The sequence below is a fragment of the Rhizobium sp. BR 315 genome, from assembly GCF_050577975.1.
Lineage (GTDB): Bacteria > Pseudomonadota > Alphaproteobacteria > Rhizobiales > Rhizobiaceae > Rhizobium > Rhizobium miluonense.
The window spans coordinates 1-96,909 of sequence record NZ_JARWKZ010000023.1; the positions used below are offsets into that span (position 1 = coordinate 1).

Annotated in this window: 92 protein-coding genes, 1 tRNA gene and 1 riboswitch; of the genes, 32 read left to right on the forward strand and 61 right to left on the reverse strand. The window is 60.9% G+C overall.

What is annotated here, in order from left to right; all coding sequences use genetic code 11:
• Positions 1 to 273 precede the first annotated feature (273 nt).
• Positions 274 to 1,191: a flagellin gene (locus QD409_RS20705; RefSeq protein WP_430763563.1), complete on the reverse strand. Its 918-nt coding sequence runs from the start codon at positions 1,189 to 1,191 to the stop codon at positions 274 to 276.
• Between the two features lie 338 nt (positions 1,192 to 1,529).
• Here QD409_RS20705 and QD409_RS20710 point away from each other — a divergent pair, with 338 nt between their 5' ends.
• Positions 1,530 to 3,467 carry a glycosyl transferase gene (locus tag QD409_RS20710; RefSeq protein WP_430763595.1) on the forward strand — a complete coding sequence of 646 codons (1,938 nt, stop codon included), beginning with the start codon at positions 1,530 to 1,532 and terminating at the stop codon, positions 3,465 to 3,467.
• Positions 3,468 to 3,633: 166 nt separating this feature from the next.
• Here QD409_RS20710 and fliP read toward each other — a convergent pair whose 3' ends face one another.
• The 13 genes from fliP to flgF all read right to left on the reverse strand — a co-directional run bounded on the left by fliP (position 3,634) and on the right by flgF (position 12,750).
• Positions 3,634 to 4,392 (reverse strand): flagellar type III secretion system pore protein FliP, encoded by a 759-nt coding sequence (fliP, locus tag QD409_RS20715; protein ID WP_092842852.1) that lies wholly within the window; start codon positions 4,390 to 4,392, stop codon positions 3,634 to 3,636.
• Positions 4,389 to 4,880 (reverse strand): flagellar basal body-associated FliL family protein, encoded by a 492-nt coding sequence (locus QD409_RS20720; RefSeq protein WP_092842859.1) that lies wholly within the window; start codon positions 4,878 to 4,880, stop codon positions 4,389 to 4,391. Before QD409_RS20720 ends, fliP begins: the two co-directional genes overlap by 4 nt.
• A 43-nt stretch (positions 4,881 to 4,923) precedes the next feature.
• Entirely contained in the window at positions 4,924 to 5,637 is a 714-nt protein-coding gene (gene flgH, locus QD409_RS20725) for a flagellar basal body L-ring protein FlgH (protein ID WP_092842861.1), read from the reverse strand.
• Positions 5,634 to 6,173 carry a MotE family protein gene (locus QD409_RS20730; protein WP_092842863.1) on the reverse strand — a complete coding sequence of 180 codons (540 nt, stop codon included), beginning with the start codon at positions 6,171 to 6,173 and terminating at the stop codon, positions 5,634 to 5,636. The genes flgH and QD409_RS20730 overlap by 4 nt, the downstream gene beginning before the upstream one ends.
• A complete protein-coding gene (locus tag QD409_RS20735; protein ID WP_004128596.1) occupies positions 6,170 to 7,288 on the reverse strand; it encodes a flagellar basal body P-ring protein FlgI in 1,119 nt (372 codons plus the stop codon). Before QD409_RS20735 ends, QD409_RS20730 begins: the two co-directional genes overlap by 4 nt.
• A complete protein-coding gene (gene flgA, locus QD409_RS20740; RefSeq protein WP_425348502.1) occupies positions 7,285 to 7,770 on the reverse strand; it encodes a flagellar basal body P-ring formation chaperone FlgA in 486 nt (161 codons plus the stop codon). Before flgA ends, QD409_RS20735 begins: the two co-directional genes overlap by 4 nt.
• 34 nt (positions 7,771 to 7,804) lie before the next feature.
• Complete coding sequence (gene flgG / locus QD409_RS20745; protein ID WP_092842867.1) at positions 7,805 to 8,593, reverse strand: flagellar basal-body rod protein FlgG; 789 nt, start codon at positions 8,591 to 8,593, stop codon at positions 7,805 to 7,807.
• Between the two features lie 97 nt (positions 8,594 to 8,690).
• On the reverse strand, positions 8,691 to 9,041 hold the full coding sequence (locus QD409_RS20750) for a flagellar hook-basal body complex protein FliE (protein WP_092842869.1): 351 nt from the start codon (positions 9,039 to 9,041) through the stop codon (positions 8,691 to 8,693).
• A gap of 2 nt (positions 9,042 to 9,043) precedes the next feature.
• On the reverse strand, positions 9,044 to 9,457 hold the full coding sequence (flgC, locus tag QD409_RS20755) for a flagellar basal body rod protein FlgC (protein WP_092842871.1): 414 nt from the start codon (positions 9,455 to 9,457) through the stop codon (positions 9,044 to 9,046).
• Positions 9,458 to 9,473: 16 nt separating this feature from the next.
• Positions 9,474 to 9,866: a flagellar basal body rod protein FlgB gene (flgB, locus tag QD409_RS20760; protein WP_092842874.1), complete on the reverse strand. Its 393-nt coding sequence runs from the start codon at positions 9,864 to 9,866 to the stop codon at positions 9,474 to 9,476.
• Positions 9,867 to 9,984: 118 nt separating this feature from the next.
• On the reverse strand, positions 9,985 to 10,530 hold the full coding sequence (locus QD409_RS20765; protein ID WP_092842876.1) for a flagellar protein: 546 nt from the start codon (positions 10,528 to 10,530) through the stop codon (positions 9,985 to 9,987).
• A gap of 84 nt (positions 10,531 to 10,614) precedes the next feature.
• Positions 10,615 to 12,003 (reverse strand): flagellar protein export ATPase FliI, encoded by a 1,389-nt coding sequence (gene fliI / locus QD409_RS20770; protein WP_092842877.1) that lies wholly within the window; start codon positions 12,001 to 12,003, stop codon positions 10,615 to 10,617.
• Positions 12,004 to 12,015: 12 nt separating this feature from the next.
• A complete protein-coding gene (gene flgF / locus QD409_RS20775) occupies positions 12,016 to 12,750 on the reverse strand; it encodes a flagellar basal-body rod protein FlgF (RefSeq protein ID WP_092842879.1) in 735 nt (244 codons plus the stop codon).
• 221 nt (positions 12,751 to 12,971) lie between these two features.
• Here flgF and motA point away from each other — a divergent pair, with 221 nt between their 5' ends.
• The 6 genes from motA (at position 12,972) to QD409_RS20805 (ending at position 18,106) form a co-directional block, all read left to right on the forward strand.
• The gene (motA, locus tag QD409_RS20780; RefSeq protein WP_004128566.1) at positions 12,972 to 13,844 is read left to right on the forward strand and encodes a flagellar motor stator protein MotA; all 873 of its coding nucleotides are present in this window, start codon (positions 12,972 to 12,974) and stop codon (positions 13,842 to 13,844) included.
• A 5-nt stretch (positions 13,845 to 13,849) separates the two neighbouring features.
• The gene (locus tag QD409_RS20785; protein ID WP_092842881.1) at positions 13,850 to 14,797 is read left to right on the forward strand and encodes a FliM/FliN family flagellar motor switch protein; all 948 of its coding nucleotides are present in this window, start codon (positions 13,850 to 13,852) and stop codon (positions 14,795 to 14,797) included.
• Positions 14,798 to 14,863: 66 nt separating this feature from the next.
• Positions 14,864 to 15,394, forward strand: coding sequence for a flagellar motor switch protein FliN (gene fliN / locus QD409_RS20790; RefSeq protein WP_092842883.1), 531 nt, complete (start codon positions 14,864 to 14,866; stop codon positions 15,392 to 15,394).
• Between the two features lie 49 nt (positions 15,395 to 15,443).
• Entirely contained in the window at positions 15,444 to 16,487 is a 1,044-nt protein-coding gene (gene fliG / locus QD409_RS20795; protein WP_004128558.1) for a flagellar motor switch protein FliG, read from the forward strand.
• A gap of 93 nt (positions 16,488 to 16,580) precedes the next feature.
• Positions 16,581 to 17,660, forward strand: a complete 1,080-nt coding sequence (flhB, locus tag QD409_RS20800) for a flagellar biosynthesis protein FlhB (protein WP_092842885.1) — start codon at positions 16,581 to 16,583, stop codon at positions 17,658 to 17,660.
• A 5-nt stretch (positions 17,661 to 17,665) separates the two neighbouring features.
• Positions 17,666 to 18,106 carry a hypothetical protein gene (locus QD409_RS20805; protein WP_092842887.1) on the forward strand — a complete coding sequence of 147 codons (441 nt, stop codon included), beginning with the start codon at positions 17,666 to 17,668 and terminating at the stop codon, positions 18,104 to 18,106.
• A gap of 53 nt (positions 18,107 to 18,159) precedes the next feature.
• Here the strand turns inward: QD409_RS20805 and visR are convergent, their stop codons facing one another.
• The 13 genes from visR to QD409_RS20870 all read right to left on the reverse strand — a co-directional run bounded on the left by visR (position 18,160) and on the right by QD409_RS20870 (position 30,453).
• A complete protein-coding gene (gene visR / locus QD409_RS20810) occupies positions 18,160 to 18,906 on the reverse strand; it encodes a transcriptional regulator VisR (protein ID WP_167667856.1) in 747 nt (248 codons plus the stop codon).
• An 11-nt stretch (positions 18,907 to 18,917) separates the two neighbouring features.
• Complete coding sequence (gene visN, locus QD409_RS20815) at positions 18,918 to 19,655, reverse strand: transcriptional regulator VisN (RefSeq protein WP_092842889.1); 738 nt, start codon at positions 19,653 to 19,655, stop codon at positions 18,918 to 18,920.
• A gap of 523 nt (positions 19,656 to 20,178) precedes the next feature.
• A complete protein-coding gene (gene fliF, locus QD409_RS20820; protein WP_092842891.1) occupies positions 20,179 to 21,858 on the reverse strand; it encodes a flagellar basal-body MS-ring/collar protein FliF in 1,680 nt (559 codons plus the stop codon).
• A 165-nt stretch (positions 21,859 to 22,023) separates the two neighbouring features.
• Entirely contained in the window at positions 22,024 to 22,413 is a 390-nt protein-coding gene (gene cheT / locus QD409_RS20825) for a chemotaxis protein CheT (RefSeq protein WP_092842893.1), read from the reverse strand.
• A gap of 16 nt (positions 22,414 to 22,429) precedes the next feature.
• Positions 22,430 to 22,984 carry a chemoreceptor glutamine deamidase CheD gene (cheD, locus tag QD409_RS20830; RefSeq protein ID WP_092842895.1) on the reverse strand — a complete coding sequence of 185 codons (555 nt, stop codon included), beginning with the start codon at positions 22,982 to 22,984 and terminating at the stop codon, positions 22,430 to 22,432.
• A complete protein-coding gene (locus tag QD409_RS20835) occupies positions 22,981 to 23,370 on the reverse strand; it encodes a response regulator (RefSeq protein ID WP_004128537.1) in 390 nt (129 codons plus the stop codon). The genes cheD and QD409_RS20835 overlap by 4 nt, the downstream gene beginning before the upstream one ends.
• A complete protein-coding gene (gene cheB / locus QD409_RS20840) occupies positions 23,370 to 24,413 on the reverse strand; it encodes a protein-glutamate O-methylesterase CheB (RefSeq protein ID WP_092842897.1) in 1,044 nt (347 codons plus the stop codon). The genes QD409_RS20835 and cheB overlap by 1 nt, the downstream gene beginning before the upstream one ends.
• On the reverse strand, positions 24,410 to 25,318 hold the full coding sequence (gene cheR, locus QD409_RS20845) for a protein-glutamate O-methyltransferase CheR (protein ID WP_092842899.1): 909 nt from the start codon (positions 25,316 to 25,318) through the stop codon (positions 24,410 to 24,412). Before cheR ends, cheB begins: the two co-directional genes overlap by 4 nt.
• A complete protein-coding gene (locus QD409_RS20850; RefSeq protein WP_092842901.1) occupies positions 25,315 to 25,782 on the reverse strand; it encodes a chemotaxis protein CheW in 468 nt (155 codons plus the stop codon). Before QD409_RS20850 ends, cheR begins: the two co-directional genes overlap by 4 nt.
• A gap of 4 nt (positions 25,783 to 25,786) precedes the next feature.
• A complete protein-coding gene (locus QD409_RS20855) occupies positions 25,787 to 28,069 on the reverse strand; it encodes a chemotaxis protein CheA (RefSeq protein ID WP_092842903.1) in 2,283 nt (760 codons plus the stop codon).
• 16 nt (positions 28,070 to 28,085) lie between these two features.
• Positions 28,086 to 28,451, reverse strand: coding sequence for a chemotaxis response regulator CheY1 (gene cheY1, locus QD409_RS20860; RefSeq protein ID WP_004128526.1), 366 nt, complete (start codon positions 28,449 to 28,451; stop codon positions 28,086 to 28,088).
• Entirely contained in the window at positions 28,448 to 28,744 is a 297-nt protein-coding gene (locus QD409_RS20865) for an STAS domain-containing protein (RefSeq protein ID WP_092842905.1), read from the reverse strand. Before QD409_RS20865 ends, cheY1 begins: the two co-directional genes overlap by 4 nt.
• Before the next feature lie 62 nt (positions 28,745 to 28,806).
• Entirely contained in the window at positions 28,807 to 30,453 is a 1,647-nt protein-coding gene (locus tag QD409_RS20870) for a globin-coupled sensor protein (RefSeq protein ID WP_430763564.1), read from the reverse strand.
• A 724-nt stretch (positions 30,454 to 31,177) separates the two neighbouring features.
• Here QD409_RS20870 and QD409_RS20875 point away from each other — a divergent pair.
• From QD409_RS20875 to secD, 3 genes are all read left to right on the forward strand, one after another.
• The gene (locus tag QD409_RS20875) at positions 31,178 to 32,674 is read left to right on the forward strand and encodes an ArnT family glycosyltransferase (RefSeq protein WP_092842911.1); all 1,497 of its coding nucleotides are present in this window, start codon (positions 31,178 to 31,180) and stop codon (positions 32,672 to 32,674) included.
• Positions 32,675 to 32,834: 160 nt separating this feature from the next.
• Positions 32,835 to 33,254, forward strand: coding sequence for a hypothetical protein (locus QD409_RS20880; RefSeq protein ID WP_430763565.1), 420 nt, complete (start codon positions 32,835 to 32,837; stop codon positions 33,252 to 33,254).
• Between the two features lie 93 nt (positions 33,255 to 33,347).
• On the forward strand, positions 33,348 to 35,906 hold the full coding sequence (gene secD / locus QD409_RS20885; RefSeq protein ID WP_092842915.1) for a protein translocase subunit SecD: 2,559 nt from the start codon (positions 33,348 to 33,350) through the stop codon (positions 35,904 to 35,906).
• Between the two features lie 160 nt (positions 35,907 to 36,066).
• Here the strand turns inward: secD and QD409_RS20890 are convergent, their stop codons facing one another.
• Positions 36,067 to 36,942 carry an SMP-30/gluconolactonase/LRE family protein gene (locus QD409_RS20890; protein WP_092842917.1) on the reverse strand — a complete coding sequence of 292 codons (876 nt, stop codon included), beginning with the start codon at positions 36,940 to 36,942 and terminating at the stop codon, positions 36,067 to 36,069.
• Between the two features lie 275 nt (positions 36,943 to 37,217).
• On the opposite strand from QD409_RS20890, the gene QD409_RS20895 reads away from it, so the two are divergent.
• The gene (locus tag QD409_RS20895) at positions 37,218 to 39,287 is read left to right on the forward strand and encodes an ATP-dependent helicase (RefSeq protein ID WP_092842919.1); all 2,070 of its coding nucleotides are present in this window, start codon (positions 37,218 to 37,220) and stop codon (positions 39,285 to 39,287) included.
• Between the two features lie 82 nt (positions 39,288 to 39,369).
• On the opposite strand, the gene mmsB is transcribed toward QD409_RS20895, so the two are convergent.
• The 8 genes from mmsB to QD409_RS20935 all read right to left on the reverse strand — a co-directional run bounded on the left by mmsB (position 39,370) and on the right by QD409_RS20935 (position 47,931).
• On the reverse strand, positions 39,370 to 40,251 hold the full coding sequence (gene mmsB, locus QD409_RS20900) for a 3-hydroxyisobutyrate dehydrogenase (RefSeq protein ID WP_430763566.1): 882 nt from the start codon (positions 40,249 to 40,251) through the stop codon (positions 39,370 to 39,372).
• A gap of 124 nt (positions 40,252 to 40,375) precedes the next feature.
• Entirely contained in the window at positions 40,376 to 41,434 is a 1,059-nt protein-coding gene (locus tag QD409_RS20905) for an enoyl-CoA hydratase/isomerase family protein (RefSeq protein WP_430763567.1), read from the reverse strand.
• 137 nt (positions 41,435 to 41,571) lie between these two features.
• Complete coding sequence (locus QD409_RS20910; RefSeq protein WP_430763568.1) at positions 41,572 to 43,167, reverse strand: GMC family oxidoreductase; 1,596 nt, start codon at positions 43,165 to 43,167, stop codon at positions 41,572 to 41,574.
• Between the two features lie 177 nt (positions 43,168 to 43,344).
• A complete protein-coding gene (locus QD409_RS20915; protein WP_092842926.1) occupies positions 43,345 to 44,328 on the reverse strand; it encodes a branched-chain amino acid ABC transporter permease in 984 nt (327 codons plus the stop codon).
• Between the two features lies 1 nt (position 44,329).
• Positions 44,330 to 45,217: a branched-chain amino acid ABC transporter permease gene (locus QD409_RS20920; protein ID WP_092842928.1), complete on the reverse strand. Its 888-nt coding sequence runs from the start codon at positions 45,215 to 45,217 to the stop codon at positions 44,330 to 44,332.
• A gap of 3 nt (positions 45,218 to 45,220) precedes the next feature.
• Entirely contained in the window at positions 45,221 to 45,922 is a 702-nt protein-coding gene (locus QD409_RS20925) for an ABC transporter ATP-binding protein (protein ID WP_092842930.1), read from the reverse strand.
• A gap of 2 nt (positions 45,923 to 45,924) precedes the next feature.
• Positions 45,925 to 46,707: an ABC transporter ATP-binding protein gene (locus tag QD409_RS20930; protein WP_092842932.1), complete on the reverse strand. Its 783-nt coding sequence runs from the start codon at positions 46,705 to 46,707 to the stop codon at positions 45,925 to 45,927.
• 15 nt (positions 46,708 to 46,722) lie between these two features.
• Positions 46,723 to 47,931, reverse strand: coding sequence for an ABC transporter substrate-binding protein (locus tag QD409_RS20935; protein WP_092842934.1), 1,209 nt, complete (start codon positions 47,929 to 47,931; stop codon positions 46,723 to 46,725).
• A 172-nt stretch (positions 47,932 to 48,103) separates the two neighbouring features.
• On the opposite strand from QD409_RS20935, the gene QD409_RS20940 reads away from it, so the two are divergent.
• Positions 48,104 to 49,030 carry a LysR family transcriptional regulator gene (locus QD409_RS20940; protein ID WP_092842935.1) on the forward strand — a complete coding sequence of 309 codons (927 nt, stop codon included), beginning with the start codon at positions 48,104 to 48,106 and terminating at the stop codon, positions 49,028 to 49,030.
• 6 nt (positions 49,031 to 49,036) lie between these two features.
• Here the strand turns inward: QD409_RS20940 and galE are convergent, their stop codons facing one another.
• The 4 genes from galE to QD409_RS20960 form a co-directional block, all read right to left on the reverse strand.
• Positions 49,037 to 50,071 (reverse strand): UDP-glucose 4-epimerase GalE, encoded by a 1,035-nt coding sequence (gene galE, locus QD409_RS20945; protein ID WP_092842937.1) that lies wholly within the window; start codon positions 50,069 to 50,071, stop codon positions 49,037 to 49,039.
• A gap of 218 nt (positions 50,072 to 50,289) precedes the next feature.
• The gene (locus QD409_RS20950; RefSeq protein ID WP_430763569.1) at positions 50,290 to 51,456 is read right to left on the reverse strand and encodes a pyridoxal phosphate-dependent aminotransferase; all 1,167 of its coding nucleotides are present in this window, start codon (positions 51,454 to 51,456) and stop codon (positions 50,290 to 50,292) included.
• Between the two features lie 143 nt (positions 51,457 to 51,599).
• Positions 51,600 to 52,025 carry a large conductance mechanosensitive channel protein MscL gene (mscL, locus tag QD409_RS20955; RefSeq protein ID WP_092842941.1) on the reverse strand — a complete coding sequence of 142 codons (426 nt, stop codon included), beginning with the start codon at positions 52,023 to 52,025 and terminating at the stop codon, positions 51,600 to 51,602.
• Positions 52,026 to 52,278: 253 nt separating this feature from the next.
• The gene (locus QD409_RS20960; RefSeq protein WP_092842943.1) at positions 52,279 to 52,839 is read right to left on the reverse strand and encodes a TetR/AcrR family transcriptional regulator; all 561 of its coding nucleotides are present in this window, start codon (positions 52,837 to 52,839) and stop codon (positions 52,279 to 52,281) included.
• 136 nt (positions 52,840 to 52,975) lie between these two features.
• Here QD409_RS20960 and QD409_RS20965 point away from each other — a divergent pair, with 136 nt between their 5' ends.
• Complete coding sequence (locus QD409_RS20965) at positions 52,976 to 54,187, forward strand: MFS transporter (RefSeq protein ID WP_092842945.1); 1,212 nt, start codon at positions 52,976 to 52,978, stop codon at positions 54,185 to 54,187.
• An 8-nt stretch (positions 54,188 to 54,195) separates the two neighbouring features.
• Here QD409_RS20965 and QD409_RS20970 read toward each other — a convergent pair whose 3' ends face one another.
• The 5 genes from QD409_RS20970 to QD409_RS20990 form a co-directional block, all read right to left on the reverse strand.
• On the reverse strand, positions 54,196 to 54,639 hold the full coding sequence (locus QD409_RS20970; RefSeq protein ID WP_430763570.1) for a YybH family protein: 444 nt from the start codon (positions 54,637 to 54,639) through the stop codon (positions 54,196 to 54,198).
• 101 nt (positions 54,640 to 54,740) lie between these two features.
• On the reverse strand, positions 54,741 to 56,951 hold the full coding sequence (locus QD409_RS20975) for a 3-hydroxyacyl-CoA dehydrogenase NAD-binding domain-containing protein (RefSeq protein WP_430763571.1): 2,211 nt from the start codon (positions 56,949 to 56,951) through the stop codon (positions 54,741 to 54,743).
• 12 nt (positions 56,952 to 56,963) lie between these two features.
• Positions 56,964 to 58,172 carry an acetyl-CoA C-acetyltransferase gene (locus QD409_RS20980; protein WP_092842951.1) on the reverse strand — a complete coding sequence of 403 codons (1,209 nt, stop codon included), beginning with the start codon at positions 58,170 to 58,172 and terminating at the stop codon, positions 56,964 to 56,966.
• A 35-nt stretch (positions 58,173 to 58,207) separates the two neighbouring features.
• Positions 58,208 to 60,004: an acyl-CoA dehydrogenase C-terminal domain-containing protein gene (locus QD409_RS20985; RefSeq protein WP_430763572.1), complete on the reverse strand. Its 1,797-nt coding sequence runs from the start codon at positions 60,002 to 60,004 to the stop codon at positions 58,208 to 58,210.
• Between the two features lie 57 nt (positions 60,005 to 60,061).
• Entirely contained in the window at positions 60,062 to 60,370 is a 309-nt protein-coding gene (locus QD409_RS20990; protein ID WP_139115009.1) for a hypothetical protein, read from the reverse strand.
• 112 nt (positions 60,371 to 60,482) lie between these two features.
• Here QD409_RS20990 and QD409_RS20995 point away from each other — a divergent pair, with 112 nt between their 5' ends.
• The 3 genes from QD409_RS20995 to QD409_RS21005 all read left to right on the forward strand — a co-directional run bounded on the left by QD409_RS20995 (position 60,483) and on the right by QD409_RS21005 (position 66,187).
• On the forward strand, positions 60,483 to 64,151 hold the full coding sequence (locus QD409_RS20995; protein WP_430763573.1) for a peptidoglycan-binding protein: 3,669 nt from the start codon (positions 60,483 to 60,485) through the stop codon (positions 64,149 to 64,151).
• A 306-nt stretch (positions 64,152 to 64,457) separates the two neighbouring features.
• Entirely contained in the window at positions 64,458 to 65,381 is a 924-nt protein-coding gene (locus tag QD409_RS21000; RefSeq protein ID WP_092842957.1) for a sulfite exporter TauE/SafE family protein, read from the forward strand.
• Entirely contained in the window at positions 65,378 to 66,187 is an 810-nt protein-coding gene (locus QD409_RS21005) for a TIGR02186 family protein (RefSeq protein WP_092842959.1), read from the forward strand. Before QD409_RS21000 ends, QD409_RS21005 begins: the two co-directional genes overlap by 4 nt.
• Here the strand turns inward: QD409_RS21005 and QD409_RS21010 are convergent, their stop codons facing one another.
• Entirely contained in the window at positions 66,188 to 66,691 is a 504-nt protein-coding gene (locus QD409_RS21010; RefSeq protein WP_092842961.1) for a winged helix-turn-helix transcriptional regulator, read from the reverse strand.
• 108 nt (positions 66,692 to 66,799) lie between these two features.
• On the opposite strand from QD409_RS21010, the gene QD409_RS21015 reads away from it, so the two are divergent.
• Complete coding sequence (locus tag QD409_RS21015; RefSeq protein ID WP_092842963.1) at positions 66,800 to 67,360, forward strand: dihydrofolate reductase family protein; 561 nt, start codon at positions 66,800 to 66,802, stop codon at positions 67,358 to 67,360.
• Here QD409_RS21015 and pdeM read toward each other — a convergent pair.
• Entirely contained in the window at positions 67,357 to 68,097 is a 741-nt protein-coding gene (gene pdeM / locus QD409_RS21020; RefSeq protein ID WP_425348505.1) for a ligase-associated DNA damage response endonuclease PdeM, read from the reverse strand. The genes QD409_RS21015 and pdeM overlap by 4 nt on opposite strands.
• A gap of 60 nt (positions 68,098 to 68,157) precedes the next feature.
• Positions 68,158 to 70,668, reverse strand: coding sequence for a ligase-associated DNA damage response DEXH box helicase (locus QD409_RS21025; RefSeq protein ID WP_430763574.1), 2,511 nt, complete (start codon positions 70,666 to 70,668; stop codon positions 68,158 to 68,160).
• Positions 70,669 to 70,763: 95 nt separating this feature from the next.
• On the opposite strand from QD409_RS21025, the gene QD409_RS21030 reads away from it, so the two are divergent.
• Entirely contained in the window at positions 70,764 to 71,267 is a 504-nt protein-coding gene (locus QD409_RS21030) for an RrF2 family transcriptional regulator (protein ID WP_092842965.1), read from the forward strand.
• A 31-nt stretch (positions 71,268 to 71,298) separates the two neighbouring features.
• Entirely contained in the window at positions 71,299 to 71,760 is a 462-nt protein-coding gene (locus tag QD409_RS21035; protein WP_430763575.1) for a carboxymuconolactone decarboxylase family protein, read from the forward strand.
• A gap of 72 nt (positions 71,761 to 71,832) precedes the next feature.
• Here QD409_RS21035 and QD409_RS21040 read toward each other — a convergent pair whose 3' ends face one another.
• Positions 71,833 to 72,873, reverse strand: a complete 1,041-nt coding sequence (locus QD409_RS21040) for a glutamine synthetase beta-grasp domain-containing protein (protein ID WP_092842969.1) — start codon at positions 72,871 to 72,873, stop codon at positions 71,833 to 71,835.
• A gap of 440 nt (positions 72,874 to 73,313) precedes the next feature.
• Between QD409_RS21040 and QD409_RS21045 the strand changes: the two genes are divergently transcribed.
• Complete coding sequence (locus QD409_RS21045; RefSeq protein ID WP_092842971.1) at positions 73,314 to 73,508, forward strand: DUF2735 domain-containing protein; 195 nt, start codon at positions 73,314 to 73,316, stop codon at positions 73,506 to 73,508.
• 26 nt (positions 73,509 to 73,534) lie between these two features.
• Here QD409_RS21045 and QD409_RS21050 read toward each other — a convergent pair whose 3' ends face one another.
• Together QD409_RS21050 and QD409_RS21055 are read right to left on the reverse strand one after the other, a co-directional pair.
• Positions 73,535 to 74,170, reverse strand: coding sequence for a YitT family protein (locus QD409_RS21050; RefSeq protein ID WP_430763576.1), 636 nt, complete (start codon positions 74,168 to 74,170; stop codon positions 73,535 to 73,537).
• 107 nt (positions 74,171 to 74,277) lie between these two features.
• A complete protein-coding gene (locus QD409_RS21055; RefSeq protein WP_430763577.1) occupies positions 74,278 to 75,225 on the reverse strand; it encodes a methyltransferase domain-containing protein in 948 nt (315 codons plus the stop codon).
• Between the two features lie 165 nt (positions 75,226 to 75,390).
• Here QD409_RS21055 and QD409_RS21060 point away from each other — a divergent pair, with 165 nt between their 5' ends.
• From QD409_RS21060 to QD409_RS21070, 3 genes are read left to right on the forward strand one after another with little or no spacing between them, the layout of a single operon-like run.
• Positions 75,391 to 75,657: a DUF6460 domain-containing protein gene (locus tag QD409_RS21060; protein WP_430763578.1), complete on the forward strand. Its 267-nt coding sequence runs from the start codon at positions 75,391 to 75,393 to the stop codon at positions 75,655 to 75,657.
• A 1-nt stretch (position 75,658) separates the two neighbouring features.
• Positions 75,659 to 76,162: a CAP domain-containing protein gene (locus QD409_RS21065; protein ID WP_092842979.1), complete on the forward strand. Its 504-nt coding sequence runs from the start codon at positions 75,659 to 75,661 to the stop codon at positions 76,160 to 76,162.
• A gap of 16 nt (positions 76,163 to 76,178) precedes the next feature.
• Positions 76,179 to 77,528, forward strand: a complete 1,350-nt coding sequence (locus tag QD409_RS21070) for an MATE family efflux transporter (protein ID WP_430763579.1) — start codon at positions 76,179 to 76,181, stop codon at positions 77,526 to 77,528.
• Here QD409_RS21070 and QD409_RS21075 read toward each other — a convergent pair.
• Together QD409_RS21075 and QD409_RS21080 are read right to left on the reverse strand one after the other, a co-directional pair.
• The gene (locus QD409_RS21075; RefSeq protein WP_430763580.1) at positions 77,504 to 78,592 is read right to left on the reverse strand and encodes a quinone-dependent dihydroorotate dehydrogenase; all 1,089 of its coding nucleotides are present in this window, start codon (positions 78,590 to 78,592) and stop codon (positions 77,504 to 77,506) included. The two genes, QD409_RS21070 and QD409_RS21075, sit on opposite strands and share 25 nt — an antisense overlap.
• A complete protein-coding gene (locus QD409_RS21080) occupies positions 78,589 to 78,945 on the reverse strand; it encodes a DUF952 domain-containing protein (RefSeq protein WP_430763581.1) in 357 nt (118 codons plus the stop codon). The genes QD409_RS21075 and QD409_RS21080 overlap by 4 nt, the downstream gene beginning before the upstream one ends.
• Before the next feature lie 105 nt (positions 78,946 to 79,050).
• Here QD409_RS21080 and QD409_RS21085 point away from each other — a divergent pair, with 105 nt between their 5' ends.
• The 4 genes from QD409_RS21085 (at position 79,051) to QD409_RS21100 (ending at position 82,123) form a co-directional block, all read left to right on the forward strand.
• Positions 79,051 to 79,479 carry a hypothetical protein gene (locus QD409_RS21085; RefSeq protein WP_430763582.1) on the forward strand — a complete coding sequence of 143 codons (429 nt, stop codon included), beginning with the start codon at positions 79,051 to 79,053 and terminating at the stop codon, positions 79,477 to 79,479.
• Positions 79,480 to 79,619: 140 nt separating this feature from the next.
• Positions 79,620 to 80,285, forward strand: a complete 666-nt coding sequence (locus tag QD409_RS21090; protein ID WP_430763583.1) for a S24 family peptidase — start codon at positions 79,620 to 79,622, stop codon at positions 80,283 to 80,285.
• A 15-nt stretch (positions 80,286 to 80,300) separates the two neighbouring features.
• Entirely contained in the window at positions 80,301 to 81,527 is a 1,227-nt protein-coding gene (locus QD409_RS21095; RefSeq protein ID WP_430763584.1) for a thermonuclease family protein, read from the forward strand.
• 182 nt (positions 81,528 to 81,709) lie between these two features.
• Complete coding sequence (locus QD409_RS21100) at positions 81,710 to 82,123, forward strand: tellurite resistance TerB family protein (protein ID WP_430763585.1); 414 nt, start codon at positions 81,710 to 81,712, stop codon at positions 82,121 to 82,123.
• A gap of 59 nt (positions 82,124 to 82,182) precedes the next feature.
• Here the strand turns inward: QD409_RS21100 and QD409_RS21105 are convergent, their stop codons facing one another.
• Positions 82,183 to 83,058 (reverse strand): transporter substrate-binding domain-containing protein, encoded by an 876-nt coding sequence (locus tag QD409_RS21105; RefSeq protein WP_430763586.1) that lies wholly within the window; start codon positions 83,056 to 83,058, stop codon positions 82,183 to 82,185.
• A 423-nt stretch (positions 83,059 to 83,481) separates the two neighbouring features.
• Between QD409_RS21105 and QD409_RS21110 the strand changes: the two genes are divergently transcribed.
• On the forward strand, positions 83,482 to 85,488 hold the full coding sequence (locus QD409_RS21110; RefSeq protein WP_430763587.1) for a methyl-accepting chemotaxis protein: 2,007 nt from the start codon (positions 83,482 to 83,484) through the stop codon (positions 85,486 to 85,488).
• A gap of 101 nt (positions 85,489 to 85,589) precedes the next feature.
• On the opposite strand, the gene QD409_RS21115 is transcribed toward QD409_RS21110, so the two are convergent.
• Positions 85,590 to 86,816: an MFS transporter gene (locus QD409_RS21115; RefSeq protein WP_430763588.1), complete on the reverse strand. Its 1,227-nt coding sequence runs from the start codon at positions 86,814 to 86,816 to the stop codon at positions 85,590 to 85,592.
• 101 nt (positions 86,817 to 86,917) lie between these two features.
• Between QD409_RS21115 and QD409_RS21120 the strand changes: the two genes are divergently transcribed.
• The gene (locus QD409_RS21120; RefSeq protein ID WP_430763589.1) at positions 86,918 to 87,826 is read left to right on the forward strand and encodes a LysR family transcriptional regulator; all 909 of its coding nucleotides are present in this window, start codon (positions 86,918 to 86,920) and stop codon (positions 87,824 to 87,826) included.
• Positions 87,827 to 87,935: 109 nt separating this feature from the next.
• On the opposite strand, the gene QD409_RS21125 is transcribed toward QD409_RS21120, so the two are convergent.
• Positions 87,936 to 88,009: transfer RNA gene (locus tag QD409_RS21125), tRNA-Gly, on the reverse strand.
• A 56-nt stretch (positions 88,010 to 88,065) separates the two neighbouring features.
• Positions 88,066 to 89,160 (reverse strand): 2'-deoxycytidine 5'-triphosphate deaminase, encoded by a 1,095-nt coding sequence (locus tag QD409_RS21130; RefSeq protein ID WP_167667859.1) that lies wholly within the window; start codon positions 89,158 to 89,160, stop codon positions 88,066 to 88,068.
• Positions 89,161 to 89,331: 171 nt separating this feature from the next.
• Positions 89,332 to 89,410, forward strand: a riboswitch (SAM riboswitch).
• A gap of 43 nt (positions 89,411 to 89,453) precedes the next feature.
• On the opposite strand from QD409_RS21130, the gene QD409_RS21135 reads away from it, so the two are divergent.
• Positions 89,454 to 90,641 carry an O-succinylhomoserine sulfhydrylase gene (locus QD409_RS21135; RefSeq protein ID WP_430763590.1) on the forward strand — a complete coding sequence of 396 codons (1,188 nt, stop codon included), beginning with the start codon at positions 89,454 to 89,456 and terminating at the stop codon, positions 90,639 to 90,641.
• Positions 90,642 to 90,719: 78 nt separating this feature from the next.
• On the opposite strand, the gene QD409_RS21140 is transcribed toward QD409_RS21135, so the two are convergent.
• Complete coding sequence (locus QD409_RS21140) at positions 90,720 to 91,433, reverse strand: DNA helicase (protein ID WP_430763591.1); 714 nt, start codon at positions 91,431 to 91,433, stop codon at positions 90,720 to 90,722.
• Positions 91,434 to 92,046: 613 nt separating this feature from the next.
• Here QD409_RS21140 and apaG point away from each other — a divergent pair.
• A complete protein-coding gene (gene apaG, locus QD409_RS21145; RefSeq protein ID WP_092843006.1) occupies positions 92,047 to 92,439 on the forward strand; it encodes a Co2+/Mg2+ efflux protein ApaG in 393 nt (130 codons plus the stop codon).
• A 109-nt stretch (positions 92,440 to 92,548) separates the two neighbouring features.
• On the opposite strand, the gene QD409_RS21150 is transcribed toward apaG, so the two are convergent.
• From QD409_RS21150 to QD409_RS21160, 3 genes are all read right to left on the reverse strand, one after another.
• Positions 92,549 to 93,538, reverse strand: a complete 990-nt coding sequence (locus QD409_RS21150; RefSeq protein ID WP_430763592.1) for an Hsp33 family molecular chaperone — start codon at positions 93,536 to 93,538, stop codon at positions 92,549 to 92,551.
• 48 nt (positions 93,539 to 93,586) lie between these two features.
• Positions 93,587 to 94,504 (reverse strand): ornithine carbamoyltransferase, encoded by a 918-nt coding sequence (gene argF / locus QD409_RS21155; RefSeq protein ID WP_092843010.1) that lies wholly within the window; start codon positions 94,502 to 94,504, stop codon positions 93,587 to 93,589.
• A 73-nt stretch (positions 94,505 to 94,577) separates the two neighbouring features.
• A complete protein-coding gene (locus QD409_RS21160; protein WP_430763593.1) occupies positions 94,578 to 95,777 on the reverse strand; it encodes an aspartate aminotransferase family protein in 1,200 nt (399 codons plus the stop codon).
• A gap of 425 nt (positions 95,778 to 96,202) precedes the next feature.
• On the opposite strand from QD409_RS21160, the gene QD409_RS21165 reads away from it, so the two are divergent.
• Positions 96,203 to 96,727, forward strand: coding sequence for a GcrA family cell cycle regulator (locus QD409_RS21165; RefSeq protein ID WP_430763594.1), 525 nt, complete (start codon positions 96,203 to 96,205; stop codon positions 96,725 to 96,727).
• The last annotated feature ends 182 nt before the right edge of the window (positions 96,728 to 96,909 follow it).

Here is a 96,909-nt window from a genome sequence, read left to right on the forward strand (position 1 = left end):
AAGAATGCTCGTCATAATATTTGCCCCTTTTGGCAGTGGTTAAATCAAGGGACATTCCGGACCTAAAACCGGTAACGGCATTCAGCATCATGCCTGTTAACCCAATCCGTTAAGGTTAACTCGCCGCTTCGATGGTCCTAAGAAACAGCAATATAGTTAAGAAATCTTGAACCGCCTATAGACCGAAAAAATATAAAAAAACCGCGCCTTAGGTAGGCGCGGTTAACTTCTTGTTTAAGATTTTCGTTCGGCGTCAGACGCCGAAGCTTTTTATTAGCCGCGGAACAGCGACAGGATCGACTGGTTCGAGGAGTTGGCGATCGAGAGCGACTGGATCGCGAGCTGCTGCTGCGTCTGCAGAGCCGACAGCTTGCTCGATTCCTGTTCCATGTTGGCGTCAACCAGCTTGCCGACGCCCGACTGGATCGAGTCGGACAGCGACGAAGCGAAGCTCGTCTGCAGGGTGATACGGCTGGAGATCGAACCGAGCTTCGAGCCCATGCTGGTCATGGAGTTCAGAGCGGTCTGAACCATGTTCAGGGCGCTGGAGATCTGGCCGGTGGTCATCTTGCTGATGTCGAGGCTGAAGACCGAAGCGTTAACGGTGGTGTTCTTGGTGCCAAGGATACCCGAAGCCGTGTCGAGCGAGCCGGCTGCAGTCGTGCCGAACAGAACGTTGCCGACCGAGCTGGAGTCGAACTTGTAGGCCGTCGTGCTGACGGAAACCGTGCCGTTGGTGCCGCGGATGAAGGAGGAAACGACCGAAGCCGAGCCACCGTTCTGAGCCATGACCCAGTTTTCGCCGTTGAACGAAGCCGACTGGGCAACGCTCTGCAGCTGCTGCTGCAGCTGGCCGATTTCGCCCTGGACGGACTTCTTGTCGACAGAGCCTTCCATGGCAGTTGCAAGCTTGTTCTTGATCTGGCCGACGATGTCGATCGCGCTGGTAACAGCCGTCGAAGCAGTGTCAACCTTGGCGGCGCCGAGGCCGAGAGCGTCTGTAACAGCACCGATGGCGCCGTTGTCGGACTTCATGCTGGTGGCGATCGACCAGTAAGCGGCGTTGTCGGAAGCCTTGGAGATGCGCAGGCCCGACGATACGTGGCTCTGCGTCTGCTGCAGGTTGCTGGTGATGCCGCGCAGCGTCTGGAGGGCGGCCATTGCGGAATTGTTGGTAAGAATGCTGGTCATTGAGTGTGTCCCCTGGAAACTGGATACGAAAGGAGGACATACCGGACTGAGAATACCGGCGATGACGGAGCAGCTTCATGCCCCTCGATCCGTCTTCCTAGAGGACCAAACCCGTCATGTCGCAAGGAAAGTCGCATCCATTGCTTGCCAATTCCTTAAACGTGGCCTTAACGAAGCCGCCTATCCGGAACGTGGCTAAGAATGCGTAAAGGCCTTGCGATCGTTGCTTCGGTTTCAGGCAAGCTACGTGCGCGATGATCGAGCGAATCCATGATGCCGGCACTCGGCCTTTGAAGAGGGCCGGTTCAACATTCCGCTTGGAGTTCTCGCTCGTGAATATGAAAAACGCCTTTGTGACAGCGTCCAGTTTCTATCAGAAGGGACAATATACGCGCGCGCTCGAAACGCTGAACGACCTGCTCAACGTCGACAGGTCGGCCAAAACCTACGCGTTGCTGGCCAAGACCCTTCTGAAGCTCGGCTTCAAGGCGGATGCAGCGAGCGCCTACGAGCTGGCAGGCCGGCAACCGCCCCGTCGCGACGACTATCTGCGCGAAGCGCTGCTGCTCCACAGCGAGTGCGGCAATGACGATCAGGCGCTGGCAATCGGCAGCCTGATCCTACCGCTCGCGTTCAAGGATCCGGATCTGGCCTTCGTCCTCAGCCGCATTTTCCTGACCCGTCAGCAGAAAGAACTTCTGACCGGCTTCAAGAGCGTGCTCGTCGAAGGGCCGGAGATGAGGCATCGGATGATGGCGGCAACGCTCCTCACCGACGATCTCTACGAGGAAGGCAACAAGCACATCGTTGCGACTTTGTTCAAGACCTACCCCGACAATATCATCTTCCGGACGCTCTATCTGATCTTCGCGCGCGAGGAGTCGGATCTCGCGGCCGTCGACAAGCACATGGCGTCGGTCGTGGCATCGCTGGCACAGGGCAGGCTCGACCACGTCATCCCTGACAACCCTTTCTTCCATCTTCACTGGTGCGGCGACGAGGCGATCAACAAGCTCGCGATCCACGACACCGAACCGCTGCCCGTCGGCCATGGCGAGACACGCCGCACGCTTCCGCACGCATGGGGCCGAAAGATACGTATCGGTTATCTCTCCTCCGATTTCTGGCCGGGGCATGCGACAATGAAGCTGTTGCAGCATGTTCTCGAGCTGCATGACAAGGAGCGGTTCGAGGTCACTCTGTTCGACCACTCGAATCCGCTTGCTCAGCAGGAAGAGCAGTTCGATTACGAGAAGCTTGGAACGATGGTCGATATCCGCGACCTTTCCAACCAGGCGGCTGCGGAAGCGATCCGCGCGCGTGACATCGACATACTCATCGACCTCAAGGGGCATACCAAGGGAAGCCGGGCCCACATTCTCAATCACATGCCGGCTCCGATCCAGATTGCCTGGCTGGGCTTCCCCGGCACAACAGTCAATATCGATCTCGACTACATCGTCGGCGACCATTACGTGCTGCCGGAGCGTTCGAAAGAGCATTTCCACGAAAAGTTCTGCCGCCTGCCCGAATGCTATCAGCCGAACGATCCGCTCAACCGTCCGAAGCCGCAGCCGACGACGCGCGCCGAGCATGGGCTGCCGGAAGACGCCTTCGTCTTCGCTTCCTTCAACGGCAACCGCAAGATCACCTCGCAGATGATCGACGTCTGGTGCAATATTCTCAAGCGCACCAAGAACAGCGTGCTCTGGCTGCTGTGCAACGGCCCGAAAGCGGAAGCCAATCTCTGGGCGCGTCTGGAGGCAAACGGCATCAATCGCAAGCGTGTCGTCTTTACCGCCCGTATCGGCTACCAGGAACACATCGATCGTCAACAGCTTGCCGATCTCGGTCTCGACACTTTCCCGGTCAATGGCCATACGACCACGTCGGAACAGCTATGGGGCGGCCTGCCGGTGCTTACCATGAAGGGCACCAACTTCGCCTCCCGCGTCAGCGAAAGCCTGCTCAACGCGATCGGCGTGCCGGAGCTGGTTGCCGACGACATCAAGCAGTACGAAGACATGGCGGTGGAACTCGCCAACCAGCCGAAACGCATTGCGCAGCTCAAGGAGACGCTGGTAGCCAATCGCTACATCAAGCCGCTCTTCGACTCCGAGCGCTTCACGCACCATCTGGAGACGGCCTTCGAGATGATGGTGGAACGCGCCAAGCAGGGACTGGCGCCCGACCATATGGACGTGCCGGCACTGCCGACCCGCGCGGAACCCTTCATGACGGAAGACCAGAACGCAGCGGCCATCGCCGCCGAATAAACCCGAAGTCGCCGGGAGGAAAATTCTTCCCGGCGATTGCCCTTCGATTGCTTGTCCCAGAGCATTTCCGCTTCTCTTCGAAAAGCGAAAACGCTCTATCTTCTTGTTTCTTTGAGCATTCCGGACGGAAAACCGCTGCGCGCTTTTCCTGGAAATGCTCTAATTGTCAGTGGAATGAACGGACGAGGCTGCCGACCAACAGGTTCCAGCCATCGATCAGCACGAAGAACAGAATCTTGAAAGGCAGCGAGATCGACGTCGGCGGCAACATCATCATGCCCATGGCCATGACGATGGTTGACACGATCAGGTCGATGACGAGAAACGGCAGTACCACAAGGAAGCCGATTTCGAAGCCGCGGCGAATTTCCGAGATCATGAAAGCGGGGATGAGGACGCGATAGTCGATCTTGTTGTCGACCACGGTCGTCTGGCCCCGCTCCTTCGCCAGATCGACGAAAAGCTTCAGGTCCTTGTCGCGGGTATTGTTCGACATGAAGGTGCGGAACGGCTCGGCAATGCGCTGCACGGCGTCCGCTTCCGATATCTGATTGGCAAGTAGCGGTTGGACGCCATCCTTCCAAGCCTGATCGAAGGTCGGCGACATGACGTAGAATGTCATGAACAGCGCCAGGCTGAGCAGGATCATGTTCGACGGCGTCGTCGAAAGGCCCATGCCGGTGCGCAGGATCGAAAAGGCAATGATGAAGCGCGGAAAGCTCGTCACCATGATCAGGATGCCGGGCGCGATCGACAGGACCGTCAGGAGCCCGAACGTTCTGATGATCCAGGCGGCAACCGAGCCGTTCACCGGAGCGTTCAGAAGATCGGTGGGAAGCTGTTGCGGAAATTGCTGCGCCATCGCCAGTTCAGGCGAAAATGCAGCAATCACTAATATTAACAGGGCGAGTACTAATCGACTCATTCGATCACGAAAGTTCTGAACATAACTTTCGATACTCGTCCTTCCGAGCGCAGGTCAACACGCTCCTGAATGTCATCCCGAAGATATTGCAGGCCGCGCGCCCCTTCGATCTGCTGCAGGGAGACCGTGCGGATATAAGTCAGGATATCCTGATGGATCGATTGCGCGAGTTGCGCATCCGGCTGCCCCTTGAATACAAGGGCGAGTTCCAGCCTTATCCAGTTCTGCGAGGGGTAAGCCAGATTGGTGGTAATCGGGTCGAGCGCGATGATGCCGTTTGCCTGCGCTGCGGCCGCGGCCTGCTTGCCGCCGGCTGCCGGCGTTTTCGCCTGCACGGCCGCGGTGGCCGCCTTGATCCTTGGCGCGACCACGGTGCCGACCAGCCAGCCGCCGCCGCAGCCGAGCACAGTCAGCACCGATAGCCCGATGATCGTCATGATGAGCGGCGATCCCTTGCTCTTTGTCGGTTCGTCTGCGGCTGCCGCCATATCCCTATCCGTCCGTTGTCAAACTATCCGATGCCGTCAGCCGTCAGAGCGGCGACAGCAGATCGACCGCTTGCTGGCCTCTCGGCGGCTGCTGTACTTCGGTCAGGCGACCGCGTCCGCCATAGGAGATGCGCGCCTCGGCGATCTTGTCGTAGGAAATGGTGTTCTCCGAAGTGACGTCTTGCGGCCGCACGATACCGGCAACGTTGAGAATGCGGATTTCCTGGTTCATACGGACTTCTTGCGAGCCGCTGATCATCAGGTTGCCATTCTCGAGAATGCCTGTCACGACAGCGGCAACCAACAGGTTGATCTGCTCCGAACGCTGCATCTTGCCCTTGCCGTCGGTACTGGTGTCAGAGCCTGAGGTTGCATCGGCCTTGGTGTTGGGCTGCATGCCGAAGATCCTGGCGGAAATATTCCAGTTCATATCGCTCTTGTTCGTACGACTGCGATTGGTCTCGTTGTCCCAGTTCGCCTTGTCGTCGATCTTGATCGTGACGGTCAGGATGTCGCCGACATTGAGCGCGCGCGCGTCCTTGAAGAGCGCGGCCTGCGAATCGTTCCAGAGCGAATAGCCCTGCGCGACCTGGTGCGGCCGCTTCGGATATTGCGACATCTGCGGCGTCTGCGCATATTGCAAACCGCTGCCGATCGGACTCATGGCAGGCGCCCTGCCGATTTCCTTGAGGGCCTGCGACTGGCAGCCGGCAAGAAAGACGACGATTGCGCAGGTGGCCGTAAGACGCATGTTCATGAGGGGTCCTTCGACTTCGATGTATTCGGGTTGGATGCGCTGGCGATGATATTGGCTATAACGCCCGCCTTCTTCGCATCCATTTCCGCGAGAATAAGGCTCGACTGACGCGGCGATAGCTTCATGATGATGGCCGCCGCAACGACGGTCCTGACCTCGTTGAGGCTTGCCGCTGCGGCATCCGGCTTCATGTTCTTGTAGATATCGACCAGGCCGAGATCCGCTGTCTTGAGGAAGTCATCGCGCCGTTTCAGCCAGTCCTCATATTCGGCCTTGCGCTTATCCATAGTGGCGATGCGCTGATCGATATCGCCACGCAACTTCTCCAGATCCTGCTTCTGCAGCAGATAGCGCTGATCACGGGCCGGATCGGCGATGTTGGTGCAGAATTGCCGGATCTCGTCCTGGCTGGAAGCCGGATCGACAACCGGCTTTGCTGCCTGTTGCGCCACCGTGGTATCAAGCGACAGCAGCATAGCTGTCGTCGCGAGGCACGCGGAGATCAGCATTCTTCTGGCGATGACGATCGATATCATTGCAACACGAGCTCCGCTTGCAGGGCGCCGGCCGACTTGATGCCTTGCAGGATGGCGATGATGCCGTCCGGCTTGACGCCGATATTGTTGAGACCGGAGACCAGCGTCTTCAGGTCAGGCCCTTCCAGCACGGCGACACGGCCGCCGCTCTTGGTAGCGGTGATGTCGGTCTGGTCCTGAATGGCCGTCTGTCCGTTCGAGAACGGCTCGGGCTGGATCACCTGCGGGTTCTCGCTCACCTGCACGGTCAGCGTTCCATAGCTGACGGCGACCGGGGAGACGCGAACGTCGGCGCCGATGACGATCGTGCCCGTGCGCTCGTTGATGACGACCTTGGCCGGCGTATCCGTCTGGACATTGAGATTCTCGATATCGGCCATCAGCCGCGTCAGGTCGGCCATCTTCGGCTTGGCGACGGTAACCTCCTGCGAATCCTTCGCCTCGGCGATCGGCGAGCCGTAACGCGACGTTGCCCATGCGTTGACGGTGTCGGCGATGCGGATGGAGGTGGAGAAATCGGGGTTGCGCAGCTGCAGGACCAGATTGACCGAATCCTTGAAGCGCGAGGGCAGCTCGCGTTCGATGATGGCGCCGCCCGGTACGCGACCGGCAGTGGTGACACCTTCGGTAACGCTTGCGGCAGCACCCTGCGCCTGGAAGCCGGACACGATGACGGAACCCTGCGCAACGGCATAGATCTGGCCGTCGGCGCCGCTCAGCGAGGTCATGATGAGCGTGCCGCCACGCAGCGACGTCGCATCGCCGAGCGAGCTGACCGTCACGTCGATGCGGCTTCCCGGGCTTGCGAACGGCGGCAGATTGGCCGTCACCATGACGGCTGCGGTATTCCTGGCCGCGGACTGGCCACCCTGGGTCGAAATGCCCAGATTCTGCAGCATCGCGCGCATGGATTGCTCGGTGAACGGCGACGAACGCAAGCTGTCACCCGTTCCCTGGAGACCGACGATCAAGCCATAGCCGATGAGCTGGTTGTCGCGGCCGGATTGCAGCGACGCGATGTCCTTGATGCGCGACTGCATCGCGGCAGCCGGATCGGCAATGATCAGGCTGGGCAACGCGAACAGAATTGCGAGAAATTGACGAAGTCGTTTCATTTTGCGACCACGCGGATCGTACCGTTTTCAAGAACCGTGCCGTTGACGATGATGCCGGAATCCATGTTGCGAGCCCGGATACTGTCGCCGACGGCGCCGTCATCCAGTGGCGTCCCCGCCGCCGTGATCGTCATGGTGCCCATGCTCATGACCAGGCGGACATTGGAGCCGCGCATCACTGCAAAGGGCTGCCGCAGCGAGGAAACGGAGATGGTGCGACCGGGCAGAAGCGTCCGCTTCGATACCTTGCCGGTAACCTCCCGGATTCGCTTGACGTAGTCGCCCGTCAGATTGGGGTTGGTGACTTCGACCTCTTCGAGCTGGCCGCTGCTGATGATGTCGCCGGGATAGATCGTCTCGGTCGGGACGACGGCGGTACCCATGCTGCTCGCATCGGCGCTCTGGGCGCCGGCGGGCGCGGCCGGCACGACCACGATAGAAAGGCTCGCTGCGGCGAACCAGGCCATTGCTAAGCTTTTCATCCGGCGAAACCTCATGTTCAGCCCGTCCTTCCCGCTATTTCAGGTTCTTACTGACAATCTGCGCCATGTCGTCGGCTGTCGTGATGACCTTGGAGTTCATCTCGTAAGCGCGCTGCGCAGTGATCAGATCGGTGATTTCCTTGACCGGATCGACGTTCGACGATTCCAGGTAAAACTGCTTCATATAGCCGAAGCCGTTCTGGTTCGGATCGGAGATGACCGGGGTGCCGGAGGCCGGCGTCTGGGTGAAGAGGTTGCTGCCCATCGGCTGCAGGCCGGCTTCGTTGACGAAGTTGGCGATCTGAAGCTGCCCAAGGGTGGTCGGCGTCGTTGCCGTACCGATGGTTGCGGAAACCTGACCGGATTGGTTGATGGCGAGGTTGGTGGCGTTGTTCGGGATCGTGATCCCGGGCGCCAGCACATTGCCGTCGGGCGTGACGATCTGGCCGGTGTCGCTCTTGTTGAACGATCCGGCGCGGGTGTAGGCCGTCGTACCGTCCGGCATCTGGATCTGGAACCAGCCACGGCCGACGAGCGCGATGTCGAGATCGTTCTGCGTCTGGGACAACTGCCCCTGGATCTGGATATTGCGGACGGCAGTGGTCTGCACGCCGAGGCCGATGTTGGCGCCTTCCGGAACCACGGCCTGGTTCGGCCGGTTGGAAATGCCCTTGGCACGCTCGGTCTGATAGAGAAGGTCGGAGAACTCGGCGCGCGAACGCTTGTAACCCGTCGTATTGATGTTCGCGATGTTGTTCGCGATGACTTCGAGATTGGTCTGCTGGGCGTTCATACCCGTTGCGGCAATTGCGAGCGCTCTCATGCTTTCGTCCTTCGAGCTGGGGCGTGGTCTTCGGAGCCGCGATGCGGCGCGCGAACAACTTACGCAAAATCAAGTGATTAGAGCGAGAGAACCCGCTCTAGATCTGCATCCTGGTAATATCGAGAAATGCGGTAACGACCTTGTCGCGTAGCGCGATTGCGGTCTGCAGCGTCTGGTCGGCCTGCATGACCTTATCGACGACTTCGCGCGTGCTCATCGTTCCCTTAATGCCGGCGAAGGAGGCGTTTTCAGCTTCCTTCAGCGAGTTGACGGAATCCTTCGCGACATTCGACATGACCGAGGCGAAGCTCATTCCCGCCTCTGCTCCCATCGCGACGGCGGGCGAGGCGTTCATCGCGTCTGTAGCGACTGACGTCAGATCTGTGGCGATGCTGCCGAGGCCGCGGGTTGCCGAGAGAGAGGCGACATTCTTGATTGAGTCGATCATTATCAGTTCTTCAGCAGGTCAATGGTGGAAGAGATGAGATCGCGAGCCTGGCGGACCGTCTGCAGGTTGGCCTCATAGGAACGGTTGGCTTCGCGCATGTCGGCCATTTCGACGAGGACGTTGACGTTGGGCATCTTGACATAACCCTTCTGGTCCGCAGCCGGATTGCCAGGATCGTATTCCTGAATGAATTTGCCCGTATCTTCGCCCAGCTTCTTGACGCCGACCGTGGTCAGGCCGTTGGCGCGGTCCATTTCGGCGCCAAAGGTCACAGTCTTGCGCCGGTAGGGATCGGCACCGGGAGTATCGCCCGTCGAACGGGCGTTGGCGATATTTTCGGAAACGATACGCAGACGGGTCGATTGAGCCTCCAGGCCGGAGCCTGCAATCTTCAAAGCGGCGGATAAGGGGTCCATGGCATCTTCACTTCATCTATGGTTTTACGGTCATCAACATCATGCGATGAAAGGAACTCACGAGCGCAGTATTCAAGCCGTACTGGCGCTTGATTTCACCGGATTTGGAGAGCTCGTCCTCGAGGCCGACGGTGTTGCCCGACTCCTGGACGCCAATTTCCTGATTGAGCGACGCTTCCTGCACGTTGATATTGCCGCTCGAACTGAAATCATTGCCCGAAAGATGCGCAGGATCGGTTCTCGCCATGGTGACGTTCTGGTTGTCCAGAACTGCCTGGAACGGCGTGACGTCCTTGGAGCGATACTTCGGGGTATTGGCATTGGCGATGTTGCCGGCAACGACTTCCTGGCGCGCCTGGAGCCACTCGGCTTGCCGCGAGGCCAGGTCAAAGAGCTGAATCGGTTGCATGGGCTTCACTCCGTTCTTACACTGGGAAACTAGCGGGATAATCTTGCGTGGGACTTGCGGGAATTGCGTTCCTGCGAAGGTCTTCGAAGTGGCGGAAACACAGGCACTTCCGGGTCTTTCATTTGTTGCCGTAGATATCGCCCGCGGAGGTGACGATGATCCACTTTCCGTCTCGCTGTTCGATCGAGGCCAGGCGACTGTTGTCGGGCAGAACGGAGCCGACGCGCACGACGTACATGCCGGTATCGTCCTCGATCAGCGCGCGCCCGTTGACCACATGCAGCAGGTGGAATGGGGTCTTGCCGGGAAACGGCTGCTGATCGGCGGGTTGCCCCTTGTCGTCCTCGCGGCCGATATTGCTGACTGTCGCGGTCGTCAGCGGATCGGGAATTAGGTCCCGCGGCTCGCTGGGGTTCTTGTTGACCATGGCGAGCGGCGATACGCTGACCACCTCGCGGCCAGGCCAGTTCGGCAGATCGCGGGTGCGATCGCCTTCAGCGACCTGGATGCCGAACTTGTCCGGATTCAGGAAAACGTACCAGGGAAAGAAGGCGGAGGCACCGGCGAGCACCAGCCCCGTACAGGCCAAAGCCTTGTCGGTGATGGTCCGTCTCCTTGCCGACCTCGGCGGAGTTACCGGTTCGTCTGCGTCGGATTCTCTCACGTCTGACCCCTCTTTCGGCGCGCAATGCCGGAATATCGGCTGGTTGCGAGCAATGGATGGTTGAAGCGATCCTTCATGCGGCCGTCACTTGGCTCTCGCCGGCACTGCGCCGGCAGAGCCATTTCTGAGCGCGGTCGCAAGATCGGTGAAGGCATCTTCCGATGGCCCTTCGCCAGGGGTCTGCTTCAGAATGTCGTAGATGATCGGCACCTGGCGGACAGCGATATCGAGATCGCCATCGCTGCCCTGGCGGTAGCCGCCGATCAGGCGCAGATCGCGGGTTTCCTCATATCGGTGCACGAGCGCCTTCAGCCGCGAGACCAGCTTTTCCTGATCCGAGGTCCAAGCCTTGCGCGCCAGACGCGACACCGACGCCAGCGGATCGATCGGCGGATAGCGGCCTTCCTCGGCGAGACTGCGCTGCAGGACGATGTGACCGTCGAGAATGCCGCGGGTGGAGTCTGCGATCGGGTCGTTGTGATTGTCGCCGTCGACGAGGATGGAAATGATGGCGGTAATCGTTCCCGTGCCTTCCGGCCCCGGCCCTGCCCGCTCGAGCAGGCGCGGCAATTCCGTGAAGACCGAGGCGGGATATCCGCGGGCGATCGGCGGCTCGCCGGATGCGGTGGCGACTTCGCGAATGGCATGGGCGAAGCGGGTCACGCTATCGACGATCAAAAGTACATTGTCGCCCTGATCGCGGAAATGCTCGGCAATGGTGATCGCCGACAGAGGCGCCATCTTGCGCAGCATCGGGCTTTCGTCGCTGGTCGCAACGACGGCCACCGATTTCTGCATATGGCTGCCGAGCGTATCCTCGATGAACTCGCGCACTTCGCGGCCACGTTCGCCGACAAGCGCGATGACCACCTTGTCAAAGGCTTCGGCTCTGGCCAGCATCGACAGGAGCGTCGATTTGCCGACGCCGGAGCCGGCAAAGATGCCGAGGCGCTGGCCGAGGCAAAGCGGCGAAAAGATATCGATGGCCCGTACGCCGGTCTTGAAACCGGTTTCGACGCGCTGGCGCGTCATCGACGGCGGAGCGGTATTGGAGATCGAACGCGACTCGAGCCCCGCCGCCAAAGGGCCTAATCCGTCGATCGGCTCGCCCAGCGAATTGATCGTGCGGCCGCACCAGCTGTTGTCGGGCGCGATGCGGAAAGCCCCCTTGCGGATGATGGTATCCTGGATGCCGATCGGCTCGCCAGGCTCGATCGGACAAACATAGGTCAGCTCCGGCTCGACGCGCACGACCTCGCCGAGATGGATGCCCGTCTTCGAGCGATGGGCAACGAAGTCACCGAGGCGCACCTGCCTGGAAAGGCCGGCAACCGTGTAATGTCCAGCGGCGATGGTGCGCACGTGACCGCCATGGGCCACGGCATTCTCCGCCATCGCATACTGTCCTGCCAGAACAGCCATATGCGAAAGCTTCGGCGACAGCGCGTCCTCCGGCAACCGATCCTCGACCATGATTCGTCCTCTTTACTGGCTGCCGCCGAGGGTCTTGATCGCGTCGGTGAGAGTGCCTTCGCTGCTGCTGGTGAGCGTGCTGATATTGTCGAATGCGCGGCTGACCTCGATCAGATTGGTCATTTCCCGCATGCCGTTCACGTTGGAATTTTCAAGATATCCCTGTGCGACGCCGACATTCGAGCGGTCGATAACCGACTGGGGCGTGTCGGTCGGCAGGATGCCGCTATTCTGGTAGCGCAGGAAACCCTTGCCCACATCCGCATTGTAGAGCCCGATCTGACCCATGACCTTGCCGTTCTGCGCGATCGTGCCATTCGACGCGACGGTCGGGGCGCCGCCCGACGGATCGAGCTGGATCGGGGCGCCGCCGGGGTCGACGATGGGAAAGCCGCGCACGGACACCAGCGCACCGCTTTCGTTCATGGTGAAGCGGCCGTCGCGCGTCAGCACCAGGCCGGCAGGCGTATTCAGGCCGAACCAGGCATCGCCCTTGACGGCGAAATCGAAGAGATTGCCGGTGTTCTGCAGTTCGCCATTTTCGACGGAGAGATAGTCGTTGCCTTGCGATACGAAGGCGACCTTGGCGTTGAGCTTGTTTTCGGTGTTGCTGAGAACCTGATCGAACTTGACCTCGGTACCGCGGAAGCCGGTCGTGTTCACATTGGCCAAGTTATCGGCGATTGTTGTCAGACGCCGCTCGAGCGCCATCTGGGACGATAGCGCCACATAAATACCAGACTGCATTTTCAACGCCCTCCGGACATTGGAGAATAACGGGAAAGGAAACGCTAGGGCGTTCCTACATTTCGTTAGCGGGGCATGGATGCCCTTACCCGCTATCCTGCCGGCATTGGCTTGTGCGAAGCTGACACGGCAAAATAAGGTTGCGAGCGACATCGAACAGCCTCACGCAAGGCAGATCTCCTAGTTCATCGTATGAAGCAACGTTCAGGTGTGGACCGACGATGAACATTATTATCGGATTTGTAGTGACCTGCGGCTGCATCATAGGCAGCTTTATGGCTATGGGCGGAGACGTAGGCGCGCTGTTCCAGCCCTTCGAATTTGTCATTATCGCAGGCGCCGGTCTCGGCGGCTTCATCATGGCCAATCCGATGAAGGTCGTGAAGGACTCGGGCAAGGCGCTCGGCGAAGCCTTCCGCCATGCGGTTCCCAAAGAACGCAATTATCTCGACACGCTCGGCGTGCTCTATGCCCTGATGCGCGACCTGCGCACCAAGTCGCGCAACGAGATCGAAGCCCATATCGACAATCCGGATGAATCGGCGATCTTCCAGGCCGCGCCGACGGTGTTGAAGAACAAGGATCTCACGGCTTTCATCTGCGATTATGTCCGCCTCATCATCATCGGTAACGCCCGCTCGCACGAGATCGAGGCGCTGATGGACGAAGAACTCGACACCATGCAGCACGACAAGATGAAGCCCTATCACGCGATCACGATCATGGGCGATTCGTTCCCCGCCATCGGTATCGTCGCCGCCGTTCTCGGCGTCATCAAGGCCATGAGCCACATCAACGAATCACCTGAGGTTCTCGGCCACCTCATCGGATCGGCGCTCGTCGGCACCTTCCTCGGCATCATCCTGTCCTATTCCGTCTGCGCGCCGCTGGTTTCGCAGATCAAGGTCGTACGCAACAAGCAGCACCGCCTCTACGTCATCGTGAAGCAGACGCTGCTGGCTTACATGAACGGTTCCGTACCGCAGGTCGCGCTCGAATACGGCCGTAAGACCATCTCCTCCTACGAGCGCCCATCCATCGATGCCGTCGAGCAGGAAATGATGAACCCCGGCGGTGAAAGCAAGGCGGCCTGACAATCATGAGCCAGCAATCCGCACATAAGGCACAAGCGATGGATCGCACCCTCTTTGCCAAGCTCACAGGCAATCTTGGCGATCAGGCGACGATCTCCAAGCTCGGTACCTCCTTCGCTCAGGTCTATGCCGAATTCCTGCCCGATATCATCAAGAGCGAGACGGGTCTCGAGATCAGCATTGCCTATGCCGGCTGTCAGTCCGGCTTGATGAACGACCTGATCGCCGGGCTCGGCGGCAATCATGCTATGGTCAACGGATCATTGCGCAACTGGGCGCCCAAATTCGCTCTCGGTTGCGGCACCAGTTTCATTATGACGCTGATGGAACACATGCTGGGAGCTCGCCCGGAAGACATGGAAGTGGCCGTTGCAAGGCCGCTTTCGGTGATCGAGCTCGATCTTTCCGTCATGGTGTTCGACAAGATTGCCAATGTGCTCCGTTCGGCGGTTAACGCCTCTGGCGGCTTCGAGCCCTACCTGGATCCGCCCCGCAACGTCGAAGATCTCCCGACAGCGATTGGCGAGGAGAACGACGACTTTGCCGCTGCAATCACGATGATGATTTCGCTTGGCAAATGCGTTTCCCAGATCGTCATCATCGTGCCCCAGCGCGATCTGCTGCGCACCGTCGTCAGCGCGCCGCGTGCGAAAAATCCAACGGCCGCCTCCCAGGCCTGGTCGGAGCAGCTCAGCGAACAGGTGCGCCGCTCGCAAGTGACGCTGGAAGCCCGCATCCGACTGCAATCGCTGACGCTCGATACGATTTCCAAGCTCGAGGTCGGCGACGTCATTCCCTTCATGGATAATACCGGCGACGTCCGGGTTGAGGTCAGCGCCAACAGCAAAGACCTTTATATTTGCGAATTCGGCCGTTCCGGCGAAAATTATACTGTGCGCGTCAAGGACAACGTCAACTCCGACGACGAGCTTCTTCGACACCTAATGAATTGACCGGCTGGCGGGTGGCCTCCCCACCCACGGCAGCTTGAGGCAAGTTTCAACTGGAATAGTGATTTCATGGCTACGAAGACGATACAGCAAGACAGCGACGAATCGCTGGAGATTTCAAACAGCGACGCCGCATTGGACGAGGCCATCGATGGTCTGCGCGGCGTCCTGAAGAAGGATAGCGACGGCGGCATGCCGGATCTCGACACCGATGCCTTCGGCGCGGAAACCGGCACGGATCTTTCCACCTTCGGCGATTTCGGCGACGAGGATTCCAGCCCGGCTTTCGGCGACAGCGATTTTGCCAGCGCCTCCGCGGCGCCGGCGCCGCTCGGCAGCGCTCTTGCCGCCAATCTCGACATGATCATGGATATCCCGATCGACGTCCAGATCGTGCTCGGCACCAGCCGCATGCAGGTTTCCGGCCTGATGAATCTGAGCGAAGGCGCAATCATCGCGCTCGACAAGAAGATCGGCGAACCTGTCGAAATCACCGTAAACGGCCGCAAGATCGGCCGGGGCGAAATTACCGTTCTGGAACATGATGACACCAGATTCGGTATCAAGCTCACTGAAGTCTACAACACGAAAAAAAGCTGAACCCGGCTCAGGATGAGCCCACTCCCTGTGCGGGATGGAGACGAAGACCATGATGGACTTTGACGATTTCAGCGGCGCACTTGCCGAGAAACCGTTATCTCAGACTGAAAAGGCGGCCGCCGTCCTTCTTGCTATGGGAAAGCAGGTGGCAGGGCGGCTGCTCAAATATTTTACCCAGAACGAATTGCAGATGATCATTGCCTCCGCGCAATCGCTGAGGCTCATTCCGCCGGACGAACTGGCTCAGCTCGTCGCGGAATTCGAGGACCTGTTTACCGAAGGCGCCGGCCTGATGGATAACGCCAAGGCCATCGAGAGCATTCTCGAGGAAGGCCTGACGCCGGACGAAGTAGACAGCCTGCTCGGCCGCCGTACCGCCTTCCAGGCCTACGAGACCTCGATCTGGGATCGCCTGGGCGAAGCGGATCCTGTCTTCGTTGCCAAGTTCCTCCTGCGCGAGCATCCGCAGACTATCGCCTATGTCCTGTCGATGATGCCTTCCGCTTTCGGCGCGAAGGTGCTGCTGCAGCTTCCCGAAGCCCAGCGCGCCGACATCATGAACCGTACCGTCAACCTGAAGGAAGTCAGCCCGAAAGCCGCGCAGATCATCGAGAACCGCGTGCTCGGACTGATGGCGGAGATCGATGCGGAACGCAACGCTTCCGGCTCGACCAAGGTCGCGGACCTCATGAACGAACTCGACAAGCCGCAGGTCGATACGCTGCTGACCTCGCTCGAATCGATCAACAAGGAATCGGTCGAGAAGGTTCGTCCGAAGATCTTCCTGTTCGACGATCTCACACGCATGCCGCAGCCGAGCCGCGTGCTGCTGCTCAACGATATCGCCTCGGACATTCTGACCATGGCGCTGCGGGGCTCGAACACGGAGATTCGCGAGATCGTCCTGTCCTCGATCAGCCCGCGCCAGCGTCGCATGATCGAATCGGATCTGCAGATGGGCAATACCGGCATCAACCCGCGCGAAATCGCTATCGCGCGGCGCGCCATCGCCCAGGAAGCCATCCGGCTTGCCAATTCCGGCCAGATCGAGCTCAAGCCCAAGGAAAATACGCCTGTGGAAGAAGCGGCTTGATCTCGCCGCGACTCACTTGAATTGTCTTAGAGTGCTAAGCTCAGGGCCGCGTATGAAGCGCGGCCCGTTTCCGTTGCGTAAAGGGCGGCTGCTTTGGCTGACGAAGACAAGGACAGTAAAACAGAAAACCCGACGGAGAAAAAACTCCGCGACACCCTGGAGAAGGGTAACGTACCGCATTCCAGGGAAGCAACGATCTTTGCCACTATGCTGGCGACGGTTATCTACGTCACCTTCTTCCTGCCCGCACGCATGGGCCGCATGGGCGAGATCCTGCGTGACCTCTTCGAAAAGCCGGATCAATGGAAGCTTGAGACCGGCCCCGACGCCATCTCGCTCTTCATCCGCATAGGCTGGGAAATCGCCAACATGGTGCTGCCCGCCGTGGTGCTCTTCCTGACCTTCGGCATCGGCGCCTCGATGTTCCAGAACCTGCCGACGCCGGTGCTGGAGCGAATCAGGCCGCAGTTCTCGCGGATCTCGCCCGTTGCCGGCTGGAAGCGCATATTCAGCATGACGGGCCTGGTGGAATTCGGAAAGTCTCTCACGAAGATCGTCATCGTGAGCGTCATCATGTTTTTCGTGCTGCGCAGCCAGTTCTTCCATTCGATCGACGCGATGGCTTCTGATCCGCAAACCATCTTTGTACGGCTCGCGACGATCGTTCAGCGAATCCTGGTCATCGTGCTCCTCGCAACCGCGGTCGTCGGCATCGCCGATATATTGTGGAGCCGTTACCACTGGTTCGACGAGCTGAGGATGACGAAGCAGGAAGTCAAGGACGAACACAAACAGTCGCAGGGCGACCCGATCGTCAAGTCGCGCCAGCGCTCGATCGCGCGTGACCGCGCCCGCCGGCGCATGATGAAGCAGGTGCCGCGCGCGACCCTCGTCATCGCCAACCCGACTCACTTTGCCGTGGCCTTGCGCTATGTACGCGAGGAAAACGACGCACCTGTCGTCGTTGCCAAGGGCCAGGATCTGATCGCTTTGAAAATCAGGGAGATAGCGGAAGCCAACAATATTCCCGTTTTCGAAGATCCGCCCCTCGCTCGCTCCATGTTTGCGCAAGTCTCGGTTGATAGCGTCATACCGTCAGTATTTTACAAGGCGGTCGCCGAACTTATCCATCGGATCTATGCCGTGCAGTCAAATAGAAAACGGGTACGATAAACCATATGAAAAAATGCCCCTACTCTGCCCAGCGCGAACAAATACTTGCCCAAGCCATCAGCCCCGTCGCAAGCGAGCTGCGTCTTCTCGATGCCGCCGACTTGATCTCGCTGCTGCGTTTCGAACGCTACGGTAATCTTGCTGACCTCGTGGCCTCGGCCGCTGAGCTCTATTTCCTTCCAGGCGTGGTCAATTTCGGGCTCGGTGGCGACTATAAGCTCGATTGGGGCGGCCCGGCCGAAGTGACGCTCGATCTGGAGATCAAACCGCAGGGCGTCACCATCTATGCCAAGCTTGCCCTGACGGAGCACTACGCCGGCATCGAAATCAACCATATCGCCTTCGACAGGGCATCTGCCGATCCGGACGAGAACACGGCACTTCTCGCACGCAGTCTGAAGGATGCACGTTACGTCACCCACGGCGAAACAGTGCACGCATTCTGAACCCCTGAAGAAAAACGAAGACCTGCGAAGCTATCCGCCGAGGCGCTGCACTGTCAGCTTATGTAGCCGAAGCGGATCGCCTTCGCGATCGCCTGGATGCGATTGACGCTGTCGAGCTTGATCGTTGCCGATCCGAGATAGGCGTTGACGGTATGAACCGACAATCCCAGTTTTTCTGCGATTTCTTCGCTGATGCGCCCGTCGCCGGCCAGCTGCAGGCAGGCGATCTCGCGCTCGCTCAGCGCTTCGGCCGCCTGAGAGCGGCGTTCGTCCAGCGACAGTAGCTCCATCATGATCTGACAGCTGCGGCCATGCAATTCGACGATCATGTCACTCGCCAGATCCATGAATTTCGCCGTGAAGACGACGTAGCCATTGCCTACGGCTCCGAGCCGCACGGGAAAAGCAACGCCGGCGAAGGGCAAGAGATGGGGTTTCAGGCGCTGCGTAAAGGCCGCAAAGTCGGGCGTCTCGGCGGTGCTGTCGCTATCGCGGCCATTCCACATGAGCGGAAGCAGCGACTTGTCGATGTGCTCGATCATGGCGTCGCCGTAGGCATCCACGAAAGACTTGGCAATGACGGAATTGGCGGAGCCCCAGTTGTCGAGCTCGCAGACCAGACGTTGCTTATGCGGCAGGCCGGAGCCGTGAAGGCGGTAGACCGCGAAGTGCTGTGCATCGATCAGCTTCAGCATCGATACCAGCTTCGGGAAGAGATCGGAGCGACCAGAAATCCGGCCCGAGCGGGTCAGCCGCGCTTCTGTCGGCATGTCCATCGTCCTGTCTGGCTGATATCGCATTCAACGAGCCTTCAAACGAGGTTGTTTCGCACGGCAAAGGCAATAGCCTCGGACCGGGTCTTGGTGGCGGTCTTGCGCATGACGCTGGTGATGTAGTTGTTGATGGTGTTGCGCGATATCCCGAGGATCATGGCAATCTCATCGCTCGTCTTGCCTTCGGCAATCCAGAACAAGCATTCCAGCTCGCGGTCGGTCAGATCGAAATCGCGCTCCAGCTTGTCCTCGAAGCAGCGGGTGCAGCTGGCAAGGTAGCCCGACAGCAGACCGACATCGCGCAAGCGCTCCGACGCGAGCGATGCCGATTCGCGAGCCAGCAGCATCAGGGAAAAGCGCGTACGGCCGACATTGAGGGTCAGCGCGTGATATTGCCGGCCAACGCCTTCCGGCAACTCGATATCCTCAGGCAGAGAAGCCAGGCTCGGCTGGAACAGCGACATGCACTTTTCCAGCTCGCCCATACGGCCATAACCGCTGGTCAATTCGGAGGCCAGGCGCCTGACGAGATCGAAGGGCCAGTCGGAAGAGACGACGAAATCGAGGCCGCTTTCCTGGATGAAATCACAGCGCGCCAGAAGATAGTGCGAGGCACCGGCGTAGTTCGCCAGCGCGCGCAGCCCGGCTTGCAGATAGGTTGGGCCGGAAATGGCGCTCAGCTGAAGAACGAGCTGCTCGCGCGACATGGCGCCGGCTGATGCCGTTGACCGCGCATCCCTATCGCCTTTGCTCAACTGCGATATCTGTATGTCCATTCCTGCATTTCCTGCCACTGTTGGACGATCTGTCGTCAACGAGAGCATCATTCCGTCGAAACCCGTCACATCGCCCAGAAAAACCGATCGCGATTTTCCAGAAGGCATCAGAGCCGAATCATTATTTACCGCGACACAAACACATCCCGGTGAAGGCAGGGCGGGAGAACGCACCCGGTATTGGTTTTCACGTCGGCAATCGTACCAGCATAAGCACTGCGGACACGATCTACGAACCATGAACCGATTGTTCCGTCCCTCGAACTCTGCAAGTTCCAAGAACTTGCGAAATACATAAATCGAGGGCCGATTCGCGCCAGTTAAACGGCTACGACATATAGTCACACTATTTGTAGGTCGATTCTTTCTACCCAGCAACGTATATCCGCTGAAATTCCATCTTACGAACACGTCAAATTACTTGATCGCGGCTAACTGGCCACAGTGAAGCCCGTAACTTGGCTGACGGCGGAGGACAGCAGCCCAAAAATGCAAACGACCGGGATCTCTCCCGGTCGTTCCGTCAGGCAGCCTGGTCGACGGCCCATTTTCTAAGGATTTTTGCGGCGCGCTCTTCGCTGATTTCCACCATACGCGACAGGCGGCGTTCGGGCCCTTCCTTGACGCGGCGGTTGAAGGTGCCGGCGTCGTCGCCCATGGTCAGCAGATCGTCGGTACTGTCGAAGCCGAAGTCCGAGCCGAAGCCGTCCATGAGCGCGGCACCGGGACCGCCCACGGCGGGAGCGAAGTCCGGCAATTCCAGGCCGGCCGCCTCCGGCAGGGCCGTGGCACCAGCCGCGCCGCCACCAAGCGAGCGGATCAGCGGACGGAAGCCCATCCAGACGATCAGGAAGGCAACCGCAACGAAGGCCAGCGAATTGATGATGCCCGCGAGGTTACGGCTCAGCATGTCCATGATGCTGAAGCTTGAAGAGGTGTCTTCGAGCAGCTGATTGTCGAGGAAGTTCATCGCATTGACGGTGACGACGTCGCCACGAGTCTGATCGACGCCTGCAGCCGTTGCAACGATCTTCTGCATTTCGGCGATATAGGCATCGACCTTCGCCTGGTCGGCGCCTTCGCCGAGCATCTGGGCGATGCGGCCCCTGTTGACCACCACGGCTACGGAGAGCTTTTCGATCTTGTAGCTGTTGCGGGTTGTCGCCGTCGTCTTGCTGTTGATTTCGTAGTTGGTCTGCTCTTCGCGCTTGTCGGACTGATCGTTCGACGTCGGCGAGTTGCCGCCGGATTTCGGAGCCGCCTGCGGGATATTCTGTTCCACGGTCGCGGCCGTATCAGGCTGGCTCTGCTGCGACTTCTGCGCTTCCTTTACCGTGCGGACGGAACGCTCGACCTTCGATTCCGGATCGAAGGTGGTTTCCTTGACCTGCTGGCTGTCGGTATTGAGCTGTGCCGTTACGCTGGAACGGAAATTGTCCATGCCGAGGAACGGTGCGAGCGCCTTGTTGATGTTGCCTTCGATCTCGCCCTGCACGTTCTGCACGATGCCGAGATTACGGCTGAGCGCGCCGTTGCTGGGATCGTCGCCCGATGCGAGCAGCTGGCCGGTCGAATCGAGGATCGTAACGTCGTCGACCTCCAGGCCCGGAACGGCGGAGGCAACCAGATGACGGATGGCCGGCGCCGATTTGCGGGCCGCATCCGCACTGGCGCGGATCATCACCGAGGCCGTCGGCTTCTGGTCCGCCCGGCGGAAATTGCCGACATCCTGCATGACGATGTGAACGCGTGCGGCGCTGATGCCTGCGATGGAAGTGATGGTGCGGCCGATTTCGCCTTCGAGCGCGCGGACGCGGGTGACTTCCTGCATGAAGGAGGTCAGGCCGAGCGAACCGACATTGTCGAAGAGTTCGTAGCCGGCTTTGCCGCTGCTGGGCAGGCCGCGTTCGGCAAGCAGCGCACGAGCCTTGCCGGTCATCCCGGCCGGAACGGTCAGGCTCGTGCCGTCGGTACCAACCTGAAAATTGATCTTTGCTTCTGCGAGCGCAATGCTGATCTGATTGAGATCGGTCGCATCCAGGCCGACATAAAGTGTCTCCTGGGCGGGCTTGTTAACGTAAAGGGCCGCAAGAAGGACCATCACAATGGAAGCTGCGGCGACGCCACCCATAATCAGCAGGCGCGTTCTGCCCAGATTCTGGAGATTCCGGAATAGGGGAACTAATTGATTTAACAGATTCATTCTGTTCTCGCACGATTCGTCAAAGACCTGATGGCTTTGTGCTCTGTAGCGAAAATAGAAATCGAAACTTGTGCGAGCGTTTCGTCCGGCCTTGCCAGAAGGAAAAAGCCGGGGAGAAACGGAGAGAATTATATAAGAAAAACAATATCCGTTGCGGATGCCCGATCAGAAGAAATCGAAGTCGCCGGCAGCCTTTGCCATGGGCTGGGGAAGGGAGTGAAAATTGCCGCCACTAAGCGCCTTCTGCATCTCGGTCAGCTTGACGAGGCTCAATGCCGCCGCGAGATCGACCGTCCATCCCTCCGGCATGGTGCCGGCAATGGTATCGATGAACTCGGCGATGCCGCGCGTTTTCTGCACCGCGAGGTCGATGCCCTGTATGACCTTCATCGTCCCGGGCGATTCCAGCACCTTGGCGCCGCCGACATCGAGCAGCTGCGGCTCGATGCGTTCGATCAGATAGGCGACGTCGTGCAATTCGGAAACGATGCGCAGCAAGATAGCCGGAAGCATGTCCTCGTTGGCAGTCATTTCAGCGCGCTGGAAGGAAGTCATGCGGTTGCCTCGTTGATCAGAAAAATTCGATCGTATTGTCGACCGGCTTCGGAGCGACGACCGGACGCTGTTCCAGCGCCACGGTCTTCTGCGTCTCCGCACCGGTTAGCGGGTATTGTCTGGCTCGTCCGGAGATCGGCCAATATTCGACCTTGCGCCCATGTTCGCCGCCGGTGCTGGAACCGACGACGGGGATGCCTTCGTCCTTCAAGAACTGCATGGCAAAGGCTGCATTCTGCTCGCCGACATTGGAGAAGGTAGCGATCGTCTTGGCACCGCCGAAGACTTTTGCCTCCAGCCGGTCGCGACGCGCACCCTTCTTCAGGAGGCCGTTGATCAGAAGTTCCATCAGGTGCACGCCGTATCGCGTCGCATCACCACCGCTCATCGGCGAGCTTGCCATTCCCGGAAGGAGGAAATGGTTCATGCCGCCGACGCCGGCGATCGGGTCGCGCAGGCAGGCCGCCACACAGGAACCAAGAATGGTGGTCAACACCACATCCGGATCGCTTAGAACCTTATACTCGCCCTGGATGATGTGCACGCGACGGGCAGCACCCTCAACGATCATTTCAATGCTCCGAACACGGCCTCGATGGCTGCTTTCATCTTTTCAATGGTGAAGGGCTTCGCCAGAACATTGTTGGCCCCGAGCTGAGCCGCTTTCTGAACCAGCGCGCGGTCGCCCTGTGCCGTCAGGATGATGAAGGCGGCCTTCTTCGTCGTCGGATTGGTACGGACGGCCTGCAGCAGGCCGAGCCCATCCATCTTCGGCATGTTGAAGTCGGAAATGACCAGATGATGGGGCTGCTGCTCCATGATCTTCATCCCCTGTTCACCGTCGCCGGCCGCCGTGATCTGCTTGAAGCCGAGCTGCGTCAGCGCATCGCTCAACAAGAGGCGGCTGGTGACCTGATCGTCGACGATCAGAACTTTGATTTTCTCCGCTAGAGACATTATTCGCTCCCTTCCTTTCGGGCGGCTGTGATTTTCAGAATTTCCTCGCCAATGGCATTCAGCGGAAACTGTTGTTCGACGGCGCCGAGCTCGTGGGCGACCCTCGGCATACCGTAGACCACGCAGGTCTTCTCGTTCTGGCCGATGGTGCGCGCACCGGCGTGGCGCATCTTGAGGAGACCGGCGGCGCCGTCGCGCCCCATGCCGGTCAGGATTACGCCGACGGCGTTGCGGCCTGCCAGTTCGGCAACCGAATCGAAAAGCACGTCGACGGAAGGGCGATGGCCGTTTACCGGCCCGCCGTCTACCAGACGGCAATGGGGTGCCGAAGCGTTGGCAACCCGCAGGTGCCTTTCGCCGCCGGGCGCCAGATAGATCTTGCCGATCGCCAATCGCGCACCATCAGTCGCCTCTTCCACGACAGGTGCGCAGAGGCGGTTCAGACGTTCGGCAAAGCTGCGCGTAAACGTCGGAGGCATATGCTGGGTGATGACCGTCGGCGGACAATTGGCCGGAAATTTCTGCAGCACATTGATCAACGCCTCGACGCCGCCGGTGGACGAACCGATGGCAACGATCTTGCGACCGACGCGGAAATCGGCGACGGCCTGCACCGGCGCGCGTTGTGCGGCAGGCTTGACATATTGTCGCTGCGAACGGGCAGCAGCCTTAACCTTCTCCGCCAGGTCGCCGAAGGGATGCGGCTCGCTCGGCGAGGGTTTCCCGACGCAATCGAACGCACCGATTTCCAGGGCTGCGAGCGTCGCATCGGCGCCGCGATGCGTCAGGGTCGAAACCATGATGACCGGCATGGGCCGCAGCGTCATGATCTTTTCCAGAAATTCGAGGCCGTTCATGTTCGGCATCTCGATATCGAGTGTGACGACATCCGGATTGAGAGCCTTGATTGCGGCGCGCGCCTCGAGCGCATCACCGGCCTGGCCGACGACGTCAACCTCGGGGTCGGAGCGTAGCACCGCAGTGATCAGGCCACGCATGGTCGGAGAATCGTCGACAACGAGAACACGGGCAGCGGCGCTCATGGTTTCCTCCCCGCGTTTTTGCCAAGATAGCGATAGGTCGTGATGCCGATGTTATCGAAGAGATGTTTCGATTCCCCAGCGACACGCTCGGAATGGCCGATATAGAGGTGGCCGCCCTCCTGCAACTGACCGGCGAAACGCGACCAGATCTTCACCTGCGTCGGTTCGTCGAAATAGATGACGACGTTGCGGCAGAAGATGACGTCGAAGGTGCCCTTGAAGGGCCACTGCGCCATCAAGTTCAGCTCGTTGAAGGTAATGAGCCGCTTGACGCGGTCATCGATCTGAAATTTGCGGCGCCCCTGAACATTGACTTCCTGGAACCATTGCTTGCGCATCGCGGGCGAGATCGTTTCCAGCGCTGCTTCGTCATAGGCGCCGGCACGGGCGAGACCGAGGATCTTCGGATCGATATCCGTCGCCAGGATCTTAAAATCGAGCTCCGCGACATTCGGCATGAGCGCCAGAACCGTCAGAGCGATCGAGTAAGGCTCCTGGCCGTCGGAGCAGGCGGCAGACCAGATCCGCACGCGGCCGCCGGCCTTGGCGCGTGCCAGCAGGCCCGGCAGGACCTCAGTGCGCAGATGATCGAAATGGTGGTTCTCGCGGAAGAAGCGGGTGAAGTTGGTCGTCAGATGCGACAGCATCTCGCGCCGCGCCGCACTTCCCGCCGGCGAAGAAACCAGCAGGCAATAATCGCGGAAGCCCGGCAGACCCAGCGCGCGAATATGCTTCGACAGCCGCGAATAGACCAGCGACGCCTTGCTTTCATTGAGGGAAATACCGGCATCCGCATAGATCATGGCGGCGATCTCGGCGAGATCGCGCCGGGTCAGCGGATATTCACCGCTAGCCAGGACCTCGTCCGGCGATGCCTTGAGATCTATTGCTCCCATCACATTCATGCAGCTTCGCTTTCACTCTCGGGGAACAGGGCTTCCAGTTCGATCAGGCAGATCATGCGGCGGTCGATGGCGACGATGCCGCGCGCGAACTGCCGTTCATGGTCGGACGAGACATCTGGCGTCGGCTGGACACTGTCATCGGTGATCGTCAGAATGTCCGAGACGGCATCGACGAGAAGGCCCACCACCTTGCGGTTGACCTGCGCCACAATGATCACATGCCGCGCCGTCGGCTCCGCATTCTTCATGCCCAGCCGGCTCGAAAGATCGATGATCGGCAGTACGGCACCGCGCAAGTTGACGACGCCAAGCATATAGGCAGGCGCATGCGGCATGACGGTTGCCGGCGTCCAGCCACGAATTTCCCGAACCGACATGATGTCGACGCAGAACTCCTGGTCGCCGATCCGAAAGGCGATCAGCTCCCGGGCCCCCTGGATCATGTTCTTGACGGCATGGGACATCGACTTACCCCGCCGCTGCGTAAGATATTTCAGGCTTCAGCGACTGGCCGCGCGAAGCGCCGACCACGGCATCGACATCGAGGATCAATGCGACGCGGCCATCGCCAAGGATGGTTGCAGCCGCAATGCCGGGCACATGCGTGTAGTTCGCTTCGAGGCTCTTGATGACGACCTGACGCTGCCCCTGGATGGCATCGACCATCAGCGCGCGCTGACCGCCGCCTTCGGATTCCACCAGCAGAGCGACGCCGTCGACCGGATTGGCCTGCGTGGCGCGGAAGTTCAGGATGCGACCGACATCGACCAGCGGGCAGAAGCTGTTGCGGATCGAGATCAGACGATGGTTTGCACCGAAGGAATGGATGGCGGATGCTTCCGGCTGCAGCGTTTCGACGATCGCCGTCAACGGTACGACCAGTGTCTGACCGGCAACCGTCACCACCATGCCGTCGAGGACGGCAAGCGTCAGCGGCAGGCTCATGGTGAAGACGGAGCCCTGCCCCGGTCTGGAGCTGATGTTGATGCGGCCGCCGAGTGCCTGGATCGAGCGCTTGACCACGTCCATACCGACGCCGCGGCCAGAAATGTCGGAGATCTTGTCGGCGGTCGAGAAGCCCGGCAGGAAGATCAGGTTGTCGACTTCCTCATCGGAAAGATTGGCGTCGGCTGCGATTAGGTCATTGTCGATGGCCTTCTGGCGCACCTTTTCGCGGTTGATGCCGGCGCCGTCGTCGGCAAGCTCGATCAGGATGCGGCCCGAACGGTGCTTTGCCGTCAGGCGAACAGTGCCTTCCGGATTCTTGCCGAGCGTCGCGCGCTTTTCCGGGGTTTCGATGCCGTGGTCGACGGCATTGCGGATCATGTGGGTGAGCGGTTCGGCAAGCTTGTCGATGACAGTCTTGTCGACTTCGGTGTTCTCACCCTCGGTGATCAGGCGGATCGACTTGCCCGTCATGTCGGCGATTTCGCGGACGATGCGTGACATGCGCTGGAAGACCGGCTTCACCGGCTGAGCGCGGATCGCCATGACGCTGTCCTGGATCTCGCGGGTGAGCTGCTGCAGCTCTTCGAGACCCATGTTGATCGAGGACGCGCCATTGTTGTCATTCTCGATGACGCTCTGGGACAGCATCGCCTGGTTGATGACGAGCTCGCCGACCAGATTGATCAGCCGGTCGACACGATCGAGATCGACGCGAATGGTCTGGCCGACACCGGCTGCAGCGTTATTCTGCGCTGCTGCGGCGGCATTGGCGGCGGCGGCAGCCGCAAGGGCTGCCTCCTTCTTTTCGACGCGTGCGGCAACGGCGGCGAGCTGCGTGACGTTGCTGGCGGTTTCAGCTGCGGCAACGGCCGCAGCGGCATCGCTCTTCGGCCGCGGCACTTCCCCGATCGGCTCAGCCGCCGGCTCGGCGCGCTCCTCATCGAGGACGGAAAGATCGAAGGGCACAGGAACCATCGGCAGCTCTTCACCGCTTGAGGCACCGGCATCAGCTCCGACCGGCCGGACATCGAGCTCGCAATCCCATTCGGCAAACTCGAAGACAGTGCGGATGGCATCCTCGCCCTTGTCCGTCTTGATCGAGATCGTCCACTTGAAATAGGCCCCTTCCGGGTCGATTTCGGGAAGGCCCGGCAGCGCATCCACGTCGCAATAGACGCTCATCTCGCCCAGGCGCGCGAGATCGCGCAGCAGCAGCGTGGCGTCGTTGCCCTTGGCATAGAGATCGGAGCGCGGCTTGAAGCTGACTTCATATTCCGGCATGCCATTGGCGGATTGCTCGTCGGCGCCGAAATCGTCATCGAAGCTGAAGGGGATCGGCTGAAAACCGCTGTCATCCGTAGGGGCTGCGGCTGGCTTGGGAGCCGCCTCTGCGACGACCGCGACGGATGGTGCAGGAACATCGCCGTTCGCCAGTGCCTCCAGCTCCTTGACCAGCCCGCGGCTGCGCGCCTGATCGACACTGCCGCCGTCGCGGGCGGCGTTGGTCAGATCGGCCAGAACGTCGGCCGCCTTGAGCATCACCTTCAGGACGTCCTGGGTCGGCTCCAGCTTGTTGGATCGAACGCAATCGAGCGTCGTCTCGAAGACGTGAGCAAATGAGACCAGGTCGTCCAGACCGAAGGCTCCTGCCCCACCCTTGATGGAATGAACGGCGCGGAAGACGGCATTGACGGTTTCCGGATCCCGGTCGCCATCATTCATTTTCAGGAGACCGGATTCCAGTTCGGCGAGCTGCTCTTCGCACTCCTGGAAGAAAATCTCTTTGATTTCGTTCATATCCATAAGGGGCGGATCCTGTTTAAGCGGTTACGCGCTCGATGGCATCGATCAGCTTGGCGGGGTCGAACGGCTTGACGATCCAGCCGGTCGCACCGGCCTGGCGGGCACGGTTCTTCTTTTCAGCGTCGCTCTCGGTCGTCAGGACGAGGATGGGAACGGCGCGATATCTGTCGTTCCGGCGCACACCCTCGATGAAGCCGAAGCCGTCGAGGCGCGGCATGTTGATATCGGTGACGATCACATCCGGATTGGCTTCTTCCAGAATTTCCAGACCTTCGACTCCGTCTTCAGCCTGAATAGTCTCGAAACCCGCATTATTGAGGGTGACAAGAAGCATGTTTCGAATGGTCCGCGAATCATCCACGGTCAGTACTTTTTTCTTCATTGCCGGATCTCCTTGGCAGGCAGGTGAGAGATATCCACCCCGATCATCTGCATCGTTTTCTGAAACGCGTCCGACACCTTGGAGAAGGTGAAGGACAGCTTGTCCTCATCCCAGGTCTTGGCAGCAGCCATGATGACCTGCATGCACAGGGCCCCAATCCTTTCGACGCCGGACGCATCGATCACGACATTGCTGCCGCGCATCCCCATCAACTTGCCGCGAAGCGTCGAGGCCTCGTTGAGGTCCAGCACCGCAGCCAGACTGATTGTCTTTTCGCCTTTCCTGCTACGCATCGCTTCATTCCTTGTTGTCTGAAATCGGACCCGCCGGCCCGAATGCGCAAAAAACTGTAAAATCAGTAGGCATTCCGTTCGCCTCCCATTGCGGCCCTGCGAAGCGGGAAGCCGAAATCGGCCATCTCGTCCTCATCCCGCCCAACGTTGAATTCGTCGCGGGCGGGAAGCTGTCGCTGCTGAGCGGCCTTCACCGGTGCCGGAGCGGCCGCATGGCGCCGCTCGCGCTCGATGCGAAACTCGCGGATGGTGCGGCCAAGCTCGACAACAACGGTTTGGAGGTGATCGGCGCCTTCCTGCGAACGATTGGCCAGGCCTTCGTCTGCGGCAGCGCGCGTGCTGAAATCGCCAATATCCGTCGAGAGCGAATGCAGTCCGGCCACTTGCACGTCGCTCGCCGCTGCGATCCCGGAGATGGCTTCATTGATGTCGGTCACCTGGCGGACGATGCTGCCGATCGCATCCTGCGTGCGGCCGACCATCTGCACGCCCGCATCGACCTGGGCCTTCGTGCCCGTCACCAGAACCTTGATTTCGCGGGCGGCATCGGCGGAACGCTGCGCAAGGGCGCGAACCTCCTGCGCAACGACGGCAAAGCCGCGGCCGCTATCGCCGGCGCGGGCGGCTTCGATACCGGCATTCAAGGCCAGAAGATTGGTCTGGAAGGCGATTTCATCGATGACGCCGATGATCTGGCCGATCTTTTCGGCCGAGGTCTCGATATCGGCCATGGCCGATATCGCCTGCCCGACGATCCGGCCGCTGTCTTCCGCAGCCGTACGCGTCGATACCGCCGCGCGTTCAGCCGAGCGCGTATTGGCGGCATTGCCGCGCACCTGATCGGCAAGCTCGGCAAGCTGGCGCGCCGAGGCTGCGAGGCCCTGCGACTGTTCGGCCGAATTTTCCGCGAGGGATTTCGAAAAGCGGGAAATGCTTTCGCTTGTCGCCTCCGCCGTCTGCACGCCGCCAGCCAGAGCCGAAAACTGCTGCTGGATGTCCGCCAGCGCCGCATTCAAAACTTCCGCGACTTCCGCATAAGCCTCGGGACAATCGGTCGGCATCCGGGTCGTCAGATCGCGATCGGCAAGACCATTGGCGACCTCGGCGATGAAGGCGGTCGCCTCGGCACGATCTGCAGCCCGTTGCTCAACCAGCATGCGCTGATGGCCGACCCGCATTTCGTTGAAACGCAGGGACACGGCGATTTCGACATCGACCATGACAAGGCGAACGACTGATGTGACCAGCTCGCTCAATTCGCGGGCACGGCGCTTGGCTCCGGGCAGGATGGCGCGACCGCCCAACTCTTCGACGAGACCGGTAAGAATATGCTCCAGCATGACGCCATGGCCGGCAACGTGCCAGCGCGGGTCGAGCCCCATCTTGCTCTCACTGTCGGATAAAACCTTGACGCGCTCTGCATAGAGGCTGTCGAAGCGGGCATCCGTCAGCACATCCCAATGCGAGGACTGCAGATCCTGGAGCCGTTCGAGCTGGCTTTCGCTGGTGAAATTGCGCGCGGCGTCGGGAAAGGCCTGGAACCGGCGGAAGAGATCGCGCAGGCCGGCTTTGAGATGGGCCTCGAGCATCGGCCGGTTGCGGCGCAGCGTCTCGCATTGTCCGGCATCGAGACCAGCAAAACGCAAGCGGTCGCGAAGGCTGCCAGCCTGCGCCCTACCTGCCTGATCTGACGGCGAATCCTGCGCCAAAATCGTCCCCGCCGAAATGCCGCACGCTCAAGCGCCGGCGAAACCGCTGATGATCCGCGCCAGGCGCGATGAGGACGCGAGGAAAAGCATAGGCGGCCGGCGATCAAATGATCGAGGCGCTAAAGCTCGCTCGTTCATCAAAGTCTTGTGCGGACCTGTTTGATGAGATGGATACCGGATCGAACCCGGTACGACGGGGCGGCTTCATGCCTTTTGAGAACGAGTCACAATTTTCCCATTCCGACGTTCAGGCTCATTATTTATGGTTAATTCCTTGCCCGAAGGTTAATGACCTCGGACCGACCGTCTTGTTTCGATCGCATCTAATTTAGATGTTACTTTTCTGCGCCTTCGGCCCGACAGCAAACGCGCCTGGACGCAAGTCACGAGCAAGCTTCATACCCTACTGCTCCAGGCGTAGACACCTTCGATGTCGATACGGAGAGAGCAATGATTGTTCTTGGTTTGACCGCTTCGCTGATGGCCAGCATGACGCTCGCGGCCTTCATGCTTCTGTGCCGCATCGAAGAAGCCCGCGGCAAGGCCTCTCGCATCCTCTAACGATGTCGAACCCGATATCTCCGGGCCGCAGGGTCGGGCGCGAAGCCCTTTGCACTTTGAGACAGGGCGCCGCTTCGCCATCTTTCTCGTTCGCCGGCCGCTAGCATTAGGCTTGATAGTTCCGTATTAAGCCTCACGACCTGGCACCGAGATCTATCATTTAATGTCCGATACGACCCAATCCCGAACGAATACCCAGAAGCTTTCGCTGGGAACAGCGCTTGCGATCATCTTCGGAGTGACGCTCTGGCGCGTGCTCATGTTGCTGATCAACAGGACGGACCTGTTCGTCGACGAGGCGCAATATTGGTTCTGGGGTCAGAACCTGGATTTCGGCTATTATTCCAAGCCGCCGATGATTGCCTGGGTCATCCGCTTCTTCAATACGATCTCGGGATCGGACTCGACATTCTGGATCCGCATCTCGGCGCCGCTTTTTCATCTCGCCACCGCCCTGATGCTGATGGTGACGACGCGACGGCTGTTCGATGGAGAAGAAGGGCGCAATATTGCCCCCTGGGCCGGCGTCATCTTCATCACCCTGCCGGCCGCATCGCTTTCGGCCGTGCTGGTGTCGACCGACACGATCCAGATCCTGTTCATCACGATTGCCATCTGGGCCTTTATCGGCCTGACCAGGCGTTCTTCCGTTTCCGAAGCTCTGATCCTCGGCCTCGGCCTCGGCCTCGCCTTCATGACGAAATACTCCGTGCTCTTCCTGCTGCCGGGCGTGGGCATCGCCATGCTGACGCTGCGCTCCGCGCGCATCGCCTGGCGGGACGTCGCAATTGCCGCCGTCGTCGGTGCCATCGTCGTTGCGCCCAATCTTTGGTGGAACCTCACGCATGACGCAGCGACCGTAAAACACACCGGAAGCATCGCCCGGTGGAGCACAGGTGGCAGCGGGGCCAGCCCGCTGAAGCATCTCCTCAACGGGCTCAACTTCGTCGGAGCGCAGTTCGGCGTGGTCGGTCCAGTCGTATTCTATGCGCTTTTGTGGGCGACCTGGCGGCTGATCCGCGGGCAAAGCGACGACAAGGAGAAATTGCTGTTCTGGCTATCCATGCCGGTGGTGATCCTGATCGCTCTGCAGGCCCTCTTCGCCAAGGCCTATGCCAACTGGGCTGTCGCCGCCTATGCTGCAGGCACTATTCTTGCAGTCCTGCTGCTCTATCGCCTGACGAAGAAGGGGCTGGTCACCTCGCTGATCATCGGCGCGATCGTCGCCATCGTCATCCCGGTGCTGACCGTTCTCGCGCTTGATGTCAAAATGCCGAACGGCGATCTCGTCATGAAGCGCTATGTCGGCCGCAGCATCGTCAGCCTGGAAATCGCCGATATCTCTACGACTGCAAAGCTGCCTGATATCGTGGCGTCGGATCGCGCCATCCTTGCCGATCTCTTCTATACGCTGAAGGGCAAGCCATTCCACATCTACGCCCGCAATTTCGGCGGCTTCCCGAAGAACTATTACGAGCAGGATTTCTCCCTACCCGCCAATGTGACCCGTCCGGTGCTGTTCGTCGACACCGATCCGATCACCTGCCCCGAAGGCCAGGCCGAGCTCATCAAGAGCTGGTCGCCTCCCTTCGGCGATATGAAGGGCGATACACTCTATGCCTATCGCGTTCCGGCAAGCTGCCTGGCGCCCAAGCCGTGATGCCCGATAGTCCTGTCATGGAAGAAATCGCGCCGGGACGGTTGACCGGCCGGCGCAAGTGCATCATGACGGGACGCACTATGAAGGCGCGAGGCGTCCTGATATCATGACCGAACCGCCGGAGTTCGCGCCGGCAAAGGAAAGAAGGCATTTCTGACCGTTGAGCCCACTCGAATTCGGCGCTGCCGACAGCGAAGATAGAGACGACAGGACGCACCGCGCCGGAGCGCGCGTGATTGCCTCGCTGTTCGTCGCATTTTTCGCCTATATCGGGCTAGCGCTTGGCGGCGGCATCAACCTTGCCACGCGGGCGGATGCAGATGCTCTCTCTTCCGGTAGGGAAAGCCAGCCACTCTACCTTTCTCTGCGGGATCCGGTTCGCGGCACTCTCGTCGCCGATCGGCTAGTGACGCCGAAGGCCACCTGGCACGACATAGGGCCTGCAACGCTTACTGGCCTTCCCTCCCTCGGATATCCGGCCACACCCTGGCAGCCGCGCCATGCGGACAACGTCTCGCGGCTCGAAACCCTGGCACTTCGCGCCTATCTCGCTCGCGGTCCTCCAAGCAGGCTCGCCTAAGCGGTCGGCGCAGACGCGCTGCATTCCCGACATGATCTTCAGTCCGCCAGCGGCCAGGCCGCCGGCATAAGCATATTTTCAAGGATAATACCCATGCGTACCTCACCATGGCTCGTGGCGCTTTATACAGTGGTCATCCTGATTGGCCTTCTGATCGCCCTGCCGAACGCGCTGCCGCCGTCAGCGCTCGACAAAATCCCCTCCTGGCTGCCGCATAGCCAGGTTCCGCTCGGTCTCGACCTTCGCGGCGGCTCCTATCTCGTGCTCGAAGTCGACGAGAAGGATCTGACGAACGGCCGGCTGCAATCGCTGCAGCAGGACGCGCGCCGCGTGTTGCGCGACAAGAACATCCAGACCCGCTCGGTCGTCCGCAACGGCAATCAGGTGGTGGTGACGATTAACGATGCCTCGCAGAGCAACGATGCGGTGACGCAGCTGCGCACGCTTGCCAACACGGTCACGTCGGGCCTCTCGGCAGGTCAGTCCGATCTCAACATCGCACCGAACGGTGCGGCGATCGCCATGTCTTTCTCGCAGGCGGGTATTTCGGCCAACGTCGATTCCGCCGTTCAGCAGAGCCTCGAAGTCATCCGCAAGCGCGTCGACCAGGTCGGCGTCGCCGAGCCGACCATCCAGCGCGTCGGCCCGAACCGCGTTCTAGTCCAGCTTCCGGGGGCACAGGACCCGTCGCGTCTGCGTGAGCTTCTCGGCTCGACTGCAAAGATGTCCTTCCACCTGCTTGCCGACAGCGTCGATCCGAACAATCCTGGCCCCGGCGTCACTATCCTGAAGGACGAGCGGGGCAACAGCTATCCGGTGCTCGACCGTATCGAACTGTCCGGCGACCGTCTGACGGACGCCCGCGTCAGCTTCGATCCAAACACGCATGAGCCGCTTGTCACCTTCCGCTTCGACAGCGCCGGTGCCAATCGTTTCGCTGAAATCACCCGCGAAAATGTCGGCAAGCCTTTTGCCATCGTGCTCGACAACAAGGTGCTGAGTGCACCGAATATCCGCGAGCCGATCACCGGCGGTTCGGGTCAGATCTCCGGCAACTTCACCGCCGACAGCGCCACCACGCTCGCCGCCCTGTTGCGCGCCGGCGCGCTCCCGGCCAAATTGACCGTCATCGAAGAACGCACCGTCGGCGCTGACCTCGGCGCCGATGCGATCCAGAAGGGCATCTATAGCGGCCTGGTAGGCTTCGTCTTGGTTGCCGCCTTCATCTTCGTGCTCTACGGCGCCTGGGGGATTCTCGCGAATGTTGCACTGCTCGTCCACACGATCCTGACCTTCTCGGCCCTGACGCTGGTTGGCGCCACGCTGACGCTGCCCGGCATCGCCGGCATCGTCCTCGGTATCGGCCTTGCGGTTGATGCCAACGTTCTCATCAACGAGCGTATCCGCGAAGAAACCCGCAAGGACCGCGGCGCATTCGCCGCCATCGATAACGGCTTCAGGAAGGCTTATTCGACGATTATCGACGGCAACATGACGGCCCTGATCGCGGCCGCCATCCTATTCTACTTTGGCTCTGGCCCGGTTCGCGGCTTTGCCGTGACCATGGGTCTCGGCCTCATCATCTCGATGTTCACCTCCGTCGCCTTCGTACGCGTCGTGATGATCGCCATCACCCGCCGCCGCAAGCTGAAGGTGCTCAACATCAGGCCGCTGATCCCCTTCAGCCCCTATGACAAGCACATTCACTTCATGAAGGCCCGCTTCTTTGGCGTCACCGTCTCGGCGATCCTGTCGATCGCCTCGGTGGTACTGTTCATCCATCCTGGCCTCAACTACGGCGTCGATTTCCGCGGCGGCATCCAGATGTCGGTCAAGACCAAGGACGCGGCCGATTTGTCGACGTTCCGCGAGGGCCTGAACACGCTCGGCCTCGGCGAAATCGCACTGCAGTCTTTCGGCGACAACAACAGCATCCTTATCCGCGCCCAGCGCCAGGACGGCGGCGAAGAGGCACAGACAGCAGCGGTGACCAAGCTCAAGGCAGAAATCACCAAGATCGACCCAGCCGCAACCATTGAAGGCACCGATGTCATCGGCCCGAAGGTCTCGGGCGAGCTTGCCTGGGCCGGCATCCTGTCGGTCGTGATCGCCAGCCTGGCGATGCTCGTCTACATCTGGGTGCGGTTCGAATGGCCGTTTGCGGTCGGCGCCATTGTCACACTGGTGCTCGACGTCACCAAGGCGATCGGCTTCTTCGCGATCACCGGCCTCGATTTCAACCTGACGGCCATCGCCGCGATCCTGACGCTTGTGGGATATTCGGTGAACGACAAGGTCGTGGTCTATGACCGCATGCGTGAAAATATGCGGCTTTACAAGTCGATGCCGCTGCGCGAGATCATCGACAGGTCGATCAACGAGACCCTGGCGCGAAGCCTCTATACCAACGCCACCGCTTTCCTGGCGCTGGTGCCGATGGCGATCTGGGGCGGTAGCGCCGTCTCCAGCTTCGCGATCCCGATGGTGTTCGGCATACTTGTCGCTGGCGCCTCGTCGATCTTCATCGCAGCGCCGATCCTGCTCTTCCTCGGCGACTGGCGCCGTCGGCATGCCAAGCCCGCCGCCAACGATGCGGCATCGACAGACGGCAAGTCGGACAAGGGCAACAAGCAGATTCCTGCGGCGGAATAAGCAGCAAATCTATGGAAACAGGACATGCCCGGCTGCGGGCATGTCCGCCAGCCGCTCCAAAGCGCGTTGCGATCCTTCAGATCCGCTTCTCGTGCTTTAGACCTTTGACGTTGCGCATGCCGTTACCGCAAAACCGCTGCACACTTTTGCGCGACATGCTTTAGGAAATAGACGGCATATGCAACGGTAGCCCCGGACGCGGCGCCGTTATCTTCTCAACCACACCGTTTTCCTGCTCGCTGACGAGCAGATGCTTGCCATCGACTGTAAAGGCGATATTGCTCGGCCTCGTACCATCCGTACGGATATGGCCGGCCATTCTACCCTCGGTATCGACAAGCGAGATTTCGCCCAGCCCATACATCGCGCAATAGAGCACTCCGCTGCGATCGAAGGCGAGACCGGCCGGGCCGCGTAGCATATTCATGGCAGGCGTTGGCATCGATCGGACGAACAGTTCCTGCCGCCCGCCAATGATCTGCCGGTGGATGTTCCCGGTTAGCGTCTCGCTGTAATAGAGCAGCCCGTCAGCGCCGAAGGCTATGCCGCCGGCAAAGAGCAGGCCTGCCGCCAGTACCCTGATGACCCGGCCATCGGCAGGATCGATCTGATAGACACAGCCATTGTAGGCTGCCTTGAAAAAATCGGGATGAATATGGCCGCCTTTGAGGAGGTCGTCGAGACGGATGCCTGAATCGGTCATGTAAAGCAGGCCATCCGGGCCAAAAGCGAGAGCATTTGGATGAAGAAACGGGCCGTCGGCGCTACCTTCGATTACCTGCAGCACGCGGCCCTGCGACGATAGCCTGACAAGAGAATTTTCCGGACCGTCGGCTATCCAGAAACATCCATCACCGTCGATCGCAATCCCGCTCGGGGTGCCGCCGATTTTGCAAATTTCCTGATATGCACCGCTTGTCTCGAAAAGTTTCAGACAGCGGCGGCTGGTATCCATCTCCACCAGTGCGAAGCGCCCATCGGGCAAAGCCACCAGCCCGCTAGGCAGACGCAGCCTAGTGGCAATCGTTTCGTTCATGTCCTGAAACCTTCGTTCTACGCACTACCAAGCCATAAAACTCAACATACCGCGTCGAAATAATACATAAGGATGACGAACGCCGTTTTCGAGCCTGAATTGACCAAATCCGGATAAGATTCTTGCACAAGAGGTCACTTCCGCGTTGCTGCCCCGCCAATCTTGACAGGCTTGCGCGATTCGGAACATCCATAGAACGTCTGGATAATTTCGCCGATGCGATTCGTCGTGGATTGCGCCCAGCCATCCTTCATCCGACAGGTTCAGGAGAGTTCATGACCGCTGCCTATCTGGAAAAGCTGAACCCGGAGCAGCGGCTGGCGGTGGAGCACGGTACGACTGCATCTGACGATCATGTCGCCGGGCCACTGCTTGTTATCGCCGGGGCCGGCTCCGGCAAGACGAATACGCTTGCCCATCGCGTGGCGCATCTGATCGTCAAGGGTGCGGATCCGCGCCGCATTCTGCTGATGACATTCTCGCGCCGGGCCGCCGCGGAAATGGGCCGGCGGGTCGAGCGGATTTGCCGCGAGGTGCTGGGTGCGAATGCCGGCATCACCGCCGATGCGCTTGCCTGGACCGGCACGTTCCATGGCATTGGTGCGCGCCTGCTGCGGGACTATGCCGAGCAGATCGGCATCGATCCGGCCTTCACAATCCACGACCGGGAAGACAGCGCCGATCTGATGAACCTTGCGCGCCACGACCTCGGCTTTTCCAAGACGGAGAACCGCTTCCCTACCAAGGCGACATGCCTTGCCATCTATTCACGCTCCGTCAATGCGGAAGCGCCGCTCGATGGCGTGCTGCGCGATTACTTCCCTTGGTGCGCGATGTGGGAGCAGCAGCTTCGCGATCTCTTCGCCGCCTATGTCGAGGCAAAGCAGGTGCAGAACGTACTCGATTACGACGATTTGCTGCTCTACTGGGCGCATATGCTGCAGGAGCCGCTGATCGCCGAGGATATCGGCAGCCGCTTCGATCATGTGCTGGTCGACGAATATCAGGACACAAACCGGCTGCAATCCTCCATCCTCCTCGCGTTGAAGCCAGATGGCCGAGGATTGACTGTCGTTGGCGACGATGCGCAGTCGATCTACTCCTTCCGTGCCGCAACCGTGCGCAACATCCTCGATTTCCCCAAGGCTTTCACGCCATCGGCCGATATCGTCACGCTCGACCGCAATTATCGCTCGACGCAGCCTATTCTCGCCGCCGCCAATGCCGTGATCGATCTTGCTTCGGAGCGCTTCACCAAGAACCTGCGCACCGAGCGGCAGAGCACGGAGCGCCCGCGGCTGGTGACGGTGCGCGATGAAGCGGATCAGGCGCGCTACATCGCCGATCAGGTGCTGGAAAATCGCGAGGGCGGCGCGAGGCTGAAGCAGCAGGCCGTGCTCTTCCGCACCTCAAGCCATAGCGGACCGCTGGAAGTGGAGCTCACCCGCCGCAACATCCCCTTCGTCAAGTTCGGCGGACTGAAGTTTCTCGACAGCGCTCATGTCAAGGACATGCTGGCGGCGCTGCGTTTCGCCCAAAACCCGCGCGACCGTGTGGCAGGCTTCCGCCTGATGCAACTCCTGCCCGGCGTCGGCCCTTCCACGGCACAGCGCGTGCTCGACCAGATCGGCGAAGAGGCAAGCCCGATCACGGCGCTGGCCGAACTGCCGCCACCTCCGCGCACGGGAGACGACTGGACGGCCTTCGTCGAGACGATGCGGGAGGTCAAAAGCGGCAAGGCCGGATGGCCGGCGGAAATCGGCCTGGTGCGCCAATGGTACGAGCCGCACCTCGAACGGACGCATGAAGATGCTTCCACGCGCCAGGCAGACCTAATCCAGCTCGAACAGATCGCCGCGGGCTACGGCTCGCGCGAGCGCTTTCTCACCGAACTGACGCTCGATCCGCCTGACGCCACCAGCGATCAGGCGGGCGTGCCGCTGCTCGACGAGGACTATCTGATCCTGTCGACCATCCACTCCGCCAAAGGGCAGGAATGGACGAAGGTCTTCATCCTCAACGCCGTCGACGGCTGCATTCCCGCCGATCTCGCCGTCGGATCATCCGCCGAGATCGAAGAGGAACGGCGGCTGCTTTATGTTGCCATGACGCGGGCCAAGGACAATCTCGATCTCGTTATTCCGCAGCGTTTCTTCGTGCACGGCCAGCACGCGCAGGGGGACAAACACGTCTTTGCCTCGCGCACACGCTTCATCCCGGCGACATTGCTGCAGTTCTTCGAGGTTTGCGGCTGGCCGCAAGCGCGCGCCGAAAGCCCCGCCGCCATTCGTGCGCGAGAGGTGCGCGTCGATGTCGGCGCGCGGATGCGGGGCATGTGGCGGTGAGTTGCGGCTATTCGTTGGGGTCGCCGTTTCGGTAAAGCCCCTCACCCTAGCCCTCAACTGGTTCAACTTTTACTATCAATACTCACTTCGCCTCCCGGAACATCTCGATAATGGCAGAAAAATCGCGGCCGCCATTGCCGAGTTTTTCGAAGAGTGCATAGAGCTGTGCCGCCTCCGCACCCAGAGGCGTGGATGCGCCGCTCAACAGAGCCGCCTCCTGCGACAGCCGCAGGTCCTTGAGCATCAGGGCAGCTGCAAAGCCGGGCTTGTAGTCGTGGTTGGCAGGCGAAGTCGGCACAGGGCCGGGCACGGGACAATAGGTGTTGATTGACCAGCACTGGCCAGACGACGTCGAGGCGACGTCGAACAGGGCCTGATGCGAGAGGCCGAGCTTTTCGCCGAGCACGAAGGCCTCGCAGGCACCGATCATGGAAATGCCGAGGATCATGTTGTTGCAGATCTTCGCGGCTTGGCCGGCACCGGCATCGCCGCAATGGACGATCTTCTTGCCCATCACTTCCAACAGGGGTTTGGCCGTCGCAAAGCTCTCGGTCGAGCCTCCGGCCATGAAGGTCAGCGTGCCGGCCGCAGCACCACCCGTGCCGCCGGACACCGGCGCATCGAGCGAGAGGCAGCCGGCATCATCAGCCATGGCGTGCGCCTTGCGGGCACTGTCGACATCGATGGTAGAGCTGTCGATCAACAGGGTTCCCTTGGGCACGGACCGCAACACGTCTGTCCAGACGGTGATGACGTGCTGGCCCTTCGGCAGCATGGTCACGACCACTTCCGCGTCCGCCGAAGCCTCAGTCAGCACGCTGGCAGGTTTCACTCCCGATGCCTCGGCAGCCTTCAGCACATCATGCGAGAGGTCGAACCCCGTGACGGCATGGCCCGCCTTGACGAGATTGGCGGCCATCGGGCCTCCCATATTGCCGAGGCCGATGAATGCGATCCGTGTCATGATGTTTTCCTCCCATGATCGGTTGAAGCAATTCCGGGAAAGATGCAGATCCGCTTTCCGTTCCGGAATTGCTTAAAGTGGTGAGATAGAGCGATTCGGAAATTCAGTGGTGAGCTGAACCGTCCTAGTTCGCGAAAAGCGGCGGCTGCGGCGGTGCGAAAAAGCGGTCGATATCGGCAGCAGCCACTTCAGAAAGGCTCGCCGGAGACCATTTCGGATTGCGATCCTTGTCGATAACAGCGGCGCGCACGCCTTCGTAGAAATCGTGATTATACAATATGCCCTTGCAGGCGCCGAGTTCCCGATTGAGGCATTCGGCGAGATTGGCGCTTGTTCGCCCTGCCCGCAGCAGCCGCAAGGTCAGCTTCAGGCTGGTCGGTGAGCGGCTGGCGATCACGCCGGCGGCTTCTGCGGCAAACTCTCCGGGTTCAGCCGTCAATGCCGTTAGAATCTCTTCCACCGTGTCTGCCGAGAACGTGCGGTCGATCACATTGCGGTTTGCCGCAAGCCGGCTCTCGCTAGCGTCCGAAGCCATCGTGCGGATCAATGCGTGCACCTCTGCGCCAGAGGTGGCGGCGGGCAGCGCCGCAATCGCATCCACGAGAGCCGGCAGCGCCGAGGACGCGACATAATGATCGGCAAAACCGGCATGGATGACATCGGCTGCCTCGACGGTAAGGCCGGTCAGCCCCATCCAGGTGCCGGCTTCACCCGGCGCGCGCGGCAGCAACCAGGTGGCGCCGACATCCGGGAAGTAGCCGATGCCGGTTTCCGGCATGGCAAGGCGGGTGCGCTCGGTGACGACGCGATGGCTGCCATGCGCCGAGAGGCCGACGCCGCCACCCATGGTGATGCCGTCCATCAGCACTACATAGGGTTTTGGATAGCGCGAAATGGCATGATTGAGCAGGAACTCTTCGCGCCAGAAAGTTTCCGCTTCATCGGACCCCTCCCTGCCGCTCCGGTGCAGCAGGCGAATGTCGCCGCCGGCGCAAAAGCCGCGCTCTCCCTCGCCCATGACGATGACGCTCGCGACCGCGGGGTCGGCGGCGAAATCCTCCAAGGCCGGAGCAATGGTCCGCACCATCGGCAATGTCAGGCTGTTCAGCGCCTTCGGGCGGTTGAGCCTGATGATGCCGGCCGATCCGCGCCGCTCGATGATGACCTCGTCGGTGCTATCCATGCAAATCTCCTGTCCCTGCTGCCAGAACGGTTTGCATTTCATGGAAACGCCGCGCCGTTCTAGCTCTTTGTCTTAGCGCAACTCCGGACGGAAAACCGCTGCGCACTTTTCCTGGACCTGCTCTCATGAATAAGCCTTCATCGATTGTCGGCAAGGATCATCTCGGCTGCCTTCTCGGCGATCATGATGGTTGGTGAATTCGTGTTGCCTGATGTGATCGATGGCATGATGGAGGCGTCGGCGATGCGAAGCCCCGACAACGCTCGCAGCCGCAAGCGGGGATCAACAACGCTTTGCGCGTCGCCGCCCATGCGGCATGTGCCGACCGGGTGGAAAATCGTCGTGCCGATATCGCCGGCAGCCCGCTCCAGATCGGCGTCCGTCTCATAGGCCGGTCCGGGCTTGAATTCCTCGGGTCTGAACCGGGCGAACGAGGGCTGCGCCACGATCCGCCGCGTCAAGCGAATGGAGCGCACGGCGATCTCCCGGTCGCGCTGAGCGGAGAGATAGTTCGGGCTGATGGCCGGCTGCATGGCAAAATCGGGGCTGCGCACATGCACCGAGCCACGGCTTTCGGGCCGCAGATTGCAGACGCTGGCGGTGATCGCCGGAAAGGGATGCACGGGATCCCCGAACTTGTCGAGCGAGACCGGCTGCACATGATATTGCAGATCCGGCGTTTCCTTGTCGGGGCCGGAGCGCGTGAAGATACCAAGCTGGCTCGGCGCCATCGCCATCGGGCCTGAGCGGCGAACGAGATACTCGAGGCCGATCGCCGCCTTGCCGATGAGGCTCGTCGCCTTCTCGTTCAGCGTGGGAACGCCGGTCACCTTGTAAGCCATGCGAAGCTGCAAATGATCCTGCAGATTTTCGCCGACGGATCTGACCTCGCGCACGACCTCGATGCCGGCCTTGCTCAACACATCGCCATGGCCGATGCCTGACAGTTCGAGAATATGCGGTGAGCCAATGGAGCCGGCTGACAGTACGGTCTCCTTGCTTGCATAGGCGCGCTTCTCCACGCCGTCATGCAGGAATTCGACACCGGTCACGGCATCGCCCTCAACGATCAAGCGACGAACCTGCGCCTTGGTATAGACGGTCAGATTGCCGCGCTTCATGGCCGGGCGCAGGAAGGCCTTCGTCGTGTTCCAGCGGATGCCGGAGCGCTGGTTGACGTCGAAATAGCCCGATCCTTCATTGTTGCCGCGATTAAAATCCGGCGTTTCCGGGATGCCGGCCTCTCTGGCTGCAGCCTGGAAGGCGTCCAGCACGGCCCAGCGGACACGCGCTTTTTCGACCCGCCATTCGCCGCCGGCGCCGTGCATCTCGTCCTTGCCTCGATAGTGATCCTCGGACTTGATGAAATAGGGCAGCACGTCGTCCCAGCCCCAGCCCGCGCAACCGAGCTGCCGCCAGAGATCGTAGTCGCGCGCCTGGCCACGCATGTAGATCATGCCGTTGATGGAGGAGCTGCCGCCGAGCACCTTGCCGCGCGGATAGTTCAGCGACCGGCCGTTCAGGCCCGCTTCCGCCGACGTGGTGAAACACCAATCGGTGCGGGGATTGTTGATGCAATAGAGATAGCCGACCGGGATATGGATCCAGTGGTAGTTGTCGTTGCCGCCCGCTTCCAAGAGCAGCACTCTGCTGTTGCGGTCAGCCGAGAGCCGGTTGGCAAGCACGCAACCGGCACTGCCGGCGCCGATGATGATGTAGTCGAAGCGATCCATTCCAAAAACTCTGTCGTCCCCTCTCCCCGCGCGCGCGGAGAGGGGTGGGGTGATGGGCGAGCAGGTCCGGCAAATTCCGTGTTCACCGGCAATTTATGCAGGCCCCTCATCCGCCCTTCGGGCACCTTCTCCCCGCCCCTTCGACAAGCTCAGGACAGGGAGAAGGAAGATGGATAGTCACCGCCGATATTCAAAACCCAGTTTCCGTCCGAGCCGCGAGGCATAGAATTCACCGACGATGCCGCGGCGGAAGAGCAGGACGCAAACCATGAAGACGATGCCGGTGATGATGGTGACCGGGAATTCCGAGGTCGCGAGATAATTCTCCAGCGTCGCCACCAACCCCGCTCCGAAAATCGGACCGATCAGCGTGCCGATCCCGCCGAGCAGGGTCATGAGGATGACTTCGCCGGACATCTGCCAAGCGACATCGGTCAGCGTCGCGAACTGAAAGACCAACGCCTTGACCGCTCCGGCGAGCCCCGCCAGCGCCGCCGACATGACGAAGGCGCCGAGCTTGTAATGTGCGACGGAATAGCCGAGCGAGATCGCCCGCTGCTCGTTCTCGCGGATCGATTTCAGGATCATGCCGAAAGGTGAATTGATGAAGCGCCAGGTGATCAGAACGCCGATCAGAAACACTGCGAGAACGAAGTAATACATGTTGAAGGCGTTGCTGAGATCGAGGACACCGAGGAGGTAGCCGCGCGGCACCGACTGAATGCCGTCCTCGCCCTGAGTGAACTTGGCCTGCAAGCAGAAGAAATAGAACATGTAGGACAGCGCCAGCGTGATCATGGCGAAATAGATGCCCTGCCGCCGGATGGCGACGAAGCCCATGACGAGACCGAGCAGGGACGCACCGGCAACGCCGATCAAGATGCCGAGCTCAGGCGGGACACCCCATTCCTTCACCGCATAGGCTGTGAAATAGGCCGCACCGCCGAAGAAGGTGGCGTGACCGAAGGACAGCAGGCCGGCATAGCCGAGCAGCAGATTGAAGGCGCAGGCGAAAAGCGCAAAGCAGAGCACCTTCATGACGAAAATCGGGTAGATGAAGAATGGCGCCCAGATCAATCCGACGAGGCCGAGAACCAGCAGCAGCTTCTGTACCGATAAAGCCGGCCGTGACGTGGATTTCAATGTGGTTACTCCAGCCATATCACGCATCCCGACCGAAGAGGCCCGCGGGCCTGAGGAGCAGCACGATCGCCATGATCACGAAGACGACGATGTTGGAGGCTTCCGGATAGAAGACCTTGGTGAGACCCTCGGCAACCCCGAGCATATAGCCAGTAACGATCGCGCCCATGATCGAGCCCATGCCGCCGACGACGACCACCGCGAAGACGATGATGATCATGTTCGATCCCATCAGCGGCGACACCTGGTAGATCGGTGCGGCCAGCACGCCGGCAAAGGCGGCAAGCGCTACGCCGAAGCCGTAGGTAAGCGTCAGCAGCACCGGCACGTTGACGCCGAAAACCTGCACAAGCACGGAATTCTCGGTCGCTGCACGCAGATAGGCACCGAGCTTGGTCTTCTCGATCAGAAGCCAGGTCCCGATGCAAACGATCAGCGAGGCGATGACCACCCAGCCGCGATAGACGGGCAGGAACATGAAGCCGATATTTTTCGCGCCCGCCAATTCCGTCGGAACGGCATAGGGCTGGCCGGAGGAGCCGTAGAGATAGCGGAAGGTTCCCTCGATGGTCAGCGCCATGCCGAAAGTGAAGAGCAACCCGTAAAGCGGATCGATCTTGTAGAGCTGGCGCAGGCAGAGCCGCTCGACCAGCGCTCCGAACAGGCCGACGATCAGTGGTGCCAGAATGAGGGCCGGCCAGTAGCCGATACCGGCATAGGCGAGCAGCAGATAGGCCGTGAAAGCCCCAAGCATATAGAGCGCGCCATGGGCGAAATTGATGACCCGCAGCATGCCGAAGATGATCGCGAGACCAAGGCTTAAGAGCGCATAGAAGGAGCCGTTGATGAGGCCGATCAGCAATTGACCGAGAAGGGCCTGGGCAGGGATGCCGAATATCGTCGTCATGGCTCAGACCCCCAGGACCTTGTGCAGCATATCCATGCGCTGCTGCAATTCGCCGACCGGAAATTCCGAGACCATCTGGCCGTGATCCATCAGATAGAAGCGATCGGCGATGCGGCTGGCGAAACGGAAATTCTGCTCGACAAGCAATATGGTCATGCCGCGGCCTTTCAGCTTCTGCAGGACTTCGCCGATGCGCTGGACGATGACGGGGGCAAGGCCCTCGGTCGGCTCGTCGAGCAGCAGCATGCGAACGCCGGTGCGCAGAATGCGGGCCATGGCGAGCATCTGCTGCTCACCACCCGAGAGCCTGGTGCCGACGCTGTTGCGCCGCTCATGCAGATTGGGAAACAGCTCAAAGATCTCGTCGAGCGTCATGCCGCCAGGGGCGACGACCGGCGGCAGCATCAGGTTTTCATAAACGCTGAGCGTCGAGAAGATACCGCGCTCTTCCGGCACGAAACCGATGCCATGGCGCGCCGTCTTGTGCAGCGGCACCTGCATCATGTCCGTGCCGGCAAAGGCGATCCTGCCCTTGCGGGCGCGGACGATGCCGACGATCGTGCGCAGCGTCGTCGTCTTGCCGACGCCGTTGCGGCCGAGGATGGTGATGGTTTCCCCTTCGCTCAGATGCATGTCGACGCCATGCAGGATATGGCTTTCGCCATACCAGGCATTAAGGCCCTGAACTTCCAGAAGCGGCGCCATCGTCAAGCCTCCTCAGTGCCCATATAGGCTTCCCGGACGCGCGGGTCGCGGCTCACGGTAGCATAGTCGCCCTGAGCCAGGATCTCGCCGCGCTGCAGGACTGTGACATGATGGCAAATATCGGCAACGACGGAGAGATTGTGTTCCACCATGAGCACAGCCCTGTCGCGCGCAACGTCGCGGATGATGGCGGAGACCGTGTTCACATCCTCCAGCCCCATGCCGGCCATCGGCTCGTCAAGCAGCAGCACCTTCGGATCGAGCGCAAGCGTCGTCGCGATCTCCAGAACGCGCTTGCGGCCATAGGAAAGATCGGCAGCGACAGCGTTGCGTTCCTTCGAGAGACCCACGGAGGCAATAAGCTGTTCGGCACGGGCATTGAGGCTGTCGAGTGACGACAGCGACCGCCAGAACTGGTGCGCAAGGTTGTTTGGCCGCTGCAGGGCGACACGGACATTGTCCAGCACTGTCAGATGCGGGAAGACGGCCGAAATCTGGAAGGAGCGCACGAGGCCCATGCGCGCAACCTTGTCGGGTCGTGTCCGCGTGATATCGGTGCCGAGCAGCGTGATCGTGCCATGCGTCGGCTGCAGAAACTTGGTGAGCAGGTTGAACACCGTCGTCTTGCCGGCGCCGTTCGGGCCGATCAGCGCGTGAACGCGGGCGTGATGCACGTCGAGATCGACATTCTTGACGGCGGTGAAGCCGCCAAAATCCCGGCGCAACCCCCGGGCGGACAAGACCACCCGGGGCGCTTCATGCGGATGTGTCGCTGACATCGTCATAGGCCGGTCGCAGCCCTATTGCTTGACGAGGTCGCAGCCGCTCTTGGCCGGATCAATATAGGCTTCCTTGCCAGGGATCGTCGCCAGCACGTTGAAGTAATCCCACGGCTCCTTGCTCTCCTCGGGCTTCTTGACCTGAAGCAGATACATGTCGTGGATCATGCGGCCGTTGGCGCCGACCGCGCCGCCACGACCGAAGAAGTCGTCGACGGGCATTTCATGCAGTTCCTTGGCCACGGCATCGGTATCATCCGTGCCGGCCTTCTGGACTGCCTTCAAATATTGCATCACGGCGGAATAGGTGCCGGCATGGACCATATTCGGCATTTTGCCGGTGCGGGCAAAGAAGCGCTTGCCGAATTCGCGGCTCTTGTCGTCGAGGTTCCAGTAGTAGCCTTCCGTCAAGGTCAGGCCTTGTGCCGCCTTCAAGCCGAGACCATGAACTTCGGCGAGCGTGAAGAGCAGCGCCGCCAGATGCTGGCCACTCTGGCTGATGCCGAATTCAGAAGCCTGCTTGATGGCATTCGCGGTATCGAGACCGGCATTGGCAAGGCCGATGACCTTGGCGCCTGACGATTGTGCCTGCAACAGGAAGGACGAGAAGTCGTTCGACGACAACGGATGGCGGACGGAACCCAAGATCTTGCCGCCGTTCGCCTTAACGAAATCGCTCGTCTGCTGCTCCAGCGAGTAGCCGAATGCATAATCTGCAGTCAGGAAGAACCAGGTGTCGCCACCCTGCTTGACCAGCGCGCCGCCGGTGCCGACGGCAAGAGCATGCGTGTCATAGGCCCAGTGGAAGCCATAGGGCGAGCATTGCTTGCCGGTGAGATCCGTCGTGGCGGCACCGGTGACGATATCGATCTTCTTCTTTTCCTTGCCGACGGCCTGCACGGCGAGCGCGACCGAGGAGGTCGTCAGCTCCATGATCGCATCGACCTTGTCCTGATCATACCATTGGCGGGCGATGTTGGAGGCGATATCGGGCTTGTTCTGGTGATCGGCATTGACGATCTCGATCGGCACGCCCAGAACCTTGCCGCCGAAATCCTCCGCGGCCATCTTGGCGGCTTCCACCGACGACTTGCCACCGAAGTCGGCGTATACGCCGGATTGGTCATTCAGGATGCCGATCTTCACGACACCATCCGAAGCGCCGGCGGCAAAAGCCGAGGTACTCGCTGCAAGCAGAAATGCCAGGGATGCAATAAGACTCTTTCGCATATCCTCTCCTCCCAGAGATTTGGCAAAAATGAATCTGTTCAAAATTGGCCAGTCGCTTTCCTCAAAACGACTTTTCCCGACGGCAAGATCACGGAATTCGCGCGTTGACGCAAGTCGTGATTGAAACTAATTCCAAACAGTGTCTGTTCATTTTTGAACAGCAGGGAGAGATATGAAGCACGCGCCGCATTTTACCTGGGACGACCTGCAGTTCTTTCTCGCAGTGGCGCGGACGGGGCAGCTCTCGACCGCTGCCCGGCAGCTGCGCACCAGTCACGCCACCGTTTCACGCCGCATCGACCGACTAGAATTCGCCTTGAAAGTCAAGCTCTTCGAACGCAATCCGCGCGGCTATATGCTGACGGCCATGGGCCAGCGTTTCATCGACACGGCCGAGCGCATGGAGCAGGAAACTGAGCGTCTTCGCGCGGATCTTTCGGCCGGATCGGCGGCGCAGCGCGGCGTGGTACGCATCAGCGCGCCGGAGGGTTTTTCCAATTTCTTCTTCACGGGCGTGCTGCCGGAGTTCACCGCCAAGCATCCGAACATTTCGCTGGAGCTGATTACGATCCAGCAGATCATGTCGCTCTCGCGCAAGGAGGCGGATATCGTCGTCGTGCTCGACCCGCCGAAGGCCGGCCCCTACTTCACCGAGAAGCTCACCGACTATCATCTGCAGGTCTACGGATCGCTGGACTATCTCGCCCGCCATCCGCCGATCGAAAGCCGCGACGGCCTGCCTGACTTCGCCTTCATCGGCTACATTGAGGATATGATCTTTGCGCCGGGCCTCGATTATCTCGGCGACGTCCACCCCCGCATCAAACCGCAATTTCAGAGCTCGAGCATCTTTGCACAGCTGACGGCGGCAAAGAGCGGCCTGGGGCTGTGCGTGCTGCCATTTTTCATTGCCGGCAAGCATCCGGATCTGCAGGTCGTGCTGCCGCAGGAGGTGGATCTCAGGCGCCATTACTGGATCACATGCCATCGCGACCTGCGCCAGTCGCCGCGTGTACGCACGGTCATCGATTTCCTGATGGAGGCCGTACGCCTGAATGCGCCGGCCTTTCTCGGACCCTGGAGAGCGACCGACGGCTGACGACTATCAGAAGCTTGGGGCCGCGAAGACCTTCTGCAGCCCGCTGGCATCGAATCCGGAGCGCTGGGCAAGACGGAGTTCCCAATCCAGCGACGAGCGCACGATCGTTTCGAGGCTGTTGTATTTCGGCGACCAGCCCAACTCGCGATGTGCCACCGTTGCGTCGGCAACGACGCTGGCGGCATCGCCAGGCCGGCGCGGCGCGATATGGATGCGGAAGGCGCGACCATGCACACGCATGACCATATTGAGCACGTCGAGCACTGAATAGCCTGCACCGTAGCCGCAATTGGCGACCAGCGACCGGCCGCCGCTACGCAGATGCCGCAACGCCAGGAGATGCGCTTCGGCGAGATCGCTGACGTGAATATAGTCGCGAACGCCCGTTCCATCATGCGTCTGATAATCCGTGCCGTAGATATCCACCTGACGGCGACGACCGAGCGCCGCCTCGCAGGCAACCTTGACGAGATGGGTGGCACTCTCGCTCGATTGACCGGTTCGCCCTTCCGGATCGGCGCCGGCGACATTGAAGTAGCGCAATGCCACATAGCCGAAATCATAGGCCGCAGCAGCATCGCGAAGCATCAGCTCCGACATGAGCTTGGATTGGCCATAGGGAGATTCCGGCCGGAGCAACACGCTTTCGCTGACCGGCTGATCCGCCGGCTGCGGACCATAGACGGCAGCGGTGGAGGAGAAGACGAAATGACGGATTCCGGCTTTGATGGCGGCGCTCATCAGGATGCGGGTCTTGCCGGTATTGTTTTCGTAATAGGAGAGAGGATCTTCGATCGACGTCGGGACGACGGCCGAGCCGGCAAAATGGATGATGGCATCGATATCGTTTTCGGCGAAGATCGTCTGCAACAGCGCTTCATCGGCGATATCGCCGAGATGGAAACGGGCGGCGGGCGGAACCGCCCAGCGAAAACCAGTGGACAGGCGATCGATGACCACCACGTCCTCGCCCGCGTCCAGCAACTTCCAGACCATATGGCTGCCGATATAGCCGGCTCCGCCCGTCACCAACACCGTCATTCTTCGCGTCCCCGCCAAGTCTTGTCGGCGATATATGGCGCTGCGCCTCTTGCCAATTTGATTAAAAGCGGGCGGCAGCGCGGGGAAGATTGAGGGAATGGTTAGCGGGGGCTTTCGCGGTTTGATTGGATTTTATTGATCGGAGCTTCGGCACGCTGCGGAGAGTGTGCGGACCATCCAAATCGAAAGCTGCGAGCCGCAGCATATGGCGGCCGCCCCTACAAACTCAAAATATACCGGCTCAAACGTTCGGCCGCATCGGCGATCTTTGCCGGATCGCGCAGGAAGCAAGCGCGCATGAAAAGCTCGCCGCCCTGCCCGAAGGCGGTTCCAGGCGCCAGGCCGACACCGGTTTTGTCGACGATGTCGAGCGCGGCCCCGCGGCTATCGGTGACGCCATCGATCTTAAGGAACGAATAGAGCGCGCCATCCGGCTTCAGCGTGTGCACGCGATTGGTCGCAATCAGCGCGTCGCAAAGAATGTCACGGGAGCGGGTCGCCTTGGCGATGTTGGAACGGACGAAGTCATCACCTTCGTCCAGGGCGGCGACCGCGCCCCGCTGCATGAACTGCGCGACGCCGGAGGTCGAATATTGCACGAGATTCTCGATCACCTGCCCGAGTTCTGTGGGTGCGACGATCCAGCCGACACGCCAGCCGGTCATCGACCAGTTTTTCGAGAAGGAGTTGACGAAGAGGATCTTGTCGTCGGCATCCTTGATGTCCAGGAAACTCGGCGCGCGACCGCCGGCATAATAGTATAGCGCGTAGATCTCGTCGGCCATGATCCAGAGGCCGTGCTTGCGCGCCAGCGCCAGAATATCCCGGAGATCCTGATGGGTTGCCGTCCAGCCGGTCGGATTGGAGGGAGTGTTGATGAAGAGACCCTTGGTCTTCGGCGTAATCGCCGCCTCCAGGCGCCCGAGATCGAGCGACCATTTGCCGTTTTCGAACTGCAGCGGCACGCCGACCGAGCGCGCACCGGCGATCTCGAGAGCGGCGGCGATATTCGGCCAGGCCGGCGTCAGGTAAACCATTTCGTCGCCCGGCGAGGTGATCGCCTGCACGGAAAGCTGGATCGCCTGCATGCCGGAGCCGACGACATAGAAATTCTCCATCGGCAGCGAGGTGCCGAAGTGCCGGCCATAATAATCGGCAAGCGCCTGGCGCAGCTCCGGAATGCCGCGCTGCCAGGTATAGAAGGTCTCGCCGGCGTTGAGCGAGGCCATGGCGGCACGGTTGATGAAATCAGGCGTCGGCAGATCGCCCTCGCCGACCCAGAGCGGCAGCAGGCCATCGCGGCCGCGGGCATAATTGACCACTTCAACGATCCCGCTTTCGGGTGCTGCGAGCGCGCGCGGGCTGAGGCTGTTCAGTATCGACATGCATGATCTCCGGTTTCTGCCTTCATAAAGCAGAGCGCCGGACAAATCCCATGACTTTGCCTTAGCAACCGATCGATTTTCGTGATGAATAAAGCCTCGACCCCTGCGGGATCGAGGCTTTCAGAGAGATTGAACGCGGTGTGTCAGCGCTTCGCGAGAAGATCGCGGATTTCCGTCAGCAGCTGGACGTCGGCCGGCGGCGGCGCTGCTTCGGCAACCTTCTCTTCCTTGCGCTCGACCTGGGCGCGCAGCGTGTTCACGCCCTTGACCATGAGGAAGATGATCCAGGCGAGGATCAGGAAGTTGATGAGGACAGTGATGAAGTTGCCGTAGGCGAGAACGGCACCCTGAGCGCGGGCGGCGGCAAGCGTCGGCGCATTGACGCCCGAGGAAAGGCCGATGAAGTAGTTCGAAAAATCGAAGCCGCCGAAAATCCTACCGACGATCGGCATGATGATATCGTCAACCAGCGATTTCACGATGCCGCCGAAAGCGCCGCCGATGATCACGCCGACCGCGAGATCCATGACATTGCCGCGGGCGATAAATGCCTTGAATTCATTAAGCATTGAGCAGTCCCCTTCGCGTTGCCGTTGAATTCACTGGCGATGATTAGCACCATCTTTTTCCTTATTTTTCAACAGCGAATTGGCATAGGGCTCTGCTAGAGCGCGCATATCCCAAGATAAATCCATAGGTTAGACAATTTAACCATGCACTTCCGGGTTTACCTGTTCGTCAGTTGCGCGCAATCCGGCGGAAGCTGACGAGCCCACCCTTGGAGAGCTTCTGGGCGGCTCATCGGGCATAAGCGACCAAGATTTAAGCGTTAGACTTTCGCATGACCCTTGCGACAAGCTCGCGAGCATAGCCCGCGTCGAAAGCCTGATCAAAGAGGATGCGGTATATGATCGGCGAGATGAGGTGATCCATCAGCTCTCCCAGGCTCGGGAAGGGCTCGCCATTTTCCCTGGCGCGCGCGATCAAGACGCAAAGCTGTTGCTGCGTGTAGCCGCTGCATTTTTCCGCATTTGCGCCGTCGATGGTTGCTAGAACATCACGAAGCATCTGCCGTCCGACGCCGGAGGCCATTTCGTCGGCATATTGCTCGACCCAGGCCTCCAGGTCCTCGCGGGCACTGCCGATCCTGGCCGGCTCGCCTTCCGGCTGCAGGCGCGAGGCGGCGACGTCGGCCAGAAGCTCTTGAAGATCGCCCCAGCGGCGATAAATGGTTGATGGTGTGACATTGGCGCGCTGGGCAATGAGCGGGATCGTCACATCGGCGCGATCCATCTTTGATAGCATTTCGCGGACGGATTGATGCACGGCCGCCTGTACTCTGGCACTGCGCCCGCCGGGGCGGGGATTTTCTCTGTGGCCCATAAGTCTGCCAATCTTTCCCTTTTGCCGTCAGCGAACAGGTGCGCGCCATTCACTAACGCAAATTATTTGCTTTTGTGCGCCGGGCATCCTATATCCGCCTAACGCAATCTTTTAGCTTTAAGCCAGGATATAGTCGATGCCCACGATCGAATCCACTTCCAGCTTGCCAATTTCTCCGGCCAGACGCTTTGCGCCACTGTTCTACGCCGCAACCAGCGCCCTGTTCTTCGCCGCCTCTTCCGCGCCGACGCCGCTCTACCGTCTCTATCAGCAGGCCTTCGCCTTCTCGCCGGTGCTGATCACGGTGATCTTCGCCGTCTATGCCTTTGCGCTCCTCGCCGCCTTGCTCATCGTCGGTTCCATCTCTGACCATCTCGGCCGCCGCCCGGTGATCTTCGCTTCGATCCTCCTCAATATGGTGGCGATGGCGCTGTTTTTAATGGCCGAGGGGCCGAATTGGCTGATTGCCGCACGCATCGTCCAGGGCCTGGCAACGGGCGCCGCGGCAAGCTCCATCGGAGCTGCGCTCATCGACCTCGACCCGATCAAGGGTTCGATCACCAACAGCCTTGCACCGCTTGCGGGCATGGCGATCGGCGCGCTCGGCACGAGCCTGCTGGTCCAGTTTGCGCCGGCGCCGACCCTGCTTGTCTATTTCGTCACGCTCGCCTTGCTCGTCCTGCAGGCTGTCCTGCTCTGGCTGGTGCCGGAAACGACTGAGCGTCGTGCCGGGTTGCTTGCGTCGTTGAAGCCGGAAGTGGCCGTGCCGCCGCAGGTGCGTCGGACATTGCTGGCGGTAACGCCGATCAACGTCGCCGTCTGGGCGCTTGGCGGCTTCTATCTGTCGCTGGTTCCCTCACTCGTGAGCGTTACCACAGGCAGCACGGCGCCGCTCGTCGGTGGCTCCGTGGTCGCGGCCCTGACAATCAGCGGAGCAAGCGCGGTGTTTCTGTTGCGTAAGAGATCCGCGCAGACCGCAATGACATTGGGCATATCGAGCATGACACTCGGGGTGCTGACGGTCGTTGCCGGCGTGCATGCGGCTGAGGTGTCGATCCTTGCGGTGGGAACGGTGATCGCCGGCGCGGGCTTCGGGGCGACTTTCCTCGGCACGGTACGCAGCATCATGCCGCTGGCAAAACCGGACGAGCGCGCCGGGCTGCTTTCGGCCTTCTACATTCAGAGCTATCTCGCCTTCAGCCTGCCGGCCATCTTGGCAGGCTTCCTGGCCAGAGCGCTCGGATTTGCCGAGGCCGCCGATATCTATGCTGCAGCCATCATTCTGCTCGTCGGCTGGGGCGTACTTGCACTGCGCGCCGGCCGGGAAAAGCCCTTAAGCATTGCGTAAGAATATGCTTACGGTTTGAGACCAAGCTCGGCAAGGCCGCTGCCGTCCATCGCAAACGGCACCGACGTGTGCTCATGAACGATCGTCCAGACTCCGGCCTCCTTTCTGAGGCCGAGCGTTTGGCGAAACCATAGATCGACCTCGAAGCCATCTGATTTCTTACCGGTCATCTGCACGAGGCCGGTCCAGAAGGCGACATCACCACCGACAGTCAGCCTGACATCGACGGCATCGCCGCCGATCGGCCCTTCCCACGTCGAAAACCAGCCTTCCAGACCCTTTTCGCCTTTGCCCTTGTGCACCAAAGGTGCCGCCAGAGTGAAACTGACGACATCGTCGCTCAGGTGCCGAACCACACCCGCTGCATCCTTGTTGCCAAGAGCGGAAGCCCAGCTTGCAAGCGTTGTGTTGATGGCCTCTGCCTCGTCGCGATTGCCGATGATCTCGATCATGTCATCCTCCTCGGTTTGATGAGCTCAAGCAGAAGACGAACGAAAAGGGCCGCTCCCGACAGGAGCGGCCCATTATTTGTCGTGATGGATGACTGCTTGTCTCAAGCGGCCTTTTCGACACGGTAGGGATCGAAGCGTCCGTAGAAAGTCTCGCCTTTCGCGGCCATGTCCCTCAGCAGCGCCGTCGGCTTGAAATGCGGGCCATAGGATGCCGCAAGCTTTTCACAGAGATCGACAAAAGCCTTCACGCCCATGCCGTCGATGTAGGACAGCGCGCCGCCGGTGTAGGGGGCGAAACCGAAGCCGAGGATGGAGCCGACATCAGCCTCGCGCGGGTCAGTGACGATGCCCTCTTCCATGGTGCGGGCCGCCTCGAGCGCGATGGTGACGAGGAAGCGCTGCTTCAGCACGCCGACATCGACCTCATCGGCCTTCTTCTGCGGATAGAGATCCTTGAGGCCCGGCCAGAGTGACTTCTTGGCCGGCTTCGGCGGATAGTCGTAGAAGCCCTTGGAATTCTTCCGGCCCAAGCGACCCTCGCCTTCGACGAGACCGGTGACCAGCTGCATGTGACGCGGGTCGACCGCCTTCTCGCCGAGATCGGCAACAGTCGCCTTCAGGATCTTGTAGGAGAGATCGATGGCGACTTCGTCGTTGAGCGCCAGCGGTCCCACAGGCATACCGGCCATCTTGGCGGCATTCTCGATCATGACAGCGGGCACGCCTTCGATCAGCATGTCATAGGCTTCGTGGATATAGCGGAAAACGCAGCGATTGACGAAGAAGCCGCGCGTGTCGTTGACGACGATCGGAGTCTTCTTGATCGCGGCTACGTAGTCCAGCGCGACGGCGATGGCACGGTCACCCGTTTCCTTGCCGAGGATGACTTCGGTCAGCATCATCTTCTCGACCGGCGAGAAGAAGTGGACGCCGATGAAATCGACGGGGCGCTTCGAATTCTTCGCAAGGCCTGATATCGGCAGCGTCGATGTGTTGGAGGCAAAAATAGCGCCTGCCGGCAGCACGGCTTCGACGGCCTCGATGACGGCTTTCTTGACCTCGCGATCTTCGAACACGGCTTCGATGACGAGATCGGCATCCTTGAGATCGGCATAATCGGCCGAAGGCGTGATGCGGGAGAGCAGAGCGGCACCTTCTTCCTGCGTCAACCTTCCCTTACCGATCGAATCCTTTACCAGCCCCTCGCCGACGCCCTTGCCCTTGGCCGCGGCTTCGATGTCGCGATCGATGAGCGTGACGGGGATGCCCGCAGCTGCCGTGACATAGGCGATGGACGCGCCCATGAAGCCGGCGCCGACGATGCCGACCTTCTTCAGCTCCGTCTTCGGCTGGCCTGCCGGGCGGCGGGCGCCCTTGCCGAGTTCCTGCATGGAGATGAACAGCGAGCGGATCATCGAATAGGCTTCGGTGGTCTGCAGAACATGCGTGAAATAACGCTGCTCGATCTTCAGGCCGGTATCGAAGGGAACCTGCAGGCCTTCATAGACGCATTTGAGGATGGCAAGCGCCGCCGGATAATTGCCCGACGTCTCGCGGCGCAGGATGGCCGGTGCGGCCGGCCAGAGCTGGGCTGCGGCAGGCGTCCAGATGCCGCCGCCCGGTGCCTTGAAACCCTTTTCGTCCCAGGGAGCCACAGGCTTCAGGCCGTCCTTGATCATCTGCTTGGCGGCCGGGACCAGCTGGTCCGGCTCGACCACCTGATGCACGAGGTTCATCGCCTTGGCGCGTGCCGCCGTCAGCGACTGCCCCGTCGTCATCATCTGGAGGGCGGACTGAGCATCCGTCAGGCGCGAGACGCGCTGCGTGCCGCCGGCACCCGGGAAAAGGCCGACCTTGACCTCCGGCAGCGCGATCTTGACGCTCTTGGCGCTCGATGCGACACGGCCATGGCAGGCGAGCGACAGCTCGAAAGCGCCACCCATGCAGGTGCCGTTGATCGCAGAGACCCACGGCTTGCCGCAGGTTTCGAGCTTGCGGAAGAGGCCCGTCATACGCCCAACGAGATTGAAGAGCTTCTGCGCGGCAGCAGCCGGGTCTTTCGCCTTCTCATCCTGATAGAGCGAGAACATCGACTTGATCATCGACAGATCAGCGCCGCCGGAGAAGGAGGACTTGCCCGAGGTGAAGACCACGCCCTTGACGGCCGCATCGGCGACGGTCGCGTCGATGATGGCGCTCAGCTCATCCATCACCTCGGCGGTGAAGACGTTCATGGACTTGCCGGGCATGTCCCAGGTGACGAGTGCGATGCCGTCTGCGTCGGTCTCAACGGTGAAATTTGTGTAAGCCATTGTTTTCCCTCCTCAGACGCGTTCGATGATCGTGGCCGTGCCCATGCCGGCACCGATGCAGAGCGTCACCAGCGCGGTATTGAGGTCGCGGCGCTCCAGCTCGTCCAGCACTGTACCGAGGATCATCGCGCCGGTTGCGCCGAGCGGATGGCCCATGGCGATAGCGCCACCATTGACGTTGATCTTGTCATGCTCGATGTCGAAGGCCTGCATGTAGCGCAGCACGACGGCGGCGAAGGCTTCGTTGAGCTCGAATAGATCGATGTCTGCAAGCGTCAGGCCGCTGCGCTTCAAGAGCTTTTCGGTGACGTCCACCGGGCCGGTCAGCATCAGCGCCGGGTCGGAGCCGATATTGGCAAAGGCCCTGATGCGGCCGCGCGGCTTCAGACCCATGCTCTCGCCGCCAGCCTTGGAACCGAGCAGCACGGCGGCAGCGCCGTCGACGATGCCGGAGGAATTGCCGGCATGATGCACGTAGTTGATGCGTTCCACTTCCGGGTGCGCCTGAATGCCGACGGCTTCGAAGCCGCCCATCTCGCCGGGCAGCTGAAACGAGGGATTGAGCGAAGCCAACGCCTGCATGTCAGTGCCGGGGCGCATGTGCTCGTCGCGATCGAGAATGGTCAGGCCGTTGATATCCTTCACCGGAATGACGGAATTCTTGAAATAGCCCTTCTCCCAGGCATGAGCTGCGCGCTTCTGGCTTTCAACGGCATAGGCATCGACATCATCGCGCGAGAAGCCGTATTTGGTGGCAATGAGATCGGCCGAGACGCCCTGCGGCATGAAATAGGCCGGGAAATTGACGGAGGGGTCCATGAACCAGGCACCGCCGGACATGCCGAGACCGACGCGCGACATGCTTTCGACGCCGCCGGCGATGACGATGTCATCAGCACCCTGCGCGATCTTGGCCGCACCGAAATTCACGGCATCGAGACCGGAGGCGCAGAAGCGCGAGATCTGCATGCCGGGCGCCTTGGTGGAATAACCGGCTTCGAAAGCGGCACCCCTCGGGATGACGGCGCCGGCTTCCATGACCGGATCGACGCAGCCCATGATGATGTCGTCAACGGTTTCGGTGTCGAGGCCGTTGCGGTCGCGGAGTGCTTCCAGCGCCTTGGCCGCAAGTCGCACGGACGGCACCTCGTGCAGCGATCCATCCTTCTTGCCGCGCCCGCGCGGCGTGCGCACATGGTCGTAAATGAAAACCTCGGTCATGTCTCATCTCCCTGCAGCGGCAAGCGCCGCCCTGCTCAAAAGGCTTCCGCAGCCAGTTCCATCATCGTGTCGGCGCCGGCTTCGATGCGGGCCTTGCGCAATGCCGTTTCCGGCATGATGCGCTCCATATAGAACCGCGCCGTGACAAGCTTGTTCTTCAGATAATCCTCGCGCGCGCCGTCGCCGCCCGCAAGGCCTGTCTGCGCCGCCTTCGCCATCTTCGCCCACATATAGCCGAGGACGACGAGACCGAAGAGGTGCATGTAGTCGGTCGAGCCGGCACCCGCATTGTCGGGCTTGGCCATGGCGTTCTGCATGAACCACATGGTTGAGGCCTGCACATCGTTCAAGCCCTTCTTCAGATGCTTGGTGAAGAAGGCCATCTGCTCGTCGTTGCGGTTCTCCTCGCAGAAATCGCCGATCTCCTTGAACAGAGCCATGACGGCGCGGCCGCCGTTCAGCGCCAGCTTGCGACCGACGAGATCGAGCGCCTGGATGCCGTTGGCGCCCTCATAGATCATGGAGATGCGGGCATCGCGGACATACTGGCTCATGCCATGCTCTTCGATATAGCCGTGACCGCCGAAGACCTGCTGCGCCATGACGGCATGTTCGAAGCCCTTATCGGTCATGACGCCCTTGAGAATCGGCGTTGCCAGACCAAGGATATCGTCGGCTGCCTGGCGGTCCTTCTCGTCCGGGGAGCGATGGGCGATATCCGACTTCAGCGCCGTCCACAGCAGGAAGGCACGGCCGGCTTCGTTGAAGGCGCGAATGGTCATCAGCGAGCGGCGGATATCGGGATGGACGATGATCGGATCAGCCTTTTTGTCCGGCGCCTTGGGGCCGGAGAGCGAGCGGCCCTGGATGCGCTCGCGGGCGTAGTTTGCTGCGTTCTGATAGGCGATCTCGGCAATAGAGAGACCCTGCAGGCCGACGCCGAGGCGCGCCTCGTTCATCATGACGAACATGGCGTTGAGGCCCTTGTTCTCGGCGCCGATCAGGAAGCCGGTGGCCTCGTCATAGTTCATCACGCAGGTCGCGTTGCCGTGAATGCCCATCTTGTGCTCGATCGCACCGCAGGAGACCGGGTTGCGCGCGCCAAGCGAGCCATCTTCCCTGACGAGGAACTTCGGCACGATGAACAGCGAGATGCCCTTGGTGCCTTCAGGCGCACCTTCGATGCGGGCAAGGACGAGATGGACAATATTATCCGTCATGTCGTGTTCGCCGGCGGAAATAAAGATCTTCTGGCCGGAAATCTTGTAGCTGCCATCGGCTTGCGGCACGGCCTTGGCGCGCAGCAGGCCAAGATCGGTGCCGCAATGCGGCTCGGTGAGGTTCATGGTGCCGGACCAGATGCCCTCGACCATCTTCGGCAGATAGGTCTGCTTCTGCGCGTCGGTACCATGCACGAGGATGGCGGCGATCGCGCCCTGCGTCAGGCCCGGATACATCATCAGCGACATATTGGCGGCAGAGGTATACTCGCCGACGGCGCAGTGCAGCACATAGGGAAGCCCCTGCCCGCCGAATTCCTCCGGCACCGCCAGACCCAGCCAGCCGCCTTCGCGATAGGCGCGATAGGCTTCCTTGAAGCCCTTCGGCGTCGAGACGGTGCCGTCGTCGTGGCGCACGCAACCTTCCTGATCGCCCGAATAATTGAGCGGGAAGAGCACTTCTTCCGACAACTTGGCCGCCTCGCCGACGATCGCCTCGATCATGTCGGGCGTGGCGTCCGCGTAGCCGGGCAGGTTGTTGTAGCGCTCCACCCCGAGCACATCGTTCAGGACGAAGAGCGTATCGTTCACGGGGGCCTTGTAGACTGGCATCTTTCGAATTCCTCCAATTCGCCGCCGGACCTCAGATTCCGGTCACTGCGGTTACTCTTACAAAATATTGACGTTTGCGTAAACGTCAAATTTGTATCGCACCGAATTTTTGGCGAAGCGATGGAACGGCGCTTCGATCGGCACGAACGGAACGCAGCGTTTCCAAAGACCTTCCGGGGTTTGCCCCATAAGAATATCGGGGCATCCGACAGCAGAACCGAAATAAAAGGTTAAGACTTCCGATAAACTTAACGAGTTGTTTACCACGTTTCGTAAATTGTACGAGTTGAGCAGCGGTGCTTCGCGTTTCTTCAACTTATCCTTTGATGACGCGCTGTCTTTGCGGCTCTGTTTAAGGAAAGCCAATACATTTATCCCTTTCCGAACGGCGGGATCCGGGCAGCGCGGCAATGTCGCAACGTCTTTCTTCCGTCAACATGGTGACCTGGGTGGTCATAGTTCGAGGCGAGCAAAAGATATGAGCGGATCGCGATCAAATCCTACCAGCACGGGCGACTGGACGTCGCTGGATGCTCTGAGCCGCACAATCGAGGGGCTGGAAGCGCGCATCGAGGGATTGATGGGCACCGCCGCCTCGCGCGATACGCACCAGCGCGTCGCTGCCGGCTATGGTGCCGTTCCCGAGCGCACTGCTCCGCCGGAGCGCATGCCGCCGCGCCCCGAACGCGAATACCCAGCCAGCCGGCCCTATGAGCGTCCGCTGCGCTCCGAGCGCCAGGAGAACGACGTCCGCCCCGATCCGCTTGCAGAAATCCGCCAACGCCAGCGCGCGCTCGAGGCAAACCGCGAGCGGCTGCTTTCCCGCCGCGAAGAAATCCCGCAGTCCGAACCGCAGCCGGTTCGTCGTCCGCTCGATCCCTATAGCCAGCGCCAGCCGCAACGGCCGACCGCTGAAAATTCCGTCGACATCGCTCAGGCGCTCGTCAATCTTCGCCAGGATCTGAAGCGCGATATCGCCGACAGCGTGACCCGCGAAGTGAACTCGCTGCGCGCCGAAATTCGCGATATCCGCGAGAACACGAACGACAGGCATTTCGCAGCCGACGTTCGCGAGGATATGGCGCGGCTTGCCGACAGCATCAATCAGCTTACCGGGCAGCCTGAGACGGCCGGCCTGAAGGCCGAGTTCGACGAGCTGCGCTCGCTGATGGATGGCCTTGCCCGCGAGGAGTCCCTCCACCATGTCGGGCGCCAGGTGAAGGCGATCGACACCACCGGCCTGCAGGACGAGCTCGTTTCGCTCGCCTATCGCCTCGACGATATCAAGCAGCACCTCGGCGGCATGAATGACAGCCCCGCGGTGCATGCGCTGGAAAACAAGCTGCTGACGATTGCGACCGCGATGGAAAGCCTCGGCTCCATGATGCAGCCGCAGGACCAGGCGATGCAGCGGCTCGAAGGACGACTCAGCGGTCTTGCCGACCAGATCGACGTGATGAGCCGCGACGCGGCTCGACGCCAGCCTGCCGACGATCTCTCCGGCCGTCTCGAAGCGCTCTCCATGCGCATCGACGAGCTGGGCAGCGCCAAGGCCGTCGCCCGCCTCGAGGAGCGCCTGGACCAACTCTCGCATCTGATGGAGCGCTCGCAGAAGGCGGCGCCGCAGCCCGAACTCGTCACTTATCTTGCCGATATCTCCCACAAGATCGATGCGCTGGAACACGGTTCGGTCGGCAACGTCCTGGCGGACCGCCTGGACTACCTCGCCCGCCGCATCGACGAGATGGATTTCCATCCGCCCGTTCCGGCCGCAAGCCTTGACGACAGCGCCGCGCGCCGGCTGGAAGGCCGCCTCTCCGACATAGCGGCACGGCTGGAAGCCAGCACCGCAGCACCGCCGACGGATATGCAGGCGATGCGCAGCCTCGAAGAGCAGATCGCCCATCTGTCCACTCTGCTCACCAACGAGCCCCGCGCGGCGGCCGACCATTTTCCCGTCGATTTCGATCGGCGGATGGGCGCCATCGAAGACTATATGGCGACCAACGACGAATACATCATCGAGGCGGCACGCCATGCGGCGGAAACCGTCGTCGAGGCCTATTCGCGTGACGGCGGAATGGTCAGCGGGGTGCGGCCTGGCGACATGGCGGCACTGACGGCGCTCGCCGAAGACCTGCGCCATCTTGAAGATCTCAGCCGCGCCAGCGACGAGCGTACGCATCGCACCTTCGAGGCGCTGCACGACACGCTGCTGCAAATCGCTGACCGGCTCGACCACATGGAACATCGCCGGCCGGCACCGGCCATGCCCGCAGCGACCTTCAAAAGCGACGTCTTCGCGCAAGAAGATGCCCCGGCCATCAGGCCGCCGATGGCAGCGCCGCAGAAGGCAGGCCCGATCATCCGCACGGTTGCGCCCGCAGAGTCTGCCGCCGATTCCGAAACCGTTGTCGCGCAGGCAATCGATGCCAATACCAAGGCGGAAATCAAGGCTGCCGCCAAGAAGAGCGGTTCGAGGGCTGGCCTTCTCGCCAGCCTCGGCAAGCGTCTCTTCACGCCGGAAAAGGCCGAGCCGATCTTCCTGCCGGACCGCCCCGTGATCGAACAGGCGCCATCGATCGATCCCGCCGACATGATGCCGGCTGAAGAAGCCAACGAGCTGCTGGAGCCTGGCTCCGGCGCACCCGACATCAAGAGGATCCTGGAGCGAGTGCGCGCCAGCCAGACCTCCGCTCGCGGCGGCCGCCAGCCGACCGAGAACGAGCGCGCCGACTATATCGCAGCCGCCCGCCGCGCCGCACAGGCTGCGGCAGTAGAAGTCGATCAAGCGCAGCGCGGCACCGCACCATCCTCCAAGAAGGATGCAAAGACGGGCGGAGCATTTTCGCGCTTCCGCCGCCCGATCCTGCTCGCGATTGGCGCTGCGCTGCTGGCGATCATGGCTTTCCCGCTGGTCAACACTCTGACGCGCGGCCAGAAGGCGCCGCAGCCGGCGCAGATTTCGACCCAGGTTGCACCGGCAGACAGCGCCGCGACCAACAGTGTCGCCGCCACCGCCAACGCGGCCGGCAACAATCAGCTGCCCGGCGCGGGCCAGACCGCAACGCCGGCGGCCACCGCGACGAATGCGACAGAGGTTCAGCCCGCAGCGGCACCTGGCAATCCGACGCCTGCGCCAACCGACGACCACCCTGCAGCGGCGGCTCCGCTCGACGGCAATCAGGGCGCTACGGAAATTCCGGCGAGCAGCGAAGCTCCTGCACAGCAGACCGCAGCTATCGCCCCCACCGACAAAGTATCCCTCGCGGCTCCGGCAGCAGCAGATATCCAGGTGCCTGACGGCATCCAGCCGCCATCGCTCGCCGCCGCAGCCAAGTCGGGCGACCCCGTTGCGCTCTTCGAGATCGGCGCGCGCTACACCGATGGCCGCAATGTCGCGACGGATCTGAAGCAGGCGGCAAGCTGGTACCGGCTTTCGGCCGACAAGGGTTACGCGCCGGCACAGTACCGGCTTGCTAGCATGTACGAGAAGGGCAACGGCATCGACCGCAATCTCATCAAGGCCAAGGAAAATTACGAGCAGGCCGCCAATCAGGGCAACGCCAGCGCCATGCATAACCTCGCCGTCCTCTACGCCTCGGGCGCAGCCGGCCAACAGGATTACGACTCCGCTGCAAACTGGTTCACGCGCGCCGCCAATCTCGGCGTCTCCGACAGCCAGTTCAACCTTGCGATCCTCTACGCCCGTGGCAACGGCGTGAAGCAGGATCTGCAGGAGTCCTACAGGTGGTTTGCGATCGCCGCCAAGAGCGGCGACAAGGACGCCGCGCAGAAGCGCGACGAAGTCGCCAACGCCATGAAGCCGGCCGATCTCGAAGGTGCGCGCGCCAAGGTCGATCTCTGGAAGGCCCAGCCGGCCGATCCCAAGGCCAACGGCACGGACGTTCCCGATGAATGGACGACCGGCAAGGGCGTGAACACGGCTTCCATCGACATGAAGAAGGCCATCCGCAACATCCAGGCCATCCTCAACAAAAATGGCTTCGATGCCGGCGCACCTGATGGTGCGATGGGTGACAAGACAGTTGCGGCACTGAAGAGCTTTCAGAAATCCGTCGGCCTGCCGTCGGATGGACGGGTAACGGATCAGGTCGTCAAGGAGCTTCTGGCCCGCAACAAGTAGACCTTGCTGTTCCTTCGGAATTCAGAATAGCAGCACGCTGGCGTTACCACGGCGGCGTGCTTTTGTTTTGCGGAGGTTCGATGCGCGCAGCCGCAGGCCGCACGCACCCTTGCCCTTCCGGCATATCGCCGTCACAGAAAAGCGGAAAAAGCCGCGCTAGAGTGGCACGAGCAATTCTAAAACTGACGCCACGGAGCTTTTCCTAAGGCTCTGGCAATGATTGCAGATTAGAATTCGCCGCTTAAAAGGGGAAAATGGTTCAGGCTCCGATCATCGTGCCGGAATGCCTGCAAGTGGGAACAGCGCGTGACGATCTATCTGCCGATCGCAGAACTGTCGGTGAATATCCTCATCATTCTCGGCATGGGCGCAGCCGTAGGGTTCCTCTCCGGCATGTTCGGTGTCGGCGGTGGCTTCCTGATCACGCCGCTCCTCATCTTCTACAACATTCCCCCGGTCGTCGCTGTTGCCACCGGCTCCAACCAGGTTGTCGCCTCCTCGGTGTCGGGAGCGCTCACGCATTTTCGCCGCGGCTCGCTCGACCTGAAACTGGGCACGATCCTGCTTGCCGGCGGCCTGGCGGGCGCGACATTCGGCCTCTGGCTGTTCGTGCTGTTGCGCAGGCTCGGGCAGATCGACCTGATCATCTCCTTGATCTACGTGCTCTTGCTCGGCACCGTTGGAACGCTCATGCTCTGGGAAAGCGTGCGCGCCATGCGCCGGGCTGCGGGCAAGCTGCCGCCGGCGAGCGGCAAGCTGCGCCATCACAATTGGGTACAGCGCCTGCCGCTGAAGCTGCGCTTCAAGAAATCCAAGCTTTATCTCAGCGCCATTCCGGTCATCGGCCTCGGCTTCTTCGTTGGCATGCTGACGCCGATGGGTATCGGCGGCGGCTTCATCCTCGTGCCGGCCATGATCTATCTGCTGCGCGTTCCGACGAACGTCGTCGTCGGCACCTCGCTGTTTCAGGTCATTTTCGTGACGGCCTTCACCACGATCGTGCAGGCGGCCACCAATTATTCCGTCGATATTATCCTGGCTTTCCTGCTGATGGTGGCAGGCGTCGTTGGCGCTCAATATGGCGTTCGTGTCGGCCAGAAGCTGCGCGGCGAGCAGCTTCGCGCCCTGCTCGGTCTCCTCGTCCTTGCCGTTGGGCTTCGTCTGGCGATCGCTCTCGTGGTCACGCCGGCCGACGTCTATTCTATCGTCATGGAAGGGGTCAGCCGATGAAAGGTTTTGGGCTGCTCATTGCCGCGACCTTGCTGCTTGCGCCGATCGCCGCACAAGCGCAGGTGCTGCTCGATCAGCCGACAACCTCGACGACCGCGCGCGAGACGATGGAAATCGGCACATCGACCAGCGAGATCGCCATCACCTCGGACTTCACCGGCGCCGATCTGACAATTTTCGGCGCGCTTTCCAACACCGACCAGCTGCTTCTGGCGATCGGCCAATATGACATCGTCGTCGTGCTGGAGGGGCCACGCGAAAATGCGACGGTGCGCAAGAAGCAGCGTGTCTTCGGCATCTGGGTCAATACCCGCTCGATGACGTTCGAGCATGTGCCGCAGGCCTATTCGCTATCGAGCACGCGCGCCGTAGACAACATCACCGCGCCGCTGGAACTCAGCGACCGCGGCATCGGCGTCGACCATATACCCCTCACCCCGGTCGGCTTCGTCGGCAATGTCGGCGACGTCCCGGAGTTCCGGCAAGCCTTCCGGCGGCTGCAGGCATCAGGCGGGCTTTACGAAAGCGATCCGGCGGGCGTGCGCTTCGTCAGCTCCTCGCTTTTCAAGGCGACGCTCAGAATTCCTGCCGACGTGCCGAACGGCGTGCACACCGTTCGCGCCTATCTCTTCAAGAGCGGAAAGTTCATCGGCGAGAAGGCTTTGCCTTTGCGCGTCATCAAGACCGGCATAGAGCAGATGATCACGGATGCGGCGCATCAGCAGCCGATCGCCTATGGCGTATTTTCCGTGTTGCTGGCCCTGGCTACGGGATGGGGAGCCAGCTTCATGTTCCGGAAAAACTGATCAGCCGTTCTTCTTGCGATTGACGACTTCGAGATAGGCTTCGGTCAATCGACCGAGGACGGAGGGCGTGCCCGGCGGCAGCACCTTGCCGAGATGCTTGGCGCGCAGCTCCTCCATGAAATCCTCCCATAGGTTCGAGCCACCATTCTCCAGCAGTTCGGCCCGGATCGACAGTTCTTCCGATACCGCCAGATGCTTGCGGCCCCAAGCGCCCATATGGGCGAAGAGCGGCACGAGGTCGATCGCCATTTCGGTCAAGCTATAGACGGCCTTCTGCTTGTGAGTGGGATCGTCCGCGCGCGTCAGCAAGCCGCGCTCGACCAGCCGCTTCAGGCGGTCGGCAAGGATGTTGGAGGCGATCCCCTCCTCCGAATTTTGCAGCAGCTCGCGAAAGTGACGGCGATTGCCGAACATGATGTCTCTGATGACGATCAGGCTCCAGCGATCCCCGAGAATTTCCAGCGTCAGATTGATCGGGCAGCCGGAACGATGTGATGCGTCCATAATGATCTCCAAAAACTGCTTGCATTTTGCCATCGGTGTAGCTAGCAATCAACCGCTTGCTTTTAGTAACCAGTTTCATTTATGAAACAGTTTGCCACGGAGGAAATGATGAGAAAGCTTGTTGTCTGGAATCTCATGACGCTTGACGGCTATTTCGAGGGAACCAAGCCCTGGGATCTCGATTTTCACATGCTCGCATGGGGCGACGAGCTGGAGCGCTATGCGACAGACCTCGGCAAGGAAGGCGATCTGCTGATCTTCGGCCGCAAGACCTATGAAGGCATGGCCGCCTACTGGTCGACCGCAACGGAAACGCCCGCCATCGCCGCCTACATGAACGGCATCGCCAAGATCGCCGCCTCGCGGACGCTCGACAAGGCGGATTGGAATAATACCCGCGTCGTCGGCGACATTGCCGCGGAAGTGAAGACGCTGAAGGAAGAACCCGGCAAGACCATGTTCGTCTTCGGCAGCGCCGAGGTGACGGATGTGCTGCTCAAGGCTGATCTGGTGGACGAGATCCGCATCTGCCTTGTTCCCGTCGTGCTGGGATCAGGCAATCCGCATTTCAAGCCGGCAACGGCGCAGCGGCCGTTGAAGCTCATCGACTCCACGGCCCTCAAGACCGGGGCAGTCGTCCTGCGTTACGTACCCGCAAACGTAGCTTAGGCAGATAGGTTACCGAACCGCACGGAATAGATCCGGTCGCGGCCGAGCAGATGAGCGATCAGGCTCTCCCGCTCGAAGAGACCCGCCATCGCCTTGTGGCGGAGATCGAGGCCGCCCGCCATCACGCCGAAGGCCGGCATCAGCAGACGGGCGCCATCCGTCGCAAAGCACGGGCGGCGCACCGACTTTTCACGACGGCGAACGGTGGCGGAAGGATGCAGGTGGCCGGCGATTTCGCCAGCCTGCCGGCCCGCCTTCGGTTCGTGGCGGAAGGTGAGCCCGCCATAAAGCACCTCGTCGACGGAATGGCCGGGAAGGTCGACCGTGCCATCCGGATCGTGATTGCCGTTGATCCAGATCCATTCGCGGCCACGCGCCATATTGACGATGAGGCTGCGAAACTCTTCCGGCAAATGCTGCGAACCGACCCGATCATGGAAATTGTCGCCGAGCGACACGACGAGCTTCGGATCGTAGCGGGAGATGACGGCGGAGAGAACGGTCAGCGTCGCCAGCGTGTCATAGGGCGGCAACAACATACCGCGACGGGCAAAGGCCGCCCCCTTTTCCAGATGCAAGTCGGAGACAACGAGAATACCAGCATCCGGCAGATAGAGCGCGCCAAGCGGATCGCAGACGGCCGCGACACCGTGAACAATGGTCTCGACGCCCGCAGCGGGCGCAGATTCGCCGCTGTCTTGGCAGTTCAAGCTCCGTGCCAGCGCCAGCCGGTTGATCACCTCAGTCCATCCTCGTTCATCTGTTGCGCATGATCTTACCCGAAACGGCGTCACGCTTTATTCCATCGCCTCGCGGATCAGGTCGTCGGCGGCCTCCGCAAGCAGGACATCGTGAGCCTCGCCCGGTACCGGCACCTTGCCGATTTCCAGCATCACCGGCACGGCGAGTGGCGAAATATGATCCAGCGCCCGGTGGGTGATGTGACCTTTGATTCGCTTCAGCATATCCGCAAGACGGCCAATATCCAAAAGTCCCGTCGCCGCATCCTGCCGCGTTGCCTGCAATAAGATGTGATCCGGCTCGTGGCTGCGCAGCACGTCGTAGATCAGATCGGCAGAGACCGTCACCTGACGGCCGGTTTTTTCCTTCCCCGGATGCCGGCGCTCGATCAAACCGGCAATCACGGCGCAATTGCGGAACGTGCGTTTCAGCAGGAAGGATTCGTCGAGCCAGGCCTCGAGATCGTCGCCGAGCATATCCTCATCAAAGAGATCGGCAAGGCTGAGGCGGCGGTTGGCAATCATCAGCCCCATATCCTCCAACCCCCAGATACCGAGGGAATAATCGGTGGCGACGAAACCCATGGGCTTGGCGCCTGCCCGCTCCAGCCGCCGGGTCAACAGCATGCCGAGCGTCTGGTGCGCGAGCCTCCCCTCGAAAGGATAGGCGACCAGGTAGGCACGGCTGCCACGCGGGAAGGTCTCGACCAGAAACTCATTGCGTTTCGGCAGCAACGACTTCTCTTTCTGGATTTCCAGCCAGTCGCGCACCTGATCCGGTAGGCGACGCCGCCGGTGGGGATCGGCAATCATCGCCCTCACCTGATCGGCAAGATAGGTCGAAAGCGGAAACTTGCCGCCGGCGTAGGAGGGGATTTTCGGGTCCAGCGAAAAGGCCTGTGACGCCAGGCATTCGCTCTCACGGATGCCTTCGAAGCGCAGCACCTTGCCGGAAAAGAGGAAGGTATCGCCGGGCGAAAGCTGCTCGACGAAATATTCCTCGACCTTGCCGAGCGGCGCGCCGCCTCTTCCGAGCGAGCCCAGCGCATTGCGCTTGACCATGCGGATATTCAGCATCGCCTCCTCAACGATGGTGCCGAGATTCAGGCGATATTGCTGCGCCACCTGCGGATTGGAGACGCGCCAGCGCCCTTCCGGCGTCTTACGGATGCGGGCATAGCGCTCATAGGTTCTGAGCGCATAGCCGCCGGTGGCGACAAAATCGACGATGCGCTCGAAGGTCTCCCAGGAAAGCTCGGCATAGGGAGCGGCACTCTGCACCTCGTCATAAAGCTCCAGCATGTCGAAAGGTTCGGCACACGCCATGCCGAGCACATGCTGGGCGAGAACATCGAGCGCGCCGGCGCCGATCGGCGGCGTATCCTGCGCGCCGATATAATTGGCATCGAGAGCGGCCTGACACTCCATGACCTCGAAGCGATTGGCCGGCACCAGGATCGCCTTCGACGGCTCGTCCATGCGGTGATTGGCGCGGCCGATGCGCTGGGCAAGCCGGCTTGCTCCCTTCGGCGCGCCGACATGGATGACGAGATCGACATCGCCCCAGTCGATGCCAAGATCGAGTGTCGAGGTGGCGACGACGGCGCGCAACCGGTTCTCCGCCATGGCCGCCTCGACCTTGCGGCGCTGGCCGACATCGAGCGAGCCGTGATGGAGCGCGATCGGCAGATTGTCGTCATTGGCCGACCATAGCTCCTGAAACAGCATTTCCGCCTGCGAGCGCGTATTGACGAACAGCAGCGTCGTGCGATGCGCCTTCAGCTCGCGATAGATATCGGGGATCGCATATTTGGCGGAGTGGCCGGACCAGGGGATGCGCTCTTCCGTCGCAAGGATCGAGATATCGGGCTTTGCGCCGCCCTCGACGATGACGAGGCCGGCATGGTGCTCTTCCCCCTGCTCTTGCGCCACAAGCCATTTCTGCAGGTCCATGGGGTCGGCCACGGTCGCCGAAAGGCCGATGGTCTGCACATCGGGTGCGAGCTTGCGGATGCGGGCAAGGCCGAGCGACAGCATATGGCCACGCTTGGAGGTGACCAGCGAATGCAGCTCGTCGAAGACGATGTACTTCAGGTCCTCGAAGAAGCGCTCGGCCTCGCGGTTGGCGAGCAGCAGCGCCACCTGCTCCGGCGTCGTCAGCAGAATATCGGGCGGATTGAGCTTCTGCCGCTGCCGCTTGCCGCTTGGCGTATCGCCGGTGCGGTTCTCGACGGAGACCGGCAGGCCCATTTCGGAAACGGGCTTCATCAGGTTGCGCTCGATATCGACGGCCAGCGCCTTCAGCGGCGAGATGTAGAGCGTATGGATGCCGGTGAAGGCCGAGCCCGGTGGGATCTTGCCGCGCCGGGTGAGATCGGTGAGCGACGGCAGGAAGCCTGCGAGCGTCTTACCAGCGCCGGTGGGCGCGATCAGCAGCGTGCTTTCGCCGGCTTCGGCGCGCGCAAGCAGTTCGAGCTGATGGGCGCGCGGCTGCCAGCCCTTTTCCGCAAACCAGCGGGTAAAGGGTGCAGGCAGGGCGAGAGGATGCTTCGGGTCGATCTGGTCCACGCCCAAACCCTAGCGGCAAATTACGGAAAAAAGAAAGGGCTTGACGGGCATCATAATCGCGGATAAAAAATATCCATGATTAGAGAGGCAGAGAGATGAAGCTCGGAGACGGCGTCGAACAATCCATCCATTGCGTTGGCATGCTGGCGGGCCTGTCCGATGGCGGAGTGCTTTCGGCAGCGGCGCTTGCGGAATTTCACGGCGTCTCGGTCAGCTATCTTCTGAAGCATCTGCAGGCGCTTTCGGGCGCCGGCATTCTCGATACCGTGCCGGGGCCGAAAGGTGGCTACCGGCTGGCGCGCAAGCCGGAGGACATCAGCCTGCTCGATATCGTGCTGGCGGCGGAAGGGCCGGCGCCCGCCTTTCGCTGCGCGGAAATCCGCCAGCGCGGCCCGAACCCGCTGGAAGGGCGCTACTTTGCCAAGCCATGCGGCATCAACGCCGCCATGCTGGCTGCCGAACGTGTCTACCGGGCCGAACTGGCCAAGACGAGCATCGCCGACGTGCTGACCGATCTTAGGCAGACGGACACGGATGGTGGAATAGCCGCGAGAGGCTGCGCCTTTCTCGAGCTTCATGAACGCAAGACCAAAAACTGAACCCTAAGACCTGAACCCAAAGGAGAAGACCATGCATCCCCGTTTCAACTTCGCCAAAGCTTCGCCTGACTCCTACAAGGCCGTCGTCGCACTGGAGAACTTCGTTCAGAGCAGCGGCCTCGAGCGCCGCTTCATCCACCTGATCAAGCTTCGCGCCTCGCAGATCAATGGCTGCGCCTACTGCGTCGACATGCATGTGAAGGAGGCCCGGCACGACGGCCTCAGCGAACAGTGGGTCAACCTCATGTGTGTCTGGTGGGAATCGCCCGTCTATGACGACCGCGAACGCGCCCTGCTCCGCTGGGTCGATTCCGTCACCAAGATCGCCCAGACCGGCATACCGGATTCGGACTATGAGCCGCTGAAGCAGCATTTCAGCGAAGAAGAGATCGTCAAGATCACGGTGGCGATCGGCGCAATCAATATCTGGAACCGGCTTGCAGTCGGCTTCCGCGCGCTGCATCCGGTCGATGCGGCAAACAAGGCTGCTTGAAGCAAGTTCTCAGAATGCAAAAAGCGCGGGACCAAAATCCCGCGCTTTCTATTTGTACCAGTCTCACAGAACTTAGGCAGCTTCCGAAGCGAAGCCAGCCGTCGGAACTTCCGAGATGGTCTTCAGAACCTGCGAAGCGATCTGGTAGGGGCAACCCTGAGAGTTCGGACGACGATCTTCGAGGTAGCCCTTGTAGTCGTTCTTGATAAAGGAATGCGGAACGCGGATCGAAGCACCGCGGTCGGCAACGCCGTAGCTGAACTTGTTCCACGGAGCCGTTTCATGCTTGCCGGTCAGGCGCATGTGGTTGTCCGGGCCGTAGACCGCAATGTGGTCGTGCAGGTTCTTGTCGAACTGAGCCATGAGCGCTTCGAAATAGGCCTTGCCGCCGACTTCGCGCATGAATTTGGTCGAGAAGTTGCAGTGCATGCCCGAGCCGTTCCAGTCGGTGTCGCCGAGCGGCTTGCAATGGAACTCGATGTCGATGCCGTACTTTTCGCACAGACGCAGCAGCAGGTAGCGTGCCATCCAAATCTGGTCGGCGGCCTTCTTGGAGCCCTTGCCGAAAATCTGGAATTCCCACTGACCCTTGGCCACTTCGGCGTTGATACCTTCGTGGTTGATGCCTGCTTCGAGGCAAAGGTCGAGATGCTCTTCAACGATTTCGCGAGCGACATCGCCGACGTTCTTGTAGCCGACGCCGGTGTAGTACGGGCCCTGCGGAGCCGGATAGCCGGATTCCGGGAAGCCGAGCGGACGGCCGTCCTTGTAGAAGAAGTATTCCTGCTCGAAGCCGAACCATGCGTCCTCGTCATCGAGGATGGTCGCGCGGCTGTTGGATTCGTGCGGCGTGACGCCATCCGGCATCATGACTTCGCACATGACGAGCGCGCCGTTCGTACGAGCCGGGTCCGGATAGATGGCGACGGGCTTCAGCACGCAATCGGAGCTGCGGCCTTCGGCCTGCATCGTCGACGAACCGTCGAAGCCCCAAAGCGGAAGCTGCTCGAGCGTCGGAAATGCTTCGAATTCCTTGATCTGCGTTTTACCGCGCAGGTTTGGTACCGGGGTGTACCCGTCGAGCCAGATGTACTCGAGCTTATATTTCGTCATTACGCACCTCATAACAGTTAATCAGGCAAAGCAGGAAACTTGCCCGGCGCGGCTGCCGGAAAATTCCTCGCCACGAACGGCTGCCAAGGAAGAAGCATTTGCCGTGCCAGATTGCACGGACACGCGGCTCTCCAGGTGAGTTTTTTATGATTCGGTCGTTTTCAGGCCGGATTTCTGGGTGCCAACCGTCGGATTCTTTTCAAATCGCAGGCACCATTCCGGCCGAGCTGACAAGATGTCGCAGGCTCGCGTGCTTTGGAATGGCTTGGAAAGCCGGCAGGCCAAAGAAGCGGCATCGATCCCGCCATCGCCAAATTGCCTATAATTTCAGCATTCAGCATTTTTTTTAAGCGGAATGATGATATTCGCTTTGGGCTTTGCTATATATGAGCTGTCTCTTCAAGCGCGCCCGCTTGAAAACCAAAAGGGAGAGACGGCGAATGGCAATCAGTGCTCGACATGAAACGGCAAAGATCTATCAGTTTCCGGTCACGGCCCGCGCTACGGCGGTGAGCCAGCAGCGGCCGAAGGTCAACCTTACGCCCGACATCGGCCCGAGCATTGCGTCGGCTGCGTTCGATAGCTGGTATCATGAAGCCGCGCTCACCGAGACGGATCCCAGCCGCAAGCAATAAGGCTGCCGCCGATTACTAAGGCCCACTTACAAGGCGATGTAGCGATCCGAGCGATGATTGATCGCGACGAAGAGATTGAGCGCGATTGCGCCGATCACCGAGCAGATGACCACGGTCGGCGTGGTCACCGCAAAAGCGACAGCGAGCACGCATAGATCGATCGCGAGCTGCACCAGCCCTGCCCTGATGCCGAAACGCTCCTGCACATAAATCCCCAGAATGCCGACGCCGCCCAGGCTGGCGCGGTGGCGATAGAGTGCAAGCAGCCCGAAGCCGAGCAGGATGCCGCCGAGGATTCCTGACCAGAGCGCATTGATGTGTGCGATATCGAACAGGAGCGGCTGCAGGTTGGAAAGCAGTGACGTCAGCGCAATGGCGATGAAGGTCTTGACGGTAAAAGCGGGACCGAGCTGCTTTAGCGACAGATAGAAGAACGGCAGATTGACCACGAAGAAGGCCAGGCCAAAATTCACGCCAATTGCGTAATGCAGCAGGAAAGCGATGCCGGCAGTGCTGCCGGTCAAAAGACCGGCACTTGAAAGGCAGAATAGCCCTAGCGACGAAATCAGGCTGCCGGAAATGATGCCCTGAACGTCCTCGACCCATGAATGCCGGGTCGCGGATGTATTCCAGACGCCAAAAGCGCTCTTCACGTTCGCCATGTGCTTTCCCCTGTGTTTCCAGGGCTTTCTGCTGAAAGCTCAGACGACAATCAAGCGAGAATACGTAAGCAATGCTGACCTATTTGAAATTCGCAAGATTCGAATAATCAGGCCGATTTGCGGGTAATGAACAGAATGCCGTGGACCGGTTTTCCAGCATCCATGCGAATGATGCTACGGGCTAGGTCCTGCACGGCAAAGCCGTGATCGGCCAATATCTCCCGCACATAGGCTTCCGAGTGTGCGAAGCGCAGGGAATCACGCAGCACATAGCCTTCTGCCTGTTGCTGCGCATCCTCGACCGAAAAGGCAAAGACGGCGCCATCAGCCGAAAGCTCGCGCACGATCACCATCACGCCTTGCAGATTGCCCAAATACATCAGCACGTCGGCGGCGGTGATCAGGTCCGCACGGCCCGACGCCATGCCAGCGTCGAAAACGCCTGACAGATCCGGCTCCAAAGACAGATCGGCCTGGCCGAGATGGTCGTAGACATTCTTCTCGGCCGCTTTGGCAAGCATGCCCTTCGACAGGTCGTAGCCCTCGAGCCGATCGACACGGCCCCGGATTTCCGGCCCCAGTAGGCCCGTTCCGCAGCCAAGATCGACGGCGAGACGGAAATGTTTCGGAATGTCGGCCGTCTCGGCAATCAGAGCGGCAAGCTTGCCGGGTACGCTATAGCCGAGCTTTTCGACAAGCGAGATTTCGAAGCGATCGGCGTAATCGTCGAACAGCCGCTCGACATAGAGGCTCGGCGGTCGGTCCGGCTGTTCGGCGCCACCGAGAACGGCAAGCTTCAGGCGGGCACCGAAGACATCCCCCTCATCAAGCGTCAGCACTTTGTTCAGCGCGGCGATCGCGCCCGCCACGTCGCCGGCCTTCTCGCGATAGGTCGCAAGCGTAAACCAGCCCGCCGCCCAGCGTGGCACCAGCTCCAGCGCTTGCTCCATGAGTTCGGCGGCGCTTGCAGGCTCTCCGCTTTCGGCAAGCATCTTCGCGTAGTCGGCGCGGCGGTCGGCAATGACATCGCCGGAGGAAAGCTGGCTTGGCAGCATCGGTTTCATCCTGTTTGACGCTCGGCTTTGAACGCGGCCATAAAAAAACTCAAGTCCTATTTCAGGCAGTCGCCTGTTTGAGGTGCACGCTAGGCAAAAGTGCTTGCGAGTCGCAGGCCCCGGTCCTATCTCAACACCACCGACTGCCATCATGGAGACGTCAGTATGCCCGATCAGGTGAACAGATTCCTTGGCGACTCGCCCGGTCGCACGCTGGTGAAGCTCGTTATCGTGTCGCTCGTCGTCGGCTTCGTGATGAAGTTCTTCGGCTGGCGGCCGCTCGATTTCCTCTATGGCGTCCGTCGCTTCCTGCTCGACCTCTGGCACAGCGGCTTTGCTGCGCTCGGCGAGTTCGGCGATTATGTGCTGATCGGCGCAACCATCGTCATCCCCATCTTCATCATCCTCCGCCTGTTCAATTATCGCAGCTGACATGACCTCCCAGACACTGAACTACACGCGCCGCGATACGCTGCGCCTCGCCGCCCTTGCGCTCACCGCATCCGTCGCAAGCTGTGCCACGCCGCCCGCCCGCGTTTCCAAAACGCCTGCCAGCGACCAGACCGCCTCCGCCCTGCCGCTCGTCAATGCGCTGCGGGCCAAGAACGGCCTGCCGCCGCTGAAAATCGATACCGCCGCCGGTGCCGCCGCCGTCTATCAGGCGCGCCGCATGGCGGATGCCGGCAAGATGGAACACCTGATCGGCATCGGCGACGATTTCGGCAAGCGGGTCAAGGCGAGCGGGGTCAAGCTGCCGGCGGCAGAGAACATTGCCGAGGGACAGCGCGACGTGAATGCGGCCGTGACGGCCTGGATCAACTCGCCGAAGCATTTGCACAACATGCTCGGCAAATATGACGGCCTTGGCGTTGCGCTCGCCTATACACCCTCTTCCGGTGACAAGCCCTATTGGTCCATGGTGCTCTCTTCAAACTGAGGAGGCGTAACGCAACATGGATGTCCAGCAAGGGAGCGCAAGGGTTCTGCCCTTCGACGTGACGCATCGGCTCGTGCTGTCGATCGCGCTTCCGATGACGCTCGGCTTCATGACGACGCCGCTGCTCGGTCTCGTCGATACCGCAGTCGTCGGCCATCTCGGCGAGCCGGATGCGCTGGCGGGGCTCGCGATCGGCGCCGTGCTCTTCGACCTCCTCTTTGCCAGCTTCAATTTCCTGCGCGCCTCCACCACGGGCCTCACCGCACAGGCCTATGGCCGACACGACCGGCGTGAACAGCAGGCCATCTTCTGGCGGGCGCTGATCTCGGCGCTCGGCTGCGGCATCCTGATCGTCCTTTTGTCGCCCTTGCTGCTCTGGCTCGGTATTCGGCTGATGGGGCCACAGGGCGCTATCGCCGATGCGACGCGCATCTATTTCTCCATCCGCATGCTCTCGGGACCGGCCGCGCTTGCCAATTACGCGCTGCTCGGCTTCGTGCTCGGCCGCGGCCAGGGCCGCATCGGCCTGCTGCTGCAGACCGTTATCAATGGCGTCAACATCGTGCTTGCCATCCTGCTCGGGCTCTGGCTCGGCTGGGGCGTGGCCGGCGTTGCCTGGGGCACGCTGATCGGCGAAGCGAGCGGTATGCTGCTGGGGCTTGCCATCGTGGTACGCGGCTTTGCAGGCGAGGAACGGCCGCCCCGCGCGGAACTCTTCTCGCGCACCAAGCTCGCACAGCTCTTCGGGCTCAACCGCGATATCCTGATCCGGACCTTCGTGCTCATCGGCGCCTTCACGCTGATGACGCGCATCGGCAACAGCTTCGGCGCCGTCATGCTGGCCGCCAATGCGGTGCTGATGAACTTCTTTCTGCTCTCCGGCTATTATCTCGACGGGCTGGCAAACGCCGCAGAGCAGATCACCGGCCGCTCGATCGGCGCCAATTACCGACCGGCCTTCGAGCGCGGGCTGAGGCTGACCGGGCTTTGGTCGTTCGGGCTGGCGCTTGCCGCTGCCGTCTTCTTCTTCACCGTCGGTCCGGCTCTAATCCGCCTGCTGACGACCTCAGATGAGGTTCGCACGGCGGCAGAGACCTATCTGCCCTGGGCTGCCATTACCGGGCTGACCGGCGCGCTCGCCTTTCTGATGGATGGCGTCTTCATCGGCGCCACATGGTCGCGCGAGATGCGCAACAAGATGCTGATGTCCTTCGGCGGATACCTCGTGGCGCTTGCCGTCTTCGTACCGACGTTCGGCAATCATGGCCTGTGGATGGCCATGAACGCCTTCCTGCTGTTCCGCGGCATCTTCCTCGCCATGGGCCTGAAGAAGCGCGCGGATCAGACGTTCCGGTTCGCCCAATAGTCCAGTTTGGTATCGCGCAGGTCACGGATCGAAGCAGCGCGCTCTTGGTCGAGCAACGTCGAGAGGCCGTTGACGACCCGGGCCGGCAATCCCGGCCCTTCATAGACCATGCAGGAATAGAGCTGCACGAGATCGGCTCCCGCCTTGATCTTCTCCAGTGCCGTCTCGGCCGACGACACGCCGCCAACGCCGATGATCGGCAGCGCAGCCCCCACGCGGCGACGCATCTTGGCCAGCACTGCGGTCGATTTCTCGAAGACCGGCTTGCCGGAAAGCCCGCCTGCTTCCTTGGCCTGCAACTGATCCTTCAACCCGTCACGGGAAAGTGTCGTGTTGGAGACGATCAAACCGTCAAGCGCATGGGACAAGGCTTCGGCGGCGATATCGTCCATACCCTCCTCGGTCAGATCCGGAGCGATCTTGAGAAAGACAGGGATGCGTAAGCCTGCCTTCGCCGCTTCCTCGTCACGGGCAGCAAGCACGGCCGACAACAGCGCCGACAGGCTTTCGCGCGCCTGCAGATCGCGCAGACCGGGCGTATTGGGCGAGGAAATATTGGCGGTGAAATAGCGCGCCACAGAATAGAAGCGACGGATGCCGGCGACATAGTCGGCGATGCGGTCCGCGCTATCCTTGTTGGCGCCGATGTTGACGCCGACGATGCCGTTGCCGCGGATGGCCTTGAGCCGCTGGAAGGCGGCTTCATGGCCTTCGTTGTTGAAGCCGAGACGGTTGATGACGCCTTCGTCCTCGACCAGGCGGAAGATGCGCGGGCGCGGATTGCCTGACTGCGCTTTCGGCGTCACCGTGCCGATCTCCGTGAAGCCGAAACCGAGCTTCAATAGCGCTTCCGGCACTTCGGCATTCTTGTCATAGCCGGCCGCCATGCCGATGGGATTGGCAAAATCGAGCCCGGCCACAGTCTGGCGCAGGCGAGGATCGGCGCTAACGCGGCATGTCGGCACGAGGCCGGATTTCAGCGCGGCTATAGACATACCGTGCGCGGTTTCCGGATCAAACAGGAAGAGGCCGCGCCGGCCGAGATCGCGAAACGCACCGATCATTCCGCCATCTCCGGAAAGGCGTGTGCACCATCGGCGCCGAGTGGCAGGGGCTTTTCCCAGAGCACGGACGAGAGGGCCAGCGGCGCATAAAGATGCGGGAAGAGATCGCCGCCGCGCGAGGGTTCGAAGACCAGCTTGTCGCCGAGCGCATTGCCGTCGATCGCCACCAGCAGGAGGCCAGTCTGTCCTGCGAAATAGAGTTCTGCGGTTTTCTTTGCCTGCTTCGCGGTGGAGAAATGAATGAAACCATCGGTCAGATCGATTGGCGCGCCATGAAAAACGCCGCTTTGTCTGGCTTGCTGCCAGAGCGTGTCCGGCACGATCTTGTAAACCACTGGCATGGCGGTCATCATCCCTATGTAAACTTGTCCTGTTAGGGCTTTGCACGAAAACATCGGCCGATGTCCACGGTTTCCGTGGTGGATTTAAGTTTTAACGTAGAAAATCCGGAGGATGACATGACGAAGAAACTGAAAATCGGCCTTGCAGCCATGCTTGTGCCTGCCGCTTTTCTTCTCTCCATACCGGCTCTGGCCGCTGAACCGGACACGGCACGCTTCCAGCTCGAACGCAGCGGCGATCATTTCGTCCGCCTCGACCGGAAGACGGGCGCAATGTCCGTATGCCAGGATCAGGGTGGCAACCTCGTCTGCCGCATGGCTGCCGACGAACGCAGCGCCTATGACGACGAGCTCGACCGCCTGTCCGACCGCGTGACGAAGCTCGAAAAGACCGTTGCTTCGAACAAGGGATCGAGCCTGCCTGACGATGCCGAAATCGACCGCACGCTCGGCATCATGCAGAAATTCATGCGCGGCTTCATGGGCATGGCGAAGGAATTCCAGAACGAGGAACCCAACACCAAGCCGCTGCCGCAGAAGACCTGAGGCCGGCAAGACCGCAAGACGAAAGCAGGGGGATAAAGGATCCTATTCCTATGCCGGCCTTTACTCGCCCAAATGCCTCGGTTAACGTTTTTTAAAGAGTTGAGCGCCCGGGCAAGCCGGTGCACGGATGCTGAGCGGCGATGCTGTCACACGAGCAGATATGGGGGGCGATCGACCGGCTTGCCGAGCGGCATGCCTTAACACCCTCCGGCCTCGCACGCCGCGCCGGGCTTGACGCCACCTCCTTCAACAAGTCGAAGCGATTGAGCCAGGATGGCCGCTTGCGCTGGCCATCGACGGAATCGATCGCCAAGGTGCTGGAGGCGACGGGCGCCAGCCTGGAGCAGTTCCTCAGCTTCATTCGGCCGGGCGAGCCACCGGGCGCTGCTGCATCACAGGCGATTTCGCCGCGCGGAACCGCCATCCCCCTGATCGGCTTTGCCCAGGCAGGCGCCGGCGGCTTCTTCGACGACGGCGGATTTCCCGCAGGCCAGGGCTGGGACATGGTGGAATTTCCCGTCGCGGCCGGGCAAAGGGCTGGCGCCTATGCGCTTGAGGTGCAGGGCGAAAGCATGTTGCCGCTCTATCGCGACGGGGATATTCTGATCGTCGAGCCAGGCGCTCAGATTAGGAAAAACGACCGTGTCGTTGTGAAGACCCGCGAGGGTGAGATCATGGCCAAGGTCCTGCTGCGGCAGAGCGCAAAGTCGATAGAACTGTTGTCGCTCAACCCCGAACACCCCAACCGCAACTTCGATCTTGCGGATGTGGAATGGATTGCCCGGATCATATGGGCCAGCCAATAGGAAAGTTTTCTCGTTATGCGTCGCAAATTTTTGCTTGCAAGTGTGGCAGGCGGGATCGTCGGTTCTTGGTTGACCCTCATCGCGGTTCAGTTCGGTGGATACGGCTTCAGTCTTCCGGGCCGAGGCCACGCCACGACGACCGAGTACAAATCTACTACGGCGGCGCCCCCCGAGACCGCCAAGGCTGAGCCGACGCTGCCGAAAGCCATGGTGGCACCAAAGCCCGTCGAAACGACAAGGCTGGACGAGGTTGCATCGGGCAAATCGCAACCGGAAAACCCGCCGGTGGCGCAGCCTGCCAACTTGGCATCGAAGGACAAGGAGACGGTTCTGGCCGCAGCGTCCTCTTCGACAAAGGGGTCCGACAGCAGCCCCGAGCTATCCGCCACGGCCATGGCAGCCGCTGCCACGGCCACCCCAGTGGGCAACGACACTGAAAAGGCACCGGACGGCAAAGTTCCCACCGACCCCGCACATTCGAACGACGCGTCAACGAAGCTGGAGGAGGCACAGGCGGCGCCTGCAGCGACAGACGCGGCCAAGAATACCGCCTCGCCTTCCACGCCACAGCCGACCGAAACCACGCCGGACAAGGCATCTGCCGCCTCACCGGGGGCAACTCTTGCCAAGCAAGCCACCGACCCTCTGCCGAACAATCGGATACCGGCCGACCAGATCGACAGGGAAATGGCGGCGGCCGCGCACCGGACGATTCCTTCGCTGCCTCAGCCTCAGGACAAATCCAAATCCGGGTCCGAACAGGCATCGCTCGGTCCAGCATCCCAACCACGAGGGCAGACGACGACGATCGAGCTTATCCGCCCCTTCGCGGATCAGGCCGGCATATTGACCCTAGCCGGCAGGAGCGTGCAACTGGACGGGATCATTCCGACCGATGTCGACCGGATGTGTACCGGCCCGAGCGGCAAGAGCTGGCCCTGTGGCCAGGCCGCACGCACGGCATTCCGTATGTATCTGCGCGGGCGCTCGATCGATTGCGACGTGCCGGACCCCGCCTGGAAGGGCACGGTTAAAGGCGAGTGCCGCTATGTCCGCGTCGATCTTAGCTCCTGGCTCGTCCGCTTCGGCTGGGCCGATCCGGAGCCTGGTTCGCCGCTTGCGGCACTTGTCGACGAGGCCAAGGAGAAGAAGCGCGGCATGTACGGAGACGATCCGCGCAAGAACGGAAAATCGACGCTTGGGCCGCCCCTGCCTAAGGAAGATCCGCTCAATCCGATCTGACGCCTTGCTTCCGCCACTACAGCGCCGCGCGTCATATATGACGCGCAAAGGTCGCTGTAGCACTTTTAATTTGCTGCATAATTTTATCCTTAAATCGATTCCGATTTAAGGAATTATGCAGTAACTTTTGCCATGAGACGCGCGACTTTTCAGTCTGCCAAATTCAAAGGACTTCGCCTGTCATGAACAAGCCGCTTTCTGCTCACGAGGCCCTGATCTATGTCATGGTGCTGGCCTCGGCCGTCGACCGCACGATGAACGACCGCGAGCTCAGCCGCATCGGAGAGCTCATTCACGCCCTGCCGGTCTTCAAGGGCTTCGACGACGAGAAGCTGATTTCGGTATCGCGTGACTGCGCCAAGCTGCTTTCAAGCAACGAAGGGCTCGACATCGTTCTCGAAACGGTGCGCGACACCCTGCCGGCGCGTCTCTACGACACCGCTTATGCGCTTGCAGTCGAAGTCGCCTCGGCTGACCTTTCGGTCAAGGCGGAAGAATTGCGCCTGCTCAGCATGCTTCGCGACCGTTTTGGCCTGGACAAGCTGACCTGTGCCGCCATCGAGCGCAGCGCGATCGCCCGCTATCGCAAGGCCTAGAGCCGCTTTAGGCATTCCGGACGGAAAACCGCTGCGCACTTTTCCCGGAATTGCCCTAATCAGTAAAGCCCGTAAGGGAAATAGCGCAGATAGATTTCCTGCAGCCTGCCATCGCGCGAGAGCATGGCGAGGGCATGGTTGATTGCGGCCGTCAGATCGGCATCTTGCTGGCGCAGCATGATGGTCAAGCCTTCGCCGAGAAACTGCTGCGACAGATAAGGCCCGTCGAAGATCGCGCAGCATTTTTCAGCCGCCGGCGACGATACCCAGAAGGACAGCTGCAAGCCGTCGGCAAAAGCGGCATCGACCTTGCCTTCCTTGAGGGCGGCAAGAAGCGCGTCCTTGTCGTCAAAGGGCACGGGTTTGATGGCCGGGAAGAAGGCGGCCATCATCGCCTCATGCGCCGTTCCCTTGACCACGCCGACCGGACGGCCGGCGAGCGCTGCCGCCGTCGTCCCGTTGATCGAGGCCTTGAGATTGCGCACGAAGCGCGCCGGCAGCATCAGGAACGGGCGCGAAAAGGCGAAGCTTTTGCGCAGCTCCGGCGTTACCGACACGCCGGCGATCACCGCATCGCCCTGCGAGGCCGCAAGTGCGCCCTGCAACTCGCCAAACGGCAGAGCCTGGATCTGGCACTTGTCCGCTATCGCGAGCTCATCGCAGATCTTGCGCGCAAGCTCGACATGGAAGCCCGTGAGCTTGCCGTTCTGATCGAGGAAATTGAAGGGCGGAAAATCGATTGATGTCAGGAAACGGAGCCTGACCAGAGAAGACAGATCGGGCTTAGGCAACCGCTCGCGGGCATCGAACAGGATCGGCAGACTGGGCGGCTTGGCCTCCTGGGCAGCAAGCGGCATGCTGCAAGACATCGCAATCAGCGCCGCATGCGTGAAAAGCCGGGCCATGGAGATCATCGACGAAAGGCAAACACGCATGGTCTTGATCCGGCCTCCGGTCGTAGATGCACATTCCTGATTCACTGACACGATGTAGCAGAGTCATGCCGCATGGGGAATATCACGCCTCGCAGTGACGGCCGCAGCGCTCAAAGGATGAGCGGAAGACAGCCCGCACATCGCGTGGTTGCGCGGTTTTGAACACGTACGAAATTAGTACGGGATTTCTCCCGGCAATCCCCCGCCGTTAGCAGTCGATTAAGCTCTGTTGATTGTACTCCGGGATATCGACGACGTCGGCCGGGCCGATCGCATGATGCTGGTCGTCCAAGCCTTCTTTGCAGGGTATCAAGCAACTCGACCTCCACACGCACGCATCAGGCAAAACTCCTTGATCACATCCGGGCGAGCGGCCTTCCGCACGTTTCCTCGATGCCGCGCAGCACTCGCAGACGGACAGCCATGTTCAGCAATCTGAAAATCAAGACCAAAATGCTAGCGGTGATCCTGCTTCTCGGCATCATCTCCTTCGCCGGCCTGCTGCATATCGCCGGCGAGTTCCGCAGGGCGGACCGTGCCTATAGCGCCTTCCTCGACAACGAGGCCGTTGCGGCGACCGAATCCGCACGCGCCAGCGCCGCATCGCTAGCATCGGTGCTGCAGGCAAGCCTGATGCTGAATTTCGATCCCGGCAGCGATGCGTTCAAGGCGATCGCGGCCGGTGACAATCACTTCAGCGAGGCAAGGGAGAGGCTCAAGCACGCCGAAAGCCTCGTTCCCGACGAAAGGCAGTCGATCGAAGATATTCTTGCCGGCCTGGACGAGCTGCAAATGCTCACGAACAAGGCCATCCAGCAGCGCAAGGACGGTGACCTCAAAGGCGCGGAAACGAGCATGGTCACGGTCAACGGCAAGCTGGCCAAGATCATAGCAAGCATGATCGCCAATGACGAAGCGCTGACAAATCGCATGAACACAGGCGCGGATGCCTTGTCGGCCGATGTCAATAGCGACGTCAACTATACGCTCATCGCCCTTGGCGGCTTCACGCTGCTCGCACTGATTTTCGGCATATATGTCGCTCAGAATGGCATCGCGACGCCGCTGATGCGCCTGCATGGGCGCATGACGGCGCTCGCCGACGGCGACACCGTCAGCGAGATCGAGGGCCGCGACCGTCGCGACGAGGTCGGCCAGATGGCATCCGCTATCGCCGTGTTCCGCGACAATGCCATCGAACGCGCCCGCTTGGAGGCACAGGCGGAAGCCGATCGTACGCTGAGCGATAGCGAACGCGCCCAGCGCGAGACCCGGCAGGCGGCCGAGGCGGCTCATCTGCAACAGGCCGTCCAGGCGGTCGGCGACGGCTTGAAGCGCCTTGCGGAAGGCGATCTGGTCACGCGGATCGACGCGCAATTCGTCGGACACCTCGACCAGTTGCGGCAAGATTTCAACAGCTCGCTCACGAAGCTGAGCGGTACCATGCAGGCCGTCGGCGCCAATGCCCGCGCCATCAGCGCCGGTGCCAACGAAGTCCGCGGCGCGGCCGACGAGCTTTCCAAACGGACCGAGCAGCAGGCTGCGTCCGTCGAGGAAACTGCCGCCGCACTGGAGCAGATCACCACCACGGTCAAGGATGCCGCCCGGCGCACGCAGGAAGCAAGCCAGCTCGTTGCCCATACCCGTGCCGGAGCAGAGCGATCTGGCGAGATCGTCCGCAATGCCATCGAGGCTATGCAGCAAATCGAGACATCCTCGGGCGAGATCAACAACATCATCGGCGTCATCGACGACATCGCCTTCCAGACGAACCTTCTCGCGCTCAATGCAGGCGTCGAGGCGGCCCGTGCCGGGGAAGCCGGCAAGGGCTTTGCGGTCGTTGCCCAGGAAGTGCGCGAGCTGGCGCAACGCTCCGCCAATGCTGCCAAGGAAATCAAGACACTCATTGCCACCTCCGAAACGCATGTGCGCACCGGCGTCGGCCTGGTCGGCGAAACCGGCAGGGCGCTCGACGCCATCGTCTCTGAGGTGCAGGAGATCAACCGGCATGTGCACGCGATCGCCGAGGCGTCGCGCGAGCAGTCGGCCGGCCTGCAGGAGATCAATACCGCCGTCAACGCCATGGACCACGGCACCCAGCAGAATGCCGCCATGGTCGAAGAGAGCACGGCCGCAAGCCATGGCTTGGCGACCGAGGCCGCCTCTCTGGCGACGTTGCTCGGTCAGTTCCGTACGGGCGATGATGCCGCTCATCTGTCCGTGGCGCCTGTCGCCAATACCACGTCGCGCCCAGCGGCTCGCCCCTCGCCTCGACCTGTCGCTGCACTGGCCATTCGGGCCGTCGATGGAGCCAAGGTCCGCCCTTCTCCCTCGCCGGCACGCGCGCTCGGTCAGAAGTTGATGAGCGCATTCGGCGTCGGCCAGACGACCGCATCGACAAGCAAGGATGCGGACTGGACGGAGTTCTGAGTTCGCCCGTATCGCGTCATCAATGGGACGGCAGCGACGTGTCTCGATGGGCGATTTCATGATGTCGGGGCGAGCGGCCTATGCTGCTCGCCCCGTTTCATTCAGGTCCGTGTGGCAACGCCGGTAACAAGGGCAATCACGCCGAAGCCCGCGGCGGCCGAGCAGACCGCGACCCAGCCGCCAAAGTCCCATGCCGTGCCGGCAAGGGCGGAGCCCAGCGCCCCACCGAGAAAGAAGATGCCGACAAAGAGACCGTTGATGCGTCCTCGGGCTTCCGGCTTCAGGAGGTTGACGGCCCGCCGCCCCAAAGTTTGATCGCCGGTAATGCCAACATCGAGCATCACGGCGCTGACGCCGAGAAGGATCAGCAGGATGAGCGGCTGGCCGGATCGTACCCCGCCCACCCAGGCTGCCAAGGCCGTGGCGCCAAGCACGATCAGGTGCGACACCAAGGTCGCCGTCCGCGTCCAGCCCCTGTCGCCCATGCGGCCGAACGGAGAGGTGGCGGCCGCACCGCCGGCTCCGACCAGCGCAAACAATGCGATGCCGGACTGACCGAGGGAGAACGGTGGCTGCGCCAGGAGCAGAGCGACGGACGTCCAGAACAGGCTGAAGCTCGCCATCATCAAAGCGGCAGTGAATGCACGCACCCGCAGTACCGGCTCTTCCCGCAGGAGCTGGAAGAGCGAGCCGATCAGCGCTCCGTAGCTGGCGCTCACCAGGGGGCGCCGCTCAGGAAGCCTGAGCGCAAGCACGGCAGTCAGAAGCGCCAGCGCCGCAGCGCTGACGACGTAGAAGCTTCTCCAACCCCATAGATCGGCAATCATGCTCGCCAGCGGGCGGGAGACCAAGATGCCGACCATGACGCCGCTCATGACATTGCCGATCACGCGGCCACGATGTTCGGGTGGCGTCATGACTGCAGCGATGGGCACGAGAATCTGGATTGCGGAACAAGCGGCGCCCAGCAGGAAGAGGAAGATCAACAGGCTCCAGCCTGTCGGTGCGAAGGCGGCCGCAACGGCCATCACCAGGGCCGATATCAGCATACGCAACACCAGCTGCCGATTCTCCATGAGGTCCGCCAGCGGCACTAGGAAGAAGAGGCCGGTGGCATAGCCAAGCAAGGAGGCCATGGCCACTAGGCCCGCGCCGCTTTCGGAAAAACCCAGCGACGGGCCGATGATGCCGACCAGTGTCTGCGGGGCAAAGAGATTGAGGATGATGACGCCGGTGGCAACGGCAAACAATAGCGTCGAAGGGGCAGCGCCCGCGACGGAAACATCGTCCTCCGGCTCGCTCACCATACATTCGGGAACTTGGGACATGGGCTCTCCAATAATTTGTGATAATAAAGATGGCCATGTTTATCGCCTTGATGCATAATGCGACAATTGAAATGAAGTAATAATGATTATGCGAGTCTTGCATGAACATTCATGATCTGGAAGCTTTTGTCGCGGTGGTGGAAACGGGGTCGATCGTCGCTGCCTCAGCGCGGATCAACCTGACGCAGCCAGGCATTACCAGGCGCATCCAGAATCTGGAGGACAGTCTCGGCATTGCGCTGCTCGACCGGCAGTCCAAACCGCTCAAGCCGACGGCGGCAGGGCGCGAGGCCTATGAACATGGACGCCGCGTGCTGCGCTCGCTGGACGACCTCAAGACCGGCGTTTCGCCCGGCGGAGCGATCGGCGGCGAATTCCGCCTCGGCATCATGCCCTATCTCTCCGAGGCTGCGCTCTCTGCTCCGCTCGACGCGCTCCGCAGCCAGTTTCCGCAATTGAGCTTACGGATCGTCTCAGGCTGGTCGCCGCAACTCATCGAGCAAGTCGCGCATAGCCAGCTCGATGCGGCAACCGTCTGCCTGGCGGAAGGCATGCAGCCGCCGGACAATGTCGTCGGCGACGTGCTTGGAGTCCACAGCGTCATTCTCGTTGCCGCGCCGCCGCTGGGCGTTCCCAAGGCGCCGCGGCTCGAAGAGCTTTCCCGCTTCCCCTGGATTTTGAACCAGAGCGGTTGCGGCTTCCGCGCCTTCATTCATCATCGCTTCGAAGCGGAGCGCTTGCCTTTCGACGTCGCCGTCGAGGCAATGAGCGCCGATTTGCGCATGTCGCTCGTCGCGCGCGGCCTCGGCATTGGTGTGCTGACACCGGCGGCACTGGCAGACAGCCGCTGGCGCAATGACGTCGAGATCATCGAGGCTCCCGATTTCCGTCCGAAGGTGGTCAACTGGCTGCTGCACCGGCCGCCGGCGGGCCGGCTCGCCCGCCCGATCGCAACCTTCGGCGAAGCGCTGGCGGAAACGCTGAAATCGAAGAGACCGTTTCTGACCTGAGCCCTGCCAGGGCGCGTCGCAATCCTTCGGATCAACATCCCGCGCTTTAAGCCTTTGGTTTTTCAGATAACGAGACCGTTGAGCGGTCAAACCAATTGCTGAGAGAGACTGGAGCGGGTGAAGGGAATCGAACCCTCGTATTCAGCTTGGGAAGCTGCTGCTCTACCATTGAGCTACACCCGCCTGACCCCTGAGATGTCCAACAGTTGGCGGCCTCTGTCAAGGCCGCCGCTATGCGATCACAGGCGGAAATGCTTCGAGAGCTTGAGGCCCTGCGCCTGATAGTTCGAGCCGGCACCTGAGCCGTAGAGGCTGCTCGGCTGTTCCACCATGTGTTCATAGATCAGGCGACCGACGATCTGGCCATCCTCGAGAATGAAGGGCACTTCATGGCTGCGCACTTCGAGCACAGCGCGGCTGCCGCGGCCGCCGGCCGGGGCATGGCCGAAGCCCGGATCGAAGAAGCCGGCATAATGGACGCGAAACTCGCCGACCAGTGGATCGAACGGGGTCATTTCGGCGGCAAAATGCGGCGGCACATGGACGGCCTCGCGAGAGACGAGGATGTAGAACTCATCCGGATCGAGGATCAGCTCGGTACGGCCGCGGCTATAGAGCGGCTCCCAGAAATCGAAGATATCGTGCTGGGCCTTCTTGTCGACATCGACGACGGCGGTGTGATGCTTGCCGCGATAGCCGATCAGCCCTTCCTTGTCGCCGGCAAGGTCGATCGACAGAGCGATGCCGCCGCCGGTGATGTTCGGTTTCTTGCTGGCAACCAGCGTCTCCGTCTCGTGCAGTGCCAGCAGTTCCGGCTCGGTGAGCAGGGCCTGGCCGACACGGAAGCGGATCTGCGACAGGCGCGAACCGCGGCGCACGACGATCGGGAAGGTGCGCGGGCTAATTTCGAGGTAGAGCGGCCCGGAATAGCCGGCCGGGATCTTGTCGAACTCCTGCGCGCGGTCGGTGATGACGCGGGTGAAGATGTCGAGGCGACCCGTTGAGCTCTTCGGATTGGCCGATGCCGACATGTCTTCCGGCAGGTCCAGCCGCTCCATTAGCGGCACGATATAGACGCAGCCGGTTTCCAGCACAGCGCCCTCGGAAAGATCGATCACATGCAATTTCAGTCGGTCGAGCTTGTCGGATACGAGATGCGAAGGCCCTGGCATGAAGCTGGCACGGACGCGGAAGGCATGCGAACTGAGCCGCAGGTCGAGACTTGCCGGCTGGATCTGATCGACATCCAGTTCTCTCTCGCTCGTCAGCCGCCCCGTTTCAAAGAGCGCTGCAATGGCGCGATCGGCCAAAATTCCAGTATTGCGAGCCATCATGCCTCTTTCCCAGCCCATAACCCTGCGAGTGGAAAATCAACTTGCAGGGTTATGAGCTGATTCAAACTATTACTGCGATCCTTGCGCATCCTGACGGTCGCGCGGGCAGTAATTTGCCGCAGACAAAACCAAACTCAGGGAATTGACGCAAGCCGTCAACGGCAGTATTGCAACTTATCCCGTGGTGATTTGGCCGGTCGGCTTGCAGCCACGTTAAATAAGTGGCTAAAAAGACCGGGGTTGAACCGGTCTGCTTTCGCGGCCGGTTTTTTTGTTTTGAAAGTGGTGATGGCATGAGCAAGACTTGGCGCCCCGCAACCCAGCTCGTTCACGGCGGAACGCTCCGTTCGCAATTCAGCGAGACCTCCGAAGCAATCTATCTGACCCAGGGCTTTGTCTACGATACCTCGGAAGCGGCGGAAGCCCGCTTCAAAGGCGAGACGGAAGGCTTCATCTACGCCCGCTACGGCAGCCCCACCAACGACATGTTCGAAAAGCGCATGTGCGCGCTGGAAGGCGCTGAAGACGCCCGAGCCACCGCCTCGGGTATGGCCGCCGTTTCCGCCGCCATCCTCTGCCAGCTGCAGGCTGGCGATCACATCGTCGCGGCGCGTGCCCTCTTCGGCTCCTGCCGTTGGGTGGTCGAGACGCTCGCGCCGAAATACGGCATCGAGTGCACGCTCGTCGACGGACGTTTCGTCGAGAACTGGGGAAAGGCCATCCGCCCGAACACCAAGGTCTTCTTCCTCGAAAGCCCGACCAATCCGACGCTGGAAGTGGTCGACATCGCAGCCGTTGCCAAGCTCGCCAACCAGATCGGCGCCAAGGTCGTGGTCGACAACGTCTTCGCCACGCCGCTCTTCCAGAAGCCGCTGGAACTCGGCGCCCATATCGTCGTCTACTCCGCCACCAAGCATATCGACGGCCAGGGCCGTTCGCTCGGCGGCGTCATCCTTTCCGACAAGCAGTGGATCGACGAGAAGCTACAGGATTATTTCCGCCATACCGGCCCGGCCATGTCTCCCTTCACCGCATGGACGCTGCTGAAAGGCATCGAGACGCTGCCATTGCGCGTCGCGCAGCAGACCACAAACGCCGCCAAGGTGGCCGATTTCCTCGCCGAGCAGACCAGCAAGGTCGCCCGGGTGATCTATCCGGGCCGCAAGGACCATCCGCAGGCCGATATCATCGCCAAACAGATGAGCGGCGGCTCGACCCTGGTCGCCTTCGAGCTCAAGGGCGGCAAGGAAGCGGCCTTCAAGCTGCAGAACGCATTGGAGATCGTCAAGATCTCCAACAATCTCGGCGACTCCAAGAGCCTGATCACCCATCCGGCCACGACGACGCACAAGAACCTCACCGACGAGGCCCGCGCCGAACTCGGCATTTCGCCCGGCACCGTGCGCTTCTCCGCCGGTATCGAGGACGGCGAGGATCTGGTCGAGGATTTCGCCCGCGCGCTGGCGCAGGTTTCCGCCTGATATCGCTCGAGCCGCCCGGAAGCTTCTCCGGGCGGCTCGAACTAGCTTATGGGCAATGTCGCAGGAGACGGCTCTCCGTCAGCTTGCGGCCCTGAACTGAACTTCACCGTCGTGCAGGAAGAACATCTTGTCGAACAATCTGAGATCCAAGGGGTTCGGCAGGCGGACATCCTCCAGATCGGGGACGGGCTTCCGTTCAGGATCGTATGAGCGATCGATCTGCGAGATGAAGACGATGATCACGCTTCTTTCGCGCGCGAATGCCTTCAACGCCTGTACCTGGGTCATCACGTCAGGATTTTCCCGCTTCTGATCAAGCAGTTGCAGATAATCGACCACCGCCAGCGTGCCGCGCGGCGCCGCGGCCAGCCTTTTGACGATATAGTCGGCGCTGATGGCATCCGAATTGTCGAATTCGAACAATTCAGCGAATTCTACGGGATCGGCCTCGATCATCCGGAAGCGATCCAGAACGGCCTTCTCCGTGTCTTCCAAGGTGAAGAACGCACCGCGATTGCCTGATTTCATGGCTTCGACGGCAAACCTCAAGCTCATCAAGGTCTTGCCGTGACCGGGTCGGGCGCCAACCAGAACCAGATCGCCCGGATTCAATCGCGAATACAACTCGCTGACGGGGACGTCAGTTTTTGTTCTGGCCGAAAGCAAGCTCCAGCCTTCAAATCCCTCGCTGGCCGCAATGCGATCCAGCGCGGCATGCAAGGGTATGTTCTGCTGGCGGGACAGCAGCCTCGCCTTGCGCTTCAAATGATAAACAGGGGCGGAAAGCCTCATCTAAACCTCCTATTGCGAGCAATCATCGCAACCCCTCCTTATGCTAGCGCTCAAACAGTCGGTTTGGAGATCGAAAACCCCGCATGAAGAATGCTTTCCCGAATGGAGGGGGGAGGCGCGGGCCGTGCCAGAATCAGATGATAGCCTAAATCCGATTGCCGGAAAATCTCAAGCAGGCACCTCGCCGGCGGAACATAAGGCAAGATCAGGCATTATGCGAACTCAAGTTCTTGATCGGAGATCAGCAAATCCGAGCATAAAGTCGAAGTGAACCTGCAATTGTGGCAAGCCTATATATCTGCGGCGGCACCTGCTGCCGGGAATTGTGCTAGACAAGAGCAAATGACAAATGGAGCGAGATACTTTTGAAGCAAGCCGCTAACCTTCTTCATCGGTCTTAATAGCTGAAATTCAAAAGACTTCGCCGTTACGAGCTAGATTTCATTACGCCGTTCCTTGACGGAACGGATCGGTTATAGGATACCGCTAGATGTCCTGCGCTTTGCAGGGATCAGGGAAAGCGGATAATATGCCGCTAGCATTGGAAATGCTGAAACGTTCATGAGGCTTGAAGAAGCGTTCGACGATTCAGGGCAGTGGCAAGGTATGAGATATGTATCGCGCCTTAACACGCGACATAGAAGTGGTCGTGGAGCCGTTTTATCTGGAGGAGCAATCCGATCCGGACGACGATCGCTATGTATGGGGATACCGCATCGTCATCTCCAATCATTCCAAGATGGCCGTCAAGCTGGTGACGCGCTACTGGCACATTACCGACATGAACGGCATCGTGGACGAAGTGACGGGGCCAGGCGTGGTCGGCGAGCAGCCGCATCTGAAGCCTGGCGATACCTATGAATACTCCTCCGGCTGCCCGTTGGACACGCCGTCAGGCATGATGTTCGGCCATTATCAGATGGAGACGGATGACGGGGAGCAATTCCATGTCAAGATCCCCGCCTTCTCTCTCGATACGCCCAACCTGCTGCGGACGCTGAACTAGAACGGTTCCGCGCTTCTTCGAATAGCGGAACGCTCTATCTTCTTGCTTCTTTACGCATTCCGGACGGAAAGGCGACACGCACTTTTACTGGAAATGCGCTGGTGCAGCATCAGGCCGCTTCTATTTCCGACACTTCGAAGCGATAGGTGGTCGAGCAGAACTCGCAGGTCACGGCGATTTCGCCATTCTCCTCGCTGGCTTCGATCTCCTCGGCGGAAAAGCCCTTCAATACGCCCTTCAGCTTGTCACGCGAGCATGAACAGCGATCGTAGACGGCTTTCGGCTCGTAGACGCGCACGCCGCGCTCGTGGAAGAGGCGGTATAGCAGCCGCTCAGTGCCGACAAGCGGATCGGTCAGTTCGTCTGCATCGATCGTCTCGACCAGGCTGCGCGCTTCCGCCCAGGCATCATCCTCGACATGACGACGCGCGCCGTCATCCCCGTCGCCGCCATGTAGGTCCGGCTGCCGCATGCGTTCCGGCGCTTCAGGGAGAAACTGGGCGATCAAGCCCCCTGCCCGCCAGCGATGACGCGGCTTGCCATTCTCGTCGCGGTCGAAAAGTTCGGCAGCGCCCAGACGCACGCGCGTCGGGATCTGTTCCGACTGGCGGAAATAAGTGCCGGCAATCTCCTCGAGCGACGCGCCGTCGAGAGCAACAATGCCCTGATAGGGCTGGCTGAAGCGGCCCTGATCGATGGTGAAGGCGAGCACGCCCTTGCCGAGCAGCTGCTCAGGTTCGGTCCGGCCTTCAGCCACAGCCTTTGCCAGCGCCTCTTCATTGAAGCGGGCATAGGCGCGAACATTCTCCGGCGTCGAGAAATCGGCAACCAGAAGATCGACGGGACCATCGCCCTTAGTTTGCACGGTGAACTTGCCTTCGAACTTCAGCGACGTGCCGAGAAGCACCGTCAGGACAACGGCTTCAGCCAGAAGACGCGCGACCGGCATCGGATAGTCGTGCCGGGCGAGGATCGCGTCCAGCAGCGGACCAAGCTGCACGGCACGGCCGCGCACGTCCAAACCCTCCACCTGGAAGGGGACGACGTGATCGTCACCGGCAAAATCGAACTGACCCAGCGATGCGGCATTTTCAGCCATTGCTTTACTCCTACTGCGCCCGCGCCCTTGAGACGCGGCTTCATATCCTCAGATCGCGCCCAGGCACCAAGCAAGAATCGACTTTTGCGCATGAAGGCGGTTTTCCGCCTCATCGAAAACAACGGATTGCGGACCATCGATCACTTCGTCCGTCACCTCCTCCCCGCGATGGGCGGGCAGGCAATGCATGAACAACGCGTCTTTGCCGGCCTGTGCCATCAAAGCCTTGTTGACCTGATAGGGCTGGAAGACGTTGTGACCGCGAGCCCGGTGTTCCTGATTCATGGAAACCCAGGTATCGGTTACCACGCAATCGGCGCCGGCGACCGCACGGTCTGCATCATGCGAGAGCAAGATTTCGGCGCCCTCGTTGCGGGCCCAGTTCAGATAGTGATCCTTTGGCTCGGAACCAAGGGGTACCGCCATGTTCATGCGATAACCGAAACGCGCAGCACCTTCGATCAGCGAATGCAGCACGTTGTTGCCATCGCCGGTCCAGGCAATCGTCTTGCCCTTGACCGGGCCGCGATGCTCCTCGAAGGTCATGATATCGGCCATGATCTGGCAGGGATGCGTATCGTCCGTCAGCGCATTGATGACCGGAACGGTCGCATGTTCCGCAAGCTCCAGCAGGCGCGAGTGATCTGTCGTGCGGATCATGATCGCGTCGACATAGCGCGACAGCACCTTGGCGGTGTCGCCGATCGTCTCGGCCCGGCCGAGCTGCATTTCTGTGCCGGAGAGGAACAGCGTCTCGCCGCCCAGCTGACGCATGCCGACATCGAAGGAGACGCGGGTACGGGTGGACGGCTTCTCGAAAATCATCGCCAGCATCTTGCCGTCCAGCGGCTTGTCAGCCGCGCCCGCCTTCAGCGCTTTCTTTCGCACGATCGCATCGTCGATGATATTGCGCAGATCGGCAGCCGGGACAGCCGAGAGATCGAGGAAGTGTTTCGGAGAAGCCATGTCCTTACCTGTACTCCAGAAAAAACAATAACGCCCGCGTGGGGCAGGAACGCCCCGACTGCGGGCGATAAACTTAAGCCGATTTCTTGGTGCGGGCAGCGCGCGCGCGTTCGGCCGCACGCTCGATGCGGGCGAGGCCCTCGCGTGCTTCCTCGGCGGTGACGACCAGCGGCGGCAGCAGGCGGATGACGTTGTCGCCTGCGGGCACACCCAGCAGATGCTCGGCTCGGATAGCCTGCAGCAGATCCGCCTGCGGAATGGCCGCCTTGATACCAAGCATCAAGCCTTCGCCTCGTACATCCTCGATGATATCGGGGAAGCGGTCTTTCAGCGAGGCAAGGCCCTGGCGGAAGACCAGGGCGACATCGCGAACATGCTGCAGGAAGCCATCGGCAAGGACGATGTCGAGCACGGCATTGCCAACGGCCATGGCAAGCGGATTGCCGCCATAAGTCGAGCCGTGCGTACCGGCCTTCATGCCGGAGGCGGCCTCAGCCGTCGCAAGGCAGGCGCCGAGCGGGAATCCGCCGCCGATACCCTTGGCCACGGCCATGATGTCAGGCTTGATGCCGGCCCACTCGTAAGCGAAGAGCTTACCTGTGCGGCCGACACCGCACTGGACTTCGTCCAGGATCAGCAGCAAGCCGTGCTCATCGCAGATCTGGCGCAGGCCGCGCAGGAACTCGTTGGTGGCCGGGCGAATACCACCCTCGCCCTGCACCGGCTCGATCAGGATCGCGGCCGTCGCATCGGTGATGGCTGCGCGGACGACATCGAGGTCGCCGAACGGCACCTGATCGAAGCCCGGAGCCTTCGGGCCGAAGCCTTCGATATATTTTTCCTGGCCGCCGGCAGCGACTGTCGCGATGGTGCGGCCGTGGAAGGCGCCCTCGAAGGTGATGACGTGGAACTTCTCGGGATGGCCCTTGGCGAAATGATAGCGCCGCGCCGTCTTGATGGCACATTCCAGCGCTTCGGCACCGGAGTTGGTAAAGAACACCTTGTCGGCGAACGTCACCTCCGTCAGCCGCTTCGACAGCTTCTCCTGACCGGGCACTTCATAGAGGTTGGACAGGTGCCAGACCTTGTCTGCCTGCGCCTTCAGTTCCGCCACGAGGTGGGGATGAGCATGACCGAGCGAATTGACCGCCACGCCGGCTGCGAAATCGAGGTAACGTTCGCCGCTTTCAGTGATCAGCCACACGCCCTCGCCTCGCTCGAACCGCAGCGGAGCACGCATGTAGGTATCATAAAGCGGCGCGGTCTCGGCCATGGCCATATCTCCTCGATCACAACTCTAAGGACCAATCGCTTCCGCTTGATGAAACAGGCCCGAAAAAATCAAAAATGCCGCCTTGCGGCGGCCTGGGCACTATTGATGTTTTGCACCGCGATGTCAACAAAACTGGCGATTTAGCAGGTGCGAGAAAGCGCTTGCGCATAAAAGGAATGCGTTGGGCGTTGCATATTGCAGAAATGCCACGTTGGGGCAGCAAGTTGGGGAAAACCTCGAAATCGATTCCTCAAGATTCCCGCGACTCTTGTCACGGAGTCAGCCTCACACTAGGTTAAAAACCAATTGCTAGACTGCATGCGGCGGAACTAGTCACCACAATTTTAAAGCGTTTCGCGCCTCGACCTAATGCGAGGCTATGGTGAAGGATTCTGCCATGGGAAACGCGACAGCGGAGACAGGGCATGAATTGGACAGACGAACGCGTCGAGAAGCTGAAAAAGCTATGGTCCGAGGGGTTGAGCGCCAGCCAGATCGCGGCGCAGCTGGGCGGCGTTAGCCGTAATGCCGTCATCGGCAAGGTGCATCGCCTGAACCTTCCCGGCCGAGCGAAGGCGGGCGGCACGACGACCGCCGCCCGCACGCCGAAGCGCGGCGCCACGGCGCCACGGGCTCCGACCTACGCCTCGCGCGTTGCAACCCGCACGGTTACCCGTCAGCAGGGCGCGACCATGCTGAAGGAAGAGATCGAGGTCGATGCCGTCAGCGAGATTACCTATCGTCCGGCGAGCAATGTCGTCGTTCCGATTTCGCGCCGCCTCGGCCTGACCGAGCTGACGGAACGCACCTGCAAATGGCCTGTCGGCGATCCGCTGAAGGACGATTTCCACTTCTGCGGCAACGATAGCCCGGATTCGTCGCCCTACTGCACCTATCATCAGCGCATGGCCTACCAGCCGGTGCATGAACGCCGCCGCAACAACGGCTAAGCATCGGATCCCAGGCATCCAGACAAAGAAACGGGCCCCTCACAGCCTGTGTGGAAACGTTTGGAGGCTCCGGTTTGACCGGGGCCTCTTTTGGTTTCTGGGTCTATGCGGGTTTTGATGTTATGTTTATGGTGCGCCTGATGTTGTAGGCGAGCACCGAGAGGGCCATTTCGGTTCTGGTG

Coding starts and splice junctions, on each gene's coding strand:
- QD409_RS20705 (WP_430763563.1), bottom strand. CDS start 1,191: ATGACCAGCATTCTTACCAACAATTCCGCAATGGCCGCCCTCCAGACG.
- QD409_RS20710 (WP_430763595.1), top strand. CDS start 1,530: ATGAAAAACGCCTTTGTGACAGCGTCCAGTTTCTATCAGAAGGGACAA.
- fliP (WP_092842852.1), bottom strand. CDS start 4,392: ATGAGTCGATTAGTACTCGCCCTGTTAATATTAGTGATTGCTGCATTT.
- QD409_RS20720 (WP_092842859.1), bottom strand. CDS start 4,880: ATGGCGGCAGCCGCAGACGAACCGACAAAGAGCAAGGGATCGCCGCTC.
- flgH (WP_092842861.1), bottom strand. CDS start 5,637: ATGAACATGCGTCTTACGGCCACCTGCGCAATCGTCGTCTTTCTTGCC.
- QD409_RS20730 (WP_092842863.1), bottom strand. CDS start 6,173: ATGATATCGATCGTCATCGCCAGAAGAATGCTGATCTCCGCGTGCCTC.
- QD409_RS20735 (WP_004128596.1), bottom strand. CDS start 7,288: ATGAAACGACTTCGTCAATTTCTCGCAATTCTGTTCGCGTTGCCCAGC.
- flgA (WP_425348502.1), bottom strand. CDS start 7,770: ATGAAAAGCTTAGCAATGGCCTGGTTCGCCGCAGCGAGCCTTTCTATC.
- flgG (WP_092842867.1), bottom strand. CDS start 8,593: ATGAGAGCGCTCGCAATTGCCGCAACGGGTATGAACGCCCAGCAGACC.
- QD409_RS20750 (WP_092842869.1), bottom strand. CDS start 9,041: ATGATCGACTCAATCAAGAATGTCGCCTCTCTCTCGGCAACCCGCGGC.
- flgC (WP_092842871.1), bottom strand. CDS start 9,457: ATGGACCCCTTATCCGCCGCTTTGAAGATTGCAGGCTCCGGCCTGGAG.
- flgB (WP_092842874.1), bottom strand. CDS start 9,866: ATGCAACCGATTCAGCTCTTTGACCTGGCCTCGCGGCAAGCCGAGTGG.
- fliI (WP_092842877.1), bottom strand. CDS start 12,003: ATGGTCGAGGATCGGTTGCCGGAGGACGCGCTGTCGCCGAAGCTTTCG.
- flgF (WP_092842879.1), bottom strand. CDS start 12,750: ATGCAGTCTGGTATTTATGTGGCGCTATCGTCCCAGATGGCGCTCGAG.
- motA (WP_004128566.1), top strand. CDS start 12,972: ATGAACATTATTATCGGATTTGTAGTGACCTGCGGCTGCATCATAGGC.
- QD409_RS20785 (WP_092842881.1), top strand. CDS start 13,850: ATGAGCCAGCAATCCGCACATAAGGCACAAGCGATGGATCGCACCCTC.
- fliN (WP_092842883.1), top strand. CDS start 14,864: ATGGCTACGAAGACGATACAGCAAGACAGCGACGAATCGCTGGAGATT.
- fliG (WP_004128558.1), top strand. CDS start 15,444: ATGATGGACTTTGACGATTTCAGCGGCGCACTTGCCGAGAAACCGTTA.
- QD409_RS20805 (WP_092842887.1), top strand. CDS start 17,666: ATGAAAAAATGCCCCTACTCTGCCCAGCGCGAACAAATACTTGCCCAA.
- visR (WP_167667856.1), bottom strand. CDS start 18,906: ATGCGATATCAGCCAGACAGGACGATGGACATGCCGACAGAAGCGCGG.
- visN (WP_092842889.1), bottom strand. CDS start 19,655: ATGGACATACAGATATCGCAGTTGAGCAAAGGCGATAGGGATGCGCGG.
- fliF (WP_092842891.1), bottom strand. CDS start 21,858: ATGAATCTGTTAAATCAATTAGTTCCCCTATTCCGGAATCTCCAGAAT.
- cheT (WP_092842893.1), bottom strand. CDS start 22,413: ATGACTTCCTTCCAGCGCGCTGAAATGACTGCCAACGAGGACATGCTT.
- cheD (WP_092842895.1), bottom strand. CDS start 22,984: ATGATCGTTGAGGGTGCTGCCCGTCGCGTGCACATCATCCAGGGCGAG.
- QD409_RS20835 (WP_004128537.1), bottom strand. CDS start 23,370: ATGTCTCTAGCGGAGAAAATCAAAGTTCTGATCGTCGACGATCAGGTC.
- cheB (WP_092842897.1), bottom strand. CDS start 24,413: ATGAGCGCCGCTGCCCGTGTTCTCGTTGTCGACGATTCTCCGACCATG.
- cheR (WP_092842899.1), bottom strand. CDS start 25,318: ATGAATGTGATGGGAGCAATAGATCTCAAGGCATCGCCGGACGAGGTC.
- QD409_RS20850 (WP_092842901.1), bottom strand. CDS start 25,782: ATGTCCCATGCCGTCAAGAACATGATCCAGGGGGCCCGGGAGCTGATC.
- QD409_RS20855 (WP_092842903.1), bottom strand. CDS start 28,069: ATGGATATGAACGAAATCAAAGAGATTTTCTTCCAGGAGTGCGAAGAG.
- cheY1 (WP_004128526.1), bottom strand. CDS start 28,451: ATGAAGAAAAAAGTACTGACCGTGGATGATTCGCGGACCATTCGAAAC.
- QD409_RS20865 (WP_092842905.1), bottom strand. CDS start 28,744: ATGCGTAGCAGGAAAGGCGAAAAGACAATCAGTCTGGCTGCGGTGCTG.
- QD409_RS20875 (WP_092842911.1), top strand. CDS start 31,178: ATGTCCGATACGACCCAATCCCGAACGAATACCCAGAAGCTTTCGCTG.
- secD (WP_092842915.1), top strand. CDS start 33,348: ATGCGTACCTCACCATGGCTCGTGGCGCTTTATACAGTGGTCATCCTG.
- QD409_RS20890 (WP_092842917.1), bottom strand. CDS start 36,942: ATGAACGAAACGATTGCCACTAGGCTGCGTCTGCCTAGCGGGCTGGTG.
- QD409_RS20895 (WP_092842919.1), top strand. CDS start 37,218: ATGACCGCTGCCTATCTGGAAAAGCTGAACCCGGAGCAGCGGCTGGCG.
- mmsB (WP_430763566.1), bottom strand. CDS start 40,251: ATGACACGGATCGCATTCATCGGCCTCGGCAATATGGGAGGCCCGATG.
- QD409_RS20905 (WP_430763567.1), bottom strand. CDS start 41,434: ATGGATAGCACCGACGAGGTCATCATCGAGCGGCGCGGATCGGCCGGC.
- QD409_RS20910 (WP_430763568.1), bottom strand. CDS start 43,167: ATGGATCGCTTCGACTACATCATCATCGGCGCCGGCAGTGCCGGTTGC.
- QD409_RS20915 (WP_092842926.1), bottom strand. CDS start 44,328: ATGGCTGGAGTAACCACATTGAAATCCACGTCACGGCCGGCTTTATCG.
- QD409_RS20920 (WP_092842928.1), bottom strand. CDS start 45,217: ATGACGACGATATTCGGCATCCCTGCCCAGGCCCTTCTCGGTCAATTG.
- QD409_RS20925 (WP_092842930.1), bottom strand. CDS start 45,922: ATGGCGCCGCTTCTGGAAGTTCAGGGCCTTAATGCCTGGTATGGCGAA.
- QD409_RS20930 (WP_092842932.1), bottom strand. CDS start 46,707: ATGACGATGTCAGCGACACATCCGCATGAAGCGCCCCGGGTGGTCTTG.
- QD409_RS20935 (WP_092842934.1), bottom strand. CDS start 47,931: ATGCGAAAGAGTCTTATTGCATCCCTGGCATTTCTGCTTGCAGCGAGT.
- QD409_RS20940 (WP_092842935.1), top strand. CDS start 48,104: ATGAAGCACGCGCCGCATTTTACCTGGGACGACCTGCAGTTCTTTCTC.
- galE (WP_092842937.1), bottom strand. CDS start 50,071: ATGACGGTGTTGGTGACGGGCGGAGCCGGCTATATCGGCAGCCATATG.
- QD409_RS20950 (WP_430763569.1), bottom strand. CDS start 51,456: ATGTCGATACTGAACAGCCTCAGCCCGCGCGCGCTCGCAGCACCCGAA.
- mscL (WP_092842941.1), bottom strand. CDS start 52,025: ATGCTTAATGAATTCAAGGCATTTATCGCCCGCGGCAATGTCATGGAT.
- QD409_RS20960 (WP_092842943.1), bottom strand. CDS start 52,839: ATGGGCCACAGAGAAAATCCCCGCCCCGGCGGGCGCAGTGCCAGAGTA.
- QD409_RS20965 (WP_092842945.1), top strand. CDS start 52,976: ATGCCCACGATCGAATCCACTTCCAGCTTGCCAATTTCTCCGGCCAGA.
- QD409_RS20970 (WP_430763570.1), bottom strand. CDS start 54,639: ATGATCGAGATCATCGGCAATCGCGACGAGGCAGAGGCCATCAACACA.
- QD409_RS20975 (WP_430763571.1), bottom strand. CDS start 56,951: ATGGCTTACACAAATTTCACCGTTGAGACCGACGCAGACGGCATCGCA.
- QD409_RS20980 (WP_092842951.1), bottom strand. CDS start 58,172: ATGACCGAGGTTTTCATTTACGACCATGTGCGCACGCCGCGCGGGCGC.
- QD409_RS20985 (WP_430763572.1), bottom strand. CDS start 60,004: ATGCCAGTCTACAAGGCCCCCGTGAACGATACGCTCTTCGTCCTGAAC.
- QD409_RS20995 (WP_430763573.1), top strand. CDS start 60,483: ATGAGCGGATCGCGATCAAATCCTACCAGCACGGGCGACTGGACGTCG.
- QD409_RS21005 (WP_092842959.1), top strand. CDS start 65,378: ATGAAAGGTTTTGGGCTGCTCATTGCCGCGACCTTGCTGCTTGCGCCG.
- QD409_RS21010 (WP_092842961.1), bottom strand. CDS start 66,691: ATGGACGCATCACATCGTTCCGGCTGCCCGATCAATCTGACGCTGGAA.
- QD409_RS21015 (WP_092842963.1), top strand. CDS start 66,800: ATGAGAAAGCTTGTTGTCTGGAATCTCATGACGCTTGACGGCTATTTC.
- QD409_RS21030 (WP_092842965.1), top strand. CDS start 70,764: ATGAAGCTCGGAGACGGCGTCGAACAATCCATCCATTGCGTTGGCATG.
- QD409_RS21035 (WP_430763575.1), top strand. CDS start 71,299: ATGCATCCCCGTTTCAACTTCGCCAAAGCTTCGCCTGACTCCTACAAG.
- QD409_RS21040 (WP_092842969.1), bottom strand. CDS start 72,873: ATGACGAAATATAAGCTCGAGTACATCTGGCTCGACGGGTACACCCCG.
- QD409_RS21045 (WP_092842971.1), top strand. CDS start 73,314: ATGGCAATCAGTGCTCGACATGAAACGGCAAAGATCTATCAGTTTCCG.
- QD409_RS21050 (WP_430763576.1), bottom strand. CDS start 74,170: ATGGCGAACGTGAAGAGCGCTTTTGGCGTCTGGAATACATCCGCGACC.
- QD409_RS21055 (WP_430763577.1), bottom strand. CDS start 75,225: ATGCTGCCAAGCCAGCTTTCCTCCGGCGATGTCATTGCCGACCGCCGC.
- QD409_RS21060 (WP_430763578.1), top strand. CDS start 75,391: ATGCCCGATCAGGTGAACAGATTCCTTGGCGACTCGCCCGGTCGCACG.
- QD409_RS21065 (WP_092842979.1), top strand. CDS start 75,659: ATGACCTCCCAGACACTGAACTACACGCGCCGCGATACGCTGCGCCTC.
- QD409_RS21070 (WP_430763579.1), top strand. CDS start 76,179: ATGGATGTCCAGCAAGGGAGCGCAAGGGTTCTGCCCTTCGACGTGACG.
- QD409_RS21075 (WP_430763580.1), bottom strand. CDS start 78,592: ATGATCGGTGCGTTTCGCGATCTCGGCCGGCGCGGCCTCTTCCTGTTT.
- QD409_RS21080 (WP_430763581.1), bottom strand. CDS start 78,945: ATGATGACCGCCATGCCAGTGGTTTACAAGATCGTGCCGGACACGCTC.
- QD409_RS21085 (WP_430763582.1), top strand. CDS start 79,051: ATGACGAAGAAACTGAAAATCGGCCTTGCAGCCATGCTTGTGCCTGCC.
- QD409_RS21090 (WP_430763583.1), top strand. CDS start 79,620: ATGCTGTCACACGAGCAGATATGGGGGGCGATCGACCGGCTTGCCGAG.
- QD409_RS21095 (WP_430763584.1), top strand. CDS start 80,301: ATGCGTCGCAAATTTTTGCTTGCAAGTGTGGCAGGCGGGATCGTCGGT.
- QD409_RS21100 (WP_430763585.1), top strand. CDS start 81,710: ATGAACAAGCCGCTTTCTGCTCACGAGGCCCTGATCTATGTCATGGTG.
- QD409_RS21105 (WP_430763586.1), bottom strand. CDS start 83,058: ATGCGTGTTTGCCTTTCGTCGATGATCTCCATGGCCCGGCTTTTCACG.
- QD409_RS21110 (WP_430763587.1), top strand. CDS start 83,482: ATGTTCAGCAATCTGAAAATCAAGACCAAAATGCTAGCGGTGATCCTG.
- QD409_RS21115 (WP_430763588.1), bottom strand. CDS start 86,816: ATGTCCCAAGTTCCCGAATGTATGGTGAGCGAGCCGGAGGACGATGTT.
- QD409_RS21120 (WP_430763589.1), top strand. CDS start 86,918: ATGAACATTCATGATCTGGAAGCTTTTGTCGCGGTGGTGGAAACGGGG.
- QD409_RS21130 (WP_167667859.1), bottom strand. CDS start 89,160: ATGATGGCTCGCAATACTGGAATTTTGGCCGATCGCGCCATTGCAGCG.
- QD409_RS21135 (WP_430763590.1), top strand. CDS start 89,454: ATGAGCAAGACTTGGCGCCCCGCAACCCAGCTCGTTCACGGCGGAACG.
- QD409_RS21140 (WP_430763591.1), bottom strand. CDS start 91,433: ATGAGGCTTTCCGCCCCTGTTTATCATTTGAAGCGCAAGGCGAGGCTG.
- apaG (WP_092843006.1), top strand. CDS start 92,047: ATGTATCGCGCCTTAACACGCGACATAGAAGTGGTCGTGGAGCCGTTT.
- QD409_RS21150 (WP_430763592.1), bottom strand. CDS start 93,538: ATGGCTGAAAATGCCGCATCGCTGGGTCAGTTCGATTTTGCCGGTGAC.
- argF (WP_092843010.1), bottom strand. CDS start 94,504: ATGGCTTCTCCGAAACACTTCCTCGATCTCTCGGCTGTCCCGGCTGCC.
- QD409_RS21160 (WP_430763593.1), bottom strand. CDS start 95,777: ATGGCCGAGACCGCGCCGCTTTATGATACCTACATGCGTGCTCCGCTG.
- QD409_RS21165 (WP_430763594.1), top strand. CDS start 96,203: ATGAATTGGACAGACGAACGCGTCGAGAAGCTGAAAAAGCTATGGTCC.